The organism is Rhizobium sp. L1K21 (assembly GCF_024055895.1).
In the GTDB taxonomy this organism is placed as follows: domain Bacteria; phylum Pseudomonadota; class Alphaproteobacteria; order Rhizobiales; family Rhizobiaceae; genus Ensifer_A.
In genome coordinates this window covers 402,871-517,192 of sequence record NZ_JAMXLE010000001.1, presented here as the reverse complement: position 1 = coordinate 517,192, position 114,322 = coordinate 402,871, and the positions used below count along the sequence as shown (strand labels likewise).

General features: G+C 57.2%; 111 protein-coding genes, 1 tRNA gene and 1 pseudogene (2 of these 113 running past the window's edge). 58 read left to right on the top strand and 55 right to left on the bottom strand.

What is annotated here, in order from left to right; translation table 11 throughout:
• The 3 genes from NHF56_RS02400 to NHF56_RS02390 all read right to left on the bottom strand — a co-directional run.
• Positions 1-526, bottom strand: the 5' portion of a protein-coding gene (locus NHF56_RS02400) for an inositol monophosphatase family protein (RefSeq protein ID WP_252801236.1). The gene continues 278 nt to the left of window position 1, outside the view; only the first 526 of its 804 coding nucleotides appear in the window; it begins with the start codon at positions 524-526; the stop codon falls past the left edge of the window.
• 107 nt (positions 527-633) lie between these two features.
• Complete coding sequence (locus tag NHF56_RS02395; protein WP_252801234.1) at positions 634-1,839, bottom strand: tetratricopeptide repeat protein; 1,206 nt, start codon at positions 1,837-1,839, stop codon at positions 634-636.
• A gap of 5 nt (positions 1,840-1,844) precedes the next feature.
• On the bottom strand, positions 1,845-2,501 hold the full coding sequence (locus tag NHF56_RS02390; RefSeq protein WP_252801233.1) for a thiamine phosphate synthase: 657 nt from the start codon (positions 2,499-2,501) through the stop codon (positions 1,845-1,847).
• A 211-nt stretch (positions 2,502-2,712) separates the two neighbouring features.
• Between NHF56_RS02390 and NHF56_RS02385 the strand changes: the two genes are divergently transcribed.
• On the top strand, positions 2,713-2,973 hold the full coding sequence (locus tag NHF56_RS02385) for a helix-turn-helix transcriptional regulator (RefSeq protein WP_252801231.1): 261 nt from the start codon (positions 2,713-2,715) through the stop codon (positions 2,971-2,973).
• A gap of 111 nt (positions 2,974-3,084) precedes the next feature.
• Here NHF56_RS02385 and NHF56_RS02380 read toward each other — a convergent pair whose 3' ends face one another.
• Positions 3,085-3,258 carry a YdcH family protein gene (locus NHF56_RS02380; RefSeq protein ID WP_252801228.1) on the bottom strand — a complete coding sequence of 58 codons (174 nt, stop codon included), beginning with the start codon at positions 3,256-3,258 and terminating at the stop codon, positions 3,085-3,087.
• Between the two features lie 208 nt (positions 3,259-3,466).
• Here NHF56_RS02380 and NHF56_RS02375 point away from each other — a divergent pair, with 208 nt between their 5' ends.
• The 6 genes from NHF56_RS02375 to NHF56_RS02350 all read left to right on the top strand — a co-directional run bounded on the left by NHF56_RS02375 (position 3,467) and on the right by NHF56_RS02350 (position 7,254).
• Positions 3,467-3,670 (top strand): YdcH family protein, encoded by a 204-nt coding sequence (locus NHF56_RS02375; RefSeq protein ID WP_252801226.1) that lies wholly within the window; start codon positions 3,467-3,469, stop codon positions 3,668-3,670.
• A 13-nt stretch (positions 3,671-3,683) separates the two neighbouring features.
• Complete coding sequence (gene purE / locus NHF56_RS02370; RefSeq protein WP_252801225.1) at positions 3,684-4,184, top strand: 5-(carboxyamino)imidazole ribonucleotide mutase; 501 nt, start codon at positions 3,684-3,686, stop codon at positions 4,182-4,184.
• Positions 4,185-4,189: 5 nt separating this feature from the next.
• Entirely contained in the window at positions 4,190-5,239 is a 1,050-nt protein-coding gene (locus NHF56_RS02365; protein WP_252801222.1) for a 5-(carboxyamino)imidazole ribonucleotide synthase, read from the top strand.
• A 148-nt stretch (positions 5,240-5,387) separates the two neighbouring features.
• Positions 5,388-5,513, top strand: a complete 126-nt coding sequence (gene ykgO, locus NHF56_RS02360; protein WP_165217824.1) for a type B 50S ribosomal protein L36 — start codon at positions 5,388-5,390, stop codon at positions 5,511-5,513.
• A 78-nt stretch (positions 5,514-5,591) separates the two neighbouring features.
• Positions 5,592-6,188: a hypothetical protein gene (locus tag NHF56_RS02355; protein WP_373456282.1), complete on the top strand. Its 597-nt coding sequence runs from the start codon at positions 5,592-5,594 to the stop codon at positions 6,186-6,188.
• A gap of 64 nt (positions 6,189-6,252) precedes the next feature.
• Complete coding sequence (locus NHF56_RS02350) at positions 6,253-7,254, top strand: alpha/beta fold hydrolase (RefSeq protein ID WP_252801218.1); 1,002 nt, start codon at positions 6,253-6,255, stop codon at positions 7,252-7,254.
• 51 nt (positions 7,255-7,305) lie between these two features.
• Here NHF56_RS02350 and pyk read toward each other — a convergent pair whose 3' ends face one another.
• Together pyk and NHF56_RS02340 are read right to left on the bottom strand one after the other, a co-directional pair.
• Positions 7,306-8,745, bottom strand: a complete 1,440-nt coding sequence (gene pyk, locus NHF56_RS02345) for a pyruvate kinase (protein ID WP_252801216.1) — start codon at positions 8,743-8,745, stop codon at positions 7,306-7,308.
• A 1-nt stretch (position 8,746) separates the two neighbouring features.
• Positions 8,747-9,175, bottom strand: a complete 429-nt coding sequence (locus NHF56_RS02340; protein WP_373456281.1) for a DUF1036 domain-containing protein — start codon at positions 9,173-9,175, stop codon at positions 8,747-8,749.
• Between the two features lie 251 nt (positions 9,176-9,426).
• On the opposite strand from NHF56_RS02340, the gene NHF56_RS02335 reads away from it, so the two are divergent.
• The 3 genes from NHF56_RS02335 (at position 9,427) to NHF56_RS02325 (ending at position 10,895) form a co-directional block, all read left to right on the top strand.
• Complete coding sequence (locus NHF56_RS02335) at positions 9,427-10,218, top strand: N-formylglutamate amidohydrolase (protein ID WP_252801214.1); 792 nt, start codon at positions 9,427-9,429, stop codon at positions 10,216-10,218.
• A gap of 3 nt (positions 10,219-10,221) precedes the next feature.
• On the top strand, positions 10,222-10,527 hold the full coding sequence (locus NHF56_RS02330) for a DUF1244 domain-containing protein (protein ID WP_252801213.1): 306 nt from the start codon (positions 10,222-10,224) through the stop codon (positions 10,525-10,527).
• A 92-nt stretch (positions 10,528-10,619) separates the two neighbouring features.
• The gene (locus tag NHF56_RS02325) at positions 10,620-10,895 is read left to right on the top strand and encodes a DUF2312 domain-containing protein (protein WP_252801211.1); all 276 of its coding nucleotides are present in this window, start codon (positions 10,620-10,622) and stop codon (positions 10,893-10,895) included.
• A gap of 81 nt (positions 10,896-10,976) precedes the next feature.
• Here the strand turns inward: NHF56_RS02325 and omp10 are convergent, their stop codons facing one another.
• The 5 genes from omp10 to NHF56_RS02300 all read right to left on the bottom strand — a co-directional run bounded on the left by omp10 (position 10,977) and on the right by NHF56_RS02300 (position 15,534).
• The gene (gene omp10, locus NHF56_RS02320; protein ID WP_252801209.1) at positions 10,977-11,345 is read right to left on the bottom strand and encodes an outer membrane lipoprotein Omp10; all 369 of its coding nucleotides are present in this window, start codon (positions 11,343-11,345) and stop codon (positions 10,977-10,979) included.
• 183 nt (positions 11,346-11,528) lie between these two features.
• Positions 11,529-11,813, bottom strand: a complete 285-nt coding sequence (locus tag NHF56_RS02315) for a YciI family protein (RefSeq protein ID WP_252801207.1) — start codon at positions 11,811-11,813, stop codon at positions 11,529-11,531.
• Positions 11,814-11,876: 63 nt separating this feature from the next.
• Positions 11,877-12,521, bottom strand: a complete 645-nt coding sequence (locus NHF56_RS02310) for an aminotransferase class IV family protein (protein ID WP_373456239.1) — start codon at positions 12,519-12,521, stop codon at positions 11,877-11,879.
• Positions 12,518-13,675 carry an aminodeoxychorismate synthase component I gene (locus NHF56_RS02305; protein WP_252801205.1) on the bottom strand — a complete coding sequence of 386 codons (1,158 nt, stop codon included), beginning with the start codon at positions 13,673-13,675 and terminating at the stop codon, positions 12,518-12,520. Before NHF56_RS02305 ends, NHF56_RS02310 begins: the two co-directional genes overlap by 4 nt.
• Positions 13,675-15,534, bottom strand: a complete 1,860-nt coding sequence (locus NHF56_RS02300) for a M3 family oligoendopeptidase (RefSeq protein WP_252801204.1) — start codon at positions 15,532-15,534, stop codon at positions 13,675-13,677. Before NHF56_RS02300 ends, NHF56_RS02305 begins: the two co-directional genes overlap by 1 nt.
• 164 nt (positions 15,535-15,698) lie before the next feature.
• On the opposite strand from NHF56_RS02300, the gene NHF56_RS02295 reads away from it, so the two are divergent.
• Positions 15,699-17,234, top strand: coding sequence for a sigma-54 dependent transcriptional regulator (locus NHF56_RS02295; RefSeq protein WP_252804805.1), 1,536 nt, complete (start codon positions 15,699-15,701; stop codon positions 17,232-17,234).
• Between the two features lie 130 nt (positions 17,235-17,364).
• On the opposite strand, the gene NHF56_RS02290 is transcribed toward NHF56_RS02295, so the two are convergent.
• Positions 17,365-18,147: an SDR family oxidoreductase gene (locus NHF56_RS02290; protein ID WP_252801203.1), complete on the bottom strand. Its 783-nt coding sequence runs from the start codon at positions 18,145-18,147 to the stop codon at positions 17,365-17,367.
• Positions 18,144-18,470, bottom strand: coding sequence for a nuclear transport factor 2 family protein (locus NHF56_RS02285; protein ID WP_252801202.1), 327 nt, complete (start codon positions 18,468-18,470; stop codon positions 18,144-18,146). The genes NHF56_RS02290 and NHF56_RS02285 overlap by 4 nt, the downstream gene beginning before the upstream one ends.
• 98 nt (positions 18,471-18,568) lie before the next feature.
• On the opposite strand from NHF56_RS02285, the gene NHF56_RS02280 reads away from it, so the two are divergent.
• The 5 genes from NHF56_RS02280 (at position 18,569) to NHF56_RS02260 (ending at position 23,804) form a co-directional block, all read left to right on the top strand.
• Positions 18,569-18,940, top strand: a complete 372-nt coding sequence (locus NHF56_RS02280) for a helix-turn-helix domain-containing protein (RefSeq protein WP_252801201.1) — start codon at positions 18,569-18,571, stop codon at positions 18,938-18,940.
• A gap of 268 nt (positions 18,941-19,208) precedes the next feature.
• Entirely contained in the window at positions 19,209-21,026 is a 1,818-nt protein-coding gene (locus NHF56_RS02275; RefSeq protein WP_373456238.1) for a DUF882 domain-containing protein, read from the top strand.
• A 161-nt stretch (positions 21,027-21,187) separates the two neighbouring features.
• Positions 21,188-22,216, top strand: coding sequence for a ferrochelatase (gene hemH, locus NHF56_RS02270; protein ID WP_252801199.1), 1,029 nt, complete (start codon positions 21,188-21,190; stop codon positions 22,214-22,216).
• Positions 22,217-22,316: 100 nt separating this feature from the next.
• The gene (locus NHF56_RS02265) at positions 22,317-23,333 is read left to right on the top strand and encodes an SPFH domain-containing protein (RefSeq protein ID WP_252801198.1); all 1,017 of its coding nucleotides are present in this window, start codon (positions 22,317-22,319) and stop codon (positions 23,331-23,333) included.
• 3 nt (positions 23,334-23,336) lie between these two features.
• Complete coding sequence (locus NHF56_RS02260; protein WP_252801197.1) at positions 23,337-23,804, top strand: NfeD family protein; 468 nt, start codon at positions 23,337-23,339, stop codon at positions 23,802-23,804.
• A 17-nt stretch (positions 23,805-23,821) separates the two neighbouring features.
• Here NHF56_RS02260 and NHF56_RS02255 read toward each other — a convergent pair whose 3' ends face one another.
• Positions 23,822-24,817 carry an SIS domain-containing protein gene (locus NHF56_RS02255; RefSeq protein WP_252801196.1) on the bottom strand — a complete coding sequence of 332 codons (996 nt, stop codon included), beginning with the start codon at positions 24,815-24,817 and terminating at the stop codon, positions 23,822-23,824.
• A 311-nt stretch (positions 24,818-25,128) separates the two neighbouring features.
• Between NHF56_RS02255 and NHF56_RS02250 the strand changes: the two genes are divergently transcribed.
• Positions 25,129-26,574 carry an outer membrane beta-barrel protein gene (locus NHF56_RS02250; protein WP_252801195.1) on the top strand — a complete coding sequence of 482 codons (1,446 nt, stop codon included), beginning with the start codon at positions 25,129-25,131 and terminating at the stop codon, positions 26,572-26,574.
• A gap of 9 nt (positions 26,575-26,583) precedes the next feature.
• Here the strand turns inward: NHF56_RS02250 and galU are convergent, their stop codons facing one another.
• Positions 26,584-27,471, bottom strand: coding sequence for a UTP--glucose-1-phosphate uridylyltransferase GalU (gene galU / locus NHF56_RS02245; RefSeq protein ID WP_252801194.1), 888 nt, complete (start codon positions 27,469-27,471; stop codon positions 26,584-26,586).
• 228 nt (positions 27,472-27,699) lie between these two features.
• Here galU and NHF56_RS02240 point away from each other — a divergent pair, with 228 nt between their 5' ends.
• Together NHF56_RS02240 and NHF56_RS02235 are read left to right on the top strand one after the other, a co-directional pair.
• Positions 27,700-28,890, top strand: coding sequence for a lytic murein transglycosylase (locus tag NHF56_RS02240; protein ID WP_252801193.1), 1,191 nt, complete (start codon positions 27,700-27,702; stop codon positions 28,888-28,890).
• A 48-nt stretch (positions 28,891-28,938) separates the two neighbouring features.
• Positions 28,939-30,183, top strand: coding sequence for a DUF459 domain-containing protein (locus NHF56_RS02235; protein ID WP_252801192.1), 1,245 nt, complete (start codon positions 28,939-28,941; stop codon positions 30,181-30,183).
• 52 nt (positions 30,184-30,235) lie between these two features.
• On the opposite strand, the gene NHF56_RS02230 is transcribed toward NHF56_RS02235, so the two are convergent.
• Genes NHF56_RS02230 through gltB form a run of 3 tightly spaced genes read right to left on the bottom strand, consistent with a single transcriptional unit; the run spans position 30,236 to position 36,753 of the window.
• On the bottom strand, positions 30,236-31,690 hold the full coding sequence (locus tag NHF56_RS02230) for a glutamate synthase subunit beta (RefSeq protein WP_252801190.1): 1,455 nt from the start codon (positions 31,688-31,690) through the stop codon (positions 30,236-30,238).
• Between the two features lie 13 nt (positions 31,691-31,703).
• Positions 31,704-32,030, bottom strand: a complete 327-nt coding sequence (locus tag NHF56_RS02225) for a heavy metal-binding domain-containing protein (RefSeq protein WP_252801188.1) — start codon at positions 32,028-32,030, stop codon at positions 31,704-31,706.
• A gap of 7 nt (positions 32,031-32,037) precedes the next feature.
• A complete protein-coding gene (gene gltB, locus NHF56_RS02220; protein ID WP_373456280.1) occupies positions 32,038-36,753 on the bottom strand; it encodes a glutamate synthase large subunit in 4,716 nt (1,571 codons plus the stop codon).
• Positions 36,754-37,306: 553 nt separating this feature from the next.
• On the opposite strand from gltB, the gene NHF56_RS02215 reads away from it, so the two are divergent.
• The 5 genes from NHF56_RS02215 to NHF56_RS02195 all read left to right on the top strand — a co-directional run bounded on the left by NHF56_RS02215 (position 37,307) and on the right by NHF56_RS02195 (position 41,206).
• Positions 37,307-38,359 carry a low specificity L-threonine aldolase gene (locus NHF56_RS02215; protein WP_252801185.1) on the top strand — a complete coding sequence of 351 codons (1,053 nt, stop codon included), beginning with the start codon at positions 37,307-37,309 and terminating at the stop codon, positions 38,357-38,359.
• Positions 38,360-38,548: 189 nt separating this feature from the next.
• The gene (locus tag NHF56_RS02210) at positions 38,549-38,854 is read left to right on the top strand and encodes a DUF2282 domain-containing protein (RefSeq protein ID WP_252801183.1); all 306 of its coding nucleotides are present in this window, start codon (positions 38,549-38,551) and stop codon (positions 38,852-38,854) included.
• 78 nt (positions 38,855-38,932) lie between these two features.
• A complete protein-coding gene (locus tag NHF56_RS02205) occupies positions 38,933-39,832 on the top strand; it encodes a DUF692 family multinuclear iron-containing protein (protein WP_252801181.1) in 900 nt (299 codons plus the stop codon).
• On the top strand, positions 39,825-40,598 hold the full coding sequence (locus NHF56_RS02200) for a DNA-binding domain-containing protein (protein WP_252801179.1): 774 nt from the start codon (positions 39,825-39,827) through the stop codon (positions 40,596-40,598). The genes NHF56_RS02205 and NHF56_RS02200 overlap by 8 nt, the downstream gene beginning before the upstream one ends.
• Positions 40,595-41,206, top strand: coding sequence for a DoxX family protein (locus NHF56_RS02195; RefSeq protein WP_252801177.1), 612 nt, complete (start codon positions 40,595-40,597; stop codon positions 41,204-41,206). Before NHF56_RS02200 ends, NHF56_RS02195 begins: the two co-directional genes overlap by 4 nt.
• Here NHF56_RS02195 and NHF56_RS02190 read toward each other — a convergent pair.
• The 6 genes from NHF56_RS02190 to NHF56_RS02165 all read right to left on the bottom strand — a co-directional run bounded on the left by NHF56_RS02190 (position 41,170) and on the right by NHF56_RS02165 (position 46,362).
• Positions 41,170-41,838, bottom strand: a complete 669-nt coding sequence (locus tag NHF56_RS02190; protein ID WP_252801174.1) for an HAD family phosphatase — start codon at positions 41,836-41,838, stop codon at positions 41,170-41,172. The two genes, NHF56_RS02195 and NHF56_RS02190, sit on opposite strands and share 37 nt — an antisense overlap.
• Positions 41,839-41,907: 69 nt before the next feature.
• A complete protein-coding gene (locus NHF56_RS02185; RefSeq protein ID WP_252801172.1) occupies positions 41,908-43,011 on the bottom strand; it encodes a TRAP transporter substrate-binding protein in 1,104 nt (367 codons plus the stop codon).
• 259 nt (positions 43,012-43,270) lie between these two features.
• Positions 43,271-43,675 carry a hypothetical protein gene (locus NHF56_RS02180; RefSeq protein WP_252801169.1) on the bottom strand — a complete coding sequence of 135 codons (405 nt, stop codon included), beginning with the start codon at positions 43,673-43,675 and terminating at the stop codon, positions 43,271-43,273.
• Positions 43,676-43,767: 92 nt separating this feature from the next.
• The gene (locus tag NHF56_RS02175; RefSeq protein ID WP_252801167.1) at positions 43,768-44,733 is read right to left on the bottom strand and encodes a 2-hydroxyacid dehydrogenase; all 966 of its coding nucleotides are present in this window, start codon (positions 44,731-44,733) and stop codon (positions 43,768-43,770) included.
• 16 nt (positions 44,734-44,749) lie between these two features.
• Positions 44,750-45,766 (bottom strand): LacI family DNA-binding transcriptional regulator, encoded by a 1,017-nt coding sequence (locus NHF56_RS02170; protein ID WP_252801165.1) that lies wholly within the window; start codon positions 45,764-45,766, stop codon positions 44,750-44,752.
• A 92-nt stretch (positions 45,767-45,858) separates the two neighbouring features.
• On the bottom strand, positions 45,859-46,362 hold the full coding sequence (locus NHF56_RS02165) for a MarR family winged helix-turn-helix transcriptional regulator (RefSeq protein WP_252801163.1): 504 nt from the start codon (positions 46,360-46,362) through the stop codon (positions 45,859-45,861).
• A gap of 76 nt (positions 46,363-46,438) precedes the next feature.
• Here NHF56_RS02165 and NHF56_RS02160 point away from each other — a divergent pair, with 76 nt between their 5' ends.
• Complete coding sequence (locus NHF56_RS02160; protein ID WP_252801161.1) at positions 46,439-47,191, top strand: creatininase family protein; 753 nt, start codon at positions 46,439-46,441, stop codon at positions 47,189-47,191.
• Here NHF56_RS02160 and NHF56_RS02155 read toward each other — a convergent pair.
• The gene (locus NHF56_RS02155) at positions 47,188-48,099 is read right to left on the bottom strand and encodes a LysR family transcriptional regulator (RefSeq protein ID WP_252801159.1); all 912 of its coding nucleotides are present in this window, start codon (positions 48,097-48,099) and stop codon (positions 47,188-47,190) included. The two genes, NHF56_RS02160 and NHF56_RS02155, sit on opposite strands and share 4 nt — an antisense overlap.
• Before the next feature lie 94 nt (positions 48,100-48,193).
• On the opposite strand from NHF56_RS02155, the gene NHF56_RS02150 reads away from it, so the two are divergent.
• From NHF56_RS02150 to NHF56_RS02120, 7 genes are all read left to right on the top strand, one after another.
• Positions 48,194-48,592, top strand: a complete 399-nt coding sequence (locus NHF56_RS02150; protein WP_252801157.1) for a hypothetical protein — start codon at positions 48,194-48,196, stop codon at positions 48,590-48,592.
• Complete coding sequence (locus NHF56_RS02145) at positions 48,585-49,694, top strand: GTP-binding protein (RefSeq protein ID WP_252801155.1); 1,110 nt, start codon at positions 48,585-48,587, stop codon at positions 49,692-49,694. Before NHF56_RS02150 ends, NHF56_RS02145 begins: the two co-directional genes overlap by 8 nt.
• A gap of 49 nt (positions 49,695-49,743) precedes the next feature.
• Positions 49,744-49,932 carry a hypothetical protein gene (locus NHF56_RS02140; RefSeq protein WP_252801154.1) on the top strand — a complete coding sequence of 63 codons (189 nt, stop codon included), beginning with the start codon at positions 49,744-49,746 and terminating at the stop codon, positions 49,930-49,932.
• Positions 49,922-50,209 (top strand): type II toxin-antitoxin system RelE/ParE family toxin, encoded by a 288-nt coding sequence (locus NHF56_RS02135; protein ID WP_252801152.1) that lies wholly within the window; start codon positions 49,922-49,924, stop codon positions 50,207-50,209. The genes NHF56_RS02140 and NHF56_RS02135 overlap by 11 nt, the downstream gene beginning before the upstream one ends.
• Before the next feature lie 46 nt (positions 50,210-50,255).
• Complete coding sequence (locus NHF56_RS02130) at positions 50,256-50,627, top strand: hypothetical protein (protein ID WP_252801151.1); 372 nt, start codon at positions 50,256-50,258, stop codon at positions 50,625-50,627.
• Between the two features lie 256 nt (positions 50,628-50,883).
• Positions 50,884-51,873 carry a WD40 repeat domain-containing protein gene (locus NHF56_RS02125; protein ID WP_252801149.1) on the top strand — a complete coding sequence of 330 codons (990 nt, stop codon included), beginning with the start codon at positions 50,884-50,886 and terminating at the stop codon, positions 51,871-51,873.
• A gap of 233 nt (positions 51,874-52,106) precedes the next feature.
• A complete protein-coding gene (locus NHF56_RS02120; RefSeq protein ID WP_252801147.1) occupies positions 52,107-52,628 on the top strand; it encodes a peptidase inhibitor family I36 protein in 522 nt (173 codons plus the stop codon).
• 72 nt (positions 52,629-52,700) lie between these two features.
• Here the strand turns inward: NHF56_RS02120 and NHF56_RS02115 are convergent, their stop codons facing one another.
• Positions 52,701-53,144: a glyoxalase superfamily protein gene (locus tag NHF56_RS02115; protein WP_252801146.1), complete on the bottom strand. Its 444-nt coding sequence runs from the start codon at positions 53,142-53,144 to the stop codon at positions 52,701-52,703.
• A 361-nt stretch (positions 53,145-53,505) separates the two neighbouring features.
• Here NHF56_RS02115 and NHF56_RS02110 point away from each other — a divergent pair, with 361 nt between their 5' ends.
• Positions 53,506-54,681 carry a VWA domain-containing protein gene (locus NHF56_RS02110; RefSeq protein WP_252801144.1) on the top strand — a complete coding sequence of 392 codons (1,176 nt, stop codon included), beginning with the start codon at positions 53,506-53,508 and terminating at the stop codon, positions 54,679-54,681.
• A gap of 206 nt (positions 54,682-54,887) precedes the next feature.
• Here the strand turns inward: NHF56_RS02110 and NHF56_RS02105 are convergent.
• Together NHF56_RS02105 and cpdR are read right to left on the bottom strand one after the other, a co-directional pair.
• Positions 54,888-54,962 (bottom strand) — tRNA-Val (locus tag NHF56_RS02105).
• A gap of 86 nt (positions 54,963-55,048) precedes the next feature.
• Positions 55,049-55,411 carry a cell cycle two-component system response regulator CpdR gene (gene cpdR / locus NHF56_RS02100; protein ID WP_252801142.1) on the bottom strand — a complete coding sequence of 121 codons (363 nt, stop codon included), beginning with the start codon at positions 55,409-55,411 and terminating at the stop codon, positions 55,049-55,051.
• Positions 55,412-55,583: 172 nt separating this feature from the next.
• Between cpdR and NHF56_RS02095 the strand changes: the two genes are divergently transcribed.
• Positions 55,584-56,483: an N-formylglutamate amidohydrolase gene (locus tag NHF56_RS02095; RefSeq protein ID WP_373456237.1), complete on the top strand. Its 900-nt coding sequence runs from the start codon at positions 55,584-55,586 to the stop codon at positions 56,481-56,483.
• Between the two features lie 456 nt (positions 56,484-56,939).
• Positions 56,940-57,716 carry a histidinol-phosphatase gene (gene hisN, locus NHF56_RS02090; RefSeq protein ID WP_252801137.1) on the top strand — a complete coding sequence of 259 codons (777 nt, stop codon included), beginning with the start codon at positions 56,940-56,942 and terminating at the stop codon, positions 57,714-57,716.
• Positions 57,717-57,725: 9 nt separating this feature from the next.
• Here the strand turns inward: hisN and NHF56_RS02085 are convergent, their stop codons facing one another.
• On the bottom strand, positions 57,726-58,664 hold the full coding sequence (locus NHF56_RS02085) for an alpha/beta fold hydrolase (protein WP_252801136.1): 939 nt from the start codon (positions 58,662-58,664) through the stop codon (positions 57,726-57,728).
• Between the two features lie 260 nt (positions 58,665-58,924).
• Here NHF56_RS02085 and NHF56_RS02080 point away from each other — a divergent pair, with 260 nt between their 5' ends.
• A complete protein-coding gene (locus NHF56_RS02080) occupies positions 58,925-59,389 on the top strand; it encodes an Hsp20 family protein (RefSeq protein WP_252801134.1) in 465 nt (154 codons plus the stop codon).
• A gap of 305 nt (positions 59,390-59,694) precedes the next feature.
• Here NHF56_RS02080 and NHF56_RS02075 read toward each other — a convergent pair whose 3' ends face one another.
• Both NHF56_RS02075 and NHF56_RS02070 read right to left on the bottom strand, forming a co-directional pair.
• Positions 59,695-61,497, bottom strand: coding sequence for a TRAP transporter large permease subunit (locus NHF56_RS02075; RefSeq protein WP_252801132.1), 1,803 nt, complete (start codon positions 61,495-61,497; stop codon positions 59,695-59,697).
• Positions 61,498-62,076, bottom strand: coding sequence for a TRAP transporter small permease subunit (locus NHF56_RS02070; RefSeq protein WP_252801128.1), 579 nt, complete (start codon positions 62,074-62,076; stop codon positions 61,498-61,500).
• Between the two features lie 395 nt (positions 62,077-62,471).
• Between NHF56_RS02070 and NHF56_RS02065 the strand changes: the two genes are divergently transcribed.
• Positions 62,472-62,702 (top strand): aa3-type cytochrome c oxidase subunit IV, encoded by a 231-nt coding sequence (locus NHF56_RS02065; RefSeq protein WP_252801126.1) that lies wholly within the window; start codon positions 62,472-62,474, stop codon positions 62,700-62,702.
• Between the two features lie 83 nt (positions 62,703-62,785).
• On the opposite strand, the gene NHF56_RS02060 is transcribed toward NHF56_RS02065, so the two are convergent.
• Positions 62,786-64,015 (bottom strand): MFS transporter, encoded by a 1,230-nt coding sequence (locus tag NHF56_RS02060; RefSeq protein ID WP_252801124.1) that lies wholly within the window; start codon positions 64,013-64,015, stop codon positions 62,786-62,788.
• A gap of 113 nt (positions 64,016-64,128) precedes the next feature.
• Here NHF56_RS02060 and NHF56_RS02055 point away from each other — a divergent pair, with 113 nt between their 5' ends.
• Entirely contained in the window at positions 64,129-64,929 is an 801-nt protein-coding gene (locus NHF56_RS02055) for a helix-turn-helix domain-containing protein (RefSeq protein ID WP_252801123.1), read from the top strand.
• Between the two features lie 9 nt (positions 64,930-64,938).
• On the opposite strand, the gene NHF56_RS02050 is transcribed toward NHF56_RS02055, so the two are convergent.
• Both NHF56_RS02050 and rpsU read right to left on the bottom strand, forming a co-directional pair.
• Positions 64,939-65,724, bottom strand: a complete 786-nt coding sequence (locus tag NHF56_RS02050) for a tetratricopeptide repeat protein (RefSeq protein ID WP_252804803.1) — start codon at positions 65,722-65,724, stop codon at positions 64,939-64,941.
• A 214-nt stretch (positions 65,725-65,938) separates the two neighbouring features.
• Complete coding sequence (gene rpsU, locus NHF56_RS02045; RefSeq protein WP_252801120.1) at positions 65,939-66,166, bottom strand: 30S ribosomal protein S21; 228 nt, start codon at positions 66,164-66,166, stop codon at positions 65,939-65,941.
• Positions 66,167-66,487: 321 nt separating this feature from the next.
• On the opposite strand from rpsU, the gene NHF56_RS02040 reads away from it, so the two are divergent.
• From NHF56_RS02040 to NHF56_RS02025, 4 genes are read left to right on the top strand one after another with little or no spacing between them, the layout of a single operon-like run.
• On the top strand, positions 66,488-67,741 hold the full coding sequence (locus NHF56_RS02040; protein ID WP_252801118.1) for a sarcosine oxidase subunit beta family protein: 1,254 nt from the start codon (positions 66,488-66,490) through the stop codon (positions 67,739-67,741).
• 22 nt (positions 67,742-67,763) lie between these two features.
• Positions 67,764-68,075, top strand: coding sequence for a sarcosine oxidase subunit delta (locus NHF56_RS02035; protein WP_252801116.1), 312 nt, complete (start codon positions 67,764-67,766; stop codon positions 68,073-68,075).
• Positions 68,072-71,071: a sarcosine oxidase subunit alpha gene (locus NHF56_RS02030; RefSeq protein WP_252801114.1), complete on the top strand. Its 3,000-nt coding sequence runs from the start codon at positions 68,072-68,074 to the stop codon at positions 71,069-71,071. Before NHF56_RS02035 ends, NHF56_RS02030 begins: the two co-directional genes overlap by 4 nt.
• A complete protein-coding gene (locus NHF56_RS02025; protein WP_252801112.1) occupies positions 71,064-71,609 on the top strand; it encodes a sarcosine oxidase subunit gamma in 546 nt (181 codons plus the stop codon). Before NHF56_RS02030 ends, NHF56_RS02025 begins: the two co-directional genes overlap by 8 nt.
• A 62-nt stretch (positions 71,610-71,671) precedes the next feature.
• Here NHF56_RS02025 and NHF56_RS02020 read toward each other — a convergent pair whose 3' ends face one another.
• Positions 71,672-72,013, bottom strand: a complete 342-nt coding sequence (locus NHF56_RS02020; RefSeq protein ID WP_252801110.1) for a DMT family protein — start codon at positions 72,011-72,013, stop codon at positions 71,672-71,674.
• A gap of 229 nt (positions 72,014-72,242) precedes the next feature.
• Here NHF56_RS02020 and NHF56_RS02015 point away from each other — a divergent pair, with 229 nt between their 5' ends.
• On the top strand, positions 72,243-73,265 hold the full coding sequence (locus NHF56_RS02015; protein ID WP_252801108.1) for an LLM class flavin-dependent oxidoreductase: 1,023 nt from the start codon (positions 72,243-72,245) through the stop codon (positions 73,263-73,265).
• Here NHF56_RS02015 and NHF56_RS02010 read toward each other — a convergent pair whose 3' ends face one another.
• On the bottom strand, positions 73,266-73,748 hold the full coding sequence (locus NHF56_RS02010; protein WP_252801106.1) for a MaoC family dehydratase: 483 nt from the start codon (positions 73,746-73,748) through the stop codon (positions 73,266-73,268).
• 69 nt (positions 73,749-73,817) lie between these two features.
• Between NHF56_RS02010 and NHF56_RS02005 the strand changes: the two genes are divergently transcribed.
• Positions 73,818-74,357 carry a gamma-glutamylcyclotransferase family protein gene (locus NHF56_RS02005; protein ID WP_252801104.1) on the top strand — a complete coding sequence of 180 codons (540 nt, stop codon included), beginning with the start codon at positions 73,818-73,820 and terminating at the stop codon, positions 74,355-74,357.
• Here the strand turns inward: NHF56_RS02005 and glgX are convergent.
• Positions 74,347-76,308 carry a glycogen debranching protein GlgX gene (glgX, locus tag NHF56_RS02000; protein WP_252801102.1) on the bottom strand — a complete coding sequence of 654 codons (1,962 nt, stop codon included), beginning with the start codon at positions 76,306-76,308 and terminating at the stop codon, positions 74,347-74,349. The two genes, NHF56_RS02005 and glgX, sit on opposite strands and share 11 nt — an antisense overlap.
• A gap of 138 nt (positions 76,309-76,446) precedes the next feature.
• On the opposite strand from glgX, the gene NHF56_RS01995 reads away from it, so the two are divergent.
• Positions 76,447-77,646, top strand: coding sequence for a hypothetical protein (locus NHF56_RS01995; protein ID WP_252801100.1), 1,200 nt, complete (start codon positions 76,447-76,449; stop codon positions 77,644-77,646).
• Here the strand turns inward: NHF56_RS01995 and NHF56_RS01990 are convergent, their stop codons facing one another.
• On the bottom strand, positions 77,647-78,033 hold the full coding sequence (locus NHF56_RS01990) for a DUF302 domain-containing protein (RefSeq protein WP_252801097.1): 387 nt from the start codon (positions 78,031-78,033) through the stop codon (positions 77,647-77,649). It abuts the gene before it with no gap.
• Between the two features lie 161 nt (positions 78,034-78,194).
• Here NHF56_RS01990 and NHF56_RS20990 point away from each other — a divergent pair.
• Positions 78,195-78,846: pseudogene (locus NHF56_RS20990) on the top strand (glutathione S-transferase family protein).
• 4 nt (positions 78,847-78,850) lie between these two features.
• On the opposite strand, the gene NHF56_RS01975 reads toward NHF56_RS20990, so the two are convergent.
• The 10 genes from NHF56_RS01975 to NHF56_RS01930 form a co-directional block, all read right to left on the bottom strand.
• A complete protein-coding gene (locus NHF56_RS01975; protein WP_252801094.1) occupies positions 78,851-80,479 on the bottom strand; it encodes an alpha-D-glucose phosphate-specific phosphoglucomutase in 1,629 nt (542 codons plus the stop codon).
• Between the two features lie 2 nt (positions 80,480-80,481).
• Positions 80,482-81,933, bottom strand: coding sequence for a glycogen synthase GlgA (glgA, locus tag NHF56_RS01970; RefSeq protein ID WP_252801092.1), 1,452 nt, complete (start codon positions 81,931-81,933; stop codon positions 80,482-80,484).
• Between the two features lie 3 nt (positions 81,934-81,936).
• The gene (gene glgC, locus NHF56_RS01965) at positions 81,937-83,205 is read right to left on the bottom strand and encodes a glucose-1-phosphate adenylyltransferase (protein WP_252801090.1); all 1,269 of its coding nucleotides are present in this window, start codon (positions 83,203-83,205) and stop codon (positions 81,937-81,939) included.
• Positions 83,206-83,228: 23 nt separating this feature from the next.
• Positions 83,229-85,436 carry a 1,4-alpha-glucan branching protein GlgB gene (gene glgB / locus NHF56_RS01960; protein WP_252801089.1) on the bottom strand — a complete coding sequence of 736 codons (2,208 nt, stop codon included), beginning with the start codon at positions 85,434-85,436 and terminating at the stop codon, positions 83,229-83,231.
• Positions 85,433-87,895 carry a glycogen/starch/alpha-glucan phosphorylase gene (locus NHF56_RS01955; RefSeq protein ID WP_252801087.1) on the bottom strand — a complete coding sequence of 821 codons (2,463 nt, stop codon included), beginning with the start codon at positions 87,893-87,895 and terminating at the stop codon, positions 85,433-85,435. Before NHF56_RS01955 ends, glgB begins: the two co-directional genes overlap by 4 nt.
• A 152-nt stretch (positions 87,896-88,047) precedes the next feature.
• A complete protein-coding gene (locus tag NHF56_RS01950) occupies positions 88,048-89,256 on the bottom strand; it encodes a VWA domain-containing protein (protein WP_252801085.1) in 1,209 nt (402 codons plus the stop codon).
• A gap of 151 nt (positions 89,257-89,407) precedes the next feature.
• Positions 89,408-89,821, bottom strand: a complete 414-nt coding sequence (locus NHF56_RS01945) for an ASCH domain-containing protein (RefSeq protein WP_252804801.1) — start codon at positions 89,819-89,821, stop codon at positions 89,408-89,410.
• Between the two features lie 25 nt (positions 89,822-89,846).
• Positions 89,847-90,740 (bottom strand): transglutaminase family protein, encoded by an 894-nt coding sequence (locus NHF56_RS01940; protein ID WP_252801083.1) that lies wholly within the window; start codon positions 90,738-90,740, stop codon positions 89,847-89,849.
• 8 nt (positions 90,741-90,748) lie between these two features.
• Positions 90,749-93,151 (bottom strand): circularly permuted type 2 ATP-grasp protein, encoded by a 2,403-nt coding sequence (locus tag NHF56_RS01935; protein ID WP_373456279.1) that lies wholly within the window; start codon positions 93,149-93,151, stop codon positions 90,749-90,751.
• Positions 93,152-93,173: 22 nt separating this feature from the next.
• Complete coding sequence (locus tag NHF56_RS01930; RefSeq protein WP_252801079.1) at positions 93,174-96,497, bottom strand: DUF2126 domain-containing protein; 3,324 nt, start codon at positions 96,495-96,497, stop codon at positions 93,174-93,176.
• Between the two features lie 1,963 nt (positions 96,498-98,460).
• On the opposite strand from NHF56_RS01930, the gene NHF56_RS01925 reads away from it, so the two are divergent.
• On the top strand, positions 98,461-100,416 hold the full coding sequence (locus tag NHF56_RS01925; protein WP_252801077.1) for a bifunctional diguanylate cyclase/phosphodiesterase: 1,956 nt from the start codon (positions 98,461-98,463) through the stop codon (positions 100,414-100,416).
• 63 nt (positions 100,417-100,479) lie between these two features.
• Here the strand turns inward: NHF56_RS01925 and efp are convergent, their stop codons facing one another.
• Positions 100,480-101,049, bottom strand: coding sequence for an elongation factor P (gene efp / locus NHF56_RS01920; protein ID WP_252801075.1), 570 nt, complete (start codon positions 101,047-101,049; stop codon positions 100,480-100,482).
• Between the two features lie 165 nt (positions 101,050-101,214).
• On the opposite strand from efp, the gene epmA reads away from it, so the two are divergent.
• Entirely contained in the window at positions 101,215-102,267 is a 1,053-nt protein-coding gene (epmA, locus tag NHF56_RS01915; protein WP_252801073.1) for an EF-P lysine aminoacylase EpmA, read from the top strand.
• A complete protein-coding gene (locus NHF56_RS01910) occupies positions 102,264-103,337 on the top strand; it encodes a lysine-2,3-aminomutase-like protein (protein ID WP_252801071.1) in 1,074 nt (357 codons plus the stop codon). The genes epmA and NHF56_RS01910 overlap by 4 nt, the downstream gene beginning before the upstream one ends.
• Here NHF56_RS01910 and NHF56_RS01905 read toward each other — a convergent pair.
• Positions 103,297-103,503, bottom strand: a complete 207-nt coding sequence (locus tag NHF56_RS01905) for a hypothetical protein (RefSeq protein ID WP_252801068.1) — start codon at positions 103,501-103,503, stop codon at positions 103,297-103,299. The genes NHF56_RS01910 and NHF56_RS01905 overlap by 41 nt on opposite strands.
• Before the next feature lie 19 nt (positions 103,504-103,522).
• Complete coding sequence (locus tag NHF56_RS01900; RefSeq protein ID WP_252801067.1) at positions 103,523-104,206, bottom strand: GNAT family N-acetyltransferase; 684 nt, start codon at positions 104,204-104,206, stop codon at positions 103,523-103,525.
• Positions 104,207-104,429: 223 nt separating this feature from the next.
• On the opposite strand from NHF56_RS01900, the gene NHF56_RS01895 reads away from it, so the two are divergent.
• A complete protein-coding gene (locus NHF56_RS01895) occupies positions 104,430-106,280 on the top strand; it encodes a methyl-accepting chemotaxis protein (RefSeq protein WP_252801065.1) in 1,851 nt (616 codons plus the stop codon).
• Between the two features lie 81 nt (positions 106,281-106,361).
• Here NHF56_RS01895 and NHF56_RS01890 read toward each other — a convergent pair whose 3' ends face one another.
• Positions 106,362-107,477 carry an OmpP1/FadL family transporter gene (locus NHF56_RS01890; RefSeq protein ID WP_252801063.1) on the bottom strand — a complete coding sequence of 372 codons (1,116 nt, stop codon included), beginning with the start codon at positions 107,475-107,477 and terminating at the stop codon, positions 106,362-106,364.
• A gap of 20 nt (positions 107,478-107,497) precedes the next feature.
• On the opposite strand from NHF56_RS01890, the gene NHF56_RS01885 reads away from it, so the two are divergent.
• Positions 107,498-107,677 carry a hypothetical protein gene (locus NHF56_RS01885; protein ID WP_252801061.1) on the top strand — a complete coding sequence of 60 codons (180 nt, stop codon included), beginning with the start codon at positions 107,498-107,500 and terminating at the stop codon, positions 107,675-107,677.
• Positions 107,678-107,824: 147 nt separating this feature from the next.
• Here the strand turns inward: NHF56_RS01885 and NHF56_RS01880 are convergent, their stop codons facing one another.
• Both NHF56_RS01880 and NHF56_RS01875 read right to left on the bottom strand, forming a co-directional pair.
• Complete coding sequence (locus NHF56_RS01880) at positions 107,825-108,520, bottom strand: tellurite resistance TerB family protein (protein WP_252801058.1); 696 nt, start codon at positions 108,518-108,520, stop codon at positions 107,825-107,827.
• Positions 108,521-108,599: 79 nt separating this feature from the next.
• Complete coding sequence (locus NHF56_RS01875; protein WP_252801056.1) at positions 108,600-109,238, bottom strand: 2-dehydro-3-deoxy-phosphogluconate aldolase; 639 nt, start codon at positions 109,236-109,238, stop codon at positions 108,600-108,602.
• Positions 109,239-109,382: 144 nt separating this feature from the next.
• On the opposite strand from NHF56_RS01875, the gene NHF56_RS01870 reads away from it, so the two are divergent.
• The 7 genes from NHF56_RS01870 to NHF56_RS01840 all read left to right on the top strand — a co-directional run bounded on the left by NHF56_RS01870 (position 109,383) and on the right by NHF56_RS01840 (position 114,048).
• A complete protein-coding gene (locus NHF56_RS01870; RefSeq protein WP_252801055.1) occupies positions 109,383-110,087 on the top strand; it encodes a YafY family protein in 705 nt (234 codons plus the stop codon).
• 65 nt (positions 110,088-110,152) lie between these two features.
• Positions 110,153-110,527 carry a VOC family protein gene (locus tag NHF56_RS01865; protein WP_252801054.1) on the top strand — a complete coding sequence of 125 codons (375 nt, stop codon included), beginning with the start codon at positions 110,153-110,155 and terminating at the stop codon, positions 110,525-110,527.
• Entirely contained in the window at positions 110,524-110,940 is a 417-nt protein-coding gene (locus tag NHF56_RS01860) for an EVE domain-containing protein (RefSeq protein ID WP_252801052.1), read from the top strand. Before NHF56_RS01865 ends, NHF56_RS01860 begins: the two co-directional genes overlap by 4 nt.
• A gap of 88 nt (positions 110,941-111,028) precedes the next feature.
• Positions 111,029-111,514: a CYTH domain-containing protein gene (locus NHF56_RS01855; RefSeq protein WP_252801048.1), complete on the top strand. Its 486-nt coding sequence runs from the start codon at positions 111,029-111,031 to the stop codon at positions 111,512-111,514.
• Positions 111,501-112,400 carry a CHAD domain-containing protein gene (locus NHF56_RS01850; protein WP_252801046.1) on the top strand — a complete coding sequence of 300 codons (900 nt, stop codon included), beginning with the start codon at positions 111,501-111,503 and terminating at the stop codon, positions 112,398-112,400. Before NHF56_RS01855 ends, NHF56_RS01850 begins: the two co-directional genes overlap by 14 nt.
• Positions 112,401-112,486: 86 nt before the next feature.
• Positions 112,487-113,416, top strand: a complete 930-nt coding sequence (locus NHF56_RS01845; protein ID WP_252801044.1) for a rhodanese-related sulfurtransferase — start codon at positions 112,487-112,489, stop codon at positions 113,414-113,416.
• A 122-nt stretch (positions 113,417-113,538) separates the two neighbouring features.
• A complete protein-coding gene (locus NHF56_RS01840; protein ID WP_252801042.1) occupies positions 113,539-114,048 on the top strand; it encodes a DUF1269 domain-containing protein in 510 nt (169 codons plus the stop codon).
• An 87-nt stretch (positions 114,049-114,135) separates the two neighbouring features.
• On the opposite strand, the gene NHF56_RS01835 is transcribed toward NHF56_RS01840, so the two are convergent.
• A protein-coding gene (locus NHF56_RS01835; protein WP_252801040.1) for an NAD(P)H-dependent oxidoreductase crosses the window boundary here: on the bottom strand, positions 114,136-114,322 show its 3' portion. The gene runs 446 nt beyond the window's last position; only the last 187 of its 633 coding nucleotides appear in the window; the start codon falls outside the window, past its right edge; it ends in the stop codon at positions 114,136-114,138.

Here is a 114,322-nt window from a genome sequence, read left to right as displayed (position 1 = left end):
GAAGCTCGACGAGAAATTTGCCGTGGTTACCGCGACCGAGGTGGGGAATGCCACACGTGATCACGCAATCGGTCAGCTCCTTGCGGGCCGCCACGCGCAGGCGACGATCGTTCAGGAAGGCGCCGCCGCCACGCTCGGCCGTGTAAAGCTCATCGGTTGCCGGATTGTAGATCACGCCCGCCACGATTTCATCATTGCGTTCCAGCGCAATCGAAACGGCGAAATGCGGGATGCCGTGCAGAAAATTGGTCGTGCCATCAAGTGGATCGACGATCCAGCGATGGGCACCGTCGGTCCCCTTGATTTCCTTGGCGGATTCTTCGCCCAGAAACCCGTAGGTCGGGCGCGCCTTCAACAACTCGTCGGAGATGATCTTTTCAGCCTTGCGGTCGGCCTGCGAAACATAATCGCCGGGGCCTTTGAGCGACACCTGCAGGTTCTGCACCTCGCCAAAATCGCGCGCCAGCGATTTGCCCGCCTTGAATGCGGCCTGTACCATAACATTGAGCAGGGCTGAACGGGCCATGATCTCTTATTCCTTGTGGTGAAAAATGGGGCTTTTGCCCAACCGGCGGCGCTTCAAGAACATAAATTCCGCGATTTATCAAGTGCCGGGCGCAAGCGCTGCCGGTTTCAGCCGCGCCGGAAACGATTTGCCGCATCAATGGCGGCTTTCTGTTTTCCGTTGTCTATGCCGTAATAATAGTCTTCGAGGCTGGCGTCCTGCAGGCCTGCACGGCGCGAAATGATGTACCATTTCGCCGCTTCCACCGGGTCGGCCTCCGTGCCGATCGCTTCAATATAAAGATGGGCCAAACGGTTCGCAGCCAGCACATGGCCATTCATGGCCGCAATACGCATCCACTGGAAACCGGCTTTCAGGTCCTGGTCAAACTCAACACCATTGATCAGCCAAACGGCCATATCGTATTGCGCGGTGTCGTAGCCCGCCTTGGCGGCACGCGCCAGCCACACCTTGGCCTCTTGGCGCTTCTCGTCGTCCAGGCCGGGCAAATTGAGATAGATCTGGGAAAGCGCATATTGCGCATCGGCAATCCCCTTTTCGGCAGCCTTCTCGTAATAGGGCATCGCGTCGCGCAAACCATCTGTGCCCACCGTCTGCGAAACCAGAATCTGCGCCCAGTTGAACTGCGCAAGCGCATTGCCGGCGTCGGCCGCCTTGTGCATCAGCTCATCCGCACGCTTCTTGTCCTGCTTGGCAAACTGCCCTTCCATCAGAATGAGGGCATATTTGAACATGCCGTTTGGATCACCACCTTCAGCCGCCTTCGAATACCAGAAGGCAGCCCCCTTGAGATCGCGCTTTACACCAAGGCCTTGCGACAGGATTTCACCCAGCAGCGTCTGCGCCGCTGGGTCGCCGAGCTGCGCGCGCGGCAGCGCGAGGTCTACAGCTGTGATGTAGAGACCCCGCTGATAGGCCCCGAATGCCTCATCAATCTCACCCTTGAACGGCTTCTCAGGCGGCAATGGTGGCAGGTCTATGCCCATACGCTCGAAAACGCCTGTGCCTGCCGAGGGTGAGGGCTCACCGTTCTTGGTAAACCCCTTCTCCTGTTCGCCCTTGCCGCTGTCGAAATTCAAGACTGGCGCAAGTCGTGATTTTTTCGAAAAGACGCCGTCTTCCTTGAAGTCTTCATTGCCACTTGCACCCGCATCAGAATCAGCGGAACTGGATGTCGTGGACGCCCCTGTCGCGACGCCCGGCAAATCCTGAGCGTGGCTGATGCCGGCTGTGCTCACGGCAACAAGAATGAGCCCGGCTGGCGCAAGCCCCCTGCTCAAAAGCACCTTCAAAATGTCAGATCGCGTCGTCATGCGCCTCATAAATCTTCAAACCGTGGCGCTTTTTGGTCCAGTTCGGCGTTCACGGCCGCAACAATGGAGGCTGCCTGCGCCGGCTCGGCAAAAACCGCCTTTCCGAGCGCCACAAATTCTGCACCGGTTTCAGCAACGACGACCGCGGAAGAAGGGTCAGTCCCGCCCAAGACGATGCAGGGTATCTCAACCATCGACGCCCACCATTCGGCAAGGGCGATATTCTTCGGATGCGCCTCCGGCTTGATATCGCCATCAAGCTTGCCGAAGAAAATATAGTCCGGATTGGCCTCGCCGACCTCCAGAGCCACGTGACGCCCGGCAACACCACCAGCACCAACGATCATCTTCGGCGTATGCTTTTCCACCGCCTCGGCGATTTCCATCGCACTGCCGACTACATGCAATCCATCAGCCTTCGCGCGTCCGGCCACACGGCTGTCACCGGCAATGATGGCGGCAGCCCCTGCTGCCTGAACGGCAGGAACGAGCTTCTCGGCATGTTTCTGAAAGTCACCATCTGAAAGACCATATTGCGGTATGATGACCGAGGCGACATCGCCGCCTTTCAAGGCGTCGGCGACCAGTTTTGCCCGCTCATCCGCGTCGGCGACGTCGGGAGCGACCAACACAAGGCGGCACCGGCTTTCCAAATCATCCATCGAGAAGCTCCCATTTCGTTTGACTGCTCGTCATATACATGGCCTTAAGCCCCATGCAATGCACCTTGGCGCAATTGTCGTGTGCCGCACGTCCCACCTCCAACCCAAGGCGCGCGCTGCAGTGCAACCAAAACACCCACGATCGCGCGTTTTACAGTGCGATGCACAAATTCCGCTTGCCGAGACTAACGCTTTATCATAGCGTTTGCCCATGCTGAAAAACGACCCCTTCGCAGCCATCGCAGATCCCAATCGCCGCTACCTTCTGGAAGAGTTGCGACGCACACCGAAAACTGTAAATGAGCTGGCAAGCGGGCTGCCCATCAGCCGCCCCGCAGTTTCACAGCATCTGAAAGCTTTGCTGGATAGTGATCTGGTCACGGTGAGATCAGAGGGAACCAAACGCATCTATGCGGTCAACACACAGGGCTTTTCCAAGCTCAATCTGTGGCTTGATCAGTTCTGGTCCTGATTTTTTTCTGAAAATGTCGAGTTCAGGTGTTGCGGCCACCGAAACGTGCCTGTCGTTATAACAGGACCTATGCACCGGTGACCGCTCAATCCGCCGTTTGGCACTCACTCGTTAGTGCAGTGAACTCCGAATGCGCTCAATCTCATCTTTGAGCCGCAATTTCTTGCGCTTCAGGTCCAATATTACGCTACTCTCTGTTGAAGGATGGTTCATCGCGTTCTGGAGCTCCGCATCCAGTTCTCCGTGCTTCTGGCGAAGCGTTGCAAGATGAGCCTCAATATTCATGTGGCACTTCCTTTCCTTCCCTAATGCCCACACCCCGAAAATCCCTCGCGGTGTCTCAGGCTGTAACAGCTGAAGAGTGTGCCACGACTATGGCTTTTTGTCGAAGCGGAAATCATGGCGATAGATAATTTTCCGTTGCACTGCTTTTTATGTTAGGAGCGGCGGTTATATTTTTGTATATGATCGCGCGACAACGGGGACACATGAAATGGCGGATCAGGAGCAGGCCGAACTCAGGATGAAGGCGGCAAAACTTCGTATGGAACATGAAGACTTTGATGCCGCTATCGAAGCCATGATCGCGCAAGGATGCGATGCACTGAGAATTCAGCGGATGAAAAAGAAGAAACTGGCAATCAAGGACCAGCTCTCGAAAATCGAGGACCAGATCATCCCCGACATTATTGCCTGAACAGGAGGTATTGATGACCTATTCCGAGCCCCCTCCGGTGGCCATCATCATGGGTAGCCAGTCCGACTGGGAAACCATGAAAAACGCCGCCGATACGCTCGAAGCACTTGATATCGCATATGAAGCGCGCATCGTTTCCGCCCATCGCACGCCCGATCGGCTGGTGAGCTTTGCCAAGGGCGCACGTCATGAGGGGTTCAAGGTCATCATTGCGGGCGCCGGTGGTGCTGCCCACCTGCCGGGCATGACCGCCGCCATGACGCCCCTGCCCGTCTTTGGCGTTCCGGTTCAGTCAAAGGCGCTTTCCGGCCAGGACAGCCTTCTCTCGATTGTGCAGATGCCGGCCGGTATTCCCGTCGGCACATTGGCGATCGGCCGCGCCGGCGCCATCAATGCCGCCCTTCTGGCTGCCGCCGTTCTGGCGCTCAGCGACGAAGAACTTGCCGTGCGTCTCGACCAGTGGCGCGTGCGCCAGTCCGAGACAGTTGCGGACTACCCTGTGGATAATGGTTGAATAACATGCAGACCATCGGAATTATCGGCGGCGGCCAGCTCGGTCGCATGCTCGCAATGGCCGCAGCACGCCTCAGCTTTCACACCATCATTCTGGAACCCCAGAAGGATTGCCCGGCTGCCCAGGTTGCCAACCGGCAGATCGTTGCGGCCTATGATGACAAGAAAGCCCTCGCCGAGCTCGCCAAGGCCTGCGATATCGTGACTTACGAGTTCGAGAACGTGCCTGTGGACGCTGCCAAGAAACTCGCAAAAGACGTCAGCGTTTATCCCCCGCCGCGCGCGCTTGAGGTCTCGCAGGACAGGTTGATCGAGAAACAGTTCCTTCGCGAGTGCGGCATTGGCACAGCCGATTTTCTGAAAGTGGACAGCCAGGAGGAGCTGGAATCCGCTCTCTCCAAATTCGGCCGCAAGGGCGTCTTGAAAACGCGCCGCATGGGCTATGACGGCAAGGGGCAGAAACTGTTCAAGGATGGCGAATCGAGTGAAGGCGTTTTCGACCTTCTCGGCGGCGTGCCGTTGATCCTCGAAAGTCTCGTCCCCTTCGTGCGCGAAGTTTCAATCATCGCAGCCCGCAGCGCCGATGGTGGAACCGCTTTCTATGATACCGCCGAAAACGTCCACAAGAACGGCATTCTGCATACATCCACGGTTCCCGCCAACATTGCCGACGACAGCCAGGATGCTGCAGCCGTGGCCGCGAAGGCGATTCTCGAAGCACTGGATTATGTCGGCGTTGTGGGTGTTGAACTCTTCGTGCTGGAAGACGGATCGATCGTGGCCAATGAAATTGCCCCGCGCGTTCACAACTCGGGCCACTGGACAGAGGCTGCCTGCACGATTTCGCAGTTCGAGCAACATATCAGGGCCGTTGCCGGCCTGCCGCTTGGCAGCACGGCCCGCCACTCCAATTGCGTGATGACGAATCTCATCGGCGATGACATCAAGAGCCTCAGCCACTGGCTCAACCGCCAGGATGCCTATATTCACCTCTACGGCAAGGAAGAGGCGCGACCGGGCCGCAAAATGGGTCACGTCACGGCGCTGAAGCGCTGAATTGCCTGAAAAGACCTGTGTGAGCAGTTGACAGAAACAAGGCGGCACGGTATCAGACCGCCAACTGAGCGAGCGCGCCAATTCCGGCGCGCTTTTGATTGTTATACGTGATGAGGGGGCAACTCCTCCAACCACGCGGACCAGAAAAATGAAGATCAAGAACTCTCTGAAAGCACTCAAGGCCCGTCACCGCGAGAACCGTCTGGTTCGCCGCAAAGGCCGTGTCTACATCATCAACAAGCAGAACCCGCGCTTCAAGGCTCGCCAGGGCTGATTGCGCGCGCCACGCGATCATAATCGCGTGCGCTGTTCAAGCATAAATGATTTTGATCTTTTGCGCTGGCGGGATACCATTGCCGCCATGCGCTATTTGTCGTTTGCACTCCTGATTCTTCTTGGCAGTCTTTCCCTGCCCGCGGCCGCCCTTGCCCAATCGCAAGAACCGGAAATCGTCCGCCCCTTGAGCAAGGAAGGCAGGCTTGATGAGCTCTTCGCAAAGCTTAAAAAAGCACGCAATCCAACGGAAGCCGGCGACATTGCCGACAGCATCTGGGCCGAATGGAACGATTCGGGCAGCGCCACCATCAATCTCATCATGAAGTGGGCGCAGGACGCCATGGGCAGGCAGGACTACGTCGCGGCACTCGATTTTCTCGATCAGGCAACCAGCCTCATGCCAACTTACGCCGAAGCGTGGAACAAGCGCGCCACCCTGCAATACCACATGGGCAACTATAAAAAATCCATGTCCGACGTCATCCGCGTACTCACCTTGGAGCCGCGCCACTTCGGCGCGCTTTCAGGAATGGCGATCATTCTGGAAGACACCGGCAGAGATGAGCAGGCCCTTGCCGTCTGGCAGCGCCTGCTGGAAGTCTATCCGGGCGACCGCAAAGCGCAGAATCGCGTGAAATCACTGTCCGAAAAGCTGGCAGGCAGCCGCACCTGAACACGGCACTCGATTATCGGCAATCCCATTCAATCCATTCAGGCAGTCTGACCGTATTTCAAACATGTTTCACGGAAATCTATTATCGACCCTGCTCGTCATTCTCCTCGTTCTATTTGCCGCTGCATTTGGCTTCACCCAATGGAAAGTCGCGCAGATCGAGAAGAAATTCCCCAATCAAGGCACGCTGACGGATATTGGCGGTTACGAGCTGAACAGCCTTGAAATCGCCGCAGGCGAAAACGCAAACCTGCCGACCCTTGTTTTCATTCATGGCGCCAGCGGCAATCTGCTTGATCAGGCCAATGCTTTCCGGAAGCCATTGGAAGGCCGCGCACGCCTGCTTTTCGTCGACCGCCCTGGTTTCGGATATTCTGACCGCGGCCCTGCCGAAAACGACACCCCCGCCGGTCAGGCAGACGCCATATCCAAACTTCTGCAACTCAAGGGCATCGAAAAGGCGATCATCATCGGCCATTCGTTCGGCGGCGCAATCGTCGCAAGCCTTGCTCTGCGTCACCCCGATCAGGTTCAAGGTCTGGTCTTCATCGCAGCCGCCACACATCCATGGGAAGGCGGCGTTGACTGGTACTACGACCTTGCCGCCACGCCGGTGATCGGCTGGCTCTTTTGCAATACTGTCGCCTTGCCTGCCGGTCTGGCGTTGATCGATAACGCCACAAAAGCCGTATTTTCACCCAACAAAGCCCCTGACAACTATGTTGAAGAGACTGCTGCAGAACGCGTGCTGCGCCCTGAAACCTTCTGCAACAACGCGCGCGATGTCGCCGGGCTGAATGCCTATGTGAAGACCGTTGCACCGCTCTATAAGACAATCAAAGCCCCGGCCATCATCATCTCCGGCGACGAGGACGATATCGTTGCTGAGGAAATCCACTCCGTTGGGCTTAATCGGGATATTCCCAATTCAGAACTCGTCTGGCTGCACGGCGTGGGTCACAAGCCGGATTATGTGGCGACCGACATTGTCGTGGCCGCCATCGAAAAACTGGCAGGCAGGCCGCGTGATCTTCAAGCCATGGCGAGAGACCTGAAACCGCAATAAAAAGCCCCTGCAACGAGGCCGGGGCTGATTCAGTGACGGATCGTAAGCGGGTCAGATGCCGCTCTGACCATCCGAACCGATATAGGCGATGCGCAGCGTGTTCGTCGCCCCCGGCGTACCAAGCGGCACGCCCGCAGAGATGATAATCCGGTCTCCCGGACCGCCAAGACCTTCTTCCACGACCACACGACAGGCGCGATTGACCATGTCGTCCAGATCACGCGCATCATCGGTCACCACACAACGCACGCCCCAGGCTACGGACAGCCTGCGCGCCGTCTGGCGGATCGGCGAAATCGCAAGGATCGGCACGTTCGGGCGCTCGCGCGCAGCGCGATAGCCGGTGGTTCCCGTCGAGGTGTAACAGACGATCGCCTTCAGATCGAGCGTGTCGGCAATCTGGTGCATGGCCAGCGAAATCGCGTCCGCAGCCGTCGGCTGCGCACCCGGATGCTGCGCCTGCATGATGCCCGGATAATGCGGGTCATGCTCGACCTTGACCGCCACGGACGCCATGGTCGTCACCGCTTCCACCGGGTATTCACCGGCAGCAGATTCGGCTGACAGCATCACCGCATCAGCGCCTTCGAAGACCGCCGTCGCAACGTCGGACACTTCCGCACGTGTCGGCACCGGCGAATTGATCATGGATTCCAGCATCTGCGTGGCAACCACCACCGGCTTGCCAGCCTTGCGGCAGGCGCGGTTCAACTGCTTCTGAATGCCCGGAACCGATTCGAGCGGCATTTCCACGCCCAGATCGCCACGTGCAACCATGATGGCGTCGGACAGTTCGATGATCTCGTCGATCCGCTCAAGTGCCTGTGGCTTCTCGATCTTCGACATCAGGCCCACCCGGCCGCGCGAGATCTTGCGCACCTCCACCAGGTCTTCAGGCCGCTGAATGAAGGAAAGCGCCACCCAATCGATATCGTCCACCGCCAGCACCGCATCGAGATCGGCGCGGTCCTTTTCCGTAAGCGCCCCAACCCCCAGCAATGTGTCGGGAAGGCTGACGCCCTTGCGGTCGGAAATGCGCGAGCCCGAAATCACCTTCGTCACAATGCTCTTGCCGTCGCATTTTTCAGCCTTCAACTGCAGTTTGCCATCGTCGATCAGCAAACGGTGTCCGGGCTGCACGGCTTCCAGAATTTCCGGATGCGGCAGGTAGACACGGTTCTTGTCGCCCGGCGTCTCATCTGAATCGAGTGTGAAGGTCTGGCCAATTTCCAGCTCCACCTTGGTGTCGGCAAATTTGCCGACCCTGAGCTTCGGCCCCTGAATATCGGCCAGAATGCCGATGGGCCGGCCACAACGTTGCTCCACCGCGCGAATGCGCGACACCAGCATGCGCATCACATCATGGCTCGCATGGCTCATATTGATCCGGAAAAGATCAGCCCCAGCCTTGTGCAATTTTTCAATAACATCTTCTTCGGACGAAGCTGGACCCAGCGTCGCCAATATCTTAGTCTTGCGAATATATTCCATCTTAATTCTGGTTCTCTTGCGTGCCGGGCGTGTCGGATAGCTGGACCATCCAGCTTCCTTGCTGCCCCGTATCGTATTCCTTGAAACCCATTTGCTGGAAGCCGCGCGCAAAGCAATTTTCAACGCCGGTAATCTTGAACTCGTTTTCCGCCACGCACATTTTCACCTCGCCCGCCCAGCGTCCACCGCGCGCAGCATCTTCGGCATAGAGGTAATAATAACGCGATTGCAGCTGCCCTTCGATCAGGGTGGCGCAGGTCGTGGCTGGTATCTGCCACCAGCCCTCGGAAACCCAGCCCTCCTTGGCGCGATAACCAATGGCCACGCCGACAAGGTTCTGCGTTCCGTTGCAGACACGAAAATCCGCACGCGCATCGCCTGTCTGAAAGAAAAAGCTAGAAAATAGAGCAACTGCCGCAGCAGGCCAGATACCGCTTATACGGAACCGGCGATTCCCAGTGACATTTTTTCGATGGCTGGTCACGCTTCCAACAAGACTCCAAATCGGATCGAGATTACGTTTTGCGACGGTACGGCTAGAATGTCAACGAAACTCTAATCGATTATATTGTGTTTAAGGGTCGTCTCTGCCCACGTTGGCGCAATCAAGCCCTTACCATCTTGAACTCACATATGGGCCATGCCATCAGTTGATGGCACCAATTTGACGATGGATGTCTCATGCAATACCCCCAGCCGTTCCGCGTTCTGGATGGCGATTATTCCGCCGGTCTGCTGCTTCTGGCCGATCACGCAACAAACCACGTGCCCGAAAAATTCGGCTCTCTGGGGCTCGGACCGGAAAGCTTCCAGCGGCACATCGCTTACGATATCGGCGTTGAGCCTCTGACCGAAAAACTGAGCACGATGCTCGGCGCTCCCGCAGTCCTGTCCTGTTTCTCGCGCCTCCTGATCGATCCGAATCGCGGTGAGGATGACCCGACACTGATCATGAAGCTTTCCGACGGTGCAGTGGTTCCGGGCAATCATCCGATGACGGAAGATGAGCGAAACGAGCGCATCGCCCTGTTCCACCGCCCCTACCACGAGGCCGTTGCTCATGCGATTCGGCGCGTTTCGAACGAAAGCGGCAAAGCGCCGCTGGTCATCTCGCTGCACTCATTCACGCCGTTCTGGAAAACGGTTCCCCGTCCCTGGCAGGCCGGCGTGCTCTGGGACAACGATCCGCGTGCTGTCACGCCAATGATCGAGGGCCTGCGCGCTTTGGGCTACGAAACAGGTGATAACGAACCCTATGACGGCGCGCTCAAAGGCGATACGATGTATACGCACTGCATGCGCAACGGCATTCCACATGCGCTTCTCGAGGTGCGCCAGGACCTGATCGGCACCGAGGAATGTGTCGATGAATGGGCAAACGCACTGGCACCGCTTTTGGCAACGATGAACGCTGACCCTGCGCTGCATGAAATCAAGATCCACACATCACGCACCGGACCATATGAGGACTAAGACATGGACAAGCTGACCAAAGAACAGCAGACCGAACTCGAAGCCGCCGTTTTCCGTCGCCTGGTGTCCCACCTTCGCAATCGAACGGACGTTCAGAATATCGACCTGATGAACCTCGCCGGCTTCTGCCGCAACTGTCTTTCAAACTGGTATCTCGACGCAGCGAACGAGGCAGACCTTGGTTTGACCAAGGACGAAACCCGGGAAATCGTCTACGGCATGCCTTACGAGGACTGGAAAGCCAAATATCAAAGCGAAGCCACGCCAGACAAGCTGGCAAGCTTCGAGGTCAACCGCCCGAAGGAATAACGCGGATAACCTGACCTTTCCCCTTGACCTTCGCGACCGTTCGCGGCAGTTCAACGGCCAATATTTCAAATCGCCACGACAGGAGTTTCATGATGACGGATGCACATGGCATCGCCCGCGACCAGCTTCGTGCTTTCATTGAGCGCATTGAACGTCTGGAAGAAGAAAAGAAAACAATCGCCGACGACATCAAGGACGTTTACGGCGAAGCCAAGGGCATGGGCTACGACACCAAGATCATGCGCAAGGTCATTTCTCTGCGCAAGAAAGACGCCCAAGAGCGCATGGAAGAAGAAGCCGTGCTCGACACCTATCTCATGGCACTCGGTATGCTCGAAGGCGGCGTGGAAGCAGACGCCGCCGAATAATCATCCGAAAGCAAGATCAAAAAAGCCCGCAAACGAAGCTCGTCTGCGGGCTTTTTCGTTTTTGGCTAAGCCATTAAACGCTTAAAAACCGCTCGACTGGCGAACCAGGGAGAACTGCGATCCGGCTTCGGAGGTGCAATTCAGCTGGTTGTCGGTGGCAAGAGCGCAGTTGACGCGCGACTGCGTATTGCGCAACAGCGAGGTCATGTTGATCTCGACAAGACGCGGCCCGACATTGGTATAGGTTCCCGATGCCAGAAGCTGGTTGGTGTCGGTGGTGCGTGTGGTGAAGGTGCCGGCCTGGAACGTGGAGACAATCCCGTTCGGATCTACCCACTGCCCTTCAACTGTCGGCGTCGGTTCGACGCGTGGCAGAGGGCGGGAGTTGGACACACAAGATGCAAGCCCGGCAAGGGCTACAAGCGAAAGAGCGGTGACAATTTTTCTCATTCTTTACTCCTGCAGGGGCCATTCGCTGAGAATCCCCTCAAAATCCGCCAAACTTTGCCCCGCACAAAGGTTGAATGCAAGACTGCATAGTCTGCTATGGCTTTGAACCCACCATTTTTGGAGGGGTTGCGACCGGGCAGCAACGCTTATGGCAAAAACCGGGCATCACAATGGCAGGTGTCATTATCCTTTCAACGCCTCGAAACCATCCGCCGCCATTGAAAAATCCACTTCCGTTAATTCGCAGTCTGCAACGCCTTCGATAACAAACGGATCGCTCTTGCTGAAGGCTTCCACCATCTCGCGGTCGCCGCGCACAAGAATGACACCACCGGTGCGCGGCACCTTGCGTCCCGAAGCAACACAAATACCCTTCTCATAACCATCCTTCAGCCACGCAACATGCGCGTCCAGATGCGCCTCGACAACCTCGATACCCACTTTATAGGTCAGTGAAACAATGAACATGCTGGTTTTTCTCCATCAGCGTTTTGCCCCGCGAACAACGTTTCGCCGAGAAACCTTCCTGTTTTAAGAGTATAGTTGGGCGCGTATCAGCCCGCGCAGCGAATTGCCAACGTAAAATGGACCTGCCGCGACATCCTGCACATTCACGCGCCGTTCGACCGCCCGCCCCGTCTCGATCAAGGATTGTCGCAGCACACCGGCAAGGCAACCGCATTCCAGCGGCGGCGTGAGCAGCAGCCCCGCGCCATCCTCAACAAAGATGTTCGTAATCGTTCCCTCCGCCACTTCGCCCTGCTCGTTGAGCAGGATCACTTCATCGGCGGCCTCAACTGGAAACTCCGCCCGCGCCGCCTCATAGACCGCGCGTCGCGTCGTCTTGTGGCGCAGCAAAAGATTGCCGGAATCTATGCGCGTTTTTGCAAGCGCCACACGCCATATTGCATCCGGCTTCTGAAGCGCGAAAGGTGATGAGGTGCATGTCAGATTGCCGTCCCGGTTCAGTTCCAGGCGCACACGCCAGACTTTGCCATCGTCCAGAACGGTCAGCTCCGAGAGATAGGCCTCCAACACGGTCGCTGCCGCATCAGCGCCTTCAAATCCAAGCGCAAACGCCGAGCTTTCCAGACGCTGCAAATGCTCGTCAAGCCTGCACACCCCTTCCCGCGGGACAAACCGCATCGTCTCGAAGATCGAAAAATCCGCGCTCACGCAATCACCTGATCGCCCACGGCAAAGCGCGCCTTCAACAGCGCTTCGTCATATTCACTTTCGGCAGTCGAATCGAACACGACACCGCCGCCAACATTGAACCTCGCCCGCCCGTCTTCGCTCAGCACGATGGTGCGGATCGCCACATTGAAGCGCATCGAGCCATCCGGCGCAATATAGCCGATCGAACCGCAATAGACCCCGCGCGGCCCCGCTTCCAGCCCGGCCAGTATTTCCATCGCCCACATCTTCGGCGCACCGGTCACCGACCCGCAGGGAAAAAGAGAGGCAAAAATATCCGTCAGCCTTACCTCGGACAGAAGCTTTGCGCGCACGACCGAAATCATCTGATGCAGCGTTGGATAGGTTTCAACCTCGAAAAGCTTCGGAACGTCCAACGTGCCGACCTCACTCACGCGTGAAATGTCGTTGCGCAACAGATCGACGATCATGCGGTTTTCGGCCTGCGTTTTTTCATCCGCCTTCATCGCCGCAACAATCGCTGCATCCTCTTCGGGTGAAGCGCCGCGCGGTGCCGTGCCTTTCATGGGATGGGTTTCGATCCAGCCTTCACGATCAACCTTGAAGAAAAGCTCCGGCGAGCGCGAAAGCACGATCGGCCCGCCCAGATTGACATAGGCACCGTAGCGCACCGGCTGGCGCGCTGTAAGAGACCAGAAGCCGGCCAGGGGATCGCCGGACCAGCTCGCCTCAATGGGAAATGTCAGATTGCCCTGATAGCAGTCTCCCCTTCGCAGGTGTTGATGAAGCGTCTCGAACCGCTCGGCATAGGCAGCAGCATCCCATTCAGCCCTTGGTTGGGAAATAAACGGCTCGTTTTCTGATCGCTGGCGCGGTGCCGCAAGAGGATGATCCGTCTGCGGCACATCGAAAACGCCAAACAGCAGATAGGGCACCGGCCCGCCATCGTCTGCGAAACGCGCCAGCTTTTTCTCGAAAAGATGGCCAGCCTCGTAAGACATGTATCCCGCGAGCCAATAGCCCGCCGCCTGCGCCTCTTCCATCCGCTTCAAGGCGGGAAAGAAATCCGCCTTGCGATCGACACGGATAATCTCACGCGGCGCGGCAAAGAGCATGGAACAATCGGCAAGATCGTCGCGCAGCAGAACAAATGGCGGATATGGCGCTTCCATCACCCCTTATCGAGCGCTTCAAGCTCGTCGATAAGCCCCTCTATCATCGACAGACCCTTGTCCCAGAACGAAGGATCGGATGCATCGAGGCCGAATGGCTTCAAGAGTTCGGAGTGATGTTTCGTTCCACCCGCTTTCAGCATTTCGAAATACTTCGCCTGAAAGCCCTCAGCGGCATTCTGATAGACCGCATAAAGTGAATTCACCAGGCAGTCGCCAAACGCATAGGCGTAAACATAAAAGGGCGAATGGATGAAATGCGGTATATAGGTCCAGAAGGTCTCATAGCCGTCATTGAGTTCAATAGCCGGCCCAAGGCTTTCAGCCTGCACGGACATCCACAGTTCACCGATCTGATCGGACGTCAACTCACCCTCGCGCCGCGCCGTATGCACCTTGCGCTCGAATTCGTAAAAGGCAATCTGGCGCACGACCGTATTGATCATGTCCTCCACCTTCTGCGCCAGCATGGCCTTGCGTTCCCGCTTGTCCGTGGTCTTGTTCAGAAGCGCGCGGAAGGTCAGCATTTCACCGAACACGGATGCCGTTTCGGCGAGTGTCAGCGGCGTGGAGCACATGAGCGCGCCCTGCTCTCCGGCCAGCACCTGATGGACGCCGTGGCCCAGTTCATGGGCAAGCGTCATCACATCGCGCGGCTTGCCCATATAGTTGACGAGCACATAAGGGTGAGCCGAAGGCACGGTTGGATGCGCGAAAGCGCCAGGCGCCTTGCCCGGACGGACAGGGGCATCAATCCAGCCCTTTTCAAAGAAAGTATTGGCAATATCGGCCATATCGCTTGAGAAATCGCCATAGGCGGAAAGTACCGTATTCTTGGCCTGATCCCAGGGAATGATCGCATCCGGCGTTTCCGGCAGCGGCGCATTGCGATCCCAGAAGTTCAGCTTTTCCATGCCCAACCATTTCGCCTTCATCGCATAGTAACGATGAGAAAGGCGCGGATAGGCATTTTTGACCGCTTGCGCCAGCGCATCCACAACCTCGCGTTCAACGCGGTTGGCCAGATGCCGGCTGTCGGCGATGTCCTCAAATCCCCGCCAGCGATCGGAAATTTCCTTGTCCTTGGCAAGCGTATTGGTGATCAGCGTGAAAATGCGCAGGTTTTCCTGAAAGGTTTTCACCAGCGCCTTGGCGGCAGCCTCGCGTTTCTCCGGCTTGGAATCCTGCAACAGGCTCAATGTTGCCTCGACACCAAGCGTCTCGCCATCCACTTCAAAGGTCAGTGCCGCATTGGTTTCATCAAACAAACGATTGAAGGCCGCAGCACCCGTCATTCCCTTTTCCATGAAAAGCTGTTCCAGCTTGTCATCCAGCTGATAGGGCTTGTCCTTGCGCAGATCCCTGATCCAGGAGGCAAAATGCGCCGTCCGCGCATCTTGGGCGATGGCTGCTTCAATCACGGCATCATCAATCCGGTTGATCTCCAGCGTGAAGAAAAGAAGATGAGACCCCATGTCGGTCAGCTTGGCCTGCACATCACCATAAAGCTTGCCGTTTTCAGGTTTCGATGTGTCGGAGAAATAGGTGAGACCGGCAAAGGAGGCTATTCGCCCCAAAATATCGTCCAGCGCGTCATATTCCTCAACGGCGGCACCAAGGCCTTCTGCGCCGCTCTTCGTGGCCGCATCGGCAAGCTTGCCTTTCCACTTGGCCTCAAAGGCCAGCGAGTCGGAAGAGGCCTTCTCCAAGGCGCATTTGAATTCCGGACTATTTGCCGAAGGAAAGAGGTCGGCAAGGTTCCATGACGGCAGGTCTCCCAGCTCTGGTTTGCCGGCAGCGGCCTTTTCTGCTGCGCGTGTCACCGTGTCAAATGGGGTCAAAAACTTGTCGATCTTCATGAATCCGTTCCGTTTATACACTGTTGTCCCTGATTGCGGCACCAATCGCTAAAATGCAAGCTTTTCTCAAAAGAGGATGTTCAACCCTTCATGTCATGTTGCGGCGAAATAAAGGCCGCTTGAACGGCCAAGAATAAGCAGTGAAAAGCAGAGAGGGCCAGACGTTGACGCCGCAAATTCTCATTGTTGAAGATGAACCCGTACAACGACGACTATTGAAAAATGCCGTGGAACGGCACGGCTACGAAGCCCATGTGGCCGAAAACGGTCGCGAGGGGCTGGCGCTTGCCAAGAAGCTTTCCGATGAACTCGACGTTGTCGTTCTCGATCTCATGATGCCGGAAATGGGCGGTTTCGAATTCATTGATGCATTGAATGAAACCGGCATCGATATTCCCGTCATCGTACAGACGGGACAAGGCGGTATCGACACTGTGGTCCAGGCCATGCGTGCTGGCGCTTTCGACTTTGTGGTCAAGCCGGTTTCGCCCGAGCGCCTGGGTTCCTCCATTGCCAATGCTCTCAAGCTTGACGGCAAGAATATTCGCGCCCGCAGTTCTCGCCGCAAGAATACCGATAGTGTGCGCTTCGACGATATCATTTCGGCAAGCCCTGCCATGGCCCGCGTCATGGACCTTTCTCGCCGCGCCGCCCTCTCCAACATTCCAGTCGTCGTTGAAGGCGAATCCGGCGTCGGCAAGGAAATGGTCGCCAAGGCAATCCATTCCGGCTCCGAACGCGCCAGCAAACCCTTTGTCACGGTCAATTGCGGTGCTATTCCGCCCAATATGGTGGAAAGCGTCCTTTTCGGGCATGAAAAGGGAGCCTTCCCCGGCGCCGACGAAAAGCATCTCGGCAAATTTGCCGAGGCCGATGGGGGTACTCTGTTCCTTGACGAAATCGGCGACCTGCCGCTCGAAGTCCAGGTCAAGCTTTTGCGCGCCATCCAGCAGGGCGAGATCGAAACCGTCGGTGCACGCCAGCCGCGGCGCGTGAACGTGCGCCTCATCTCGGCCACCAACAAGGACCTGATCGAAGAGGTCAAATCCGGTCGCTTCCGTGAGGATCTTTATTACAGGCTGAATGTCTATCCGATCCACATTCCAGCGCTTCGCAAGCGCAAGGAAGATGTGCCGGTTCTCGTGCGCGCCTTTGTCGAACGTTTCTCGCGCGAGCAGAAGCTTGCCACCCCATTGAACGTGCCGCCGCGCACCATGGCGCTGCTGACGGCCTTCGACTGGCCGGGCAATATCCGCCAGCTCGAAAATGCAATTTTCCGCGCCGCCGTGCTCGGGGCCGGACCCGAACTCAACATCGACGACTTCCCGCAGATCGCACCTCAGGTGCCCGGCTACACCATCCGGCAGGATGGCCATATCAACTGGAGCGGCGTCGAAAAAAGCGACACCACGCGGGATATGCCGAAAGTCTATCCGGACTTCTCAAGCCAGAGCAGACTTCAGCTGACAACCGAGCCTCCTGCACGCCTGCACCTGGAAGCCATTCCAAGCCTTGATGATGCTGGTGATGTTCGCCGCCTTGCCGACGTGGAAGAAGAACTGATCCGCTTCGCCCTGAAATTCTATCACGGCCAGATGAGCCAGGTGGCCCGCAAGCTCGGCATTGGCCGCTCCACGCTCTACCGCAAGCTGAAAGAATACAATATCGATCCCGAACATCCGCTTGCAGAAGCAAGCTGATCAGGGAGAAAAACCAACCGTCTCGATGGTTTGAGAAGCGGCTGCAGAACATGCAGCCGCTTTTCGCATTAAACCCGTGCAGGCTGCGCGAAAATCCATAACACAAATCGCGCACCCCCTTGCTGAAAGCTCAAACGGTAGGAACGGTTCCCCCGTCGATGACATATTCGGTACCGGTGATGGCCGTTGCGCGATGAGACGCCAGGAAGGTTATCAGATCAGCGACCTCCTCAGGCTTTGTCGGTCGCCCAAGCGGGATTCCACCAAGAGAATCCATAATGATAGCCTTGCCGCCTTCATAGTCGGTACCAGCCTCCTTGGCGAGCCGCTCGGCAAGCGCCACTGCCCCATCGGTTTCAATCCAACCCGGCGAAACGCGCACCACTCTTATTCCCAATGGCGTCACTTCTTTAGACAGGCCCTTGCTGTAGGTTGAAAGTGCCGCCTTTGCCGCTGCATAGGCCAAGGTCGAGCCGGGCAATGGCAGTTCATGCTGGATCGAAGTCACATGGATGATGACGCCTGAACCTTGTGTAATCATTGATGGCAACAGTGCACGGTCAAGCCGAACGGCAGGCATGAGATTGTGATCGACCTCCTTCAGCCACTCATCGTCAGTTAATGCCGCAAAACCACCCGCCGGCGCGCTCGATCCGCCGAGCATATTGACGATGATGTCGATACCCCCGAAGGTTTGCAGCATCTCATCGGCGACTTTCGCACAACCTTCAGCGCTCATAAGGTTGGCGGCAATATAGTGGACACTCTTTGAGCCGTTTTCGGGTACATTCCTGGCTGTTGCCGCAACCTGGGCACCGGCGGCCGTCAAAGCCTGTACCACCGCTGCGCCGGTGCCTTTCGTGCCGCCTGTCACAAGGGCTCGCTGTCCTTCCAGGCCTAGCGCAAAGCTCATGGCGCAATCTCCAATCGAGCGATTGCATCTCCCGAAAGTGCGAAGACGTAGCGAAGGTCTATTGGGCTCCCCGGAAAGTCTCCCGTCAGATGTGCGGTGACAATAATGCTGTCACCTTGATCGTCGACGGACAATAGCTCGCTTTCATAGCTGTATTTTTCTGATGCCGCAGTCTTCCAGCCCGCGATTGCATCGCGTCCCTGATAAGTCTGCTTTTCATCAATCACCACAGCATCGGCAGTGAAGCATTTGGCGACCGCCGCACCATCGACCGCATCGGCGGCGAAATAGTCGGCTATGGGCTTGGGCAATGAAATAGACATAATCAATCTCCGGGTAAAACTTGTTTGCCGACCGAAAATGGGTTAAGCGTCATAAAAAGACAAGAACACACAATAAAGTAAGGTACTTACGAAAAAGTATGGCCTCCCAATACACAACGGAATCCGCCGCCGAAGGCGTTGAAAACGCACTCAAACTCCTTGAGGGGCGCTGGAAGCTCATCATCCTGTTTCACCTCTTTGGCGGGCATGTTCTGCGCTTCTCCGATCTCGAACGTGCAATTCCGGCAGTCTCACAGAAAATGCTGATCCAACAGCTTCGCCAGATGGAGAAGGACGGGATCGTCCGCCGCATTGTTCACCACCAGGTCCCCCCAAAGGTCGAATACTGCCTGACTGTTTGGGGCCAGGCCTTATGCCCTGCTCTGGATGCCTTGCTGACTTGGGCCGCCCAGCGAGAGGTTGTGTCAGACGAAGTTCCGGACGCCATAAGACAGAGCGGCGCGAAATAAGCACCAATGCTGACCAAGAAATTGGAAGGAGGTATTTTTGCTGCTGCCGCAAGCCTCGTTTTAAATTGACCTCGCAAAAATGCTCTTGAAGGCTTTCTCTGCTAACAAAACAGTGCTTTGGCAGGCAAAAACAGCAATCAAATGTTTTTTGTTGGCGAATTATTTACTATATGAGAAATAGTGAGGGACATTGGCATGCCTGCCATTGTGTTACCGTATTTGCCAAGCAGATGGGGTAGCGGGGCGCCATAATTTGACGGGGAAACTTTTGCCAGTCTTGCATGGTCTTTCGGAACATAACGACGCACGCGGGGTCGCGAATTCATTGAAGCCCTCGGGTGCTAAAAGGCTTTGGGCCGCGCTTGCCGCAGCAATGTGCCTTATGTTCCTCTCTGGCCTCGCACCAAACGCAGATGCAAACGCAGCAAATCGTTCCCTCAAACTGTATTATGTTCACACCGGTGAACGTGCGACGATTACCTTCAAGAGGAACGGCAAGTTCGACAAGGCCGGCCTTGAGAAGCTCAACCGTTTTCTGCGCGACTGGCGGCGCAACGAACCGACCCGGATGGACCCCCGTCTTTTTGACCTGATTTGGGAAGTTTATCAGCGCACCGGCTCCAACGAATATATCAACGTTCTGTCCGCCTATCGCGCGCCCCAGACCAACTCCATGTTAAGATCGCGCTCCAAAGGCGTTGCCAAGAACAGCCAGCACATTCTCGGCAAGGCGATGGATTTTTATATTCCCGGCGTGCCGTTGAAGACGCTCCGCGAAATTGGCCTCAAGCTGCAGATTGGCGGCGTTGGTTATTATCCAACCTCCGGCTCGCCCTTCGTGCATATGGATGTCGGCGGCGTGCGTGCATGGCCGCGGGCCTCGCGCCAGGATCTCGTTCGCCTCTTCCCCGATGGCAAGACGATGCATATTCCGCCGGACGGAAAACCTTTGCCGGGTTATCAGGCCGCATTGGCAGACTATAAACGCCGCGTCGGCGCCACATCGGTTGAAGTGGCCGATTCCGCCGGCAAGACATCCGGCAAGCGCAAGAACCTTCTGCAGATTCTGTTTGGCGGTGGCGACGAGGACGAAGAACCCGAATCCATCGTGTCCAGCGAAACGGTTGTCGCCTCGGCAGAGCCCGCTCCGGCCCCGGCGGCTGCAAGACCAGCTGCACCACCGCAACAGGTGGCGACCGCCTTGCCCGGCGTAGAGAATTTTGATGCGCCCGTTCCCGGCGCCCGGCCAGCCTTCAGCGCAGAACCCGACAACGGTGCTATCGCTACAGCCCTTGTGCCGCCGCAGCAGAATCCCGCATTGGAAGCCCTTGAGGCAGCAGCCGTGCCGCAGCCAAACCCTGGGCAACCGGAATTTGCTGATCTTTCGACATTGAAGGTTCCGCTCCCAGAGCTGCTTGGCGAGCGTAAATTGCCCGGCGAAGCGGAATTCGAGCTAGCCAATATCGACGCCAGCAGGCTTCCTCAGCCGCAGTTTCGACCAAATGAAGAAATTGCTGCCGCCGAAACCGCAGGTGCAGACGAAAGAAGCAGCGACGAGTTGGCCGCTCTCCTGAATCGTATCGGTGCAGAAGAGCCAAAGCAGAAAGAAGAGCAGGCAACAGAGGTTGCCCTTCTCTCACCGGAGGTAGATGAAGCGCAGCCGCTGACACGCTCGCTTGCAGGTCAGGTCGGCAACGATGCGCAAACACTTGCCGCACCCGAACAGCCTTCAGCACTGAGGCTTGCGGCATTGCCGTCGTCACCCGATGATCTTGCAGCGTCAGCCGCCAGCAGTCTCGCCCCGAAGAAGGGCGGCAGGCCAAGCGAGAACGACGCCAGCGCGGCCAATAGAACGGGAATGCGCGTCGAGCCCAAGCTCACGCCGGAACTGGTTGCCCAATGGGCACTTTCCACCAAGAGCGTTGCCATGGAGACCAAGCCGGTCAAGGCGCCGCGCTTTGTCAGCCGCGTCATGCGCGCCCAGCCCAAAGTGGTCTACGCTGCAGGTTTTTCCACCGACACGCAGGTCGATCCCATGCGGTTTGCCGGCAATGCCGTCAATTTCATGAAGGTTCGCAAGTTCTGATATTCGAGCCCGGCTGGCCGCACTTTTTTGCGCAACCGGGCTGATCCGTCCCATCACAATTTTCGTAAATTGATCTTGATTATGGCTGGATTTGGTGCGGCCTGTTTCTATATGCAGGACAGGTCGGATGCACCCCCACTAGAAAGCAACAGGACGGAAGAATGAAGAACGCAGCAATGCCAGACAACCACCCACGCGTGAAACACGGCAAGGTCGGCGTGCTGCTCGTCAATCTGGGGACGCCCGATGGCACGGACTACAAATCCATGCGGCGCTATCTCAAGGAATTTCTCACCGACAAGCGGGTCATCGAATGGTCGCGCTTCTTCTGGTACCCCATCCTCTTCGGCATTGTGCTGAACACGCGCCCGGGCAGGGTCGGCAAGGCCTACCAGTCGATCTGGAACAATGAGAAGAACGAGAGCTTTCTGCGCACCTACACCCGTTCGCAGTCGGATATTCTGGCCGAACGTCTCAAGGACCATGAAAACGTGGTCGTCGATTGGGGCATGCGTTACGGACAGCCATCCATTGCCTCGAAGCTGGATGCATTGAAGGAACAGGGTTGCGAAAAGATCGTCATCTTCCCGCTTTACCCGCAATACGCCGCCTCAACGACTGCGACCGTGAACGACAAGGCTTTCGATGCACTGCAGAAGATGCGCTGGCAGCCAGCCATCAGAACCGTGCCGCCCTATCATGATGACCCCACCTATATCGACGCGCTGGCCCATTCCATCACCGAGAAGTTGGCAACGCTGGATTGGGAGCCCGAGGTCGTTCTGACCTCCTTCCACGGTATCCCGAAATCCTATTTCGAAGCAGGTGACCCTTATTACTGTCATTGCCAGAAGACCGGACGGCTTCTGCGCGAAAAGCTCGGCTGGGATGAAAAGAAGCTGCAGATCACCTTCCAGTCCCGTTTCGGGCCGGAAGAGTGGCTGCAGCCCTACACAGACAAAACGGTAGAAAAGCTGGCAAAGGAAGGCGTTAAGAAAATCGCCGTCATCAATCCGGGCTTTGTCTCCGATTGCCTTGAGACGCTGGAAGAGATCGCCGTCGAGGCCGCAGAGACCTTCCACCATAATGGCGGCGAGAATTTCGCGCACATTCCCTGCCTCAACGACACCCCGGCAGGCATCAACGTTCTGGAGACGGTGGTGCGGCGCGAATTGCAGGGCTGGGTATAATAGCCGGTTCGTGCGCCAAAATATTGTAATGGCGGTGAATTTACCCCAAATATAAAACGTCGATCGTGGGATCGGTTCAACATATTTGAGGGAGGCTGAAATGCCATTCACCGGTTTCGATATCACAGTGGTGGCACTCGTGCTGCTGGCAATACTGATCCTGTTTGCCAGCATCAAGATTGTCCCGCAAGGCCACCGCTACACGATCGAGCGCTTCGGTCGCTACACCCGCACACTCGAGCCCGGTCTCAACCTGATTGTCCCTTTCATCGATAGGGTTGGCAAGCAGTTGAACGTGATGGAACAGGTGCTTGATGTTCCCACTCAGGAAGTCATCACCAAGGACAATGCCAGCGTTTCATCCGACGCGGTCTCCTTCTACCAGATTTTGAACGCAGCGCAGGCCGCCTATGAGGTGCGCGATCTTGAGCTCGCGCTTTTAAACCTCACCATGACCAACATCCGCTCGGTCATGGGTTCCATGGACCTTGATGAGCTCCTGTCCAACCGTGACGCCATCAACGAGCGACTGCTGCGTGTTATCGACGAGGCAGCCAAGCCCTGGGGCATCAAGATCACCCGCGTCGAAATAAAGGACATTCAGCCGCCGAAGGACCTTGTCGAGGCCATGGGCCGTCAGATGAAGGCTGAGCGTGAAAAGCGCGCAGAGGTACTGGAAGCCGAAGGCGCGCGCAATGCGCAGATCCTGCGCGCTGAGGGTGCCAAACAGGCTGCTATCCTTGAGGCGGAAGGCAAGCGAGAAGCCGCCTACCGCGAAGCCGAGGCCCGCGAACGCCTGGCCGAAGCCGAAGCAAAGGCAACGCAGGCCGTTTCCGAGGCCATTGCTGCAGGCGATGTTCAGGCCATCAACTACTTCGTGGCGCAGAAATACACCGAAGCCATGAAGGCCATCGGCACGGGCACCAATTCCAAGGTGGTTCTCATGCCCATCGAAGCCTCTTCGCTTGTCGGCACGCTGGGCGGCATTGGAGCCATTGCCAAGGAGGTTTTCGGCCCAAACGGCGGTGACGTGCCGCCACAACGTCCGGCAGCAGCACCCGAAAGAGCGCCGCGCCGCCCCGCCCCACCGGTCAATCCATTTCAAACGGAGAGCTAAGCGATGATCGCCTCTCTGGTTCGTGATCTGGGGCCGTGGGTGTGGTGGGTATTGGGAGCGGTCCTGCTCATTCTGGAGCTCGCCGTTCCCGGCGTTTTTCTCATGTGGATCGGTGCCGCTGCCATCATCACCGGAGCCGTATCGCTGCTCGTCTGGTCGCAAAATCTATGGTCTTGGGAAATTCAGCTGCTGGTGTTTGCAGCCCTGTCTTTCGGCTGCGTGATCATCGGCCGGCGCTACTTCTACAATTCTAACACCGAAACCGACGAACCCATGCTCAATCGCCGCACCGATGGCCTTGTGGGAAGAACGGCTGTTCTTGTCGAAGCCATTTCCGAAGGCCAGGGGCGCATCAAACTCGATGACACGGTGTGGCTGGTGAACGGCCCGGACCTGCCGGCGGGCAGCCGCGTCCGCATTGTATCTAGCAAAGGCACCAATCTGGTCGTGGAGGTTGTCGAGACCGTCTGAGCAAAGTCCTGCTGTTTTCAGGCAACGCCGATGCGCAACAGATCGTGGAAATGGACGATTCCAACCACCTTTTCGTCACCGCCCATCACCAGAAGCGCCGAGATATTGTGATCGTTCAGCATGGCCATGGCTGCCACGGCCAACGTGTCGGGACGGATCGTCTTCGGCGTCCGCGTCATGATCGTTTCGACCGCGACGCCCTGAAGCGGCTTTTCCATATGCCGCGCAATGTCGCCGTTCGTCATGATCCCGAGCAGGCGCTCGTTCTCGTCAACGACGCCCACGCAGCCGAAGCGCTTGTGGGAGAGAACCATGGCAGCCTCGGGCACGGACGTGCCGATCTTGACCAGCGGGATTGCATCTCCCGTGTGCATGACCTCGGATACATGGGTGAGCACGGCTCCCAGCTTGCCGCCGGGATGAAAGGTCTTGAAATCCTCTGGCGTGAAACCGCGCGCTTCAAGAAGCGAAAGAGCAAGCGCATCGCCAATGGCAAGCTGCATGAGCGCCGATGTCGTGGGCGCAAGCCCATGCGGACAGGCTTCGCTCTTCTTCGGCAGCAGAAGAACGATATCGGCAGCCATCGCAAGCGCTGAAGTTTCACCCGCCGTAATCGCGACCAGCGGAATATCGAAACGCCGGGAAAAGGCGATAATTCCCTGCAATTCCGTTGTCTGCCCGCTCCACGAAAGCGCCAGGATCACATCATTGGCTGTAATCATGCCCAGATCGCCATGATTGGCTTCCGCAGCGTGCACGAAAAATGCCGGCGTTCCCGTTGAGGCAAGCGTGGCGGCAATTTTCGCGCCGATATGGCTGTTCTTGCCCACGCCGGTTACGATGACCTTGCCTTCCAGCCGCCCGATCAACTCGACTGCATCACCGAAGGTCTCGGCAAGCACGCCGGAAAAGGCATCGCTGAGCGCCGCCAGCCCGTCTTTCTCGATTTCGAGCGTGCGCAGCGCCGACGCCGTCACCCTGGGTCCATCGAACTTCGTAATCTTGCCGATCATTGTCTTTCACCACTTGCCGGCCAAACGCCGTAGCGTGGGGGCCGCAATCCAATATGTCTGGCGATTTTCGCGTTTATGCTCTTATTGAATGTGATGCCGGATAACAACCTCCGTTCAGTCATCGCCAAAGGTTTGAACACAAAATCAATAAAGCGTTAACCACAAAGCTTTACGTTCGGGTAACAACCGGAAAACGGAATCCAGGCCTATGATGCCTTGATTGTGTGCACCGGCAAGCGTCCGGAGAAACCGGGCTCCACCCAGTCTGGCATGCGTCGTCAATGAAGAATTCCACTGACAAAAACCGATTGATGACGAAGACAGGCTTGGTTGCCTGTTCGCTTGCCTCATTGGTCTTTGTCTCCGGCGCAAACCCGCACGTTGCCCAGGCACAAACGATCTTTGCCGATCCTGCAGCCGGCGGTCTTCCGCCAGACCAGCTTCAAAGCGACTTTGGCGGCGGTGCACCGGCCACGGACGACGCCTTTTCCAGCGCATCGCCCGATCAATCACAAATCACTGGAAACGGTGATCCCGCCATTTCAGATGATACGCTGACTGCCTCTGAAGGTCGCCTCAATCCGGCAGCCTCAAAGGTCGATGCGGGCCGCACCGGCAGTATTGGCGATGACGAAGCACCGGGCATTCGCCTGGGGACAGCCGTCTTCCGCCCTTCCCTGCGCCAGAGCCTCGGGCACGAACGCACCCAGACAGGACAAACCAAGACCAGCCGCACCTATTCCGAGACCGAGCTCAAGGGAACCTTGACGTCGGATTGGTTGCGTCATCAGTTGAGACTTGAAGGCTCCGGCCTCATCCAGAAGAACATTGCCGGAACGGGCAGTGAAGACCCGAGATTGAACCTCAATGCCGAACTGAGGCTTGATGTCTCCCGCAACACGACTGCAACGCTGGACGGCGGCTACAACTTTCAGCGTGAAAGCTCCACCGACCCCAATTCATTGTCCGGCGCCAGCACCCAGTCGCCTGTTCACACCTTCAACGCGGGCATCAGCGTGGAGCACGACATCGGTCGGTTGAAGGGCACGCTTTCGGCAGATGGCCTGCGCTCAGTTTACGGAGATGCAAAATTTTCCAATGGAACGACTGTGTCGCGCAGCGACCGCGACGCCAACACGGGCACATTGGCCCTGCGGCTGGGCTATCAGATTTCACCGGTCCTGACACCATTTGTCGAGGGCTCCATTTCCCGCACCTATTACGATCAGAAGACGGATTCGAGCGGCTATGCCCGCGATTCGGCTGGCTGGAAAATCCGCGCGGGCCTGGAAGCCGACTTTGGCGAAAAGCTGAAGGGTGAGATATCTGGCGGCTACGAAAAAATGCGCTATGCTGACGCGCGTCTGGATGCCATCTCTGCCCTTTCGGTAGATGGCAGCCTTACCTGGTCGCCGCAACGCGGCACAGATATTACGCTTGGCACGTCAACCAGCATCAAACCGTCCACCACCGCCGGCACATCCGGTTATGTACTCAGAACCTTTTCCGCTTCTGTGTCACAGGAAGTCACAAGGCGTCTCGTCGCCCGTCTCACTGGCGGTGTCGGCTTCAACGATTATGACAGCGCCAGCAATTCGACAGATTCACGCTCTATAACCGCCGGCGCCGGGTTGACCTGGAAGGTCAGCCGCTACCTCGATGTCACCGGAGACACGACCTGGCAATATGACCGCTACACGTCGGGCGCGGGTTACCACGCCATGACCTTCATGGCGGGTGTCACCCTCAAACGCTGATCGGGAATCTCAGCTCAACTGCGACAGGACGGCCTTCAAATCCGCGCCGACCTTGTCGCGGATGTCGGGACGGTCGAGCGCATAGGAAACGTTTGCCAGAACGAAACCTTCCTTCGAGCCGCAGTCGTAGCTCGTACCTTCAAAGCGATAGCCATAAAAAGGCTGGTTCTTGGCCAGTTTGAGCATGCTGTCCGTCAACTGGATTTCATCGCCAGCACCACGCTCCTGGGTTTCCAGAAGCTTGAAGATTTCCGGTTGAAGAATGTAGCGGCCGTTGATGAAGAGGTTTGAAGGTGCCGTTCCCGGCGCAGGCTTTTCCACCATTTCCGTGATGCGGAAGCCGCCATCCAGTTCCTCGCCAATACCGACAATACCATATTTGAATGCCATCTCGGGATCGCAGGCCTCAACAGCCACGACATTCCCACCGGTCTTCTCATAAAGTTCAACCATGCCCTTCAGGCAGCCCTTTTCGGACTTCAACAGCATGTCCGGCAAAAGCAGGGCAAAAGGCTCATTGCCCACGATATCGCGCGCGCACCACACAGCATGACCAAGCCCGAGCGCCTCCTGCTGGCGGGTAAAGCTTGAGCCCCCGGCCATGGGGCGCAGCGACTGGAGAATTTCAAGCTCAGCCTTCTTGTTGCGGGCTTTGAGCGTATTTTCCAGTTCGAACTGGATATCGAAATAGTCCTCGATGACGCCCTTGTTGCGCCCGGTCACGAACACGAAATGTTCGATGCCGGCTTCCATGGCTTCATCCACCACATATTGCAGAACCGGCCGGTCCACGATGGTGATCATTTCCTTGGGAACCGCCTTGGTGGCGGGAAGAAAGCGGGTTCCAAACCCGGCAACAGGAAAAACGGCTTTTCGAAGTTTCGGGCGGTCACTCATCAAGGGCCTCGTAATCTAAACATATTCAAGGATAACGCTATCAAGCATGTCGTGATAAAACAAACACTAAGACATGCCCCAAAATGTGACAAAAGAAAAAGAATGGTAAAGAATTTGTTGACCCTAAGCGTTTACAGTTTGTGTATGTGACGGGCTAACCCGTCCAGAAGTTGAATCAAACTAATGGACAAAGCAATGACCGACAAGCCAAACTCAGCAAAACACAGCATGACAGCACGGTGCGCAGCCCTTTGCGCTGCCCTGTTGCTGGGCGCGGGTACGGCAAACGCAGACAGCGGATTTGTTAACTGGATTCAGAATTTCTATCCCGTGGCTGCAAAGGCCGGGATCAGCAGAACCACCTATGTCAATGCGTTTGAAGGGATTACGGAACCCGATCCGGATGTCATCCGCAAGGCACAGTACCAGCCGGAATTCACGACCACCATCTGGGACTATCTGGATTCGCGCGTCAACCCCTACACCATCCAGACCGGCCTCGACATTGCTGCACGCAATCTCAACACGCTGAAAGCCATCGAAACCCACTTCGGCGTCAGCCGCTATGTGCTTCTGGCGATCTGGTCGATGGAATCCAACTATGGGGCAGTCCTCGCCAGCAGCGAGCGCCTGCATTACGTGCCCCGCGCACTGGCAACGCTGGCCTATGCCGATCCAAAGCGTGCCAATTTTGCCCGCAGCCAGCTGATTGCGACGCTGAAAATCCTGCAGGCGGGCGATGTTTCGCGCGCCAATCTCACCGGTTCCTGGGCGGGTGCCATGGGCCATACGCAGTTCATCCCCACAAGCTATCTGCTGTACGGCACGGATGCCGATGGCAACGGCAAGCGCGACATCTGGAATTCCATTCCCGATGCCCTGGCAACCGCGGCCAACCTGCTGCACAAGAATGGTTGGCGTGAAGGCCGCACCTGGGGCTATGAAGTCGCAGTACCGCGCGGCGGCGCCAAATATTCAGGGCAGACCAAAACGCTTTCCCAGTGGGAGGCCTTGGGCTTCAAACGTCCCAACGGTCGCGATCTGCGCCTCGACAACGAACGTGCCGTTCTGAAATTGCCCGCCGGTGAAAACGGCCCGGGCTTCCTGATGACACGCAACTACTTCGTTATCAAGAAATACAACCAGTCTGACAGCTATGCGCTCGCTGTGGGTCTTCTCGCCGACCGCCTGTCCGGCTATCCCGGTATGGTGCAGAAATGGCCCCGCCCTGCAGGCGCATTGGATGTCGAAGAGAAGTTCGAAATCCAGGAACGCCTCAAGGCACTCGGCTACTATCAGGGCGAAGTCGACGGCAATCTGGGTAGCGGCTCGAAAGCGGCCATCGCGGCGTTTCAGAAGCGTAAGGGCCTGAAGGTCGACAGCGAACCGTCCAAGGCGCTTTTGGAGCATTTGCGCTGAATCTTGTGATTGTGTCCTGACGGAGCCCCGCGCCATGTCTTTACCTCAATGACGTTTTACGTCATTGAGGATCTCGATATCGCAACAGGCAATCGTGCAGAACGGACAAGGCGCATGAAATTCTGGCGTTTTCTTTCAGTCCAAAAGCATGCGGCCACCATCGCAGTGGCCGCATTGGCCTGCCTTTATCTGGCGGCCACGGTATCCAGTGCCGCAGCACAGGAGCAGAAGCGCAAACCGCAGACGCTGATTGAACTTCTCTTCGGCAATAAGGGAAAAAAGGAACCTCCGCCGAAGAAGACGCGGGTCAAGCCACAGAGAAGTGTAAGCCGCAGCGCCCCTCAAGCGGTTGAAGTTCCAGAAAAGGTCGAGCACGCAAAAACCGTTCTGGTTGTCGGAGACTTCATGGCTGGAACGCTGGCGAAAGGGCTTGAAGAGGCTTTCGAAACATCGCCGGGCATCGTCATCGACAATCGTACCAAAGGATCATCCGGCCTTGTGCGCCAGGATTATTACGACTGGCCCGTGGAGTTTCCCAAGCTGCTTGACGAAGTTGAGCCCGCCGTTGCCGTTATCAGCGTCGGCGCCAACGACCGGCAGGAAATGTCCGTCGATGGCAACACCTACAGCTTTCGCACGCCGGAATGGACCACGAACTACGAAGCCCGTATCAAGACGATCATGACGGCTGCCAAGCAACGCAACATCCCGCTTTTGTGGACCGGCCTGCCGTCATTCCGTTCAAACGCCTTCACCGCAGACATGGTCACGCTCAACTCCATTTACCGCAAATGGTCTGAAAAGAACGACGCCACCTATGTCGATATCTGGGATGGGTTTGTGGATGAAGAGGGTAAGTTCGCCTATTCCGGCTCCGATATTGACGGCCAGCAGGTGCGCCTTCGCACCTCCGACGGGCTCGGGTTCACCTCATCGGGCCGGCGCAAACAGGCCTTCTATGTGGAGCGATTCATCCGCCGCATTCTGGGCGATGCCACGTCCGAAAACTTCACCGGTATTCCCTTGTCCAATCTGCCTGATCTGCAGTTCTTCACGCCGGCCAACAATCCCGAACTGGTGCGCACCGACCCGATTTCAATCACCGATCCCGCCTTTGACGGCAGTGACACTTTGCTGGGCGGCCCCGCGCCGGAACTGGCGGCCACAAGCCCTCTCAGGCGGCTATTGGAAAATGGCTATACCGGACCTGTCACCGAAGGTCGCGCAGATTATTACAAGCCGCAGGCACTTCAGACGGTTGAGCCTGAAGATGTCGCCACGCCCAAACAGTAAAAGGCCGCTCCGGTTTCCCGAAACGGCCTTTACAGTTGAAGAATAAACTGGTTTAGCGCGGCAATACGGTCTTGCCCATCAGCGCCTCATCAATGGCACGAGCCGCCTGACGGCCCTCGCGGATTGCCCAGACGACCAGTGACTGACCGCGGCGAACGTCGCCCGCCGACCACAGCTTGTCGACCGAGGTCTTGTAGTCATCGGTATTGGCAACAACATTCTTGGAGCCACGACGGTCTGTATTGATCGTCAGTTTCTCTCCAAGTTCGCTCAGCACCCCCTCTTCCATCGGGCCACGGAAACCGATGGCGATGAAAGCGAGATCGGCCTTGATGATGAATTCCGTGCCGGCAATCGGATGACGCTTTTCGTCCACCTGCACGCACTTGACGCCGGTGAGGTGACCATCTTCACCAACGAATTCCAGCGTACCGACCTGGAACTCACGCACAGCACCTTCAGCCTGCGAGCTGGAGGTGCGCATCTTCGAAGGCCAGAATGGCCACACGGCCATCTTGTCTTCCTTTTCGGGCGGGCGCGGACGAATATCAAGCTGCGTCACCCTGACCGCGCCTTGACGGAAAGCCGTTCCCACGCAGTCGGACGCGGTATCGCCGCCACCGACGACCACGACATGCTTGCCACCAGCCAGGATCGGATCAGAAGGCCAGGCCACGCTTTCGATATTTTCGCGGCCCACGCGACGGTTCTGCTGCACGAGATAGGGCATCGCGTCGTGAACGCCACCCAGTTCCACGCCTGGAATTCCGGCTTCACGCGGTGTTTCCGAGCCGCCGCAATAAAGCACGGCATCATGTTCGGCGAGCAGTTTTTCAACGGTGATGTCCAAGCCGACATTGAAGCAGCAATGGAAGGTCACACCCTCGCCCTGCATCTGCTCCACACGGCGGTCGATGAAGTTTTTCTCCATCTTGAAATCCGGGATACCGTAACGGAGCAGACCGCCCGGTTTGGATTCGCGCTCATAAACGTGAACATCATGGCCTGCGCGCGCAAGCTGCTGTGCGGCTGCCATGCCTGCCGGACCCGAACCGATGACGGCAACACGCTTGCCGGTTTTCACCGTGGCAGGCTGCGGCACGATAAAGCCCATCTCATAGGCCTTGTCGGCAATTGCCTGCTCGATGGTTTTGATGGTGACGGGAATATCTTCAAGGTTCAGCGTGCACCCGTCCTCGCACGGTGCGGGACAAACGCGGCCGGTAAACTCCGGGAAATTGTTGGTCGAATGGAGATTGCGGATCGCCTCTTTCCAGTTGCCGTTATAGACCAGATCGTTCCAATCGGGGATCTGGTTGTGAACCGGGCAGCCCGTATCGCCATGGCAGAAGGGAATACCGCAATCCATGCAGCGTGCGGCCTGTTTCTGCACCTCGGCATCCGACATGGGAATTGTAAATTCGCGGAAATGCCGGATGCGATCCGACGCCGTCTGGTATTTGGCCACCTGACGATCTATTTCCAGAAAACCTGTTACCTTACCCATCTTAACTCCCTCATCACCGGACAATGACAGCAGTGCCGGATGCTGAAACCATCAGCATCGAACCGCTGGAGCCGGTCGAAATATTCTCATAATCGATATCCACGCCGATCACGGCATTGGCACCAAGTTTGGCGGCCTCTTCCTGAAGCTCTCTCAGCGCCGTTTCGCGGGCTTCCCTGAGAACCTGTTCGTAAGCCCCCGAACGCCCGCCGACGAGATCGCGGATACCGGCAAAAAGGTCGCGGAAGATATTCGTACCCAGAATGGCCTCGCCCGTGACGATGCCTCTGTATTCGGCAATCTCCCGCCCTTCTATGGTGTTGGTCGTCGTAACAATCATCAAACCGTTACTCCGCCGCAACGCCCATTTTCATGCGTTCCATTTCTTCAAGCGCACGACGGTATTCAACCGGCATAACCTTGCGGAACTTCGGACGGTATTCCGTCCAGTGGTCCAGAATGTGCTTTGCGCGCTCCGAATTGGTGTAATGCAGATGGTTGGAGATCAGCTGCACCAGACGCTCTTCGTCATGGCGGGTCATGTCGCCGGACACGTCAACACGTCCCTTGTGCATCAGGTCGCCACCGTGATGGTGCAGCTTTTCAAGGATATCATCCTCTTCCGGCACCGGCTCCAGCTCCACCATGGCCATGTTGCAGCGCTTGGCAAACGTGCCGTCCTCATCGAGAACATAGGCCACGCCACCGGACATGCCGGCTGCGAAGTTGCGCCCCGTACCGCCGAGGACGACGACAATGCCGCCCGTCATATATTCGCAACCATGGTCACCCACGCCCTCAACGACAGCCACCGCGCCGGAGTTTCGAACGGCAAAGCGCTCGCCCGCAACCCCGTTGAAATAGCACTCACCGGCAATCGCGCCATAGAGAACCGTGTTGCCGACGATGATCGACTGATCGGCAACGATCTTCGTATCTTCCGGCGGACGCACGATGATCTTGCCGCCCGAAAGCCCCTTGCCGACATAGTCATTGCCGTCGCCCACGAGGCGGAAGGTCACGCCGCTTGCCAGGAAGGCTGCAAAAGACTGTCCCGCCGTGCCGTTCAGTGTCACGTCGATTGTGTCTTCCTTCAGGCCCTTGAAGCCGTAACGCTTGGCCACTTCGCCTGACAGCATTGCACCAGCCGAACGGTCAACGTTCTTGATATCGACGCTGAAGGCCACCGGCTGCTTGCTTTCAAGTGCGGGCATCGCCTGCGCAATCAGCTTGCGGTCCAGAATGTCGTCGATCGGATGATGCTGGCGCTCGGTCCAGTAAGTCGCTTCCTTCGGCGCTGGCACCTTGTGGAAGATATTCGTAAAGTCGAGCCCCTTGGCCTTCCAGTGCTCAATCGCATCTTCCTTGTTCAGCAGGTCAGACTGGCCGATGATCTCATCCAGCCTCGTGAAGCCCATGGACGCGAGAATTTCGCGAATTTCCTCGGCAATGAAGAAGAAATAGTTGATCACATGCTCAGGCGCACCCTTGAAGCGCTTGCGCAGAACCGGGTCCTGTGTGGCAACGCCCACCGGGCAGGTGTTCAGATGGCACTTGCGCATCATGATGCAGCCAGCCGCAATCAGCGGCGCTGTCGAGAAGCCGAATTCATCGGCACCCAGAAGCGCACCAACAATCACGTCGCGGCCAGTCTTCAGACCACCGTCAACCTGCAGCGCGATGCGCGAACGCAGACCGTTCAGCACCAGCGTCTGATGGGTTTCGGCAAGGCCGATTTCCCACGGACCACCCGCATGCTTCAGCGACGTCAGCGGCGAAGCACCCGTGCCACCATCATAACCGGAAATGGTGATGTGGTCGGCGCGTGCCTTGGCAACACCAGCCGCAACCGTGCCGACGCCCACTTCAGACACCAGCTTCACCGAGATATCAGCAGCCGGGTTCACGTTTTTCAAATCGTAGATCAGCTGCGCCAGATCTTCAATCGAATAGATGTCGTGATGCGGCGGCGGCGAAATCAGGCCCACACCCGGGGTCGAGTGGCGGGTCTTGGCAATGGTCGCGTCCACCTTGTGGCCGGGCAGCTGACCACCCTCGCCGGGCTTGGCACCCTGCGCCACCTTGATCTGGATCATGTCGGCATTGACGAGATATTCCGTCGTCACGCCAAAGCGACCGGATGCCACCTGCTTGATCGCAGAACGTTCCTTCGGCAGGCTGCCATCGGGAAGCGGCAGATAGCGCTCGGCCTCTTCGCCACCCTCGCCGGTGTTTGACTTGCCGCCAATCTGGTTCATGGCAATGGCAAGCGTCGTATGCGCCTCGCGGCTGATCGAACCGAAGGACATCGCGCCCGTGGAGAACCGCTTGACGATTTCGGCTGCCGATTCCACTTCGTCGATAGACACCGGCTTGCGACCGATATCTTCCGCCGTCTTGAGCGTGAACAGACCGCGTATCGCGTTCATCTTCAGCGCCGACTTGTTGGTCAGCGCCGCAAACTCTTTGTAACGGTCCAGCGAATTGCCACGAACGGCATGCTGCAGCGATGCCACAACATCCGGCGTCCAGGCGTGCTCTTCGCCACGCTTGCGGAAGGCATATTCGCCACCAATGTCCAGCGTTCCGGCCAGCAGCGGGTCGTTGCCGAAGGCTGCCCGGTGGCGATCCACCGTTTCCTTAGCGATTTCCGAAAGGCCGATACCTTCGATCTTTGTCGCGGTGCCGAAGAAATAGCGGTCAATCAATTCGGACGAAATACCGACAGCATCGAAAATCTGCGCGCCGCAATAGGACTGATAGGTGGAAATGCCCATCTTGGACATAACCTTCAGGATGCCCTTGCCAATCGCCTTGATGAAGCGGGTCACCACTTCATCCGCAGAAACTTCAGCCGGGAACTGGCCCTTGGAATGCATGTCGATCAGCGTATCGAATGCGAGATAGGGATTGATCGCCTCTGCGCCATAGCCTGCAAGACAGCAGAAGTGATGCACTTCGCGCGGCTCGCCGGTTTCAACCACCAGGCCCACGGAGGTGCGAAGCCCCTTGCGGATCAGGTGATGGTGAACGGCAGCCGTTGCCAGAAGCGCCGGGATGGCGATCCGGTCAGGCCCGATCTGGCGGTCAGACAGGATGATGATGTTGTAGCCGCCGGTCACAGCCGCTTCGGCCCGCTCACACAAGCGGTCGATGGCCGCCGGCATGCCTTCTTCGCCAAGCTCGGAATCATAGGTGAAATCGAGTGTCTTGGTGTCGAAACGGTCCTCGGTATGACCAATCGAGCGGATTTTTTCAAGATCGCCGTTGGTCAGGATTGGCTGGCGCACTTCCAGACGCTTGTCGCGGGCGGCACCCTCATGGTCGAGAATGTTCGGGCGCGGGCCGATGAACGAAACAAGGCTCATCACCAACTCTTCGCGGATCGGGTCGATCGGCGGGTTGGTCACCTGCGCGAAGTTCTGCTTGAAATAGGTGTAAAGCAGCTTCGACTTCGACGACATGGCCGAAATCGGCGTATCCGTCCCCATTGAGCCGATGGCTTCCTGGCCGGTCGTGGCCATGGGCGACATCAGGATCTTGGTGTCTTCGCTGGTGTAACCGAAGGCCTGCTGACGGTCGAGCAGAGACACGTCGCGACGCAGAGCGCGCGGTTCAACTGGCTTCAGATCTTCCAGAATAAGCTGCGTCTTGTTCAGCCATTCCTTGTAAGGGTGCGAGGCAGCAAGCTGCGACTTCACCTCTTCGTCAGAGATGATGCGGCCTTCTTCCATGTCGATCAGCAGCATCTTGCCGGGCTGCAGACGCCACTTCTTCACGATATTGTCTTCCGCCACCGGCAGAACACCGGCTTCAGACGCCATAATCACACGGTCGTCCGAGGTCACGATGTAGCGTGCCGGGCGCAGACCGTTACGGTCCAGCGTCGCGCCGATCTGGCGGCCATCGGTGAAGGCGACCGCCGCCGGCCCATCCCACGGCTCCATCAGGGCCGCGTGATATTCGTAAAACGCCTTGCGCTCTTCGTTCATCAGCTGGTTGCCGGACCAGGCTTCCGGGATCAGCATCATGACGGCATGCGCCATCGTGTAGCCGCCGCGCACGAGAAATTCGAGCGCATTGTCAAAGCAGGCCGTGTCTGACTGGCCTTCGTAGGAGATCGGCCAGAGCTTGGAAATATCGTCACCGAAGAGCGGCGAGGAAACAGACGCCTGGCGCGCAGCCATCCAGTTCACGTTGCCGCGCAGCGTGTTGATCTCGCCGTTATGCGCCACCATGCGATAGGGGTGCGCCAGTTTCCAGGATGGGAATGTGTTGGTCGAAAAACGCTGGTGCACCAGTGCAACGGCCGATTCAAAGCGCTCGTCCTGCAGGTCCTTGTAATAGGCACCCACCTGATAGGCCAGGAACATGCCCTTGTAGACCACCGTCGTGGATGACAGCGACACGAAATAGAAACCGTTGTCGCGTCCCTCTGCCTCGGCGTAAACGCGGTTTGAAATCACCTTGCGCAGTGTGAAGAGGCGACGCTCAAACTCCTCCTGCGTGGCAACACCATTGCCCATGCCGATGAAAACCTGAACATGGTAGGGTTCGGTCGCAGCAATATCGGGCGCCTTGGAAAGCGAGGAATTATCAACCGGCACATCGCGGAAGCCGATCAGAACCTGACCTTCACTCACAACGACCTCGCTGATGATATCCTTCAGGTGCTGACGCAGATCTGCATCCTGCGGCATGAAGAGATAACCAACAGCATATTCTCCGGCCTTCGGCAGCGTGATACCCTGCGCTGCCATTTCCTCGCGGAAAAAGCGGTCAGGAATCTGGATCAGCATGCCCGCACCATCGCCCATCAGGGGGTCCGCCCCGACAGCACCGCGGTGCGTCAGGTTCTCGAGCATGAAAAGCCCGTCTTTGACAATCTGGTGAGACTTCTGGCCTTTCATATGCGCCACAAAGCCGACGCCGCAGGCATCGTGCTCGTTGCGCGGATCGTAAAGCCCCTGTTTAGGAGGAAGACCATTCGGGAAAGTCGTCGTTTTCGCCACAACGTCAGCGTTGTTGGCGGTCACACGATCCGAATACTGCGATGGCGTCATTTGCGTCATCCTTTCCTCTCCTGAACATGTCCGCAAACCTGGCGGACGTTGGTGCATATTGGACAGCGCACTTTAAGGGCGCGCCCCTCATCTTTATTACATATCTGCCTCGTGGCCGCATAGTCCCGCCGCGCCTCAACATGCGGCAGAACGACACGTGATTGCCTTGATACTGTTACCGCTTCCGGTGACTTGACCGCTTTGCGCGGACGGCTAAAGTCCTGTTTGTCAGGTTAGCCGGGTTTTTCAAGCCCGTATACGCTTCAAGGCCGATATAGGACAGCAAGACTGTCCTATTTCCTGCGCTCTATGCCAGAAACGGGGCTTCACTGCAATAGCTGCAGCATAAATTATTAACGCGAAAATGCTGGAAATTTCAATTTCTTATGCGTTTGGGAAATATCGTTACAAAACGGAGATCGAATATTTTGAAAACTTGCTGATTCCCGTTTCAGAATGCCCTTTGCCACAAGAAAAACTTGAACATCCCGCCGCCATCCACAATGCTCTCACAAGAGTTCACATTTCCTCCAGCCAACCATTGGAAACGCATATGTTCTTCGCATCCGACAATTGGGCGGGCGCCCATCCCAAGATCGCATCCCGGCTCTCCACCGAGGCAGGCGGCTTTGCACCCGCTTATGGCGCAAGCCCGCTCGACAAGAAAGTCGAGGCGAAATTCAACGAAATCTTCGAACGCGAAGTGGCCGTCTTCTTCGTTTCCACCGGCACGGCCGCCAACTCCCTGGCGCTGGCAAGCGTGGGGCGGCCCGGCGGCGTTATTTTCTGCCACGAAAGCGCGCATGTCTTCATGGACGAATGTGGAGCCCCTGGATTTTTCTCCTCCGCTGCCCGCCTCGCGCCGGTTGATGGTCCTGATGGCAAGATCAGCCCAAGACAGCTGGAGCGCACCATCAAGTCTGTGCCGCCCGAATTCATTCACGCCGGCCAGCCCATGGCTGTGACCATCACCCAGGCCACCGAAAGCGGTACTGTCTATTCGCTCGATGAAATATCGGCGATGGCCGCTATCGCGCAAAAATACAAGGTTCCACTCCACATGGACGGGGCGCGCTTGACCAACGCCATGCAGGCACTTGGGACCACGCCTGCGGAAATGACCTGGAAGCGCGGGGTGGATATCCTGTCTTTCGGCGCCACGAAAAACGGTTGCTGGTGCGCCGAGGCGATCGTCTTCATGAACCCGGATGATGCACGACAGCTTCCCTTCATCCGCAAGCAGTCCGCACAGCTCTTTTCCAAGACCCGCTTCATCGCCGCCCAATTCGACGCCTATTTCGAAGACGGGCTCTGGCTGGAAATGGCAAACCACGCCAATACCATGGCCGACATGCTTCGGGCCGGCTTCGAAGCCAGCAATCACAGTTCACTTGCCTGGCCCACCCAGTCCAACGAGGTCTTCGCCATCATCAAAAAGGCCAAGGCAGCCGAACTGCGCGAAAAAGGCGCTGTCTTCTATGACTGGCACGGCGTGCCGGAAAACGTCTACGACGCGATGGAAGATGATGATGTCTTGATCCGCCTGGTCACCTCCTTTGCCACGGAGAGCGCCGATGTCGCCCGCTTTGTGGACGCGTTGAATTAGGGTCAGGACCTGGTTACAGACAGCGTGAGGCGCGTTCTCTTCACGCGCGCCTCACGCTTGTTTGAACATCAATAACGCTCCGTTGATTTTCAATTGATCAGAAAGTCATGGATGTTTCTCTCACCGGACGCACAGACCCGCCCCGGCCCGCAAACACAGCGGAATTTGAAACATCTGAGGAGATTGAAAATGTCCACCAAAACGATTCTAAACGCTTCCACGCTGGCCAGCGCCGTTGCCCTTGCTGTTACCGCGACCACTTTCATCGCCGGCCCGGCGGCGGCAGATGAAGCCAAGGAAAAATGCTACGGTGTCGCACTGGCTGGCCAGAACGACTGCGCTGCCGGCCCCGGCACCACCTGCGCCGGCACCTCGAAAGTCGATTACCAGGGCAATTCCTGGAAATATGTCGCAAAAGGCACTTGCATGACCATGAAGCTTCCCGGCGATCGCATGGGTTCCATGGAAGCGCTAACGCGCGACCTCCCCGCCTGAGACTGTCCGGACATATTTCCAGCGTTGAAGCCCGCGCCGCCCCGCGGGCTTCAATTCCAGATGCCCACGGAGGCCATCATGAACGCAGAACCGTTGCACCCTGCCCGCTTTCCGACTGCTCCGATGCCGGCTCGCGCCGGTGCGGGCCTCAAGGCTCAGCATGCCGAGGCCATTCTGGCCGACGCCTACAGGATCGGATTTCTGGAGGTTCACGCTGAAAACTACATGGGAGCCGGCGGCCATCCTCACCGCATTCTCACCCTGATGCGGCAGGAATTCCCCCTCTCCATTCATGGAGTTGGCCTCTCCATTGGTTCGGCAAACGGTCTCGACCCCGAACACTTGCAGCGTCTCGCCACTGTCGTAAAGCGATACGAGCCGGCGCTCGTCTCCGAGCATCTGGCATGGTCCACCCACGACGACAGCTACTACAACGACCTCCTACCGGTTCCCTACGACCGGGAAACGCTGGCCACTGTCTGCGCGCATATCGACCGCGTGCAGACCGCACTTGGCCGCAGGATGCTGCTCGAAAACCCTTCCACTTATGCCGCCTTCGAACGTTCGACCATGAGCGAAACCGATTTCATCCGCGAGATCGCCGCGCGCACTGGCTGTGGCCTGTTGCTGGATGTGAACAACGTGCTCGTTTCAGCCGTTAATCACGGTTTCAGCGCCCAGCACTATCTCGCCGAGTTTCCCATTGAACTGGTTGAGGAGATTCACCTCGCCGGCCATGCAGAAGACCGCGACGAAGACGGTTCTCCCCTTCTCATCGACGCCCATGACCGTCCCGTCGACAAACAGGTCTGGGCGCTCTTTGAAAGTTTGATCCAACGCACCGGTCCCCTGCCAACGCTGATCGAGTGGGACAATGATGTTCCCGATTGGCCTGTCCTGCGCCGCGAAGCCCAGTTGGCCGATGCGATTTTGGATCGCCACCGCCAGGCAGCATTTCTTGGAGCGCGTCATGGCTGAACTTCAAAGAGACTTTGCGCACGCGCTTCTCGACGCAAGCTCTGCAATCCCGCGAGGCCTGATCGCGCCCAACGGCAAAGCCGCCGCACGCCGCTTCTCAGTCTACCGCAACAATGTCACCCACAGCCTCGTCAACGCGCTGGCGGACATCTTTCCGTCCGTTCAGTCGCTCGTGGGCGAGGATTACTTCCGCGCAATGGCGCGGGTTTTTGCCTGCGAAAACCCGCCGAAATCGCCGTTGCTTTTTGAATATGGTCGCGGTTTTGCCGATTTCATTGCAAGCTTCGAGCCCGCAAACGACCTGCTTTTTCTTCCAGATGTCGCCCGGCTCGACCGCTTGTGGCTTGACGCCTATCACGCTGCCGACGCAGCACCGCTCGCGCCCGAAGCGCTTGGTATGATCGACCCTGAAGAACTGGCAGACATACGCTTCGTGACCCATCCCGCAGCCAGCCTCTTGGGCTCCAACTTTGGCGTGGTCACATTGGTCTGCCGCAGCCGCCAGAATATCGCGCTCACCGGCTTTGATCCCATGTCGCCGGAATTCGCGCTGGTCACGCGGCCGCGATGCGACCCGCAGATTCACAATCTGTCGCACGCCGCTTTCGTTTTTACGCAGTCGCTTTTCGCCCGTGCCTCGCTTGGTCACGCGGCAGTCTCCGCTTTTGAAAGCGACGCGGATTTCGACCTGTCGCAGGCTCTCGCAATTCTTATGTCCGCTGGAGCCTTTTGCGCGATTGCACCTGAGGGAGGGACAAAATCATGAAAATCATCCAGCACATGACGGCAATGCACCGCGCCGTTTTCATTCGCCTCGAAAACCTGACGGATGGCTGGTTTCTGGGCCTTCTTGCACGCTTCGTGTTTTTCGCCGTTCTCTATTTCTATTTCCTGAATTCATTCGGCACCAAGGTTGGGGATGGCTTTGCCGGCTTCTTCTCCATACAGGATAGCGCCTATTATCAGATTGCCCTTCCAGCCGTTGACACAGCCGGTGGCAATATTGCCGCGGTGCCGTTTCTCCCCTGGGGTCTGATCGTGTTCTTGGGCACATATTGCGAATTCCTGCTGCCGCTGATGGTCGTGCTCGGGCTTTTCACCCGCATCGCCGCACTCGGAATGATCGGCTTCATCGCCGTACAGACACTGGTCGATATCACCGTTCACCAGGTTGGCCCGGAAACGGTTGGCGCGCTGTTCGACCGCTTTTCGGACAGTCTCATTGCCGATCAGCGCACCCTCTGGATCTTCCCGTTGATTTATCTCGTCATCAAAGGCGCCGGTGCCATTTCCCTTGACCGGATATTGGCCGGCATTTTCGCGGCCAAGAACATGCCTCAGGCTTCCATGCCCATGATGAGATCAGCGACCTGATGAAGATCGGTCAGAACATGCTCGCATAAAGCCCTGATCTCTTCGGTCGGCTCCAGGAGATCAGGAACCATGATCGCCATCATGCCCGCGCTATGGGCCGCCTTGATACCATTGTGGGAATCCTCGAGCGCCAGGCAGAGCGCCGGCGCAACACCAAGCCTTTCGGATGCTTTGAGAAACGGGTCCGGAGCCGGCTTGCTCGCCGCATAATCGCCCTGCGCAATGACGTGGTGAAACCGGTCCATCAGCGAAAAGCGTTCCAGGTTGTAGAGAGCCTTTTCTTTCATCGAAGACGTGGCAATGGCGCGCGGAATGGCATAGCTGTCGAGAATGTCCAGAAGCTCAAGCACACCCGCCTTCAGCGCCAGCCGCCCTGCCAGCAACGCACTGTAATGGTCGAGCCAGGTCACGCGGAAATCGTCTGCAGCAAACCCGTCGCCAAGATGCGCGGTCATGTGCAAGCTGATATCGGGCCAGGCGCGGCCGATCAGCGTGCTGAAAAACGGCCAGTCGATTGCGTGGCCATGCTGCGCAGCAGCCGTCACTGCAGCTTCAAAAGAAAGGGTCTCGGTATCAAAAAGAAGCCCGTCCATATCGAAAACGACAGCGGCGGGCTTACGTGGCAACGTCATCAACATACCTTCAAAAACAAGAATGCCCCGGACAGGCCGGGGCATCCTTAAAGCAATTTTCTCAAACGATCAAAGCTTGCCGGCGCGCTGCTGAACCATCATGAACGTATCATAGGTATGTTCGGCAACCTGCATCCAGGTGTAGGCGTCTTTCTTGTAGGCGAGCTGCGAGTCGTAGAGCTTCTTGAATGCCGGGCTCTGCTCGGACAATTCAGCATAGGTTTCGATGGCTGCAGCATAAGCGGCTTCCAGGATTTCCTGGCTGAACGGGCGAAGCTGTGTTCCAGAAGCCACGAGCTCTTTCAGAGCCGGCAGGTTCTTGACATCATACTTCGCCATCATGTTGCTGTTGGCAAAGGCGCATGCATTGGAAAGAATGGACTGGTAGTGCTTCGGCAGATCATTCCACTTTTCAAGGTTGAAGGCAGCATGGAGCGTCGGACCGGCTTCCCACCAGCCCGGATAGTAGTAGTATTGCGCCACCTTGTTGAAGCCAAGCTTCTGGTCATCGTAAGGACCAACATATTCGGCTGCGTCAATCGTGCCCTTTTCAAGCGACGGATAGATATCGCCGCCCGGAATAGATGTCGGCACAACGCCAAGCTTTTCGAAGATCTTGCCGCCCATACCGCCGATGCGGAACTTCAGGCCTTTCAGATCGTCGATTGTGTTGATTTCCTTGCGGAACCAACCACCCATCTGACAACCGGAATTACCGGCCGGAAGGGCATAAAGGTTCTGCGTTGCAAGGAACTCGTTTGCCAGCTCATTGCCGCCACCCTGGTAGAGCCAGGCGTCTTGCAGGCGGTCGTTCAGGCCGAACGGAACCGCGCAAGGCACGGCATAAGCCGGATCTTTGCCCCAGAAATAGTAAAGTGCCGTATGGCAGGCTTCCACCGTGCCGGCAGCAACGGCGTCAGCCACCTGCAGTGCTGGCACCAGTTCGCCCGGACCATAAGTCTCGATCTTGAACTTGCCGTCCGTCATTGCAGCAACTTGCTCAGCAACGTCCGGTGCACCGCCCCAAAGCGTGTCGAGCGACTTCGGGAATGATGATGCCATGCGCCAGGTAATTTCAGGATTTTCCTGCGCAATTGCCGGAGCGGCAAGTGCTGTAGCGGCTGCCCCTGCGCCTGCGACGCCAGCCTTTTTCATAAATGAACGACGATTCATGTTATACCTCCCAGTACGAAAAATCTGCGCTGGTTCCCTACCAGTCGCAGCATCGAAGCGACCTAACCATTTTGATAAGAAGGTTTCAAGCGCCTAATACCGGCGAGACTTCGACTTTCGTCTAATATGATGAAGTTTTTTCAGAAGAAAGCCGGTCAATCTGCCTGAGGCCTTGTGAAACAGGCCTTTGCAGACGCCCAAGAGTTTCAGAAAAGGCAGCTTTAGACCCAGCAGTTGCGCGAAATCCGACCATACATTGTCACTGAACAACGGTCAGGCTGAGATCGGCATTTGCCGGTTCCATCGCCTCAAAAGCTACACCGTCACCCGGTGCAAGTGAAACCAGTGCATGCCCGCTTCGATCTGCAAGAACGACGAGCCCGTCATCCTGCTCCGACCATGTAGCAGCACTCGAAAGGCCCGACCAAACCGCTTCACAATCGATATCCGCGTCGAATTCGCTGGCAGACGCTGTGACGGCCCGGCCCTTTCGCACAAGACAGACTTCGCCGCTTCTCAAATTGGCCACGGCATATTCCCGCGCTTCTCCGGTCACAATCGAACCGGATGTGAAGGGATCAAGCCTGGCCGATTGCGGCCCCGGAACCAGATAAAGGCCGATGCCACCTGCGATGAGAATTCCGGTCAGCGCTGCAAGACGCATTGGCAAACTCCGTGTTGTGTGACCGTGAGTCTGCGCGCATAACCTTAATCAAACCTTACCCCGTGGACACCGCGTTAAGGTTTATTACTATTTTATGAATTGGCCCGCTCAAAAGGGGTTTCCGGAACCGGCGTCAAAGGTTCGCCTTTTTCAAACCAATTGAGCAGATTGTCCGCAACAAGATCGGCCATTGCGTTGCGGGTTGGCACCGAGGCCGAAGCGACATGCGGCAAGAGGCAGGCATTGTCGAGCTTCAGCAGCCGTTCCGGCACGCGCGGCTCGTCCTGAAAAACATCCAGCCCGGCAGCCGCGATCACACCCTTTTCCAAAGCGTCGGCCAAATCGTCCTCGTCCACCGTCCAGCCGCGCCCGACATTGATCAACACGCCGGTCGGGCCAAGCTGCGCAAGGATTTTGGCGTTGATCGTCTTGTGGGTCTCCGGCGTCTTCGGCACGATGCAGATCAGCGTATCGGTTCCTTCAGCAAGCGACCGCAGATCGGGATAATAGGTGTACGACACATCCCTGCGCGGTGTGCGCGTGTGGTAGCTGATCGGCACACCGAAAGCTTCGAGCCTGCGCGCGATTTCCAGGCCAATGCGCCCGAGACCATAAATGCCGATCGTGCGGCCACGCAGAGACAACGGTGAAAGCGGAAAATTCCCCTCGCGCGCCCAGCGTCCGTCGCGGAGCCAGCTTTCCGCCTGAGGCAGTCGACGCAGCGTGTTGAGCAGCAGACCGACGGTCGTATCGGCCACCTCATCGTTTAGAACATCCGGCGTATTGGTCACGATAATCCCGCGCTCGGCAGCACGCTTCACGTCCACACCATCATAGCCGACACCGAAGTTGGCGATGATTTCAAGGTTCGGCAGCGCGTCAATCAGGGAGGCAGGAACGCCAACAAAACTGCTGACAGCCTTGATTTTGGGCAGCAATTGCGGATCGACCAGAGCCGCATCCGGCTTCTCGATCTGCACGATTTCAAAGGCTGTCCCAATTCTTTGCAGCACACGCGGGTGAAGCTTGCCCGCGATGAGAATGGTGGTCTTGGTCATTGCGAATTCCGATTGTTTAACGCAGCAGGCGCGCTGTCGATTGGCGGATGCGCATCTCCGGCTTGATCAGATGCAAACCATCCGGTTCATGGCTACCCGACAGTTTATCCAGAAGCGCCCGCGCCGCAAGCCTGCCGACCTCCGCCTGCCCGTTCCACACCGTGGTCAGCGACGGCGTAGCGATGGAGGCCTCCTCCAGATCGTCATAGCCGGTGACCGAAATATCCTTGCCCGGCACCAGACCGGCGCGCGCCAGCCCGCTCATGAAGCCGATGGCCACGAGATCGTTCCAGCAGACCGCCGCAGTCGGCTTCTGCGGCAGTGACAGGAAATGCACCGCAGCCTCAAAACCAGCCTGCTTGGTGCGGGGTCCCGCAAGACGCAATTTCGGATCAACGGGAATATTCGCCTTCTTCAGCGCATCGACATAGCCCTGATAGCGATCACGGCCCGTCGATGTCTGGTCGGTTCCACCCACCATCGCAATGCTCTTGTGGCCGAGGCCGATCAGGTGGTTGGTCGCCAGCGCAATGCCGTAACCGTCGTCTCCGCGATAGGTCGGTAGATCCAGACTGTCCATGGTACGCGCAACCAGGATCACCGGCATGCCGTTGTCTTCGGCAAGCTGCAGATCTTCCGGCGGCGACCCAATTGCCGGTGACATGATAATGCCATCGCCGCCCAGCTGCAGCAGCGTTTCGATAAAGGTCCGCTGCTTTTCCACCGAGTCATAATGGTTGGACAGAATGAATGTGTGGCTCGAGCGGTCCAACTCGCTTTCAATCGCTTTTAAAATTTCAGCATAAAACGGGTTTTGAATATCATGCACGATCAAGCCGATGATGCCCGACCGGGATGTGCGCAGACTGGCCGCACGGCGGTTGTAGATATAGCCCAGCGCGCGCGATTGCGCCTTGATCTTCTCCCGCGTCGCCTCGGCCACAAGCGGGCTGTCACGAAGCGCCAAAGAAACGGTTGCCGTGGAAACGCCAAGCGATTCCGCAATCGTTGAAAGCTTGATCTTTTGAGCCATTCACCCTCCCTGGGATCGGCAAAAACAACCTTCAGCGACCGGAACCGAATACGAACTGAATTAAAATGTTTAAATAAACGGCTTTAATCGCTTTAGCAACCACCGAGTGCAGCCAGCAGATTGGCGTCCACAGCCTTCAGGTATTTTGCGAGGTTGCGCTGCTGTTTTTCTGAAAGGCCCGCCATGGCACTGTTTTGAACCTGATCTCGCACCTCGTTGATGCGCGCGACCGTCTGCCGTCCCGCCTCCGTCAGCCAGACGGTTGTCAGACGGCCATCGTCGCCATCGCGCCGCTCGACAAAGCCTTGCGCCTCCATGCGGACGATCGTCCGCGTCATGGTCGGTGGTTTCACCCCCACACGGTCTGCAATGGTGCCCGCGGTCAGACCATCGGTTTCCGCAAGGCTCAGGATCACACCCTCCTGGCCTGCATAAAGGCCAATACCGCTCAACTCGCGCGAAATCAGCGTGCGCAGACTGCGCGACACCTGGATAATCGCCTCCGACGCATCCACCGTTGCAGACGAGGCCGCCACCTCGCCTTCGACCTTGTCCTTTTTCTTGTCCTTGTTTTTCTTGCCGTCCTTCTTGGCCATCGCCCGACCCTTTCAATTTCAGCCCGTGAATTGTAAGCCTAAGCCGGACTTGGTCAAATTCGAGTAAAGAAATCAAATGCCGGCACCGCCTTTCAGGAAAACAATCGCCATTTTGCCGCTGGGCGCACACGAATATCACGGACCCCACCTGCCGTTCGAGACGGATGCCATCATCGCTGACGGCATTGCGCAACAATTGCAGTCCGTGCTTCCACCCGAGTTGGACGTGACATTTCTTCCCACGGAGCGGATCACCTATTCCATCGAGCATGCCCATATCGAGGGTACGAAAACGCTGACCTATGATGAAGCCGTCAATCGCTGGCTTGGCATCGCAGAAGAGCTGGCAAGCCAAGGCATTCGAAAACTCATTCTGCTGAACGCCCATGGCGGCAATTCGCCCCTGATGACTGTCGTCGCCACAGAAGCCCGCGTGCGCTTCAACATGCTGTGCGTGGCAACAAGCTGGACCCGCTTTGGCGCATCAGAGGGCGTTGTCTCAGCCGAAGACAAAGCCACCGATATTCACGGCGGCGACATCGAAACATCTGTCATGCTGGCGCTTGCACCTGAAACAGTGTCGATGGAGAAAGCCCAGAACTTCGCCTCCCGCCAGTCTGACTTCATCCGGGAGTTCAAACATTTGCGCGCCTATGGCCCACACGCATTCGGCTGGAAAATGTCTGATCTGAACGAGCAGGGTGCAGCCGGCAATGCAAGCCGCGCTACGGCTGAAAAGGGTGAGACCATGCTCAAGAAGGCCGTTGCCGGGCTCGCGGAACTGATCAGCGACGTCGACCGCTTTGATATCAGGGCCTTCGATATTTAAAAATGCCGTTTCACATCCGGATGCTCGAATAGAAAATCCAGGAATGCCCGTACCTTGAGCGCGCGGTTCCCGCCCGGCGGCATGATCGCGTGCACCGGAAGCGGCTCTTTTCTGTGCTGGTCAGGGAAAAGCTCAACCAGCGCACCGCTCTCAATATGATCCGCCACAATCAGCCGCGACAGCCTGCCGATCCCCTGCCCCGCCAGCATCATATCCACGATCACATCCGGGCTGTCGCTGTCGAAATGACCGCTGACCTCCACCATATTGATCCCCTCCGGCGTCAGGAACGGCCACCGGCGCAGATAGGAAAAGCCGGCAACCGTCATGCAATTGTGCTTCACCAGTTCGCCCGGATACTCCAGCGGACCATGGCGCTCAAGATAGGCTGGACTTGCGCAAATGGCGCGGGTCGTATCCCCCAGCTTGCGGGCAATCAGCGATGAATCCGTCAGCCGTCCGGTGCGAATGGCAATATCAACCTGCTCTGCAATCAGGTCCACCTGGCGGTCTGCGATATTCAGCTCCACAGAAACCCGCGGATAGCGTGCCATGAACTCCGGCAAAATCGGCGTCAGCATGTGCCGCCCCACCACCACGCCGGTATTGATCTTTAAATGACCGGAGGGCTCGGCGGCACTGGCCATCAGCTCCGTCTCCGCCTCCTCAATGGCGCTCACGATGGCGCGCGCCGATTGCAGATAGATTTCCCCCTCCGCCGTCAACGAAAGCCGACGCGTCGTCCGGGCCAGAAGCCGCACGCCCAGCCGGTCTTCCAAACGGGTCACAAGCTTTGAAACTGCAGACGGCGTCATCCCCATGTCATCAGCTGCCGCAGCAAAGCTGCCGCCGTCGACAATGCGGCAGAACACATTCATCTCATGCGCAGCAAGCTGATCCATATTCATGATCCATTTTCACGAATTCCATTCCAAATAAGCCAATTATCATATTCTTGGGAAGCAATAAACTGCGGTCAGTCTCAAACACAGGAGCAGACCGATGCGCAACTTCAACCACTATACCGAACTGGAATTCACCGCACTTGGCGAACTCGACAGCGGCCTTGTCATCTACACCCGCGGCGAGCGGATGGACCTGGTCGATGTCTGGCCCGGCAAGCTATCCGACATTCAAAGCCTGGAGCGCAATGCAGCCGCCTTTCGCCGGCAGGAACGCCGCCGCTTCTTCCGCTATATTGGCAGGGTAATCGCAAAACCGTTCCGCGCCTGGCAGGCCCGCCGCGCCGAAAACAGAGCTTACCGCGAATTCCTGCGCGTGGAATATCGCGACCGAACGGCACAATCGGCCCGGAACAATTTCACCGACATCCTTGCGGCGACCTGCAACACCGCCCTATATAAGGACCAAATTCCCACAAAGGATTATCGAGATGACTGAAGCACAAGCTGCAAAGCCCATTCCCGTCACTGTTCTCACAGGCTATCTCGGTTCTGGCAAAACAACGCTTCTGAACCGCATTCTGACTGAAGACCATGGCAAACGCTATGCGGTGATCGTCAACGAATTCGGCGAAATCGGCATCGACAACGACCTGATCGTCGAGTCGGATGAAGAAATCTACGAAATGAACAATGGCTGCGTCTGCTGCACCGTGCGCGGCGACCTGATCCGCGTCGTGGAAGGCCTCATGCGCCGCCCGGGCCGCTTCGACGCCATCATTGTCGAGACCACCGGCCTTGCAGACCCCGCCCCCGTCGCCCAGACCTTCTTCATGGACGACGATGTGCGCGCCAAGACCGAACTGGATGCCGTGATTGCGCTGGTGGATGCCAAGCACCTGCCGCTGCGCCTGAAGGACAGCCGCGAAGCCGAAGACCAGATTGCCTTCGCCGACGTTGTCATCATCAACAAGACAGACCTTGTATCGCACGAAGAGCTGCACCAGATCGAAGATATCGTGCGCGCCATCAACCCGGCAGCCCGCATCTATAATGCGCAGCGTTCCAACATCGACCTGAAAAAGGTTCTCGATCAGGGCGCATTCAATCTGGAACGTGCGATGGAAAACGATCCGCACTTCCTCGACCATGACGACCCCGATCACGTCTGCGGTCCTGACTGCGATCACGATCACCACGACCATCACCATCATGGCCACCACCACCATGATCACGATCACGATCATGGCCATCACCATCACCACGACCATGCCCCGTCTGCGATCCACGATGTGACGGTGAAGTCGATCTCGCTGCGTGGCGGCGCGATGGACCCCAACAAGTTCTTCCCCTGGATCCAGAAGATCACCCAGATCGACGGCCCCAACATCCTGCGCCTCAAAGGCATCATCAACTTCGAAGGCGATGAAGAACGTTACGTCGTCCAAGGCGTGCACATGATCATCGAAGGTGATCACCAGCGCCCCTGGAAAGACGGCGAAAAACGCGAAACCCGCCTCGTCTTCATCGGCCGCGACCTCGACCAGGAAAAGCTGGAGCGCACCTTCAAGGCCTGCGAAGTGGAGACGGTTGCGGCGTAAAGCTGCAAAAGTCTCGCCTCGGCGTGTCGAATGTGATAGTGTCCAACCTATGAGCGACGTTAAAGACCAACTGAGCATAGAAGATCTCACGACCGTCACCGGTGAAGTACCGGTTGAAGGACACGATGCGTGGGTGCGCGAGATCATCGAAAAACGGCTGGACCAGAAGCGGTCCGGCCATATCGTTTATCACGACCTCGACAAGATCGCAGAAGAATTCGGCTTCGATGCACGTTAGGTTTTCGCACAACGCGCGCGTCGATCTTAACAAAATCCATCACTATATTCAGGAACGAAACCCAGCGGCTGCGGAGCGCGTGGCGGCAGCTATCATCCTGCTCGCCTATCAGCTTGAAAACTTCCCCTTCCTCGGACGTCCCGGACGGGTTGCCGGAACACGGGAAATATCGATCCCGAAATACCCCTATTTCATGGTCTACACCATTTCCGAGCCCTATTATGTAGACATCGAAGCCGTACTTCACGGAAGCCAGCTATATCCGCCGGATGGGTGAGTTTGGTTTATAAGTATACATTGTGGAGCGATCAGAGGAGAACCAAATGCAGATCATATTTGTAGACTGGCTGATAAATCTCGGTCAGGAAGACGAATTCAAAAATTATTGGAAGACAGCAGTGCCTGTTGAAGATCGCTCAAAAATGGTTGGAGAGTTCTTAAGTGAGCCGACAGCCCACGAAAAATATCCTTGGATTACATGGAAATTAGAGAATACCGAGGCTAAGAGATTCATAAATGTTGGTCTCTGGGCTGATGCTGAAGCATTTCATGAACAGATTGGCAGATATTTTAAGCCAGACAGCGAGAAGCTTGATTTTGAATTTAAAATTCGGACACGAGCGTTACTGACACCTGCATGTTGGCGCATGGGCGATTGGCCGCTTCCGATCTATGATAGCGTTGGGGTACTTTGATGCCTCCAGCGATATATTCTATAATATTGAGCCCAAATCGCCCAATTTAACGATTTTCTCTAACTACGGCTGTATACATCAATCTACCCCATATGATCTAGAAACAAATCCACCCCAATCCGTTTCAACCAAACCATATCACTCTCCCCAAAATCTGGACTGCCACCCAGGTCGCCCCCACTCCACCCTTCCCTCCGCTGGCCACATTGTCTATTGAACAACCAAACTAAGACGATCAAAGCCTGAAAGAATTCCCATGCCCACAGTTGCCCCGCTTGATATCGAAGGTCACGTTGCCGGAGCCCATTTCATTGGTGACGTTCCTTTCTTTGCTGCCTCCAGCGGCGAAATCCATCGGCTCGACATGGGTCAGAAAGTGTCCGAGGCGCACGATGGTCTGTTGACGGCCATCAAGGATACGGCGACCGATACGATCCTCACCGGTGGCGAAGACGGCAAGGTCAATCGCATTCATGCCGATGGCACGGTGGAAACGCTGGCCGAGGCACCGCGCAAGTGGATTTCCGTTATTGCCGCAGGCCCGCAGAAGTCCGTCGGATATGCGGTGGGCAAACAGGCCCATGTGCGCCTGGCCGATGGCACGGTAAAAACATTTGATGAAGAGCGCACCATTGAAGGCATGGCCTTTGCCCCAAAGGGCATGCGCATTGCCACCGCCCGCTATAATGGCGTGACCCTGCACTGGGTGATGACGGCAGGTGCGCCGATCAATCTGGAATGGAAGGGCGCGCATAACGAGGTCACCTTCTCGCCCGATGGCCGTTTCGTGGTCACCGCCATGCAGGAAAACGCGCTCCACGGCTGGAAGATCGATGGCAAACCGGGCGAAGAGCCGCGCCACATGCGTATGACCGGCTACCCGGCCAAGATCAAGTCGCTCTCCTGGTCGGCCAAGGGCAAGTGGCTGGCATCATCCGGTGCGCCCGCTGCCATCGTCTGGCCCTTTGCTGGAAAGGATGGTCCGCTCGGCAAGCCGCCGCTGGAGCTTGGCACCCGCGCCAACATTCTGGCAACCGCCGTCTGCTTCCACCCTTCAGAGGATGTCGTAGCCATCGGCTTTATCGACGGCATGATCCTGCTCGTGCGCATCGACGACGAGAAGGAAATCCTGCTGCGCCGCCCCGGCAAGGGCGCAATCTCAGGCATGAGCTGGTCCAAATCCGGCAAGCTTCTGGCCTTCGCCTCCGAAGCTGGCGATTGCGGCGTGGTCGATATCACCGGCTGATCCTCATACGATCTGCGGGAGCCAATTGACCTCGCGCCCGCGGATTTTCCTCCAAAGCCATCAGGCCTCCCCCTGTAACCTCTGAAACAGAGGCAACGGGCATCAACGTCTATTGTGTCCTCAATAACAACGGCAGGCGACATCAATCGCTGCGGAAGAAAGACCTTCCAGAGCCGCTGTTACCAACTTGGACAAAACCAGACCAACCATTTTGATCGCTTTGGAGGCACACAATGAACCGCATGACCAAAACCATCACCGCAGTCCTGATGACGCTCGCCGCAGGAACATTCACAATTCAAACCGCAAACGCAGCCGGCGGCTTCGGCATGGCATCCGTTGGCCCCGGAGGCCCCGGCGGCAACACACCCGGCGCAGGCAACAATCCCGGAGGCGGCAGCAGCACGCATGGCGGCAACACGCCTGGCCGCGGCAGCAATGATCGCGGCGACCGCGAAATCATCAGAAAGGTCAACCGCTGCAAGACGGCTTCCGACTGCAACGCCATGGAAGGCAAAGTCTGCTTCTTTTCGCTGCCGAACTTCCAGGGCAAACGCTTCTGCACCGAGCCGAAGGGCCGCATGAGCAACCTGGGAAGCAGCTGGAACGACCGCATATCCTCGGTTGCCGTCAGCAATGCCAGAACCAAGATCTGCACCGACAAGGGTCTCGGCGGCGACTGCATCCTCATCAACACGTCGCGCTCACACCTGAATTCGCTCGACAACGCGATTTCATCGGTCCTGGTGCGCTGATCCCGGAATCGTTCACGCCCAACTGTGCCGCAGCCCACCCGGGCGGCGGCACCTTGTGTTTCATCTGGCGGCCTACCAGGCCAGTTCCATATGCGGCCGCCCGTCAGACGTCTTTTCGACCGTGCGCCCGTCTTCTCCAATCGTCGCAACAAGCCGATGACGAAAGGCTGAAAAGCTGTCGAATGTAACAACGTCGATCGGCTCATCCAGTTGCAGTTCCAGGCGGTAATAGCCGGGTCTGGCCGAAATTGCCTTCACCGAAATCACCTGGCCGCAAAACGCCTGTCCCAGATAGTGGCCGCGAACCGCAGAACCCAGCATCCAAGGGTTAAGCGGTGGCCGGTTTCCCACCTTGGCGACAAGCGTGTTCCAGTCTCTGAACCCGTATTGTGCGGCAATCAGTTCCAGAGCCTTGGAATGGGGTATGGGATTGCCCTCCTGGGTCAGGCGGGCGCGCAGGCGTTTTGCCTGGTCCTTGATCGCCTCCAGCGATGGCAAAGGTACATGATCAGTCATTTGCGAAGCATCCTCTCCGCACTCGCTTTCTGACCTGTGGAGCCCGTATTACCAACAGCGCGAATGCATGAAGAGCTAAAAAGCTTCGTCCATCGTGCCTTTTCAAGGGAACTTCACCAAACGCATGATCTGCGCACGGGCGGCGGGCGTCCCAAAACCAAACATCCCATAACGTGCAGAAACTCCCATGTCAAACGGCATTTCAATGCTGTTTTCCCAAAAGATGTACCACTCCAACACAGCATTATTCACAGTGTTAAACTGCGGTTAAACATGGATTGAAAGAACAGCTGCCAAATTAACCTTTGTTAACTGTGCCGGACTATTTTGCAGGAAATTCTTCTGACCGGAGAGCGGCACGATGAACGCAACAAATTTGAAAAAACAGATCAACCGTTTGCACACCGACAAGGGCGGCAACTTCGCCATCATTGCGGCTCTGCTTCTGCCCGTCATCATATTTGGCGTCGGAAGCGCACTCGATACCTCATACATGCTTTCCACAAGATTACGCCTGCAGACGGCGACGGATGCCGCAGCGACCGCTGCAGCAACTGCCTTGGTGAACAACCCTGACATGACATTGGACGAAGCCGAAACGCTTGCCATGAACTATGTGAAGTCGGAGATGCTCAATTCCAACTCTCCGGTCCCAGAGGATTGCGTAACAGCCAAGGCGACAGAAACAAAAGGCTATGGAACGGAGCGCTCCTACGACGTGTCGGTGAATGCTTGCGCCGACTACTCGTTTTCCGGCCTATCCAGAATTTATGGCGGCACAGGCTCGAAGGTGAAGTCGCTTTCTGCGGCTCACGGCACCACCGGCACGCAAAACGCACTTTCCATGTTTCTCGTTCTCGATCGCTCCGGATCGATGAATGAAACAACCGACACGGAAAAGGACGACGTTTCAGACGATTACATTTGCGATCGCAACAGTTCTGCCACGGACAAGTGCATTTCTCCAGGCAGAGGCAAGTTCCTCAGCAAGATGGATTCGCTCAAACTGGCCAGCATGAAGCTGCTACACCAGATCGAAACAGCCGACCCGAGCAAGAAATACGCGCGTATGGGTGCGGTGTCCTACACAAACTGGATGTGGACCCCTGAAAACTTGAATTGGGGCACTGACCACATCACCAAATACGTCAAGGATCTGTCTGCTAATGGCGGCACCGATTCCTCCGATGCCATGGAAGAAGCCTACACACAATTGACGCGGTCGAGTGAAAACAATGCCCATCTGGGCGTAAACGGCAAAAAGCCCTCTAAATTCATCGTTTTCATGACAGATGGCGCGAACAACTATTGGTACGCTGACTGGTGGACCCTCAACACCTGCGACAAGGCCAAGAAGGCCGGCATTGAAATTTACACCGTCGCCTTTCAGGCTCCCTATAACGGCCAGCAGCTTCTGTCGTCCTGCGCCAGCGACTCGTCTCACTACTTCAACGCCCAGTCTGCAGAAGAAATGGTCGCCGCCTTCGAAGCCATTGGCGCCAAAGCCGCAGACCGCATGACGGTGCTGACCCAATAAAAACAGCATTCAGCGGGCGATATTAGTCGACATTAAAATCAATCCCCCGCTCGCGCGGGGGATTTTTTGTTGCTCGCAAGATGTGAACGTCAAGGATCGGACCGAAAAAGCGGTACAATCCGCAGTCCAGTGGTTGTTTCGCATGCACGCGAGCAAGACCACCGCACCGAAACACGGACGCACAAACGAAAATATAGGAAGAAGGATGGTGGGCGTGACAAGGATCGAACTTGTGACCCCTACGATGTCAACGTAGTGCTCTCCCGCTGAGCTACACGCCCATCCGTGACGGGGCATAGACCATAAAAGGCTTCTCCCCGTCAATAGGTTTTTTCAGCTTTTTTCGAAGCGTCTTTTCTGGCCTCAATCAGGCGGCCAGCATCCGGTTGACTTCGTCAACGAGGTCGCGCAGGTGGAAGGGCTTGGAAAGCACTTTGGCGTCCTTGGGGGCGTTTGAGTCCGGGTTCAGCGCCACGGCAGCAAAACCTGTGATGAACATCACCTTCAAGTCTGGATCAAGCTCGGTGGCGCGGCGCGCCAGCTCGATACCATCCATCTCCGGCATCACGATATCGGTCAAAAGAAGCGAAAAGGGCTCTTCACGCAGCCGGTCGTATGCGCTTGCGCCATTGTCGAATGAGCGCACTTCATAACCCGCCCGCTCCAGCGCCTTCACCAGAAAGCGGCGCATATCGTTATCATCTTCAGCGAGAAGAATTTTCTGATTCATGTCTTTGACCATATTCGTGCCTGTACCCAGCCTAATCCGCGCATATTTAGCAGTCTTCCGGTAAATTTCCAGTGAACGAAAGCTTCGCGCCATATTGTTGTTTCTAAGTATGGACTTGCCGGTGGCAGGCTGGCAACATGAACAATCAGTTTACCCGCAGCAAATGCGGAACATGGTAAAGGACCGGATGTCAGTTTTCGAAGCGCAAAACAGCTATTTTGAGATTGTGGAGCCGCTGACGCAGCGCATACCTTTCGTGTTCAATTCGCCCCATAGCGGACGCAACTATCCGGCAAGCTTTCTGGAACAGTCACGGCTCGATGCCCACACACTGCGGCGCTCGGAAGATTATTATGCCGATGAACTGTTTGCTGCCGGTGCGCTTTTGGGCGCGCCGCTTCTGAAGGCTCATTTCCCCCGCGCCTATGTGGATGTGAACCGCGAGCCCTACGAGCTCGATGCACGCATGTTCGAAGGCTCCATCCCGCCTTATGCCAACCGCAATTCCGCTCGCGTGGCAGGCGGCCTTGGCACCATACCGCGCCTGGTTGCCGAAAACATGGATATCTATAATGGCAAGCTGCCCATCGATGAAGCAATCTGGCGCATCGAGACGATCTATAAGCCTTATCATGCGACACTGAGGAAGCTGATTGCCGCGACCCATGTACATTTTGGCCAGGCGGTGCTGATTGATTGTCACTCCATGCCCGGCAATATTCGCGTTGGCGGGACGGGACAAAGACCCGATATCATTGTGGGTGACCGGCATGGCACCAGTGCAGCGCCCCATATTGCACTTGCCGCTGTCGAGATCCTGGAAGGTCTCGGTTTTTCCGTCGCCCGCAACAAGCCCTATGCCGGCGGCTTCATCACCGAGCACTACGGCCGCCCCGCCCGCTCCCTGCACGCGTTGCAGATTGAAGTCAGCCGGGCGCTCTACATCGATGAAACCACGCTGGAAAAGAAGCCGGACTTCCATATCCTGGCCGAAATGCTGGGCGAATTCCTCGCCCGCCTGGTCGCCCATGTAGGAGCTGAAAGCCGCACCGATTCCCTCGCGGCAGAATAATAGAGCTCAACCATCCAACCGCCCTGAATCTTGCAAAGCACTTCAAGTAAGCCTGAGCGCTTTCGCATAGCCTTTGGCGAAAAAATCAATAAAGCGAAATATAGACAAAAAAGACCGCGCCCATGGCGCGGTCAAATCTAGGGAGGAAACACCCAAGGAGGGTATTACAACCGCGAGCGGCTGTATATTGACGATATTATTGCACTGCACAAATGTCAATAAAAGATCACAAATATTTCATGATTTTAGATATGCAAAACTTATACTCAAATGATGTATTTTTAATCGCAAGAATGCGCGAAGAATAGTCATTTCAAAAGGCCATCCCTCGAGCTGCCTATCACCTACGCGCCGACTTCAAGCACCTTTCCTGCCCTTTTCCGTTGCCCCCTGCCGCAAGCCGGACTATCGTCCGCCGCACATCCCAAGATCAATTCTCCATGGATATCCTTCGACATGCTTCCACCACGCTCGTTTTTTGAACGCCTGGCAGATGCCGCCGCTGCCGAGACCCTGCCGCGCTTTCGCGTCGGCGCAGATGTCGTCAACAAGGAAGCATCGGGCTTTGATCCGGTCACTGAAGGCGACCGAGCCGCCGAAACGGCAATCCGCAGGCTTATTTCGCAAACCTACCCCGACCATGGCATTCTGGGTGAGGAGCATGGCAGTGTGGGGCTCGATCGCGATCTGGTTTGGGTCATCGACCCGATCGATGGCACACGCGCCTTCATCTCCGGCCTGCCCGTATGGGGCACATTGATCGGGCTATATCGCAACGGGCGTGCTGTCGCCGGTCTCATCGACCAGCCCTTCACCCGTGAGCGTTACTACGCTGATGAAAGCGGGGCTTACTATTCCGGTCCGGACGGCAGCCGCACAATCAAATCCCGCAGTTGCGGCGATATCGCCAATGCCACGCTTTTCACCACCTCTCCGCACATATTTGAAGGCCGGGACAGCGAGCAGTATCGCGCCGTGGAAAGCCGCGTGCGCCTCTTCCGCTACGGCTGCGATTGTTACGCCTATGCACTTCTGGCTGGCGGCCATATCGATCTCGTTATCGAAAACAACCTCAAGCCCTACGACGTCGGCGCCATCATACCGATTATCGAGCAGTCAGGCGGCGTCATGACGACCTGGCAAGGCGAACGGCCGGAAATGGGCGGGCAGATCATTGCCGCTGCCACGCCCGAACTCCACCAACAGGCATTGGCGCTTCTCAACGCAGCCTGAGGGCGATGCTCAAGAACCCGGCAGGAAGGCCAGAACGGCGGACATGGCCTGAGCACGATAGCGGTCGCGCTCCTGAAAGAGCTCATGCTTGGCGCCATCGATCGGAATGAAATGGCCGGCGCGGAAATAACGGCTCAACCGCTCGATTGCCGGATAGGAGACGACCGCATCCTGGGTCGGTGCCAAGACAATGGTCGGCACCATGATCTTGTCCAGATGGGAAAATGTGCTCACGCGCTGCCCCGCACGCAGGCACTCGTCGATCCATGACGCGGTCGGTGGACCAAGCGCAAACTCCGGATGCGCTTTCACAATAGCCCGGTTGCGCGCATACCGGTCTGGATCGGAAGTCAGCACATTGCCCGCAAATTCCGTGTGAGGTCGGCTCTTGCTCAAAGCCTTCCGCCCCAAGCCGAACAGCCTCAGGAACCGCGCAACACGCATGATCGTGTGGCTGGAAGGCCGCCGGTCGCTCAATTCCAGAAGCGGCGCAGATAACGCGATCCGGTCAATCCGGTTGGCCAGCCGCGGCGCGGTAGAAAGCGCAATCAGCGCACCCATGGAATGGGCCACCATGAAAAACGGCAGGCGCGTATCGGGCAACACGATCTTTTCGAGAAAGGCCTCGAGGTCCTTCTCATAATCGGCAAAACGGTGCACATGACCGAGCGAATGATCGGCAATGAGCCGGGGTGAGCCGCCCTGCCCGCGCCAGTCGAACGTCGCCACCCAGAAGCCCTGCTCGGTCAGCTCGCGGATCGTCTCGAAATATTTCTCGATGGATTCATTGCGCCCCTGCAAAAGCACGATTGTCCCCTTGGCAATCGAAACGGGACTACGGAAAATCGCATAGCGCAACGCCAGCCCGTCATGGGTTTCAAAGAAACCGGCGATATGATTATCGGGAACGTCGTTTCCCGGCGTTGAATGCAATATGTCTTCCATCATCCGACACTTTTACGGGCAGGCTCTGCCATGGATAGAAAGCCACCGGCCAAAGCGCAACTGCAAATCGCCGCAAGCCCTGAAACTACCCAGAAACTTTGCCCCTTTCGAATTTTCGCGAAAAACTCTTGAACTGCGCTTTTGCGATTACCAGATATTCGTCAGGACAGCGCCCTGATGGGGCTTTCCCGCTCGCAGCACCGCCGCATTGGGGTGCAGAGCTTTGAAAAAAACAGCAAACAGTCGCTTCTCAGGAGGACACTATGCGTCACGTCGACTATACCCCCCTTTATCGTTCCACCGTTGGTTTCGACCGCCTTTTTTCGCTTCTCGATGGCGTCGGCCAGAGCGAACAGGCCAACAGCTATCCGCCCTACAACATTGAGCGTACCGGCGAAAACGCCTATCGCATCACCATGGCCGTTGCAGGCTTTAGCGATGAAGAGCTTTCCATCGAAGCCCGCGAACATGTCTTGACCATCAAGGGCGAACGCGCCCCCGAAGACGAAGACACCACCCAGTATCTCCATCGCGGCATTGCCAAGCGCGCCTTCGAGCGCCGCTTCCAGCTTGCCGATCATGTGGAAGTGCGCGCAGCAAACCTGAAAAACGGCCTGTTGCACATTGATCTGGTGCGTGAAATTCCCGAAGCCATGAAGCCGCGCCGCATTGCCATTGCGACAGATGTCGCAGCCGAACAGAAGGCAATCGAAGGCCAGCTGAACTAGAGCGGTTCATCTTTTAACTGAAGCGCTCAAGGCCACAAGCGTGGCCCGGCGCTAATGCGCCGCCCCAGTGGAGCATTGCGCAAAGCGCAATTGGCGTGAGCGAAAAAATGTAGACTGTTTCAGTCAAAAACTGAAACAGTCTAAGCGTTCGGGACAATCTTCGAAATGCGAAAGGGCCGGAAATTCCGGCCCTTTTTTGCGTTAAGGCGTGGTGCCCCTGATCGGATTCAAACCGGCCACGTCTTTGCTCTTATGTATCGCATGTACGTTATCGTTTAATCGCGGGCGATTAAACGCGACATGCTTTAGTTGAACACTGGCGGTTTGCTGAGATCGATACCGCCATCCTCTTTCTTTTCATCAGGTTTTGGTTGCGATTGCCCCGGCAGTGTCGTCAGCGGCGGCAGCCCCAGCGCATTGCCACTGTCGTTTCCGCCACCCAGCGTGCCAACCGGGGGAAGGTTGAGACCTGGAATGCCACCGCCCTCGTCGGTCATGGGCACATTGATCTGAACGTCGTTCAGGTTCACCGGAGCTTTATCGCCCTTGTAGACCATCACCAATTGCGGGAATGCAATCACCACCATCACCATGAGGAACTGAATGATGATATACGGCACCACGCCGCGATAGATCTGCATCGTGGAAACGCCGTCCAGAGTTCGCCCCGTCGCCTCATCCTTCCATGGACCCGAAGGTGCAATGGACCGGAGATAGAAAAGAGAGAAACCGAATGGCGGCGTCAGGAACGATGTCTGCAGGTTAATCCCCAGGATGATACCGAACCAGATCAGGTCGATCCCGTGTGCCTCTGCCACTGGTGCGAGAAGCGGGATAATGATGAAGGCGATTTCGAAAAAGTCCAGGAAGCAGCCCAGGATGAAGACGATGATTGTCACCACGATCAGGAAGCCGTATTCACCGCCCGGCAGGGACAGCAAGAGCTCCTCGATCCACTTGTTGCCTTCGATGCCATAGAAGGTCAGACCGAAAACACGCGCACCGATGAGGATCATCATGACGAATGCGGAAAGCTTGGTGGTCGCCTCCACAGCCTGCTTCAACACATCAAAGGTCAACCGCCGCTTGGCAAATGACATGATCAATGCGCCGGCAGCCCCCATCGCGCCACCTTCCGTCGGCGTGGCAATGCCGAGGAAAATGGTTCCGAGAACCAGGAAGATCAACGCCAACGGCGGGATCATCACGATGATCACCTGCTGTGCAAGGCGCGAGATCAGGTTGAGCTTCATCCAGTCATTGGCAAGGGCAATGACATAAATGACAGAAACACCCGCCGTCAGCGCACCCACCTCACGCCATTCCGATGTGATCGAGGAAAACAGGAAGTGGTCGGAAAGGTAATAGATAGCGCCAGCCAGTGCGATCATCGCAATCAGCGACGTCACGCCCCCGCCGAGTGTCCGTGCTTCACGCGGCAGCGCCGGCGCCCATTTGGGACGGACCATCGTGATCACGAAAACATAAAGGCAGTATGCAGCCACAATCAAAAGCGCCGGATAAAGCGCACCGACATACATGTCACCGACCGAACGGCCGAGCTGGTCGGCCATGACAATCAGCACCAGCGATGGCGGCACGATCTGCGCCAGCGTTCCCGAAGCTGCGATCGTGCCGGAAACAAACGGCCTGTTATAGCCGTAACGCAGCATGATCGGCATGGAGATAAGACCCATCGCCATCACGGATGCGGCCACAACGCCGGTCGTCGCACCCAGAAGCGCACCAACGAGAACAGCCGCATAGGCAAGCCCGCCACGCACCGGCCCAAAGAGCTGGCCGATCGTATCGAGCAGATCCTCGGCCATGCGCGAGCGCTCCAATATGATCCCCATGAAGGTGAAGAACGGAATAGCCAGCAATGTCTCATTGGACATGATGTTTCCGTATATACGGTCGGGGTGACTTTGAAGAAGGGCAAACGACAGCTGAATGGACGGTGAGAAATCGGACAGCGCAACACCGATGACAAAGAATCCCAAACCGCCGGCAGCTAGCGTGAATGCCACCGGATAGCCAAGAAGCAGTGACGCCATCACCGAAATGAACATGATGGGCGCAAGATTATGGGCAATAAGTTCGATCATTTACTTATCCCCCTCTTGCATCAGGCTGTGATGCGGACTCGATGGATGATCGCCTTCAAATTCGGCATCATCAACCAACCGGCCAGTCACGATGGCGTAACGCTTGATGATTTCGGAAATCGCCTGAAACCACAAAAGCACGAAACCAACGACGATGAAGGCCTTGGCCGGCCAGACAATCAAGCCACCGGCATTGAAAGACACTTCCCCGGATGTGTAGGAGCGAATGAAGGGAGCCCAGGAAAGATACGCCATCAATGTGACGAAGGGCATCAGGAAGATGATATGGAGAACCAGATCAATGATGTCGCGCGTCTTCTTGCTCCAGCTGGAAGACAGAACGTCAATGCGAATATGCTCGTTTTTCTGCAGCGCATAGGCAGCTGCCAGCATGAAGACGGCACCAAAGAGATACCATTGCGCTTCCAGCCATGCATTCGACGAGATATCGAATGCTTTGCGCACCACCGCATTGCCGGCGCTGATCAGTACCGCGACCAATATCAGCCACGAAACCGACTTGCCGACCGCCGCAGTTATCTTGTCGATGACGGTACTCAAGCCCAATAAGATGGACATTCATTCCCCCCTGTTTTTTAGGACCCCCTCAGCCTCACGGCGCTCGGAAACCCAGCCAACCACATGTTCAGGACGCCGTATTCTTTTGCGTTCGGCTTTATCCCAACATGACACCTCGCTCAGGTTTATGTTCATGCGCGCCGAATTTGTAAAGACTGAGACCCGAATATTCAGACATATTAGACCAATTGCTCACCTTCCGTCGCTCTCCCGCAGAGCCTTTGATGGAAAAAGGCGCAAATTCCTCAATTGGGATGCCGCGTGCGTTGCGCTTTTTCAGCGCTTTGTGTAATGCGGGAAATGAACAGATTTTATCTTGTCCCGAAAGCACCGGGTTCAAGGCACAGTTATGGACTTTCCGTCAGCTGGAAAGAGCGATCGCAGGGAGAAACGCAATGTCTGATCATAATCATCAGTCCGGCCCCGTAGAACTTGGCGCCCCGATGGACTACGCCGAACACGAGAAATCCTACAACGGCTTCATCAATGCGACCAAATACGGCACGCTTGTCGTCGTCGCACTGCTGATTTCCATGGCTGCAGGTTTCTTCACAGCCGCCGGCATGATTTCCAGCGTCATTCTCTTTTTCCTGCTGTGTGTTGTCGGTGTTTACCTGCTGCGCTGATCGAAAAGCGAAGATGAAACTGAAAAAGCCGGGCCGTAAAGCGACCCGGCTTTTGTTTTGGTGACGACGAAAGCAACGCTCGCTCAACCGGCTTCGGCGCTCGAAAGCGGCTGGCGAACGCGCTTCGGATCCGGCAGGAACATCGCCAATATGCCGATTGCCGGCAGAAACGAGCAGATCTGATAGACGAATTCGATCCCCTTCCAATCTGCTACCTCGCCCAGCGCCGCCGCAGCCAAGCCGCCCACACCAAAGGCAAAACCAAAGAAAAAGCCCGAAACAAGGCCCACGTTATTCGGTGCCAGTTCCTGCGCGAAAACGATGATTGCCGGGAAAGCCGAGGCCAGCATTGCGCCGATGACAACCGAAAGCAAACCGGTCCAGAAAAGGCTGGCATAGGGCAGCATGAGCGTGAAGGGAAGCACGCCCAGCACGGAAATCCAGATCACCACCTTGCGCCCCACCCGATCTCCAATCGGCCCGCCGAGCACCGTTCCAGCCGCGACAGCGCCAAGGAACAGGAAGAGCATGAGCTGCGCATCTTTGATGTCCAGCCCAAAACTGTGCATGAGATAGAACGTGTAATAGTTCGTCAGGCTCGCGAGATAGACGTATTTGGAGAATATCAACGCACCAAGAAGGCTCAAACCGATCAATGCCTTCTTGCGCGGCAGAGGCACGAACGCATGCGACGAAGAGCGCTTTGCCTTCGAATTCCGATTGCGCAGATACCAGTTCCCCACCTGCCAAAGCACCACCATGGCCAGAAAGGCCGCCAGCGAAAACCAGGCAACGCTTTTCTGTCCATTGGGCAGCACAATGAACGCCGCCAGCAGTGGCCCAAGCGATGTGCCGAAATTGCCGCCGACCTGAAACAGCGATTGTGCAAGACCGGGCCGCTCGCCTGCCGCCATGCGCACCACGCGCGCTGATTCGGGATGAAACACCGATGATCCCACACCGATCAATGCGCTTGCGATCAGCATCAGTTCAAAGCGATGAACGAAAGCCAGCATGATGAGCCCGCAGAAGGTAAAGCCCATGGAAATCGCCAGAGACCGCGGCTGCGGTCGTTTGTCGGTGTAGATGCCGACCAAGGGCTGCAACAGCGACGCCGTCACCTGAAAGGTCAGCGTCATCAGACCCACCTGCCCGAAATCAAGCGCGTATTCCTGCTTCAAGATGGGATAGATCCCCGCCAGAAGCGACTGCATCATATCGTTCAGCAGATGGCAAAAGCTGACCGCGCCGATGACCGCAAAGGCGGTCGTCCTCACTGCCGGCGCCGCACCATCACTCGTAATCTCCGCCATTTTTTGAACTCCAGGATAGCGAATTGAATATTGTCACGCGCAAGATAGAGGCGAAAGAATTTGCCTGCTTCTGTGAATTGGCCTAATATTTTCCTAAATGGGCCAGAATTCGAATGACGGATCAAAGCACGAAACAGGTCGAGCACCAGATTAGCCTGCACTGGCTGGACACGGCTGAGAGATCTGTTGTGGCAAAGGCGCACGATTACGAGACAGCAGATTTCATCCCTACCCATCGGCACAACCGCGCTCAGCTGATCTATATCCTGAACGGCATGGCGGCGGTCTCCACCGCGCAGGGACGGTGGATCGTGCCGCCGGATCACGCGCTATGGATTCCTGTCGGTGTCGAACATTCCGTAGAACTGAGCGGGCCAACCGCGATGCGCTCGATCTATGTCAAGCCCGGCATTGGTGTTCCCCTGCCCGAAGCGAGCCGGGTTGTTGGCCTTACAGACCTCATGCGCAGCCTCATTCTCGAGGCCGTTCGCGCGCCCAGGACCGGCGAACTGACCAGCCGCGACGCTGCCATACTGGCCCTGATTCTCGAGGAAATTCCGCGCCTGCCGGAAAAGCCCTTCAGCCTGCCCCTGCCGCAGTACGAAAAGCTTGCCGCACTTTGCCGGTCCTTCTTGAGCGCGCCGCAGCAGGATGCCAAAATCGACAGCTGGGCCGAAAAGATCGGCGTCAGCCGACGCACATTCACACGTCTTTTCAGGGAGGAAACCGGTTTGAGCTTTTCCACATGGCGACAGCAGGCCTGCATTCTGGCCGCCATATCCAAGCTCACCGACGGAGAACAGGTGACGATGATCGCCCTGGACCTTGGCTATGAAACGACAGCTGCCTTCACCACCATGTTCAAGCGCATGACCGGCCAGAACCCCAGCCGGTATCTTCGCCAGGCGGCCTGAGAAGCGCTCTTATTGCCCGCGCGTGCGCGCCACGCCATCAATGGCGGGCTGATATTTGCGGTCCAGATTGAGCGCATGCTGATACGACTTGTAGGCGCGCCGCATGTCGCCACGACGTTCATAGACAAGCGCCTGGTTGGCCCAGGATTCAGCCATTGAATCGTCAAGCTCGATTGCGTGGTTGAAATCGGCAAACGCGTTGTCGTCATCGCCGAGCGCCAGATAGGATATTCCGCGCCCATTATAGGGCTCAGGCGAACGCGACGACAGAGAGATCGCACTGGAGAAATCGTCGATCGCCTTATTGTGCTGGTTCAGCTTCTGGTAAATCAGACCGCGACGGTGATAGGCGCGTCCGTCTGTTGTGTCGAGGGCGATGGCGCGATTGAAGTCGCCCATGGCCTCGTCAAGCCGCCCGGCCTGACGGTAGATGTCGCCACGACCGATATAGGCCGTGTCGTAACTGGGATTGATACGGATCGCCTGCGTATAGTCATTCGCCGCTTCCACGGGCTTGCCCTGGTTGCGGTAGATCAGCGCGCGATTTGCATAGGCCTGGTAGAAACGCGGATTCAGCTGGATGGCACGGTTGAAATCATCAAGCGCTTCGGAAAAACGTCCAGCCTTGCCCAGGGCCGAGCCACGTGAGTTATAGGCTTCCGGGTCGTTCGGGTTGGCCGCAATCACCGCCGTCAGTGATGCAATATTCTCTTCCGAGCCTTGGGCCCGATCGATTCGGATCATGTCGTTTGAGGTCGTGGTCGAGCAGCCGGCCATTGCAAGGGCAGAAACCATCAACAACGCATAAGCGCCAAAGCGTTTGCGCGCAGGAGCTTTACCGTGAAAGGTCCGGTTGTCATTCGTCAAAGTCACTTGCAATGTCCCCTTCGCGCCAATCTCATAAAAGGCGCTCCTCAATTGATGTCCGTCCCACAACAAACGAAAAGGCGGCGGCGATCAAGCTCGCCACCGCCTCGTTAAACAGCAATAACGCCAAAATAACGGCGAATTAACGCGCGCCCGGGCGTCCGCCGACAAGACCTTCGCGCTGAAGACGCTTGCGAGCCAGCTTGCGCACGCGCCGAATGGCTTCAGCCTTTTCGCGAGCGCGCTTCTGCGACGGCTTCTCATAGTAGTCGCGCATCTTCATTTCGCGGAAAATACCTTCGCGCTGCATCTTCTTCTTCAGAGCGCGGAGAGCCTGATCAACATTGTTGTCGCGGACAAGTACCTGCACGTTAAATCCCGTTCCTTTAAACTTTGGTTGCGCTTTTCCAGTCCCTCGACTGGAAGCAATACGTTGCGTTCGCGCAGCCACAGGACTCGCGATTGGCGGCTCAATTAGCAGAAGCGTCCTTCAAAGTCCAGCAGGGATGGGGCAAAAATGCGAAAAACTGGCCTGCGAAACCCGGTTGCAACTGAGACATTCTGTCCCTTGTCGAAACCGATAGGGTAATGCGTCGCAAAAGAGCAATTGCGTGCCGCCGATATTTGCTTTTTTCTACTGGAAAAGGCGCAACAAAGCGACCTGTCGCTCCATTCTTACCTGGAAGAGAAAATGCGGAAATTTTCAGCGTTTGCCATCGCACGTGAAGCCATGCGTCAGCATAAGGGCTGGGAGGCTCAATGGACCTCCCCCGAACCGCGCAAGGACTATGATGTGATCATCATTGGTGCAGGTGGCCACGGCCTCGGCACGGCCTATTATCTGGCCAAGGAACACGGCATCACCAATGTTGCCGTGATCGAGAAAGGCTGGCTGGGTGGCGGCAACACGGGCCGTAACACCACCATCATCCGCTCCAACTATCTCTACGACGAAAGTGCGGGCATTTACGGCCACGCGCACCGTCTGTGGGATGGCCTGTCGCAGGACCTCAATTACAACGTCATGTATTCTGAACGCGGCGTTCTCATGCTTGCGCACAACGTTCACGACGTTCAAAGCTTCAAGCGCCACATCCACGCCAACCGGTTGAACGGCATTCCCAATGAATGGCTGACACCGGAACAGGCGAAGGAATTCTGTCCACCGCTGAACATTTCCAAGACGTCGCGTTATCCCATCATGGGCGGCGCATTGCAGCGCACCGGCGGCACCGCCCGCCACGATGCGGTTGCCTGGGGTTATGCACGTGCAGCCAACGACCGCGGCGTTCACATCATCCAGAATTGCGAAGTCACCGGCATCACCCGCGGCCCGAACGGCGAAGTCACCGGCGTTGAAACCACGAAAGGTCACATCGGCACCAAGAAGATCGGCGTCGTTGCAGCCGGCAATACCTCCGTTGTCATGGAAATGGCCGGCATTCGCATGCCGCTGACCTCCTATCCGCTGCAGGCGCTGGTTTCCGAACCGCTGAAGCCGGTCTTCCCCTGCGTGGTGATGTCCAACACGGTTCACGCCTATATCTCGCAGTCGGACAAGGGCGAACTGGTGATCGGTGCCGGTACCGACCAGTACCCCTCCTATTCCCAGACCGGCGGCCTGCACATCATCAACCACACGCTCGATGCCATCTGCGAACTCTTCCCCATGTTCACCCGCGTCAAGATGATGCGCTCCTGGGGCGGCATCGTGGACGTGACGCCGGACCGCTCACCGATCCTGTCGAAGACGCCGGTTCCGGGTCTTTTCGTGAACTGTGGCTGGGGTACGGGCGGCTTCAAGGCAACGCCGGGCTCCGCGCACGCATTCGCACATACGATTGCGCGCGACGAGCCGCACAAGGCCAATGCCCCCTTCACCCTCGACCGGTTCCGTACGGGCCGCCTGATCGACGAGGCTGCAGCTGCAGCCGTGGCGCACTGATTAGAACGAAGGAAGCAACAAAATGCTTTTGATCCACTGCCCCTATTGCCAGGAAGAGCGCCCGGAAACCGAATTCCGTCACGGCGGCGAAGCCCATATCGCCCGTCCGACAAATATTGCGGACATCTCCGACGAAGAGTTTGAAGCCTATTTCTTCATCCGCTCCAACGAGAAGGGTGTCACCTTCGAACGCTGGCGTCACGCCCATGGTTGCGGTCGCTTCTTCAATGCGGCCCGCCACACCGTCACCGACAAGTTCATCAAGGTCTACAAGGCAGGCGAGCCCAAACCGACGCTTGCCGAACTCGGCCTCGAGTCTGGAGAATCCCAATGAGCGGCGCATACCGCATTGCCGGCAAGGGCCGGCTCACCCCGGCCCGCCAGGCGCGCTTTTCCTTCGACGGAAAGTTCTACACCGGGCTTGAAGGCGACACGGTCGCCTCCGCACTTTTGGCCCACGGCGTCCACCTCATGGGCCGGTCGTTCAAATATCACCGCCCGCGCGGTCCGATCTCCGCCGGTTCCGAAGAGCCGAATGCGCTGATCAATGTCGCCCGCGACGCAACCCGCGAACAGCCGAACGTGCGCGCCACGGTGCAGGAAATCTTCGAAGGTCTGAAGACCAATTCGCAGAACCGCTGGCCCTCGCTGGAATACGATATCGGCGCAGTGAACAATCTCGGCGCACCCTTCTTCTCCGCCGGCTTCTACTACAAGACCTTCATGTGGCCAAAGGCTGCCTGGAAGCATGTCTACGAGCCCTTCATCCGCGCAGCCGCCGGCCTCGGTGTCGCGCCGAAGGAAGCCGACACCGATCATTATGCCAACCGCTATGCCCATTGCGACGTTCTGATCGTGGGCGCTGGCATTGCCGGTCTCTCGGCAGCATTGGCCGCCGCACAGACCGGCGCCAGCGTCATCATCTGTGACGAGCAGCCGGAAGTCGGTGGCGCACTTCATTATGAAGCAGGCACAACCGTTGACGGCATGCCGGGTTTTGAATGGGCCCAGAAGACGGCGCAAAAGCTTGCCGCCATGGACAATGTCCGCCTGCTGACCCGCACGACGGCGTTCGGTTATTATGCGCAGAATTTCATAAGCCTCACCGAGCGCATCACCGACCACCAGGCGATGGTGGAAAAGTCTGCACCGCGCGAGCGTCTGTGGCAGGTCCGCGCCAAGCGCGTCATTCTGGCAACCGGCGCCATCGAACGGCACATGGTGTTTGACGGCAACGACCGTCCGGGCATCCTGCTCGCCTCTGCCGCCCGCACCTATCTCAACCACTACGGCGTTGCAGTGGGCAAGAAGGTCGGCGTCTACACCGCCCACGATTCAGCTTACGAGGCCGCCTTCGACCTCAAGCGCGCCGGCGTCGAAATCCCGGCCATTGTCGACACCCGTGAAAAGCCTGGCGACGCAGTCATGGCAGAAGCGGCCGCACTTGGCATCAAAGTGCTGACCGGTCATGCGGTGATCAAAACCTCCGGCCGCCTGCGCGTGACCTCCATGACGGTTGGCCGCAGCACCAAGGGGACGACGACAAAATACGAAATCGACGCCCTCATCATGTCGGCCGGCTGGACGCCCTCCGTCCACCTCTTCTCCCAATCGCGCGGCAAGCTGACCTGGGATGCAGACAATGCACGTTTCGTCCCGGGCACCCATGCACAGGACTGCCTCGCAGTCGGCGCATGCAACGGAACCGACGGCCTTGCCAACACGGTTGAGGAAGCCCTTGGTGCAGGCGAACTGATGGCGCGCGCAGCAGGCGCCGCCGCAGACGCCGAAAAGCTGAGCCTCAACACCGAAACCGCATTCGAATGGACCGGCGGCATGGTTGGCGCATCCGAAGGTGCAGGCCCCGATACGGTGGCCAAGGCCTTCATCGACTTCCAGAACGACGTTTGCGCCAAGGATATCCGCCTGGCCGTGCGTGAAGGCATGCGCTCGATTGAACACATCAAGCGCTTCACCACGAATGGCATGGCCTCCGACCAGGGCAAGCTGTCCAACATGCATGGTCTGGCAATTGCTGCTGAAGCACTGGGCAAGGATATCCCGGAAGTGGGCCTCACCACCTTCCGCGCACCTTATACTCCGGTCACCTTCGGCACGATCATCAACCACGCGCGTGGATCGCTGTTTGATCCAACCCGCAAGACCCCGATGCACGATCAGGAAGCCGCACTCGGCGCTGTCTTCGAAGATGTTGGTCAGTGGAAGCGCGCATGGTTCTTCCCGCGTGCGGGCGAAGACATGCATGCGGCCGTCAACCGCGAGTGCAAGACCGTTCGCGAAACGGTCGGCATGTTCGATGCCTCCACCCTCGGCAAGATTGAAGTGGTGGGCCCGGATGCCGCCAAGTTCCTCGATCTCATGTACACCAATGCATGGGACTCGCTGAAACCCGGCCGTGCGAAATACGGCATCATGCTGCGTGAAGACGGCTTCATCTATGACGACGGCGTTGTCGGACGTCTGGCCGAAGACCGTTTCCACGTCACCACCACCACCGGCGGTGCACCGCGCGTCCTCCAGCACATGGAAGACTATCTGCAGACGGAATTCCCGCATCTGAAGGTCTGGCTCACCTCCACGTCCGAACAATGGGCAACTGTTGCCATTCAGGGTCCAAAAGCCCGCGAAGTCATCGCGCCAATCGTTGACGATCAGGATATTTCCAATGAAGGCCTGCCCTTCATGAGCGTGGTGGAATGCAAGGTACTGGGCGGCGTTCCCGCCCGTCTCTTCCGCATGACCTTTGCCGGTGAACTGGGCTACGAAATCAACGTCCCAGCTGACTTCGGTCCCGCCCTTTGGGATGCGCTCTACGAGCGCGTGGAAGCAGCCGGCGGCTGCGCCTACGGCACGGAGACGATGCACGTCTTGCGCGCCGAAAAGGGTTATATCATCGTCGGCCAGGATACGGACGGCACCGTCACGCCCTACGATGCAGGCCTTGGCTGGACGGTTTCGAAAAAGAAAACCGATTTCGTCGGTATCCGCGGCCTGAAACGTCCTGACCTTGTTGCCGAAGGGCGCAAGCAGTTGGTCGGCTTGAAGACACGCAATCCGAAGGTGGTTCTGGAAGAAGGTGCGCAGATCGTTGCAGACCCCAATCAGGCCAAGCCCATGACCATGATCGGCCACGTCACCTCGTCTTACTGGTCAGAACATCTCGGTTCTTCCATTGCACTTGCCGTGGTCGTCGATGGCCACAAGCGCAAGGGCGAAACGCTCTATATCCCGATGGAAAAAGAAACAATCGCCGTGGAAGTCACCGACACGGTCTTCGTTGACAAGGAAGGAAGCCGCATCAATGTCTGAGGCGATCCGCACAAAACCGCTCCCGGCAACCCGCACAGGCAGTGCTGCGGCCAGCGTCACACCTGCACCCGAAGCAAGCCGCATTTCGCTGCGCGCCGGCGAGGAGGCTCTTGCAGCACTCTCGTCCGCGCTTGATCTCGGCCTTCCCACGCAGCCGAAAACATCGGAGAGCAAGAACGGTCGGATGGCCCTTTGGCTCGGCCCGGACGAGTGGCTGATCATCGATCAGAACGGAGCTGATCTGATGGCGCTTTGCGCCACCGTTTCCGCACCCCATTCCGCAACCGATGTGTCGCATCGCAACACCGCAATCATCATCAGCGGCCCAGGCGCGGCAGATGCCATCAACGGCGGCTGCCCGCTCGATCTTTCGCTGAAGAGCTTTCCGGTCGGGGCCTGCACCCGCACCCTGCTCGCCAAGATCGAGATCGTGCTCTACCGCTCCTCTGAAGATACATTCCGCGTGGAATGCTGGCGCTCCTTTGCACCTTACGCGCTCGGCATGCTGGCAGAAGGTGCCATGGATGCGTCTGCCTGACTGGCAGCCCATGTTGACTTAATCGATCCCGCCGCTCTCAGCAGACGGCGGGATTTTTGCTTTCAGGCCTTGAAAACGAAGGCTGCACCCAGCGCAATCAGCGCAAAGCCGATCACATGGTTCACCGTGATGCTTTCCTTCAGCCAGAACACCGAAAACCCGGAAAACACCAGAAGTGTAATCACCTCCTGTATGGTCTTCAACTGTGCGGTGGAATAATAGTCGCTGCCGATCCTATTGGCCGGAACAGCGAGACAATATTCGAAGAACGCAATGCCCCAGCTTGTCAGGATGGCCATGAACAAAAGCGAGTGCTTGTGTTTGAGATGCCCATACCAGGCAAATGTCATGAAAATATTCGAGACAACGAGCATCAACGGCGTCAAAAAAGCGGCAATCGGCATAAGCGAAGTTTCCGGGATAAAATCGATAACAACCCGATAGCACCAGCCCGCCACGCCGGGAAGCGCAATTGCATGGCAAAAACATGCTCTTTGTGTGTCCGATCTCCAACCCCGACCATTATCTCGGCCAAAAACTGAACACACCGTTCAACGGCCCACCCGCTTGATAGAGCCTTTACACGCACCACTTGCTGTGTGAAGCAATCGCAGTCAACCGGGTATCGCATAGATGAAAAAGATCGGCTTTCTCTCTTTCGGGCATTGGAGCCCCTCACCGCAATCGGGTACGCGCTCGGCCAGCGACACGCTGTTGCAGTCGATCGATCTGGCTGTTGCAGCAGAAGAGCTTGGCGCGGATGGCGCCTATTTCCGCGTGCACCATTTTGCCCGCCAGCTTGCCTCGCCCTTCCCCTTGCTTGCAGCCATCGGTGCAAAAACCAGCAAAATAGAGATCGGCACCGGCGTCATCGATATGCGCTATGAAAACCCCTTCTACATGGTGGAAGATGCAAGTGCTGCCGACCTCATTTCCGGTGGACGCCTGCAGCTTGGTATCAGCCGCGGCTCGCCTGAACAGGTTATCGAAGGCTATCGCTATTTCGGTTATAATCCGCCGGAAGGCGAAGATGACGCCACCATGGGCCGCCGTCACGGCGAGGTCTTCTTCGAACTGTTGAAAGGCGAAGGTTTCGCCCGTCCCAACCCACGCCCGATGTTTCCCAATCCGCCCGGCCTGTTGCGGCTGGAGCCGGTTTCGGAAACCCTGCGCGACCGCATTTGGTGGGGTGCCGGTTCCGATGCGACCGCGATCTGGGCTGCGCAGCTCGGCATGAACCTGCAGAGTTCAACGCTCAAAAACGACGAAACCGGTGAAGCCTTCCACATTCAGCAAGCAAAACAGATTCGCGCTTACCGTGAAGCCTGGAAAGAAGCAGGCCACACCCGCACACCGCGCGTCTCCGTCAGCCGGTCTATCTTTGCCATCACCAATGACCAGGACCGGCTCTATTTTGGTCGCGGCAATAAGGAGCAGGACAGCGTCGGCTATCTGGATGAGAGCACGCGCGCTATTTTCGGCCGCTCCTATGCCGCAGAACCGGAAGAGCTCGTCAAGCAGCTTGCCGACGATGAAGGCATTCAGGAAGCAGACACGCTGTTACTGACCGTGCCGAACCAGCTTGGCGTTGCCTACAACGCCCATGTGATCGAGCAAATCCTCAAACACGTGGCACCCGCTCTCGGCTGGCGCTAATCAAACCTCAGGCTTGTCCTTCGGGTCGAACTGCGAAATGGTCAGCCATTCCGCAGTGAGGGCGGGTTTCGTCTCGCCTTCGATTTCCACGGACACCTGATAGGTCAGCATGACCATATTGGCACCGCGAAAACGCACATCGGCAACGGTAAAATGCCCGCGCACCCGCTTGCCCGCCTTGACCGGCGCCATAAACCGCACCTTGTCGAAACCGTAATTGATCCCCATCAGCTGTTCGCGAATGCGTGGCGTGCCGCTATAGTTCATCGCAGACAGCATCGAGAGCGACAGAAACCCATGCGCAATCGTGCCGCCAAATGGCGTTTCGGCTGCTTTTTCGGGATCAACATGGATGAACTGGTGATCATCGGTCGCATCGGCAAAAAGGTCGATCCGCTTCTGATCGACAACGAACCAATCCGAAGTCCCGATCTGGGTTCCGACGATCGATGGCAGTTCAGCAAGGGAAATTTCGCGTGACATGGGCAATCCGGTATATCTACTTTCAAATCACCAAAGCTTTTAGCCTGAAAATGTCAAAGCGACAAAGCCATGTCTGAATTTCTCTATTTTGCCTATGGTTCCAATATGTTGACAGCGCGTCTGGCGGCACGCTGTCCGTCCGCGAGGGTTGTGGGCGCTGCACATGCGCCCGGCTTCGGCCTTGCCTTTGCCAAACGCGGCATGGACCTCTCAGGCAAGGCAACGCTGGTCCCGCAAACGGCACAAAGCCAGCCGGGCGTGGTCTTTGCAATCAAAAACGAAGAACGCCTCTTTCTCGATCAGGCTGAAGGTCCGGGCTATCACCGCCATGATGATTTCAAGGTGATGCTTGCCGGTAGTGACGATGAACTGACCTGCAGCACCTATATCGCGCGCGATATTCTGCCCGGCCTTGTCCCGTTCGACTGGTATGTCGCCCTCATCATGGCAGGCGCGCTCGAACATGGCCTGCCTGCCGCGCTCATCGAAAATCTGCGGCAGGTCAGACACTGCCCGGACATGGAAACGCAGAGGCCCGGTCAGCGCGCTGCGCTCAATGCCCTCCGCCAATCCGGATATATCTCGGTAGCGTCAGTTCTCAGCCACTGACAGCAAACACGACCGAACGCTCGGCAACCTCAATGACATCGCTCAGTTCTGCCCCATCCGCGCTCTGCCATTTGTCGCGCGGCTCGGGAAGCACAAACTCAACGGGTTCGTGACCGCGGTTGAAGAGAACGGCCAGTCGGCAATCGCCCCCACTCTCCAGATCACGCGTTTTCAAGACCATCGACAAAACAGGATTGTCCTCCGCCTCCCATTGCGGAATGGTCATCTCGTGACCCGTGGCTGAAAGCCAGACCACATCGCCGTCCTCGCCGGTAAAGAAGCCGTTTTCGGAAAAGACGGAAAAGCGCCGCCGCAGAGCCGCAAGTCCTGCGGTATGCAGCACCAGTTCCTCGTCCATCTCGTTCCAGTCGACCCAGGTGATTTCATTGTCCTGACAATAGGCATTGTTATTGCCGCGCTGGCTGCGTCCACCTTCATCGCCCGCCGTCAGCATCACCGCACCGCGTGTGACAAAAAGCGTGGAAAGCAGCGCCTTGATATCGCGCCTTCGTGCTGCCTGAACATCAAGATCGGCGCTCGCACCCTCAACCCCATTGTTCCAGGAGTGGTTTTCATTATGCCCGTCGCGGTTTTCCTCACCATTGGCCTCATTATGCTTGTGGGCATGTGAAACGAGGTCCATCAGCGTGAACCCGTCATGGGCCGCCAGAAAGTTCACCGAACGCGTATGTTTGCCACCATAGCGGCCAAAAATCTGCGACGAACCGGCAAGCGCGGACGCAAATGCGCCGGTCATATACGTATCCCCGCGCCAGAAGCGACGCATGTCGTCACGCGCCCGGTCGTTCCATTCGAGATAGGTATCGGGAAAATTGCCAAGCTGATAGCCTCCAGGACCAATGTCCCACGGTTCGGCGATCATCACCCGGTCAGCAAGGCGCGGATGGCGTTCAATCGCTTTGAAAAGGGCCGCATCCGGGCTGTAACCGCCATCTTCCTCGCGTCCCAGAACGGTGGCGAGGTCAAAGCGAAAACCATCCACACCGGCATGGCTGACAAAGTGATCCAGCGTATCGATCACCAGCCCACCGGCAATCGGATGATCGCAGGCCACCGTGTTGCCGCAGCCCGTATCGTTGACAATCACATCGCGCGCGTCGGGCATGTGCCGGTAGTAGGCGCGATTATCAAGCCCTCGCAGGCTGAGCGTCGACCCGTGAACATCGCTCTCACCGGTATGGTTGAAAACCAGATCCAGAATGACGCCAATGCCTTCCGAGTGCAGAACCTCCACCGTCTGGCGCAGCTCCTCGACGCCACCGGGGCAAATGCGCGGATCAAGCGCCATGAAGCTGACGGGATTATAGCCCCAGCCATTGGCAAGATTGAGCGGCGGCAGGTGGCGTTCGTCGATCCAGGCAACAATCGGCATCAGCTCGACCGCCGAAACCCCCAACCGCTTCAGATGCGCCAGAACAGGCGGCGTGCCAAGCGCCGCCACCGTGCCGCGCAGCGCAACTGGCACCTCCGGATGCAGGATAGTGAACGGCTTGACGGCGACCTCGTAGATCAATCCACCGGGCTCATAAAGAGGCGGCCGTGCCTCTACCGGCACATCGGCCACCACACGCGCCTTCGGCACAATGTCGGCGGTATCCTCACCAAATTGACCCAATCGGGGATCCTGCACAAAGGCGCGGTCCAGCTCTTTGGCATAGGGGTCAACCAGCAGCTTGGACGGGTCGAACCACAGGCCCTGTTCCTTGTTGAATTCACCATGCGCACGAAAGCCATAAAGCGCACCGGCTTCCAGCCCCTTCACGAAGGCACGATGCACGTCGTCTGGACCACGCAGCATGGAGACCCGCATTTTCTCCGTCACGCCATCGGCCTCAAAAAGGCAAAGTTCAATCTGTTCGGCATGGTGGGACCACACGCCGAATTGTGTGCCACCGGCAACAAGGTTTGCACCCAGTTTGGGAGACTGCATTCAAAACTCCGGGAACGGATTCATGTATGGCGCATTTCTAAAGGTCATGATGGCGAATTTAAAGTGTCACAGCACACAAACGACGTGGTTGACCCCACGTCTTCCCGTGCTATCCAGAAGTAAAATGACGAGGTGGCTGTGCTGCAGAACATTTCAATCATCGCGGCCGTGCTGCTCACCGCCGTCGCCTTCTTGAGCAACAGGCTGGCTGCCTCCAAACGCTGGAGAGCCATGATCACGCCGCTCGCCTCCATCATCGGCAGCGGCTTTCTCGTTCTCGGTCCTATTCTCGATGCGTCCTACGGCTATCTCGCTCCCCTCATCATGGCCGCACTCTGCATCGGCGCCTATCTCTTCGGCTGGACCATCCGCTTCAACATACAGGCTCTCGAAACAGACAAACCGCGCGGTTCGCTGGCAGATGGGCTCGAAAATCTGGCCTCCTGGTCACTGGCCTTCGCCTATGTGATTTCCGTCACCTACTATCTCAACCTCTTCGGTGCATTCGGCGTCAATCTCACACCCTTGAACGGCGAATTCTACGCCCGCATGCTCACCACCGCCGCCTTCGCGGTCATTCTGATCACCGGCTGGTGGAAGGGTTTCAAAGCGCTGGAGCGCATGGAATATCTCTCCGTTGCCGTCAAGCTCGCCATCATCTCAGGCGTTCTGGTTGGCCTCGCCTTTTTCTTCTTCGGCAAGTGGCAGGCAGACGCGCTTATCTTCAACCCGCCCCAAGTCAGCGGATTGAGCGCCATCACGCTGGCCTTCGGCCTTATCATCACCGTGCAGGGTTTTGAAACATCCCGCTATCTGGGCGCAGCCTACAAAGCCGAAACCCGCATCAAATCCATGCAGCTCGCGCAATGGCTTTCGGCGCTCATTTACATGGTTTACACGCTGCTCTTGAGCTATGTCTTCACCCGCGGCGAGCTTGTTCTCACAGAAACCGCCATCATTGACATGATGCGTGTGGTGGCACCGATCCTGCCTTTCCTGCTGGTGGCGGCAGCGTTGGCCGCCCAATTGAGCGCCGCCATTGCTGATACATCCGGCTCGGGTGGCCTCTTTGTCGAAATCACCTCTGGCAAGATCAGCGCCCGCCAGGCCTATGCCCTTCTCACTGCCATCGGTCTCGTCATCACATGGACGGCGGACGTCTTCGAAATCATCGCCTACGCATCCCGCGCCTTCGCCGTCTATTATTCGCTGCAGGCCGCTATCGCAGCCGCCACCTCCGCGCAGCAAAAAGGCCCGGTGTGGCGCACCGTGGCCTTTTCAACGCTTTCACTTCTGGGCGCACTGATTGCCATTTTCGGACAATCCGTCGAAGGCTGATCAGAGCCCTTCAACAATCTCTTTCATCATGCCCTGGACTTCGGTCGCCACTGCACCGAGGGCGGGATTTTCCACCGCCTGCATGGAGGCCATCGGGTCAATACCGGCGACTTCCACCTTGCCATCGTCAAGCGCACGCACAATCACATTGCACGGCAGCATCGTTCCGATCAGCGGCTCAGCCTGCAGCGCCTTGTAAGCAAAACCCGGATTGCACGCACCAAGGATCGTGTAAGGCGCGACGTCCTTGTCGATCTTCGCCTTCATCGTGGCTTTCACGTCAATCGTCGTCAGCACCCCGAAGCCCTTTGCTTTCAGCGCGTCCGTCACATGCGCAATCGCTGCGTCAAAATCCATGTCCAATGTCTTGGTAAAGGCGTAGCTCATAGGTCTCTCCTCTTGAATACATAATAAATAAAATATGTATGTATATCTGGAAAACAAGGGTCAGACAGACGGTTTCCAGTATCACGTCGCATACATTGATTATCGCATCGCCGCTGTGGCAAGATATCACGAAATACCATCAGGCTTCATCAAGGCGTCCCATGAGCGAAAGACCAACGGGTCTACGGTGCAGATGACAGCGTTTATGTCAGGATCGTCAGGCTGTGCCTTGCTGAAAAAAGCATTCCTTATGATCTCGAACCCGTCGATATTTTCAACACCGACCGTGCGGATCCGCGCTATCTTCAAAAGCACCCCTTCGCAAAAATTCCCGCCTTTCGCCACGGCACACTTCACCTTTATGAAACCGGCGCCATCACCCGTTACATTGACGAGGCTTTCGAGGGTGCCATCCTCCAACCGACCGACATGGTGGAGCGCGCGCGCTGCAACCAGTTGATCAGCATCGCCGACAACTATGCCTATCCGAGCCTTGTTTGGGGCATCTATGTCGAGCGGATTGCCAAACCGCTTGAGGGCGAAAAAACAGACGAAGAGAAGGTCGCCGCAGCCCGTCCTGTGGCCGAAATCTGCCTGAAAGCCATCTCCGATATTATGGGGAAAAACCCATGGATGGCAGGAGATACGCTGACATTAAGCGACCTGTATCTCGCGCCAATCTTCCACTATTTCCTGATGACGGAGGAAGGCAGGGCAATGACCTCAGCCTATCCAAACCTCCTGGATTGGTGGTCTCGCATCAGCGCGAGACCCTCCATGCAGGCAACAAGACCAAAGCCACCGGGCGCTTGACGTCTCACGTAATCACGCTCGGCGCATCGCGGCCCGTGCGGGCCTTGATTTCCCCGAAATGGTCAGCCGCGGCAATGAGGTCGGCCAGCGCTTCCTGCGTGTCGATGCCATGCTTGTCAGCATCCGGCTCATAGCGCTCCACATAAACGCGAAGCGTCGCACCCGCCGTTCCCGTCCCCGAAAGCCGGAACACCACGCGCGAGCCGCCCTCGAAGAGAATGCGGATGCCCTGGTTTTCCGAAATGGATTCGTCAATCGGATCACGATAGGCAAAATCGTCTGCCGCCTCGATCGTCAGGTCGTAGAAACTCTGCCCCGGCAGGCTGATCAGGCTGTCGCGCAAATGCTGCATCAGACCGTTGGCCGCATCGGAATCAACCTCTTCGTAATCGTGGCGGGAATAATAATTGCGGCCATATTCGGCCCAATGTTCCTTCACGATCTCGGCCACACCCTGCTTGCGTGCAGCCAGAATGTTGAGCCAGAAAAGCACGGCCCAAAGCCCGTCCTTTTCCCGCACGTGGTCGGAGCCCGTGCCGAAGCTTTCCTCACCACAGACCGTTGCCATGCCGGCATCAAGAAGATTGCCGAAGAATTTCCATCCGGTCGGCGTTTCATACATGCCGATGCCCATTTTCTCGGCCACCCGGTCGGCAGCACCCGAGGTCGGCATGGAGCGCGCAATACCCGTGATCCCTTTCGCGTAACCCGGTGCCACGGTCGCATTGGCGGCAATGATCGCCAGACTGTCGGAGGGGGTCACGAACATGCCCTTGCCGACGATCATGTTGCGGTCGCCGTCGCCATCGGAGGCCGCACCGAAATCGGGACCGTCCGGGCTCATCACATCATCATAGAGTTCCTTGGCGTGCACCAGATTGGGGTCCGGGTGATGCCCCCCGAAATCCGGCAACGGTGTCGCGTTGCGTACAGAACCCTCCGGCGCACCGAGCCGCTTTTCGAGAATTTCGCGAGCGTAAGGACCAGTCACCGCACCCATGGAATCCACCACCACGCGCGTTCCACCCGCAATCATCGCGCGGATAGCGTCAAAATCGAACAGGCTCTCCATCAGGTCCGCATAGTCCGCCACCGGATCGATCACCTCGACTGCCATACCGGCAATATCCAACGTGCCGATGGAATCCAGGTCCACATCCTCGACATCAGAAATCTTGTAAATATCGATCACCTGGCTGCGCGCATAAACCGCATTGGTGATCTTTTCGGGCGCAGGCCCGCCATTGCCGATATTGTACTTGATGCCGAAATCCTCGTTCGGCCCGCCCGGATTGTGGCTGGCCGAGAGAATGATACCGCCAAAGGCCTTGTATTTGCGGATGACATTCGATGCCGCCGGCGTTGAAAGAATACCGCCCTGCCCCACCATCACCTTGCCGAAGCCGTTGGCTGCGGCCATCTTGATCACCTTCTGGATCACCTCGCGATTGTAGTAGCGGCCGTCGCCACCCACCACCAATGTCTGCCCGGCAAAACCTTCCAGACTATCGAAGATCGACTGGATAAAGTTCTCCGCGTAATGGGTCTGCGCAAAAACCGGAACCTTCTTGCGAAGCCCGGAGGTGCCAGGCTTCTGCCCCTCAAACGGTGTTGTGGGAACGATATTGATCATATTCAGTGGCCTCTTGCGGAAATCAGTTTTTGATAAAGGTCGACATATTGGGATGCGCTGCGCTCCCAGGATACATCGGCACGCATCCCGTTTTTCTGCATCGCAGCCCACATCTTGGGCTCTTCCCAGGTGTCGAAGACCCGGTGCAATGCCAGCCTCAGCCCGTCATGGGTGACGCTGGAGAATTGAAAGCCGGTGGCAACGCCCGCCGAAAGTGCCGCCGTATTCGCGTCGATCACCGTGTCGTTCAAGCCGCCGGTACGCGCCACCACCGGCACACAGCCATAGCGCAGCGCATAAAGCTGGGTTAGTCCACAGGGCTCGAAGCGCGATGGTATCAAGATGGCATCAGACCCGGCCTGCATGAGATGCGACAGCGGCTCATCATAATTGATGCTCACACCAACGCGCCCGGCATGGCGGTCCGCAGCCGCAAGCAGCGCGCCTTCCAGCGCCTTGTCACCAGAGCCAAGCACCACCAGCTTGCCGCCGCGATGCACGATTTCGCCGGTCAGATCGGCCAGCAGGTCCATGCCCTTTTGCCATGTCAGCCGGCTGATCACGCAGAAAATCGGCCCGTCATCGATATCGAGCCCAAAATGCGCTTCCAGCGCTGCGCGGTTTTCAGCCCGTCCCTTGAGCTTGCTTGCGGAAAAATTCGCCGCAATAAGAGGATCTGTTTCCGGGTTCCAGATATCGGTATCGATCCCGTTGACGATCCCGTGCACCACATCGGCACGGGCGCGGATCAGCCCTTCAAGGCCCATGCCGAACTCCGGCGAAAAAATCTCGCGCGCATAGGTCGGGCTCACCGTCGTCACCGCATCGGCAATTTCCATCCCGCCCTTCAGATAACCCACATCGCCATAATACTCGATCCCGTGCATGGAAAAGGCTTCCGCCGGCAGGTCGAGTTCGGCAAAGATATCGGCCCCGAACTGTCCCTGAAAGGCGATGTTGTGCACGGTCATCATGCTCGGCGTATCGGGCGCGAACCGATAGCGCATATAGGCTGGCGTCAGTCCCGCCTGCCAATCATGCATATGCACAAGGTCCGGCACCCATTTTTCAACCAGCCCGCCGGCAATCTGCGCACCGACATGGGAAAGTGCTGCAAAACGTTTCCAATTATCCGGAAAGTCCTTGCCGTCCTTGGCTGTATAGGGGCCGCCATCGCGCTGGAAAAACGCCGGTGCATCCAGAACGAAAAGGCTCAACCCCTCATAGGTGCAGGCATAAAGCTTGGCCTTGACGCCAAAGAGATCGGAAAACTCCGCCACTTTGGCCTTCCGCACCGAGGACATCTTCTGCATCACCGGCGTGTAGCCCGGAAGCAGGCTGCGCATCTCCACATTCTGCTTTGCAAGAACCAGCGGAAGCGCACCCGCAACATCGGCAAGTCCCCCCGTTTTCACCAGCGGGAAAATCTCGGAGGCGACGGATAATACCTTCATGCTTCACATATCCAGCTTGTCAATCATCGCCTGGGTGATCAGGCAGACCCCGCTTTCCGTGCGTCGGAAACGGCGGGCATCCAGTTCCGGGTCCTCGCCCACGACCAGCCCTTCGGGAATCACAACCCCACGGTCGACCACGACCTTGGATAGCCGCGAATGACGGTTGACTACAACATCCGGCAGCACCACGGCACTGTCGAGCGCCGAGAAGGAATTGATGCGGCAGCCTGCCGAAAGCAGTGTCTTATAGATGGACGATCCCGAAACGATGCAATTGCCCGCAACCAGGGACGAAACGGCCGAACCGCGTCGTCCTTCCACATCATGCACGAATTTGGCCGGTGGATTGATCTCCGCATAAGTCCAGATCGGCCACTCGCTGTCGTAAAGATCAAGCTCCGGCACGATGTCGGTCAGGTCGATATTGGCCTGCCAATAGGCATCCACCGTTCCCACATCGCGCCAATAGGCCTGCTTTTCAAAGTCGGACCGCACGCATGATTGTGCAAAGCGATGCGCCTGCGCCTTGCCGTTTTTCACGATATAAGGGATCAGGTCCTTGCCGAAATCGCGGCTCGAATTGGGGTCGGCGGCATCCTTGTGCAAGAGGTCGATCAGGAACTTCGTGTGGAACACGTAGATCCCCATCGAGGCAAGCGACATGCTTTCGTTGCCGGGAATGCCTGGCGGGTCGGCTGGCTTTTCCACGAAATCGATCACCAGATCGTTTTCATCGACATGCATCACGCCGAAACCCTTGGCCTCTTCGCGCGGCACCTCAAGGCAGCCGATCGTCACCTCCGCACCGGAATCGACGTGCTGCTGCAGCATCATCTCGTAATCCATCTTGTAGATGTGATCGCCTGCCAGAATGACCATGAATTCCGGGCCATAGGGCTCGATAATGTCGATGTTCTGATAAACGGCGTCTGCCGTTCCCTCATACCACTGCGTTTCCGAAACACGCTGCGAGGCCGGCAGAATATCGAAGCTCTCGTTACGCTCAGGCCTGAAGAAGTTCCATCCGCGCTGCAGATGGCGGATCAGCGAATGGGCCTTGTACTGTGTGGCCACACCAATGCGGCGGATACCGGAATTGAGGGCATTGGACAGCGCAAAATCGATAATGCGCGACTTGCCGCCGAAATAGACCGCCGGCTTGGCGCGGCGATCCGTCAGCTCTTTCAGACGGCTCCCCCTGCCGCCTGCGAGAACATAGGCCATAGCATCGCGGGCCAATGGTCTTGGTCGTTTCACTGTGTTTGCCATCTCAAGGCCCTCCCATTATCGGCTCAACTATCAGGCTCAAACATGACTGTGGCCAGCGGCGGCAATGCCATGATCGCGCCAAATCCCCGGCCTCCTTCATTCAACGCTTCAACGCTGCCAGCGTTCCCTTTGCCGCTTCCGCCATAGACTTCTGCATCGCTGTTGAAGATTTCGCGCCACTTGCCGCCGCCCGGCATCGGCACACGATAGCCCTCGCGCATGACAGGCGTCATGTTGGAAACCACCACCACCGGCTTTGCGCCCGGCGCACGCCGCTGCCAGGCAAAAACCGAATTCTCCCGGTCGTCCGCAATCAGCCAATCAAAGCCCTCCGGCTCGCAGTCACGCGCATGCAACGCCGGCTTTTCGCGATAGAGATGATTCAGATCCTTGATCAGACGCTGCATGCCACTGTGGGTATGGTGCTCCAGAAGCCACCAGTCCAGCTCGCTTCCATGGTTCCACTCCGCACGCTGGGCAAACTCCTGCCCCATGAACAAGAGCTTCTTGCCCGGATGGCCCCACATATAGCCGTAATAGGCACGCAGATTGGCAAACTTCTGCCAGTCGTCGCCCGCCATCTTGTTCAGCAGCGAACCTTTGCCATGCACGACTTCATCATGAGAAAGCGGCAGGACGAAATTTTCGGAGAAGGCATAATGCAGCCCGAACGTCAGATCGGTGTGGTGATATTTCCGGTAGATCGGCTCACGGGCAAAATATTGCAGCGTGTCGTGCATAAAGCCCATGTTCCACTTGAACCCGAAACCAAGCCCTCCCTCATGAACGGGTTGGGAAACCTTCGGCCAGGAGGTCGATTCCTCCGCAATGGTCATCACGCCGGGATGGGTGCCGTAAACCTGCTTGTTCATGGTCTGCAGGAAACGCACCGCCTCCAGGTTTTCCCGCCCGCCATATTCGTTCGGTATCCACTCGCCTTCCTTGCGCGAATAGTCGAGATAGAGCATCGAGGCCACTGCATCGACACGTAAGCCGTCGAGATGGAACTTCTCGGCCCAGTAAAGCGCATTGTTGACGAGGTAGGAGACAACCTCCGTGCGACCGAAGTTGTAAATCGCCGTGTTCCAGTCGGGATGAAACCCTTTGCGCGGGTCGGCATGCTCGTAAAGCGCCGTACCGTCGAATTTCCCGAGCCCATGCGCATCTGTCGGAAAATGCGCCGGCACCCAGTCGAGAAGAACGCCGATGCCAGCCTTGTGTGCACCATTGACGAAACGGGCAAACCCTTCCGGCTCGCCAAACCGTGCCGTCGGCGCATAAAGTCCGGTCGTCTGATAGCCCCAGCTCGGATCGTAGGGATATTCGGAGATCGGCAGGAATTCGATATGCGTGAACCCCATCTCCACGCAATAGGGTATCAGATGATCTCCCAACTGGTCCCAGCTATAGAAGCTGCCGTCGGGATGGCGTTTCCAGGAACCGGCATGCACCTCATAAATCGAAATCGGCTGACGCCGCGCGTCTACCGTCGACCAATGCGCGCGATGGTCGGCATCTTCCCATGCCTGCTCCAGCTCCGGCGTGGTGACCGACGCCGTCTGCGGCCGCAATTCCGAACGGCGGGCAAAGGGGTCTGCCTTCAGCGGCAGCAATTTCCCGTCCGCGCCAACAATTTCGTATTTATAGGCAAAACCCGCAGTCACATCGGGTGCAAAAATTTCCCATATGCCCGTGTCGCGTCTGAGCCGCATCACATGCTTGCGCCCATCCCAATCGTTGAACCCGCCAACGACTGAAACCCGCTTCGCATTCGGCGCCCAGACCGCGAAGTGATAGCCGTCAACGCCCTCATGCGTCATCGGATGCGCGCCCATCTTGTCAAACAGACGCAAATGCGAGCCTTCGCGGATAAAATAATCATCCATCGGCCCAAGCACCGGGCCAAAACTGTAAGGATCAGTAACCGTCCATTCAGCCTCGGCATTCTTGGCGCGATAGCGCACCGGCTGGCGGGACTTGAGCTTGACGGGACCTGCGAAAAAACCGGCCGGATCGAGACATTTCAACTTGCCGATTGGCTTTCCGTCCAGCGTTTCGGCGTCTACACTTTCTGCGCCAGCAATAAATCCGCGGACGTAAAACTGGCCTCCCCCCTCATGCAGCCCCATCACGGCAAAGGGGTCGGAATGCGAGCCGTTGATGATTGCCGTTACCTCCTCAGGAGCGAGGACGGACGGATTTTTGCCCGCCACATCCCGTTCATTCGTCATCCGGCTCTCCAGATCTCGCCTGCATATTGGCGGATTGTCCGGTCAGATGAGAACCAGCCCATCCGAGCGGTGTTGAAAATGGCCTTCTGCTGCCACAATGGCTGATCCAACCACAGCTTGTCCACCGCACGCTGTGCATTTGCAAAGGCTTCGAAGTCAGCAGCCACCATGAACCAGTCATGCGCATAAAGCCCATCGACCAGCGATGTGAAGCGTCCTGGATCGTCCGGCGAGAACACGCCCGAGGCAATGGAAGACAGTGCCTGTGAAAGCTCGGGCGAGTTTTCGATGATTGCGCGCGGATCGTGACCCTCTGCCCGTGCGGCGGCAACTTCATCCGCCGTCATCCCGAAAATGATAATGTTTTCAGCACCGACATGATCACGCATTTCCACATTCGCGCCATCAAGCGTACCGATCGTGAGCGCCCCGTTCAGCGCAAATTTCATGTTGCCGGTGCCGGATGCTTCCATGCCTGCTGTAGAAATCTGCTCTGACAGATCGGCTGCCGGCACAATCACCTCGGCCAGTGACACATTGTAATTCGGCATGAAAACGACCTTCAGCAGACCGCGCACCGCCGGATCGTTGTTGATCACTCTCGCCACATCATTGGCAAGCTTGATGATCAACTTGGCATTGTGATAGCTCGGTGCCGCCTTGCCCGCAAAAAGCTTCACGCGCGGCACCCAGTCAAGTTCGGGATGCGAGCGTATCTGATCATAAAGCGCCACGGTCTCGATGATGTTCATCAGCTGGCGCTTGTATTCGTGAATACGCTTGATCTGAATATCAAAAAGCGCGGAAGGATCGATCCTGAGGCCCAGCCGCTCGCGCACCAGCGCCGCCAGCCGTTCCTTGTTCGACAGCTTCACTGCCGCAAACTTCTCCTGGAATGCGCCATCGGTCGCAAAGTCATCCAGGGCCTGCAGAGCCTCCGTATCATCCAGAAATTTATCACCGATGGCCTCTTTCACGAGGTTGGTCAGCCCCGGATTGCATTGCATCAGCCAGCGGCGCGGCGTAATCCCGTTGGTCTTGTTGTTGATGCGCTCCGGATAGAGCTGATGGAGATCGTGAAACACGGTCTCCTTCATCAGCTCCGTGTGCAGAGCAGACACGCCATTGATACTGTGCGAGCCGACAAAAGCAAGATTGCCCATGCGCACCCGCCGCTCGGCGTTTTCATCAATCAGCGAGATGGCGCGGATCTGCGCGTCACTGAAATCCTTCTCTTTTCTCGCCTCGCGCAACACCACGGCATTGATCGCATAGATAATCTGCATGTGGCGCGGCAAAAGCCGCTCAAGGAGCGGCAGCGGCCAGCTTTCCAGCGCTTCGGGAAGAAGCGTATGGTTCGTATAGCCAAAGGTTTCGCGCGTCATATCCCACGCGTCTTCAAAGTCGAACCCGTGCTGATCCATCAAAAGACGCATCAACTCCGGAACGGCCACGGCCGGATGCGTGTCATTCAGCTGAATGGCGATCTTGTCAGACAGGTTCTTCAAAGTACCGAACTGCTGCAGATGGCGGCGCAGGATGTCCTGCAGCGAGGCGGACGAGAAGAAAAACTCCTGCCTCAGACGCAGTTCCTGCCCCGCCGGTGTTGCGTCAGCCGGATAGAGAACGCGCGCCAGGCTCTCGGCCTTGTTGCTCTCTCTCAAGGCACCGATATGGTCACCGGCATTGAACGCATCGAGCAGAATGGGGTCGATCGGCTGCGCGGTCCACAGGCGCAGCGTGTTCACCCGCTTTGCCCGCCAGCCAACAACGGGCGTATCGAATGCCAGGGCAATGACGCGTTCGCCCGGCTTCCACACATAGCGCGGCTCGCCCTCGTCGTCCGTAACGGTTTCAACAGCGCCGCCAAACCCGATTTCGTATGAACTCTCGCGACGCTCGAACTCCCACGGGTTTCCATGCGCCAGCCAGGTCTCCGGCAGTTCCACCTGCCAGCCATCGGATATCTGCTGCCGGAAAAGGCCATGTACATAACGGATACCGTAACCGTAAGCCGGCACGTCAACGGTCGCCATCGATTCCATGAAACAGGCAGCAAGTCGACCAAGACCGCCGTTGCCAAGTGCCGCATCCGGCTCCAGGCCCGCCACGAGATCGATATCCACGCCCAGCGAGTCCAGCGCTTCACGCATTTCATTCATGAGACCGAGATTGCTCACCGCATCGCGCATCAGACGCCCGATCAGGAACTCAAGCGAAAGATAATAGACCCGCTTGCCGCCTTCGGCATAGGTCTTGCGGGTCGAGGCCATCCAGTGGTCGATCACGCGGTCGCGGATCACCAGAATTGTCGCCGTCAGCCAGTCGTGCGGCTTGGCAACCTTTGCGTCCTTGCCAATACGGTAAGTCAGACGCTCAACAATTTCTTCAGCAAGTATTTTGGGGTCGGTTGCCCTTGGCGCCGGGGCTGGAAGATCGCCTGTCTTAATCTCGTTCATGCCCATAAATCGCTTTGTTTTTATAGCAGTTAAAGCGACTTAAACACCGTTCCAGAGCACTTGCAACATCTCATTTGAGCGGCAATCAAAAAGTGCGGCGCTTCCTTTCAGTGGAAGCGCCCGAGGTGTTTTGCATGTGGTGAGCAGCCCGCTCAATGCGTCAGGCGGGTCGTGGCATCGGTTGCCTTCTCGCCGATATACTTGAATGCGGCAGCCATTTCATCGGCGTCTTCCGCTTCGAAATAGTGATCGCTTCCAGAGGCACAATAACCCAGCAGCGATTTGCCGCCGTCAGGCGCCATGAAGGCGACCGTGTAGATTTCAATGCCGGACGCCTTGGCGCTGTCGCACCAGTTTTTGGTCGCCGTATCCGCGCTCGCCTCGTTATTGTCACCATCGGTCATGAAGACTATGTATTTGTCCGGTTTCTGGCCATTTTTCGCCTTGTGCGCCACATCCTCAGACGTGCCAGAGAGCGCCTGATAGGCGGTTTTGACCGCATAGGATGAATCCGTACCACCATCGGCAGGCAGCGCATTCACATAGGCCAGAACATCACTTGTCCCCCAGGAGAAATCCTGTGGCGTCTGGGTCGAAGAATTATAAGAGACTGCCGCAAAACGGGAATAAAGGCCATCGGGATCGGCCTCGTCAATCACAGCCAGAAGCTGGGCTGCAGCCTGTTTCAGGGCATCGATCTTTTTCAGATAGACTGTGCGCGTGCCGGTGCACTTATACCTGTTTCGATAGCCACAGGAATAAGTGTAAGTCTCCTCGCCGATCGCCTTGGTCGTATCCCAGGCCATGGAGCCGGAGCGGTCCAGAACCAGATACATGGAAAAGGCATTGTGGGTAGCCGTCGTGCTCTGCGCCGAACTCTTCACGAAGATGGTTTCCATGTCGTGGCCCAGCAGAACATTCAGCGCCGTTAGCTGTTTTTCGATGCAGGTATTGACCTTCACATCATAGGTAACGGAGTTCGCGTAACCGGGTGTCGGCGTAATTGTGACAGAGGTGCACGAATCAAGATCGAAGCCGTCCTCGCCCTCCTTTTTGGCTTTATCGGCAAGCAGGCTCAATTCTGACCCGACTTGACCGCGGATGAAGCTCTTGGCCAGCTCCTTTGCCTTTTCTTCAGTCGCGTTGTCGTCGTTGACAAGGTAGGCAGCCGCTGCAACTGCACCGGCATCTGCCGCCGTCTGCAGCTTGCTCTTGACCGAAACCACCGTTGCAAGATCGAGTGCCGCCCCCACCGCCGCGAGTCCAACAGGCATCGAAAGAGCGCCGATAATGGCAAGATTGCCAGCCTTGTCTCCGCAAAAAACTTTCAGCCTGCCCAGAAATAAACGAAAAATACGCATACACACCTCCGCCGGATGTCGAATGGAAGGAATGTATATCTAAGTAATTTCAGATGAATTGACGGATTTTATACAAATTAATTCAAATAAAAATAAAATTAGAACGTTTTTTACGAATAAAGGGCGACCATCTACATAAGGAAAATAGATTTCATCCCAAGTCTTCTATAAGCCTGAATCGCTCCCAGACAATCTGCATTTCGGGCGAATATCCGCCATTACGCTCAAAATAGCGCGCATGTCCTTCGCGCCAGTCTTCCAGGCTTTCATCCTCCCCTTCAGCAAGCGCCATCGCTTCCGTCACCTGATCAAACCGACACTGAATGAGTTCAACCGTCTCAATGACGAGGGCCGGTGTGTCGTCCCAGTTCAACGCAATATCCTGCCGCCCGATTTCCGGCATGGCTTCGTCGCTCTCATAGTCCCTGAGCGCCCCACAGGTCGCCACCTTCTTGCCCGCACGCACGAGGGAAAGAAGTGTTTGGCAAAGCGCAGCACTGTCACCAAACTTGAATGTCGCCGCCGTCGGATAACGCAGTTTCAGCGCCTTCAATTCCCGGGGCATATCGGCCACCTGAACCTTCCAAATCTCATGCATCCTGCCCAAGGTTCACCGGGACAACATCGACGCTTTGTTGCGTCGCATGCTCGCCATAACTTCTCAGCACTCCCACAACCGGCGCCACGTCGGAATAGTCCCGTCCATAACCCACGACAATATGATCGAGACCGGCGCGCATATCGTTGGTCGGGTCATATTCCAGCCAGCCGGCGTCTCTACCGCCCCAAACCCGCACCCAGGCATGCATGGCGTCAGCCCCTTCCAGACGCGGTTTTCCCGGCGGCGGGATGGTGCGCAAAAAGCCGCTCACATAGCCGGCTGGAATACCGAGGCTACGCAATCCGGCAATCATGATATGGGAAAAATCCTGGCATACACCCGCTTTCAGCTTGAAAGCCTCTTTAAGCGGCGTATCAACTTTGGTCACTTTGCCATCATATTTGAAGTCGCGATGGATGCCCGCGCACATGGCGCGCGCAATCTCTTCTACCGGCATATCACGCCCTGCAAATTCGCGCGCGAACTCAACAACATCGGGCACAATCGGCAGGCGCGGGCTTGCACCGAGAAAATGATGCGGCGCATCGCCCGCCATGCTTTTGAATGTCGCCACCTCTTCGGCAATGCGGCTTAAGGGACGCGACAGGCCGGGAAGCGAAAGCGGCGCTTCCACCTGCACGCGCGTCTGCATCTGAATGAGCGACTTGTCATGCGCCGCTCGCATTTGGACGAGTGAAACATGATTGCCGAAGAAGTCCACGATGTCGACACGCTCTTCCGGCACAGGATCGAAGGACAGCGCCCCTGCAATCAGCCTCTGTCGTCCGTCGATCGTTACCGGCAGAATTCTAACCGCATGGCGCGCACCCGTTGCCGGCACGTCATATTCATAGGTAATCTTGAGCTTGATATCGTAGATCATGCTGGCCCCTAGGCGAGATAGGTCTGCGAGAGCACATTGGAGAGCGTCTCCATTTCCTGCTCAAGCTCATTGTAGATCGCTGCATTCATCTCCTCCGGCGTTTTCACCGCCATCATGGAATGAAGCCGCACTGCCTCCCTGTAGAGCGGCGACATCTGGCCATCGCGATAGGCATTGGGCAACGCCTCCACCTCGCTCTTGATCGCGTCCAGCTGGAACATGATCGAGCGCGGGTTCAAGGCATCGAGTGCCAGCAGGTCGGTCACGGTCACACCCGCAGTTGCCACATTATAACGCCGCCGATGCGTCATCACGCTGTCGCCAATATCGAGAAGCAGGTCCCAGGAACCATCCGGCGGATCATCGCCCGACATATGGCCAAGTAGGCGTGTCATATGCAAACCGCGCTCCAGCAAGCGCCCGATGGTGAGAAAGCGCCAGCCGGTGAAACGATACATGTTTTCATGCACCAGACCGGCAAAGCCCGCAAGCTTGCGCAATAGAACAGTCATGGCGCGTGCCGCATCTTCACCGGCCTTGATCCGCTCGTTGAAATCGCGTGCCGTCTTGGCCAGATCGACCAGCGCGAGCCATCCATCCGGCGAAAACCGGTCGCGAATATTCGATGCGCTGAAAAGTGCACTTTCGATATTGGCAAGCAGGCTGTCCGGAACCGCCGGTTCGATCGCAATATCAAGCGCCTTGAGATAGGCGGTGAGATCCGCCAGAAGTGGCGTTTCCGCATCGGCAAGTTCAGCATAACGCGCATGCCAGGCTCTCAGGATTCGGATCGTGCCTTCCGCCCGCTCGATATAGCGGCCCAGCCAATAAAGATTATCCGCAGCCCGGCTCGGCAAACTACCCGGCATATTGCGGGTAAAGTCGTTTTCGCGCGGCAGCAGCGTTGGCCGTTCCACCGGTCCTTCGGAGACCACCCAAACATCGGCAGACTTGCCACCTGCCTGCATGGCAATTGCCAGCGCATCAGCCCCGCTGGAAATGCGCGCGAAACCGCCGGGCATGATCGTCCAGCCGTCCAGCGTGCGGGCTGCAAAAACCCGCAACGACATCGGTCGCGGCACCAGCTTGCCTTCGTGCCACACCGGTGTTGTCGAAAGTGTAACCGCCTCCTGTCCCGCAAGACGTGCACCCTCAGCCTTGAGCCAGCCGATCACCGTTTCCTTGGCCTGTTCTCTCAGCGTCGCGCCAAGCACCGACTGACCCTTGTCATCGAAAAACGGCAGCCGTGAATAGGCAGGTCCGATCACCATGCCGTCAATGTTGGAGGCCACATAGGCGCGCTCCGCCTCCTGCCCGCACCACCATGTAGCAATGGATGGCATATTCAGCGGCTCGTTTTTCAGATGCGCTGAAATGCGCGGCAGGAACGCCAGGAGCGCCCGCGTTTCCAGAATTCCGGTGCCCAGCGCATTGACCATCGTCACCGAACCCTGCCGCAGTGCCTGCACCATGCCCGGCGTGCCGATATAGGAATTCTGATTGAGCTCCAGCGGATCGGCATAACTCGCATCAAGCCTGCGCCACAAGACACCAATCGGCTTCAGTCCTGAGACGGTGCGCACCATCACCCGGCCATCGACAACCGCAAGATCCTCGCCTTCCAGCAGCATGAAACCGAGATAACGGGCGATATAGGCGTGCTCGTAATAGGTTTCGTTGGCCGGCCCCGGCGTCAAAACGGCCACCCGCTCCACCGGCGACTGCCGCCTTGCCAGCAACGTTTCGCGAAATGCACCGAAAAACGAGGCCAGCCGATGCACATGCATATCCGCATAGAGATCGGAAAAGGCACGCGCCGTGGCAACCCGGTTTTCCAGCGCAAAACCGGCACCCGAAGGTGCCTGCGTGCGGTCGGACAGAACCCACCAGTTGCCATCCGGCCCACGCCCGATTTCGAAGGAACAGAAATGCAGATAATGCCCGCCCGCCGGTTTCACCCCCACCAGCGGCCGCAGGAATTCCGCATTGGCCCCAATCAGCGCTGGCGGCAGAACACCATCGCGCACCAATGTGTTTTCGCCGTAAATATCGGCCGCAATCGCCTCTAAAAGCTCCACGCGCTGAATGAGACCGTCCGAAATGCGGTTCCACTCTTCATCCGAAATCAGCACCGGCACATGCGAAAGCGGCCAGTCGCGCTCGACCGAACCCGGACCGCCATAGGAGCGGTAAAAAACGCCTGCATCCTTCAGATAGCGATCCGCGCGGTTGAAGCGATCTTCCAGGCCGTTCTCATCTTGCTTGCCGAGATAGCTGAGAAGTTTCTGCCAGACCGGGCGCACCTTGCCGCTGGGATCCACCATCTCATCAGCCACGCCGGGAAGCGGCTGATAGCCAAGCAAAGGATCGGTCAGCGCGCCGCCCGCATCCTTCCCCAGCAAATCAGCCATTTTCTTCGGCATTCACAAACTTTCAAAAGAGGCCCGCCGGTCGCCGCAGATCCAGTGTCATTGGAAATTCGGGATGCGGTTGCTCCAGACTCAGTGGATAAACGCCCGCACTATGCCCCCAAGGCTCAAAACGCGCCAGCCGCCGCGCCTCAGCTTCGTTTCCATTCACAGGAAATGTGTCATAGTTGCGCCCGCCGGGATGCGCCACGTGGTAGATACAACCGCCAATCGAGCGGCTTGACCATGTATCATAGATATCGAAGGTCAGCGGGGTATTGACCGGCAGCACCGGATGCATGCCCGACGCCGGCTGCCAGGCCTTGTAGCGCACACCACCCACAGCCACACCGCGCTCGTTCGTCGCCCGCAAAGGCACAGGCCGCTGATTGCAGGCAACTTTGAACCGCTCGGGGTTTGCTGTCTCCAGCCGAACCTGAAGCCGCTCGGTGGATGAATCAACATAACGTACGGTTCCACCAACGGCACCCTGCTCACCTGTCACATGCCACGGCTCCAGCGCCTGGCGGATTTCGAGCTTCGAGCCCTCATATTCCACTTCCCCGCAGAATGGGAAACGGAACTCAAGCTGTGCGGCAAACCATTCGGGCCGGAATTCAAACCCGTTTTCCTTCAGATCGCCCAGCACCTCCATGAAATCCTGCCAGACATAATATGGCAGCATGAAACGATCATGCAGGGTCGTCCCCCAGCGCACGAAACTGCCATCGATCGGGTTCTTCCACAGCCGCGCAATGATGGCCCGCACAAGAAGCTGCTGGGCGAGACTCATCCGGGCATTCGGCGGCATTTCAAAGCCGCGAAACTCCACAAGCCCCAGCCGCCCGGTCGGTCCATCGGGTGAGAAGAGCTTGTCGATACAGATTTCCGAGCGGTGCGTATTGCCCGTCACATCCACCAGCAGGTTGCGGAAAAGCCGGTCAAGCAGCCACGGCAGGGGCGGCGCGCCGGCTCCCAGCAACGGCACTTGCGCCAGTGCAATTTCCAGCTCGTAAAGCCCGTCATGGCGCGCCTCGTCGATGCGCGGTGCCTGACTGGTCGGGCCGATAAAGAGTCCGGAGAAAAGATAGGACAGCGCCGGGTGCCTCTGCCAGTAAAGCACCAGGCTCTTCAACAGGTCGGGTCGACGCAGAAACGGGCTGTCATAGGTATTGGCCCCGCCGACAACCACATGGTTGCCACCACCGGTGCCTGTGTGCCGCCCGTCGATCATGAACTTGTCAGCGCCGAGCCGCGATTGCCGCGCCTCCTCGTAAAGCGCAGTCGTGATGTTCACGCAGTCCTGCCAATTGTCGGCTGGATGCACATTCACCTCGATCACACCGGGATCGGGCGCAACACGGATCACATTCAACCGCTCATCCTGTGGCGGCGCATAGCCTTCAATGTGAACCGGAATTCCCAGCCCACTGGCTGCCCGCTCCGCCGAGGCAACAAGATCGAGATAATCCTCCAGCGTTTCCGTCGGCGGCATGAAAATGCAGACACGCCCATCGCGCGGCTCCAGCGAAATGGCCGTACGCACCTCACCCTGGATTTCCGAGAGTGTCTGCCCCAGCACCCGCTGTGCATTGCTGTCTGTCTGGCGCGAAATCTCCGGCATGTCCCGTCCCGGCCCATCGTGGAAATCCGGCAATGGCGGTTTCTCGACAGAAGGGTCCTGCGGGTTGATATAGGGATAGCGCGCCGGCGGCACATAGGGCAGCGAATTCAACGGCAGGCGGAACCCGATGGGTGAATCGCCGGGGATCAGATAAAGCCGCCCGCGCCGCGTCTGCCACTTCTCAGAAAACCATTTCCGGCCCGCCGCCTTGGAATTCCAGGCCTGCACGGGCAGAACATAGCCGGTTGGATTGGTCAGCCCATTGGAAAACACCTTCGCCATGCGGGCGCGTTCTTCGGCATCCTTCAGCTTGGAATTCGAAGGATCGACATTTTCAGGCAGCTTGGCTTCCTTGATGATCCACTCCGCCGGGTCTTCATAGGCCGCCACTGCGCAATCCGGATCAATGCCGAGCTCCATCGCAATCGCAACCGACAGCTTTCCGGCATCGGTATAGGTCGCGTGATTATCCGCCGCCTCCTTGGCAATCAGGCTGGCATCGCGCCAGATCGGCTTGCCGTCCTTGCGCCAGTAGAGCGAAAAGGTCCAGCGCGGCAGGCTTTCGCCCGGATACCATTTGCCCTGCCCGTAATGCAGGAAACCGCCAGGCGCAAAGCGGTCGCGCAAACGCCGGATGAGCACATCGGCCCTGTCGCGCTTCTGCGGACCAACGGCTGCGGTATTCCACTCATCGGATTCGAAATCGTCGATGGAAACAAAGGTCGGTTCACCGCCCATGGTGAGCCGCACATCATGCGTTTTCAGCTCCGCATCCACCTTGTTGCCCAGCGCATCAAGCGCCTCCCAGCTTTCTTCCGAAAACGGCTTGGTAATCCGCGGGTGTTCTGCCACACGGGTCACCTTCATATCGAAGGCGAATTCTGTTTCCGGGTTGCCATAGAGCCCACCGGAAATCGGCGCGGCATTCTTGTAATGCGGCGTCGCGGCTAGTGGAATATGGCTTTCACCCGCCAGCAGCCCCGACGTGGGATCAAGCCCGATCCACCCGGCACCGGGAAGATAGACTTCCACCCAGGCATGCAGATCGGTAAAATCGTGATCCGTGCCAGAGGGCCCGTCGAGCGCTTTCAAATCCGGCTCAAGCTGTATGAGATAACCTGAAACAAAGCGCGCCGCAAAACCGAGATTGCGCAGGATCTGCACGAGCAACCAGCTGGAATCGCGGCACGAGCCCTTTGCCAGTTCAAACGTTTCCTCCGGCGTCTGCACGCCAGGCTCCATGCGGATCGTATAGGCGATCTGGTTTTGCAGCTTCGCATTCAGCCCCACAACCATGTCCACGGTGCGCTGGCGGGATCGGTCAACCGTATCCAGAAAAGCCTGCAGATGCGGCCCCACCGGCTCCGACTTGCGATAGATCGACAGATCCTCCAGCAGCTCTTCCGGATAGTCGAAAGGCCAGTGTTCTGCCTGCTCTTCCACAAAGAAGTCGAACGGATTGTAGACCGTCATGTCGGCCACCAGATCGACCTCGATCTTGAACTCCGTCACCGGATCGGGAAACACATAGCGCGCCAGATAATTGCCGTAAGGGTCCTGCTGCAAATTCACGAAGTGATTGGCTGGCGTCACCTTCAGCGAATGGGAAATCACCTTCGTCTTCGAATGCGCTGCCGGCTTGAGCCTGATAATCTGCGGCGTCAGCCGCACCGGCTGATCATATTTGTAATGAGTCAGATGATAGATGCTTGCTTTAATCGACATGAAGTCCCAACGCACAGTTTTTGCAATTAAGCAAAAATCTTAGCCATGCGCAGGATTTGTGCAATGGGGAAAGTGGATTAAGCCAATCCCCACATCCCCGCAAGCGCGGTTCCCCTCCGGCGGAAATGTCATGCACAGCATGACAATGAGGGGTTCCCTCAATGGCATTGCGAACGCCTCATCCGACCCATATTTTCTTGCGCTTCCCGAAGCCAAGTCTTTCCACTTATGCGACCTGAGACATCCGGCACGACCGCGCCACGCTCCCGCCTCTCCCCCTGTGGGAGAGGATAGTAAGTCCGCGTGAAGCAATCGCTGAACGCTGGACGCACTTGGTGAGGGGTGGAGTTTCGAAGGGCGCGATCAAATACCCCTCACCAAGCGCGCCGACCAATCGCCTATGGCTCTTGGGGCTTGCTATCCTCTCCCACAAGGGGAGAGGACAGGACCGCGGCACCACGCTCTCCTTCGTCACCCTAGATCTGGCATGACGGCGGGCGAAGCGAAAGCTCCCTCCAGCCTCACCCTGAGGTGGGAGCGGAGCGACCCTCGAAGGGTCAGGCTGGCCCCCTATCGTACAAATATCCCGCCCTCGCCCTTCGAGACGCCGCCAAGGCGGCTCCTTGAGGCATGAGGGCTGACCATTGAGGCTGCCGCAAGCACGGCCTGGTTTTCTCCCCTTGGGGAGAAATGTCATGCGCAGCATGACAATGAGGGGTTCCCACTGCGACTTCATGAGAACCCCTCATCCGACCCTTCGGGCCACCTTCTCCCCAAGGGGAGAAGACCAGGGGCAGCCCAAAACGGGGATAAACGCGACCCCCACACAAATAAAAACAACCACATAACGCCATTTCATCCCCGCCCTCTCAAACCATGTTCATAATACCCCCGTCCCGCACGGATACACCACAGGGCGCTGTGGCGAGTGGGGCCGGTTCTGGTGGTGGAGAAACGACGTAAGTCTGCACCATCGGGTCCGTGAGACATGCATTCCCCTTGGGTCGGGCCTGATGGGTTCACACCAAACGGCCCTCGGTGTGCGCGCATGTCCTCCTGCTTTGCAGGGCGAAAGGTACATGCGCACCAAAAAGGCAAAGCCGAACTTATCCGCGTTTGACCACGTCAAACGTGGGCGGCATTGCGAAGTCCACGCAACCATCGTGATCGCAAATGATGCGGCGGGCAGAGATGCGGACGTCACGGGATCAACTGCCGAAAGCGGGGCGCTTTGTGCGCATCATAAACTAACAACAATGTGGCGCACAAAACGCCCCATCCGCCTTCCCGGTCAGGCGGGCACCCATCCGGGACGCCTTTTACGGCAACGCCGAGAAAGATCAGCGAGTCCCGGCAGAAAATGCTGCAAAACCCGGAAGCGATGCGCTTGCCGGGCATAAGGTGCAGCAGACATAGGCGAAATGAGAGGCGAGCAAAGAAAACAGACGCCCAACATCAACCGTTGGAAATCCAGGAGGTCTGGGATGAATTCAAGAGCCCAAAATGCGAGAAGCCTGCCGCGGGAGGAGGTGCGACAGGCTTCTGCAAATAGCAAAACAGCAACTGGGAGGAGGAGTGCTGCTGTTTTATGTCAGGCACCCTTGGGAGGAGGAGTAGGGTGTCCGACGCACAGAACAACGCGGGAGGAGGTGCGTTGCTCCGATGGCCAACATATAAAGTTTCAAAAGTAGTATTAGTAGAGCAGATATGTCGGGACTGCCATGCGCCCTGCGCATAGCTTCCCCTGCCAGCCGCGCTTCCATCAGCCGCCTCGCCGAAAACAGACAAGTTCTTCTTCACCACATACGTGAATTTTCCAGAGTAAAAAAAGCGGGAAACACTATCGATACTTGAGGAACGCCCTGTAACACTTTCTTAAATTCGCACGTATACGGTTTTACGACCGAAAACGGAAATAGGTATTGCGCAAAGGCGAAATACAAAAAAACCGGGAAGTCAGGCCTTGAAATCAATCTTCTCCCGCATCGCCTACTATATGACCGTTCCAGTTGATGATCCGGAGCTTCTGCGGGCGCAGTACCAGGCGCTTTCGCATCAGCTGCCGATGATGTATTTCATCCTGATGTCGAGCACATGGGCGCTCGCCTACACGCATTTTGAAATCGCACCGGTCGCGTTGACAGTTTCGCTGCCGCTGCTGCTCACCGCCGCTGCGATTGCCCGGGTGGCACGTTGGTGCAGGTCGCGCGGGATTGTACCGACCGCGCAAGAAGCGCTCAGGGCGCTGCGTCAAACCAATCGGCTGACCTATCTGATCGCCCCCATTTTCACATTCTGGTCATTTGCCCTTTATTCTTACGGCGACGCTTACACCCGTTCACATGTGGCGTTTTACATGTCGATCACTGTCATCAGCTGCATCTTCTCGCTGATGCATCTGCGTTCGGCGGCCTTGAGCGTCACCGCTTTTGTGAACACGTCTTTCATCATCTTCTTTCTCGGGACGGAACAACCGACCTTCGTTGCCATCGCGATCAACATTCTACTTGTCAGCATCTCTATGCTGGCAATCCTGTCGGTCAATTACCGAAATTTTGCCAAGATGGTGCGCTCGCAGGTGGAAACAAAAGCGCTGAGTGACGAGAACCACCGCCTGGCAAATCTGGACAGCCTCACAAACCTGCCGAACCGCCGCGCCTTTTTGTCCCATCTGCAGACAGCTTTCGACGAGGCCAGCAACAATGGCACCAAGTTGAGTGTCGGCATCATTGATCTTGATGGCTTCAAGCCGGTCAATGACATTTACGGTCACTCGACCGGCGACAAACTGCTCGTGAAGGTCGGCAAGAGACTGGCAGCTTTGCCCCAGGACAACAAAACCAGGTTCTTCCGGCTGGGCGGCGATGAATTCGCTTTTGTCTCCAGCACCGAAGTCGACAACGAAAGCGCCCATGCACTGGGTTCCGAAATCGGCGCCGCGCTCACCCGTCCCTTTGCCGTCGCCGGCATAACGGTTCAGATTTCAGCCTCTGTCGGGGTGGCCATTTATCCCGATACCGCAAGCTCCCATGAGGCGCTCTATGACCACGCGGACTATGCGCAATACCATGGCAAACGTCTGCGCCGCGGCAACACGACCATTTTCACCTCCGCAATGGACGCCAAGATTCATCGTGAAGCGATGCTCGAACAGGTCTTGAAGCAGGCGGATCTGGACCAGGAGCTATCGGTTGTCTTCCAGCCGATTGTTGATCTGGAGACTGGCAAGACCTCCGCCCTGGAAGCGCTTGCCCGCTGGGATAGCCCACTCCTCGGACGCGTCTCGCCGGCTGAATTCATCCCCATTGCCGAGCGAAGCGGCGTGATCAGTGACATGACCCGTACCCTGCTCGCCAAGGCATTGCAGCTAGCCGAAAAATGGCCGCAGCGTGTCCGCTTCAGCTTCAACCTCTCGGCACAGGACCTCAACACGCACGAAAGCGCGCTTGCCATTGCAGCCATCATCGGCCGCAGCAGGTTCAATCCGCGCTTTATCGACTTCGAAATCACGGAAACCGCTTTCGCCCACGATTTCGAACAGATCTGTCGATCCGCCGAAATGCTGCGCGGTCTGGGTTGCGGTCTTTCGCTGGACGATTTCGGAACGGGCTATTCAAGCCTCACCCGCCTGCACGCCCTGCCGCTGACGAAGATCAAGATCGACCGCAGCTTCATTACCGGCATCGACACGAACGCTGCCGGCTACAAGATCGTCAAATCGCTTCTGGCTCTGAGCCGCGACATGAATCTGACCTGCGCCATCGAAGGTGTCGAAACACCGGAAGAACTGGAAACGCTGAAGAGCCTCGGTGCACGTTTCATACAGGGCTACATCTTTTCCAAGCCGGTCGCCGCCGGAGAGGTCGACAGGATATTCGACGAAGGCTTTGATACGCACCCTCAGAACCTTGCGGTCTAAAACCGAAAAGCCCTCCATTCCGAAGAGGAAAAGAGGGCTTTTGAGATACAGTCGCAAAGACAATCAGTCTTTGGCGCGCTCGACGTAAGAACCATCTTCCGTCAACACCACGATGCGGGTGCCCGCTGAAATATGCGGCGGTACGGATGTGCGCACACCGTTGGAAAGGATCGCCGGCTTATAGGACGAAGAGGCCGTCTGGCCCTTCACGACCGGCTCGGTCTCAACAACCTCAAGCGTTGCATGGCGCGGCAGATCGATTGCAATCGCATTGCCTTCGTGAACCGAAAGCATCACGCTCATGCCTTCTTCCAGATAGGCCTGCGCATCACCCACCGTTTCCGGGTCCATGGTGATCTGCTCGAAGCTTTCCGGGTTCATGAAATGGAAGCCTTCGGCGTCGTTGTAGAGATAGGAGAAGGATGTGTCTTCCACATGCGCACGCTCCACCTGTTCGGTTGTTTTCCAGCGCTCAGACACTTTCGTGCCGTCTGAAATGCGGCGCATATCGACCTGGGTCACCGGGGTGCCTTTGCCGGGGTGGAAATTCTGAGCCGTCAGAACAACGTAGAGCCTGCCGTCCACATCAACGACATTACCCTTGCGAAGCGAAGAGGCGATGACCTTGGCCATGAGTATTCCTTCTTTATGTCTTTGCTTGTCTCGCGGCAGAAGGCGTCTTAAAGAGCGCAGCAAAGCCGAAAGAGTTATTTGCTTGCCCGCGCCTCTAACGCACTTTTGTTGAAATTGCCAGTCCAAGAGACGCAAAAGACGCTGCAAGAGCAGAACCGGAGAGACATGACCGAGCCATCCCCCTGGTGGAAGCCTGAAAGACATGCCGACCGGCGACCTTTGCTCATCGGACGCAACCGTGTGCTCGCAGCCATGCGAATGTGGTTTGCCGAACGCGACTTCGTCGAAGTCGATGTTGCCAGCCTGCAGATATCGCCGGGCAACGAAGCCCATCTGCACGCATTTTCCACCGAAGCCATATCCCTCGACGGCAGTCGCAAACCGCTTCATCTCCACACTTCGCCGGAATTCGCCTGCAAGAAACTTCTGGCGGCAGGAGAACCGAAAATCGCCTGTTTTTCCCATGTTTACCGCAATCGTGAACGCGGCCCACTCCATCATCCCGAGTTCACCATGCTGGAATGGTATCGTACCGGCGAAAACTACGACCGGCTGATGGCCGATTGCGCCGATGTCGTCAAACTCGCCGCGACAACCACCGGAACGCGGCAATTTGAATGGCGCGGCCAGACCTGCGATCCTTTCGCCGAACCTGAGCGCTTGACGGTGGCCGAAGCCTTTCAAACCTATGCCCGCGTCGATCTCCTCGCCTCGATCGACCCCGACGGCACCACCAAACGTGACACGCTGGCCACTGCGGCAACGCAAGCCGGCTTCACGGTCAGCACCGACGACACCTGGGCGGATATCTTCTCCAAGATCATCGTCGGCGCGGTCGAACCTCATCTCGGCATGGGCCGAGCCACGATCCTGATGGAATATCCCGTCGCCGAAGCCGCCCTTGCCCGCCCCGCCCCGCATGACAGCCGCGTTGCCGAGCGCTTCGAGCTTTATGCCTGTGGCGTGGAACTTGCCAACGCTTTCGGGGAACTCACCAACGCCGCAGAACAGCGCCGCCGTTTCGAGGCTGAAATGCGCGAGAAAAAACGCATTTACGGCGAAACCTATCCGATAGACGACGACCTCCTGGCAGCCCTCGAAATCATGCCTCAAGCCAGTGGAATAGCACTCGGCTTCGATCGACTCGCCATGCTGGCAACGGGCGCAACGCACATCGAACAGGTGCTTTGGGCACCGGTTGCGGAGACGGAAAATTGACCGCAACGCTGACAACAATTGAGGCATTGATCAGGGCCGGTCATGCTCAAGAAGATGAACGTGACGCTTTGAGCGCAGTGGCCGAACGCTACGCCGTTGCCGTGACACCGCACATGCAAGCGCTGATCAGGCAGCGCAATGACCCAATCGCCAGGCAGTTCATCCCTGATCCACAAGAACTCCAGACCTCCCCACCAGAAGACGCAGACCCGATTGGCGACCGCGCCCATACGCCCGTTGAGGGCATAGTCCATCGCTATCCCGACCGGGTGCTGTTGAAAGCCGTGCATGTCTGTCCGGTCTATTGCCGCTTCTGCTTCCGCCGCGAAATGGTGGGGCCGACCGGCGACGGTCTTCTCGCAAACGAGAAACTGAATGCCGCACTCGATTATATCCGCAAGCACGATGAAATCTGGGAGGTCATTTTCACTGGCGGCGATCCGCTGGTTCTCTCGCCCGGAAGGCTGCGCGCCATTCTGGAGCCCATCCGCGCCATACCGCATGTAAAGATCTTGCGGTTTCACACTCGCGTCCCGCTGGTCGATCCGGAACGGGTAACGGCAGCGCTGGTAGATGTGCTGAAGGAAAGCGGCAAGACGATCTACATCGCGCTCCACGCCAACCACGCCGACGAATTCTCAAATGCCGGACGAGATGCTTGCGCAAGACTGATTGACAGCGGAATATCCATGATCAGCCAATCAGTGCTGCTGAGGGGCATCAATGACAATGTTCAGACCCTCGCAGACCTGATGCGCACCTTCGTCGAAAACCGTATCAAGCCTTATTATCTGCACCATCCCGACCTCGCACCTGGCACGGGACATTTCCGCGTCAGCGTTGAAGAGGGGCAAGAACTGATGCGCCAACTGCGCGGCCGGCTCTCAGGTCTTTGTCAGCCGACCTACATGCTCGACATTCCAGGCGGCCACGGCAAAGCCGTCCTGAACCCGGCGGAATACGCATTTGCGGATGGACAGTTGACCCTGAGAGATTTCAACGGCAAACCGCACCGCTATCCGCCACCTATCAGCGCTTCTGAAAGCGGGACCGGATCCAGAAAAGAATAAAGAAGCCGCAAACGATGACGGCGCCGACGGCCACGGCAAGCGCGGGTGAATAGGTTGAAATCCACATCACAAGCTTGGGCATGAAATAAAGCAGCAATCCGGCACAAACCAGAATGATCGCCGCGGCAATGGCCGGCGAGGTTTTCTTGTTTTCGGTGTCAGTCATGAGAAGGTCTTTCCGCTGCTTATCCGGTCGCCAGTTCGGCGCGGATATCCTCCAGCTTTTTCTGCTGCCTGCCCTCACTATCGAAGTTCTGCGGCGAAAGCCATGTCTCAAATGCCGCAGCCAGAAGTGGCCATTCCGTGTCGATCATCGAAAACCATGCCGTGTCGCGGTTTTTGCCGCGTGAAATCGCATGCTGGCGGAACACGCCCTCAAAGGTGAAGCCATAACGCTCCGCCGTGCGTTTGCTGGGTGCATTTTCGTTGTGACACTTCCATTCATAGCGACGGTAGCCCAGATCCTCAAACACATGCTTGGCCATCAGGTAATGTGCTTCCGTTGACATGGGCGTTCGCGCCATAGCCGGCCCATGCGCCACACCGCCTACTTCAACAACACCATTGGCAGGGTCTGCCCGCATATAATGCGCCATGCCGACAACCGCGCCGGTTTCTTTATTGACGAATACTTCCCTGAGCCAACCCGCCTTCGAAACGGCATCCGACCATGCCGAAAATTCTTCGACAGAGTAAAAATCGGGACAGGCAAAATAGGCCAGCAGCTGATTGATCGCGAGACCGCCAAAGGCATCCCACAATGCTTGATCGTGCGCATCCGGCTGGTAGGGAATCACCATCACATAACGCCCCTCCAGCCTGACCGAAGCGGGCATGGGACGCGGCGTCCAATTGGTCAGATCATTCATATTTCTTCCCCGAGCAAAAAAGGCCCCATTGGCGAACCGCCTGGACCATAGTTTGAAAGAGGGAAAAAAGGCAACAAACAAAACGACATAGGATAACCGTCTGCAGGACGCAGTCGGCCAGCTGCGCATAGAATAAGGCAATGTAAATCCGATAAAAAATTATCTTAAATCAAATATTAAAATTTTACCTTCAGCCTCTACTGGCCAATTCTAGGGGGCTTAGATGAAAATCCTATCACGTTACGGCCTGGTGCCGACTGTAACAGTATCGGTCATCGCAATCGTAATACTTGCGATCGCCGCCACGTCATTTGTCACCAATATGACTGTTCAGGAAAGAATACGGGAAGACGCGATTGCCGGCCAAAACCGGTCTTTGCGTGTTGCAGCGCATGTCGTCAGCAACACCTTGCCAGACGTTTCCGTCAGCTACGCGGCAGACGGCAATGTCGACAAGATCGTCATGAAAGACATTCCCAGCGAATTCACCAGCCACGACATGATCGATGCGGTAGGACGCATTTCTGGTGAAACGGCCACCATCTTTGCATGGGACGACGAGACGCAGGATTTCTGGCGCAAGACCACCAATATCGTAAAGCCCGACGGTCAGCGCGCGGTGGGCACACCGCTCGGCCAGAAGGGAGCAGTCTATCCCGTCGTGACCAAGGGGCAGACTTTCCGCGGGCAGGCAAACATTCTCGGCCTTGATTATTACACGATCTATCAGCCGATTTTCTCTCCCGACGGCAAGACAATCGGCATTCTCTATGCCGGCGTGAAGGCCAGCGACATCAACGCAATCTCCTCCGAGATCATGACCAAGGTCAGCATCGCCGCCATCGGCGCATTGATTGTTGCCGCCATCCTGGCCGCCGCCCTTTCCTCCCAGATCCTCGGCGGCATCACGAAGCTGACCGCGGTCGCGCGCGCCATGACAGAGGGTAAGTTCGACGTCGAAATTCCCAACAAGGGCATGAAAAACGAAGTCGGCGCATTGTCGAATGCACTTGCACTCTTCCGCGACAATGCGCTTCGCCACCGGGAAACAGAGGCAGAGGCGGAAAACCTGCGCAGCCTGAGCGAAGAAGAACGTCGCACCAATGAGGCGGCCCGCAATGCCGATGCGGCAGAACTGCAGGCTTCCGTGCAAGCACTGGCAAGCGGCATTTCCCGACTCGCCAACGGCGATCTGACAGTCCGGATCGAGGAAGCCATGCATCCGGACATGGAAGTGCTTCGTGCCGACTTCAACGCCGCCATCGTGAAGCTGAACCAGACGCTCGGAAGTATCGCCGAAGGCGCCGGCTCCATCGATGGAGGTGCCGCCGAAATGCGCTCATCCTCCGACAATCTGGCCAAACGCACCGAGCAGCAGGCGGCATCGCTGGAGGAAACCTCTGCCGCACTGGATGAAATTACCGTCACCGTGCGCACCGCCACCGGAAAGGCAAATGAAGCCGCCAAACTGGTAAATGCCACCAAACAAAGTTCGGAAGAATCAAGCCGGGTGGTGGCCGAGGCCATCGCCGCCATGGGGCGTATTGAAACAGCGTCCTCGGAGATTTCCAATATCATCAACGTGATTGACGAGATCGCCTTCCAGACCAACCTGCTCGCGCTGAATGCCGGCGTCGAGGCCGCCCGCGCTGGCGAGGCTGGAAAGGGCTTTGCAGTTGTTGCCCAGGAGGTGCGCGAACTGGCGCAACGCTCCGCCGCCGCCGCCAAGGACATCAAGGCGCTGATCGAAAAATCGGGCTCAGAGGTGACCGAAGGCGTGACGCTGGTTCAAAAGACCGGTAAGGCGCTTGAGGGCATTGCTTCTCAGGTCGCCAGCATCAATGAATACATTTCCGATATTGCTTCAAGCGCCAGCGAGCAGTCGAGTGGCCTGTCGGAAATCAATTCTGCAATCAACAGCATGGATCAGTCCACGCAGCAGAACGCCGCCATGGTCGAAGAAACCGCTGCCCTGACCCACAAACTGTCTGAAGACGTCCGCTGTCTGGCAAGCGCAATCAGCGCCTTCCAACTCGGAACGATCAGCCAGCCGGCGATAACCAAGGCAGCCTGAGCCGCCTTCAATCAAGAGCAAGCAAAAAGCCGCCGGAGCAATGCACCCGGCGGCTTTTGATTGATCGCAATCGCGGCAAGATTAGAACTGAATCTTGTAACCTGCCCGCAATGCATAGGCCCAGTCGCCGTTGGCTGTGGCAGCAAATGTGCCACTTTTCGCCAGCGTCTGGCTTCCAGCCGTCAGATAGCTGATCCCTGCCCCCAACTGCAGCTTGCCAGGACCGGCTTTAATTTCGGTGCCGAGCCCAACGGTCCAGGTATCTGTCTGGATATCTGCGCCCGTACCAACACCACGGTCCCAGGTCAGGTTGACAGTGCCGGCGATATCGTCAGTGAACTGATGCGCAACACCACCCTGAACCGTCCAGCCGTCGCGCCAGAAGTAGTTATCGGATGACGCACCCAAGAGCTGGACATTCGTCGTCAACTTTTGCAGCACGCTCCAGTCAGTCCACTTGACCGAACCGTAAACCAGCCAACCGGGCGCAACACCTGACTGCAGGCTCAACTCGACGGACTGCGGAAGCGTGCCAGATGCATTCGCACTCAATGGCGTGGTACCGAACAGGAATGTGCCGGTCGCCTTGTGCTGGACTTCAGAGCGATACATCAAGGATGCACGCAGCGCATATTCGGGTATGTCGTAACCCACACCCAGGCGGTAGCCCCACTTACCGTCGTCTTTAATATTTAGGAAACCGAGCCGCGTCGATTGCTTGTAATCGAAGGTCTGAAGAAATGCGCCACCCAGGAAATGGATCCGTCCCGGGCCCGCATCAAAGCTGACATCGCAGGTGCTGCCGAATTCGTTGGTGTCGAACGAACTCCACCTTTTGGCATTTGCCGAAGCCCATGACGCATAAGCCTGCGGTCCATATTTGATGGAGCCGCCGAACGGCTGGGTATAGGTGAATGCGCATGACAGGTTGTCAAATATACGCACCTTGGCCGCTACGCTTGGAATCCAATAATCCTCGGAGAAGTTTGGATCGGTTCCAGCGGCACCATTGATCGTCGTGTACGAGCGATGCGGGCTGACATAGGTTCCGCCAACTTCAACATTCGCCGCACCGTTTTCGAAGAGAATATCCGTATTGGCATCCCCTCGCGAAAATCCTCCTGCAGCGGCATGGCTGGTTGCTGCAATCGTCCCCACGAACGCAGCAAATGTGATCTTGAATAATCTTGAGTTCATTCCATTCCTCCTCTTAACGAATGGAATTCAAACCCGAAATTGAAGTAAATCAAATGCCGCTCGGCGAGGCCAATACCGCGCCACCTTTGAAAATCTTACGTAAGAATTTTAGCGGAACGCCAGTTTTTCAGAAATGGAAAACATTATTCCATCAGATGGCATTTGACGAAGAAAATGCGGAAAATTTTTCTAAAAAATGAACGCACTGTAGCGCAAAAGTGACAATACATCCTTTTTGGTGTATCTCAACGGAAATACGCCGTGACACTCCCACACAAGCAAAAAATGCTGAAAAATCAGCGACTCAACACCGATTTTCTCAGCATTCTTTCATCGCGGACAACCGGTCAGACCTTCGCTGCCGAAACGGTCGCGTCAATATGGTCAATCAACGGATCGGCCAGGCCGAGCCGTCCCGCCAGGAGGTCGAGATAGCCTCGTTCTGCGCGCGTATCCGGGTCGATTGCCAGACGGGATGCGGTGTAAAGCTCCACCTTTTGCGCTTCCGTTTTTGCTGCAGCGATAATGCTATCCAGATCAACCGGGTTCGAAAGCTCTGCATCGAGAAAAGCGGCGGCATCCGCATCAAGGCCACTGGTCTGAACCTTGCCCAAAATCTGCTGGCGCTCTCTTTCATCAATGTGACCGTCGGCGCGCGCCGCTGCAATCATCGCCCGCACGAGCACGAGCGCAAAATCATCGGCCTGGGCCGAAGATGCGGACCCAAATTCGGAATCGGGAGGCGGCAGAAGCTCCGGTTCGCTTGGCAATTGCCCCTCTTGAGGCTGCCGGCCTTTCTGGTAGTTCTGATAAGCGTGATAGCCAAGTCCTGCAATTGCCGCCAGCCCACCGAGCTTCAAGGCCGATCCGGTCAGCTTTCGGCCCATACCCGTTCCCAGAAGCGCCGCAGCAATAGCGCCGGTTGCAAGCGGGTTTGCTTTTGCGAGATTGACCGCATCATTGGCCTTCTCGCGCACCGTCCCGGTCGTTCCAGGCACCTGCGAGCCCAGCAATTGGTCCAGCAACTGTTTCGGATCGAACATCAAAACCTCCCATCGCGTGGTTGTTGATCACGAGATAGGAACGCAAATTCGCATTTGCAATTACGCTCAGTGGATTGGTTCAGCCAAGAAGCGCGCAAGCCTCCGCAGCAAGCTTGGTTATGCCCTCCCAATCGCCTGCAGCCACGAGTTCTTTTGGCGCCACCCATGAACCGCCGACACACACGACATTCGGGAGCGAAAGATAGTCTTTCGCGTTCTTCAGCGATATGCCGCCAGTCGGGCAGAACAGAACACCGCCGAACGGAGACGCGAGCGACTTCAGATAGGCCGCGCCGCCCGACTGCTCGGCCGGAAAGAATTTCATGACATTGATGCCGGCTTCCAGAAGCGTCATGATTTCGCTCGGGCTGGCGGCACCTGGAAGCAGAGGCACGTCTGAATCATTGGCCGCATCAATGAGGTTTGTCGTGGCACCGGGGCTGACGATGAACTGCGAACCGGCTGCAACCGCCTGCTCGAAATGTTTTGCATTCAAAATCGTGCCAGCACCGGGAACCGCGCCCTCGACCTCGTTGGCAACAGCGCGCACGGCATCGAGCGCCGCCGGCGTGCGCATCGTCACCTCAATCGCCTTCAAACCGCCCTTGACCAGCGCACGCGCCAAAGGCACCGCATCCTTGGCATCGTCAACGATCAGCACCGGCACCACCGGCTGCAGTTTGAGAACGGAAAGCAGCGTGTCTGTCTTCGCAGTCATGGGACTTGTCCCTCTTTTAAACCGATTGAAATTAGCACCGTGATAAAGGACCGCGGCCTGCATGTCGAGTGAAAAGCCGAATTTTATATACTGCCAAATTCTGACAGTTGGGTATGATATTCGCACTCAACCGAAGGCCTCATCATGTCCCGTTCGCAAAGACTGATCAACCTCATCCAGGAATTGCGCCAGCACCGCTATCCCGTCAGCGGCCAGAAACTGGCCGAAACCATGGGCGTCAGCCTGAGGACGCTTTATCGCGACATTGCCACCCTGCAGGCACAGGGTGCGCATATTGAGGGCGAGGCCGGTCTCGGCTATGTGCTGAGGCCCGGCTTCCTGTTGCCGCCGCTGATGTTTTCAGAAGACGAAATCGAAGCGCTCACGCTCGGCGCACGCTGGGTTGCCGGACGTACGGATCACGAACTGGCCCGCTCCGCACAGAGCCTTCTCGCCAAAGTCTCGGCGGTCCTGCCGCCGGACCTTGCACCCAGGCTGGAGGATGCCGGCTTCATGTTGCCGACGCCCGACGTTTTGACCGGCGTTGTCGATCTGTCTGTCATTCGCAAGGCCATGCGCGCCGAACACATTCTCGACATCCGCTACACCGACAAGGACGACAAGGTGAGCGCGCGCCACATCTGGCCCATCGCCATCGGCTTTTTTGAGAAGGTGCGCGTCGTGGCCGCATGGTGCGAACTGCGCAAGGATTACCGCTCCTTCCGCATCGACCGGATGCTGGAAGCCACCGACACCGGCAAAACCTATCCGCGCCGGCGCATGGTGATGCAAAAGGAATGGCGCGAGAGGGAAACGGAGAGGCGCGAAAATACTGCTGACAAAAAATGACAGCATGACGTTTTAAGACATTCCCGTTCGGCGACAACACGCCGCCAATCAACGGGAGTTCAAAGATGAATATGGATTACAGCATTCTTTATGTGGCCGACGTCGGCGACAGCGTCGCTTTCTACGAAAAGATCCTTGGCGTAAAGCCTGTCAGCGCCTCACCCGGATTTGCGGTCTTCGCCATGCCGTCAGGCAACAAGCTCGGCCTCTGGCTGGCCTCCGACGTCAAGCCGCCAGCACCGGCAACTGTCGGTGGTTCGGAAATCGGCATTTCGGTGGATACCGACGAGAAAGTCGATATGACGGCCTCAATCTGGGAAAAGGATGGAACGACGATTACGCAAAAGCCGGTCACGGTTCCATTCGGGCGCACCTTCACCGCACTTGATCCAGATGGCCACCGAGTCCGCGTCTATTGCCTGGCGGCAGACCGCCAATGAAAGCCTGGATCGCCATTGCCTCGGCAAACCACGTTGCAAAGGGCCGCGAAGGCGGCTTCATGCAGGTTTGCCACGGCAAATCATCCCCCCTCGCCCGGACCTCTCCGGGCGACATGGTGATCTATTATTCACCATCCAGCGAAATGCGCGGCGGCGAGCGCGTGCAGGCTTTTACCGCTGCAGGTGTCATCACTGAGCGGAGCATCTATCAATATGATATGGGCGAAAATTTCACGCCATGGCGACGCGATGTGCACTGGTTCACCACACAACCAGCACCGATTCATCCTTTGCTGGATTGCCTGGAATTCACCCGCGGCAAGCGCAATTGGGGCTATCAGTTCCGCTTCGGCATTTTCGCGATTTCAGACCATGATTGCCGGAAAATTCTTATTTCCATGGGCATTGGTTAAGCCTGCTTAACCAATGTGGCAACTTCTCCGCTTTGAATCTTTCGGCCAATGCGCTAGGTTGGAAGGAGTAAAGTGTGTGGAGCCTGCAATGGCGAAAGAAATCGAGCGGAAGTTCCTCGTTCGCGACGCAAGGTGGAAAGACAAGGCAGGCCCCGGCTCCAAATTGACCCAGGCCTATGTCGCGGTCATGGATGACCGCAATGTGCGCATTCGCCTGAGCCAGGACGGCAGCGCCAAGCTGACGATGAAGGCGGGGCGCGCCGGCCTCACCCGCGATGAAGTTGAGTTTTCCGTTCCCGCCAACGAAGCTCGTGAGCTCTTGGAATTGTCCATCGGCAACGTGATCGAGAAAGTGCGTTATGTCGTTCCCTATGAAGGTTTTCTATGGGAAATCGATGTGTACGAAGGCGATCTGGACGGGCTTGTTGTTGCCGAAGTCGAGCTTGAATCGGAAAATGACGATCCGGCCATCCCAGCCTGGGTGGGCATGGAACTGACCGGCGACGCTGCCTATTCCAATCAGTCGCTCGCACTTTACGGTCTCCCGGAAATCCGCGCCCATGCCAGGGTTTGACCCGAAAAAGCCTCTATCTGCCGACGTCAAGCTGCATCTCGAGAAGGCCCTGGATGCGGCAATCAAAGAGCTGCGCAAGCGTCCCGACGGTCGAGACGAGGCAATCCACAAGGCCCGCAAGAGGCTCAAGAGGGCACGCGCACTTCTGCGCCTTTGCCGCGACCTCGCACCCAAACGTTTCCATTCGGCAAACCGTCGCCTGGGCATTGCAGCCGGCAGCATCTCCAAGGTGCGCGATGCAGCCGCGCTGGTCGAATGCGCTGATTGGCTGGCCCCCTACCTGGCAGACAATGGCGCAAAAGAAATAGCATCGCGGATGCGCTCAAGCCTTCAAGCCCGGCTCGCCCTGCATAACCGAGCGCCGGAAAACCTGGAAAAACAGATCAATTCGGCCATCACACTTTGTCGCACCACGCTGTCCTCAATCAAAAAGATCGATGACAAAAAGGAAGTCGACGCCGCAAAAATTCTCGCAGACGGCTGGGCAAGACGTCACAAAAAGGCCGTCCATGCGCTTGCCGCGTGCAAAACCGGCGCGGACGACGAAAGCTTCCACGACCTGCGCAAAAGCACCCAACAGACCGTTTACCAAGCCGGTTTTCTCTCCCGCGCATGGCCGAACGGCCTTGGCGCCATGGACACCGAGGCCAAGGAACTGGCCGGCATTTTGGGCCACGAGCACGATCTCACGCTGCTCATCGGGCTTGAGAGGTCAGAGCCCGGCACGCTGTGCGACGCCCAATCCCGCAATCAACTCCTCGATCTGTTGCAAAAGCGCCGTGCAGAGCTACGTACGACCGCGATCACGATTGCCGAGCCCCTCTATTCCGGCGACTGGAAAAAGGAAGCCAAGCGCGTCAAAAAGCTCTGGAAAGCGATGCTTTAGCACCGCAGCAACGCTTGCGCCCTGGCAATTGAAAAACGGGCCATTTGGGAGTATTGGCTGGCGCCATGGCGAACGAGACACCTGTTATGAATACCGACACGCAAAGCCGCTATCTGGTGGCCGCCCTTTATCATTTTGTATCCTTTCCCCGCTTCGAGGCTTTCCAAAAGCCCTTGCAGGAGGTTTGCGACGCCAATGACATCAAGGGAACGCTGCTTTTGGCGCACGAAGGCATCAACGGCACGGTTGCCGGTCCGCGCGAAGGGATCACAAACCTTCTCGCCTTTCTGCATGCACAGCCGGAGTTCAAGAACCTCGTTCACAAGGAAAGCCAGGCGTCCAAACCACCTTTCCTGCGCATGAAGGTGCGCCTGAAAAAGGAAATCGTGACCATGGGTGTCGAAAATGTCGACCCCAACAAGGTTGTCGGCACCTATGTGGACCCCAAGGACTGGAACGACCTGATTTCCGATCCCGACACGATCCTCATTGATACCCGCAACGATTATGAAACCGCCATCGGCATCTTCAAGGGCGCGATTGATCCGAACATCAAGACCTTCCGTGAATTTCCCGATTGGGTGCGCAACAATCCCGGCCTGCACAACAAGCCGAAGATCGCCATGTATTGCACCGGCGGCATCCGCTGCGAAAAATCGACCGCCTTTGCCAAGGAGCTGGGCTTTGACGAGGTCTACCACCTCAAGGGCGGCATTTTGAAATATCTGGAAGAAGTGCCTCAGGAAGAAAGCCTTTGGGAAGGCGAATGCTTCGTCTTCGACGAGCGCGTCTCCGTCGGCCATGGCCTCAAAGAGGGCGATTACAAGCTCTGCCGCGCCTGCCGCCATCCGCTGACGGCAGAAGAAATCGCTTCACCCGACTATGAGGACGGCGTTTCCTGCCCGCATTGCATCAAAGAGCGTTCCGAGGAAGACCGCAGCCGTTTCCGTCAGCGCCAGAAACAGATCGCACTGGCCAAGAAACGCGGCGAGAAACACATCGCCCCAAACGGCTAACAAGCTGCGACATTTTCGCAGAAACGCTCAAAATGAACGAGGTTTAATCTTCAGGCGCTTCTCTTCAGAGGCGCCACTCCTACATCTGATGTGTACGCAACATATCAGGAAAGGAGCGTGTCATGTCTGAATTGATTGTGATCGGCTATGCGAATCCCGAACAGGCCGAAAAGTCGCGTGAAACACTTTATGAGCTGGCACGTGAATATCTCGTTGAAATCCAGGATGCCGTTGTCGCAACCGCCGACGATGAGGGCAAGGTCAAGCTCAATCAGATGGTGCACCTGTGGGCCGTCGGTGCCAGCGGCGGCGCATTCTGGGGCGTTTTGGCGGGGCTGATTTTCTTTAACCCGCTTCTGGGTCTCGCAGCCGGTGCAGCAACCGGCGCAGTGGCTGGCGCACTCAGCGACTACGGCATTTCCGACAAGTTCATGAAGGACGTGGCAGAGGTGCTGCAACCCGGTCAAGCCGCCCTCTTCATTCTCGCCAACCGTGCCTCGTCCGACAAGGTGTTGGAAAAGATGGCCAAGACCGGTGGCCGGGTGATCCGCACCAATCTCGATACGACGCAGGAAGCCAAGGTCCGCGCCGCATTCGAAGAAGCAAACAAGCTCCCTGCACCCACGGCCTGACATTCTAAGCCAGACACCATGGATAACAAGAAGCCCCGGACAGGCCGGGGCTTCGAGGGGAGGATCGTCGTGTCGTATTGATTGCCGTCAGTGGACTTCGGTCACGAAGTCTTCTTTTGCACGGCGGACTTTTTTCAGATTGACGAGCCAGTCACCGCTGCTTTCACGGTAGCCGAGCGGAAGCAGTGTCACCGAACGCAGGCCACGCTCTCTCAAGCCCAGAATCTCGTCGACAGCCTCGGGGTTGAACCCTTCCATCGGCGTTGCATCAACC

Coding starts and splice junctions, on each gene's coding strand:
- NHF56_RS02375 (WP_252801226.1), top strand. CDS start 3,467: ATGGCGGATCAGGAGCAGGCCGAACTCAGGATGAAGGCGGCAAAACTT.
- NHF56_RS02300 (WP_252801204.1), bottom strand. CDS start 15,534: ATGAAGATCGACAAGTTTTTGACCCCATTTGACACGGTGACACGCGCA.
- NHF56_RS02390 (WP_252801233.1), bottom strand. CDS start 2,501: ATGGATGATTTGGAAAGCCGGTGCCGCCTTGTGTTGGTCGCTCCCGAC.
- NHF56_RS02175 (WP_252801167.1), bottom strand. CDS start 44,733: ATGACCAAGACCACCATTCTCATCGCGGGCAAGCTTCACCCGCGTGTG.
- epmA (WP_252801073.1), top strand. CDS start 101,215: ATGACCGAGCCATCCCCCTGGTGGAAGCCTGAAAGACATGCCGACCGG.
- NHF56_RS02125 (WP_252801149.1), top strand. CDS start 50,884: ATGCCCACAGTTGCCCCGCTTGATATCGAAGGTCACGTTGCCGGAGCC.
- NHF56_RS01875 (WP_252801056.1), bottom strand. CDS start 109,238: ATGACTGCGAAGACAGACACGCTGCTTTCCGTTCTCAAACTGCAGCCG.
- NHF56_RS02005 (WP_252801104.1), top strand. CDS start 73,818: ATGTCTGAATTTCTCTATTTTGCCTATGGTTCCAATATGTTGACAGCG.
- NHF56_RS02130 (WP_252801151.1), top strand. CDS start 50,256: ATGCAGATCATATTTGTAGACTGGCTGATAAATCTCGGTCAGGAAGAC.
- NHF56_RS01840 (WP_252801042.1), top strand. CDS start 113,539: ATGTCTGAATTGATTGTGATCGGCTATGCGAATCCCGAACAGGCCGAA.
- NHF56_RS02120 (WP_252801147.1), top strand. CDS start 52,107: ATGAACCGCATGACCAAAACCATCACCGCAGTCCTGATGACGCTCGCC.
- omp10 (WP_252801209.1), bottom strand. CDS start 11,345: ATGAGAAAAATTGTCACCGCTCTTTCGCTTGTAGCCCTTGCCGGGCTT.
- NHF56_RS02235 (WP_252801192.1), top strand. CDS start 28,939: ATGACGTTTTACGTCATTGAGGATCTCGATATCGCAACAGGCAATCGT.
- NHF56_RS01930 (WP_252801079.1), bottom strand. CDS start 96,497: ATGTCGATTAAAGCAAGCATCTATCATCTGACTCATTACAAATATGAT.
- NHF56_RS01850 (WP_252801046.1), top strand. CDS start 111,501: ATGCCAGGGTTTGACCCGAAAAAGCCTCTATCTGCCGACGTCAAGCTG.
- NHF56_RS02180 (WP_252801169.1), bottom strand. CDS start 43,675: ATGCGTCTTGCAGCGCTGACCGGAATTCTCATCGCAGGTGGCATCGGC.
- NHF56_RS02070 (WP_252801128.1), bottom strand. CDS start 62,076: ATGTCCATCTTATTGGGCTTGAGTACCGTCATCGACAAGATAACTGCG.
- NHF56_RS02155 (WP_252801159.1), bottom strand. CDS start 48,099: ATGAATATGGATCAGCTTGCTGCGCATGAGATGAATGTGTTCTGCCGC.
- NHF56_RS01975 (WP_252801094.1), bottom strand. CDS start 80,479: ATGATCAATATCGTTCCCACAACACCGTTTGAGGGGCAGAAGCCTGGC.
- NHF56_RS02015 (WP_252801108.1), top strand. CDS start 72,243: ATGAAAAAGATCGGCTTTCTCTCTTTCGGGCATTGGAGCCCCTCACCG.
- NHF56_RS01895 (WP_252801065.1), top strand. CDS start 104,430: ATGAAAATCCTATCACGTTACGGCCTGGTGCCGACTGTAACAGTATCG.
- galU (WP_252801194.1), bottom strand. CDS start 27,471: ATGAGTGACCGCCCGAAACTTCGAAAAGCCGTTTTTCCTGTTGCCGGG.
- NHF56_RS02025 (WP_252801112.1), top strand. CDS start 71,064: ATGTCTGAGGCGATCCGCACAAAACCGCTCCCGGCAACCCGCACAGGC.
- NHF56_RS02095 (WP_373456237.1), top strand. CDS start 55,584: ATGGTAAAGGACCGGATGTCAGTTTTCGAAGCGCAAAACAGCTATTTT.
- NHF56_RS02215 (WP_252801185.1), top strand. CDS start 37,307: ATGTTCTTCGCATCCGACAATTGGGCGGGCGCCCATCCCAAGATCGCA.
- NHF56_RS02385 (WP_252801231.1), top strand. CDS start 2,713: ATGCTGAAAAACGACCCCTTCGCAGCCATCGCAGATCCCAATCGCCGC.
- NHF56_RS02170 (WP_252801165.1), bottom strand. CDS start 45,766: ATGGCTCAAAAGATCAAGCTTTCAACGATTGCGGAATCGCTTGGCGTT.
- NHF56_RS01855 (WP_252801048.1), top strand. CDS start 111,029: ATGGCGAAAGAAATCGAGCGGAAGTTCCTCGTTCGCGACGCAAGGTGG.
- NHF56_RS02115 (WP_252801146.1), bottom strand. CDS start 53,144: ATGACTGATCATGTACCTTTGCCATCGCTGGAGGCGATCAAGGACCAG.
- NHF56_RS02230 (WP_252801190.1), bottom strand. CDS start 31,690: ATGGGTAAGGTAACAGGTTTTCTGGAAATAGATCGTCAGGTGGCCAAA.
- glgX (WP_252801102.1), bottom strand. CDS start 76,308: ATGCAGTCTCCCAAACTGGGTGCAAACCTTGTTGCCGGTGGCACACAA.
- NHF56_RS02190 (WP_252801174.1), bottom strand. CDS start 41,838: ATGACGTTGCCACGTAAGCCCGCCGCTGTCGTTTTCGATATGGACGGG.
- NHF56_RS02305 (WP_252801205.1), bottom strand. CDS start 13,675: ATGGAAGCGCCATATCCGCCATTTGTTCTGCTGCGCGACGATCTTGCC.
- NHF56_RS02010 (WP_252801106.1), bottom strand. CDS start 73,748: ATGTCACGCGAAATTTCCCTTGCTGAACTGCCATCGATCGTCGGAACC.
- NHF56_RS02160 (WP_252801161.1), top strand. CDS start 46,439: ATGCCGGCACCGCCTTTCAGGAAAACAATCGCCATTTTGCCGCTGGGC.
- NHF56_RS02150 (WP_252801157.1), top strand. CDS start 48,194: ATGCGCAACTTCAACCACTATACCGAACTGGAATTCACCGCACTTGGC.
- NHF56_RS02060 (WP_252801124.1), bottom strand. CDS start 64,015: ATGGCGGAGATTACGAGTGATGGTGCGGCGCCGGCAGTGAGGACGACC.
- NHF56_RS02240 (WP_252801193.1), top strand. CDS start 27,700: ATGACAGCACGGTGCGCAGCCCTTTGCGCTGCCCTGTTGCTGGGCGCG.
- NHF56_RS02085 (WP_252801136.1), bottom strand. CDS start 58,664: ATGATGGAAGACATATTGCATTCAACGCCGGGAAACGACGTTCCCGAT.
- NHF56_RS01950 (WP_252801085.1), bottom strand. CDS start 89,256: ATGCGTATTTTTCGTTTATTTCTGGGCAGGCTGAAAGTTTTTTGCGGA.
- NHF56_RS02290 (WP_252801203.1), bottom strand. CDS start 18,147: ATGAGCTTTGCGCTAGGCCTGGAAGGACAGCGAGCCCTTGTGACAGGC.
- gltB (WP_373456280.1), bottom strand. CDS start 36,753: ATGACGCCATCGCAGTATTCGGATCGTGTGACCGCCAACAACGCTGAC.
- NHF56_RS02080 (WP_252801134.1), top strand. CDS start 58,925: ATGCGTCACGTCGACTATACCCCCCTTTATCGTTCCACCGTTGGTTTC.
- NHF56_RS02325 (WP_252801211.1), top strand. CDS start 10,620: ATGACGGATGCACATGGCATCGCCCGCGACCAGCTTCGTGCTTTCATT.
- NHF56_RS02225 (WP_252801188.1), bottom strand. CDS start 32,030: ATGATTGTTACGACGACCAACACCATAGAAGGGCGGGAGATTGCCGAA.
- NHF56_RS02255 (WP_252801196.1), bottom strand. CDS start 24,817: ATGATCGGCAAGATTACGAAGTTCGATGGACCCAGGGTGACGGCGTCG.
- cpdR (WP_252801142.1), bottom strand. CDS start 55,411: ATGAATCAGAAAATTCTTCTCGCTGAAGATGATAACGATATGCGCCGC.
- NHF56_RS02020 (WP_252801110.1), bottom strand. CDS start 72,013: ATGCCGATTGCCGCTTTTTTGACGCCGTTGATGCTCGTTGTCTCGAAT.
- efp (WP_252801075.1), bottom strand. CDS start 101,049: ATGGCCAAGGTCATCGCCTCTTCGCTTCGCAAGGGTAATGTCGTTGAT.
- hisN (WP_252801137.1), top strand. CDS start 56,940: ATGCTTCCACCACGCTCGTTTTTTGAACGCCTGGCAGATGCCGCCGCT.
- NHF56_RS02195 (WP_252801177.1), top strand. CDS start 40,595: ATGAAAATCATCCAGCACATGACGGCAATGCACCGCGCCGTTTTCATT.
- NHF56_RS02165 (WP_252801163.1), bottom strand. CDS start 46,362: ATGGCCAAGAAGGACGGCAAGAAAAACAAGGACAAGAAAAAGGACAAG.
- NHF56_RS01990 (WP_252801097.1), bottom strand. CDS start 78,033: ATGAGCTACGCCTTTACCAAGACATTGGACATGGATTTTGACGCAGCG.
- NHF56_RS02050 (WP_252804803.1), bottom strand. CDS start 65,724: ATGGTTTCTGCCCTTGCAATGGCCGGCTGCTCGACCACGACCTCAAAC.
- NHF56_RS01860 (WP_252801052.1), top strand. CDS start 110,524: ATGAAAGCCTGGATCGCCATTGCCTCGGCAAACCACGTTGCAAAGGGC.
- NHF56_RS02335 (WP_252801214.1), top strand. CDS start 9,427: ATGCAATACCCCCAGCCGTTCCGCGTTCTGGATGGCGATTATTCCGCC.
- NHF56_RS01905 (WP_252801068.1), bottom strand. CDS start 103,503: ATGACTGACACCGAAAACAAGAAAACCTCGCCGGCCATTGCCGCGGCG.
- ykgO (WP_165217824.1), top strand. CDS start 5,388: ATGAAGATCAAGAACTCTCTGAAAGCACTCAAGGCCCGTCACCGCGAG.
- NHF56_RS02315 (WP_252801207.1), bottom strand. CDS start 11,813: ATGTTCATTGTTTCACTGACCTATAAAGTGGGTATCGAGGTTGTCGAG.
- NHF56_RS02365 (WP_252801222.1), top strand. CDS start 4,190: ATGCAGACCATCGGAATTATCGGCGGCGGCCAGCTCGGTCGCATGCTC.
- NHF56_RS01935 (WP_373456279.1), bottom strand. CDS start 93,151: ATGGCTGATTTGCTGGGGAAGGATGCGGGCGGCGCGCTGACCGATCCT.
- hemH (WP_252801199.1), top strand. CDS start 21,188: ATGAAGAACGCAGCAATGCCAGACAACCACCCACGCGTGAAACACGGC.
- NHF56_RS02055 (WP_252801123.1), top strand. CDS start 64,129: ATGACGGATCAAAGCACGAAACAGGTCGAGCACCAGATTAGCCTGCAC.
- NHF56_RS01955 (WP_252801087.1), bottom strand. CDS start 87,895: ATGAACGAGATTAAGACAGGCGATCTTCCAGCCCCGGCGCCAAGGGCA.
- NHF56_RS02185 (WP_252801172.1), bottom strand. CDS start 43,011: ATGAATCGTCGTTCATTTATGAAAAAGGCTGGCGTCGCAGGCGCAGGG.
- NHF56_RS02260 (WP_252801197.1), top strand. CDS start 23,337: ATGATCGCCTCTCTGGTTCGTGATCTGGGGCCGTGGGTGTGGTGGGTA.
- NHF56_RS02380 (WP_252801228.1), bottom strand. CDS start 3,258: ATGAATATTGAGGCTCATCTTGCAACGCTTCGCCAGAAGCACGGAGAA.
- NHF56_RS02075 (WP_252801132.1), bottom strand. CDS start 61,497: ATGATCGAACTTATTGCCCATAATCTTGCGCCCATCATGTTCATTTCG.
- NHF56_RS02110 (WP_252801144.1), top strand. CDS start 53,506: ATGAACGCAACAAATTTGAAAAAACAGATCAACCGTTTGCACACCGAC.
- NHF56_RS01845 (WP_252801044.1), top strand. CDS start 112,487: ATGAATACCGACACGCAAAGCCGCTATCTGGTGGCCGCCCTTTATCAT.
- NHF56_RS02145 (WP_252801155.1), top strand. CDS start 48,585: ATGACTGAAGCACAAGCTGCAAAGCCCATTCCCGTCACTGTTCTCACA.
- NHF56_RS02140 (WP_252801154.1), top strand. CDS start 49,744: ATGAGCGACGTTAAAGACCAACTGAGCATAGAAGATCTCACGACCGTC.
- NHF56_RS01945 (WP_252804801.1), bottom strand. CDS start 89,821: ATGCCCCGGGAATTGAAGGCGCTGAAACTGCGTTATCCGACGGCGGCG.
- NHF56_RS01940 (WP_252801083.1), bottom strand. CDS start 90,740: ATGATCTACGATATCAAGCTCAAGATTACCTATGAATATGACGTGCCG.
- NHF56_RS01880 (WP_252801058.1), bottom strand. CDS start 108,520: ATGTTCGATCCGAAACAGTTGCTGGACCAATTGCTGGGCTCGCAGGTG.
- NHF56_RS02280 (WP_252801201.1), top strand. CDS start 18,569: ATGGCCTCCCAATACACAACGGAATCCGCCGCCGAAGGCGTTGAAAAC.
- NHF56_RS02135 (WP_252801152.1), top strand. CDS start 49,922: ATGCACGTTAGGTTTTCGCACAACGCGCGCGTCGATCTTAACAAAATC.
- NHF56_RS02210 (WP_252801183.1), top strand. CDS start 38,549: ATGTCCACCAAAACGATTCTAAACGCTTCCACGCTGGCCAGCGCCGTT.
- NHF56_RS02350 (WP_252801218.1), top strand. CDS start 6,253: ATGTTTCACGGAAATCTATTATCGACCCTGCTCGTCATTCTCCTCGTT.
- NHF56_RS02040 (WP_252801118.1), top strand. CDS start 66,488: ATGCGGAAATTTTCAGCGTTTGCCATCGCACGTGAAGCCATGCGTCAG.
- purE (WP_252801225.1), top strand. CDS start 3,684: ATGACCTATTCCGAGCCCCCTCCGGTGGCCATCATCATGGGTAGCCAG.
- NHF56_RS02265 (WP_252801198.1), top strand. CDS start 22,317: ATGCCATTCACCGGTTTCGATATCACAGTGGTGGCACTCGTGCTGCTG.
- NHF56_RS01870 (WP_252801055.1), top strand. CDS start 109,383: ATGTCCCGTTCGCAAAGACTGATCAACCTCATCCAGGAATTGCGCCAG.
- NHF56_RS02330 (WP_252801213.1), top strand. CDS start 10,222: ATGGACAAGCTGACCAAAGAACAGCAGACCGAACTCGAAGCCGCCGTT.
- pyk (WP_252801216.1), bottom strand. CDS start 8,745: ATGGAATATATTCGCAAGACTAAGATATTGGCGACGCTGGGTCCAGCT.
- NHF56_RS02205 (WP_252801181.1), top strand. CDS start 38,933: ATGAACGCAGAACCGTTGCACCCTGCCCGCTTTCCGACTGCTCCGATG.
- NHF56_RS01900 (WP_252801067.1), bottom strand. CDS start 104,206: ATGAATGATCTGACCAATTGGACGCCGCGTCCCATGCCCGCTTCGGTC.
- NHF56_RS02065 (WP_252801126.1), top strand. CDS start 62,472: ATGTCTGATCATAATCATCAGTCCGGCCCCGTAGAACTTGGCGCCCCG.
- NHF56_RS02285 (WP_252801202.1), bottom strand. CDS start 18,470: ATGTCTATTTCATTGCCCAAGCCCATAGCCGACTATTTCGCCGCCGAT.
- NHF56_RS01890 (WP_252801063.1), bottom strand. CDS start 107,477: ATGAACTCAAGATTATTCAAGATCACATTTGCTGCGTTCGTGGGGACG.
- glgC (WP_252801090.1), bottom strand. CDS start 83,205: ATGGCAAACACAGTGAAACGACCAAGACCATTGGCCCGCGATGCTATG.
- NHF56_RS01885 (WP_252801061.1), top strand. CDS start 107,498: ATGGAATTCAAACCCGAAATTGAAGTAAATCAAATGCCGCTCGGCGAG.
- NHF56_RS02030 (WP_252801114.1), top strand. CDS start 68,072: ATGAGCGGCGCATACCGCATTGCCGGCAAGGGCCGGCTCACCCCGGCC.
- glgB (WP_252801089.1), bottom strand. CDS start 85,436: ATGACGAATGAACGGGATGTGGCGGGCAAAAATCCGTCCGTCCTCGCT.
- NHF56_RS02200 (WP_252801179.1), top strand. CDS start 39,825: ATGGCTGAACTTCAAAGAGACTTTGCGCACGCGCTTCTCGACGCAAGC.
- NHF56_RS02035 (WP_252801116.1), top strand. CDS start 67,764: ATGCTTTTGATCCACTGCCCCTATTGCCAGGAAGAGCGCCCGGAAACC.
- NHF56_RS01865 (WP_252801054.1), top strand. CDS start 110,153: ATGAATATGGATTACAGCATTCTTTATGTGGCCGACGTCGGCGACAGC.
- NHF56_RS02250 (WP_252801195.1), top strand. CDS start 25,129: ATGACGAAGACAGGCTTGGTTGCCTGTTCGCTTGCCTCATTGGTCTTT.
- glgA (WP_252801092.1), bottom strand. CDS start 81,933: ATGAAGGTATTATCCGTCGCCTCCGAGATTTTCCCGCTGGTGAAAACG.
- NHF56_RS02395 (WP_252801234.1), bottom strand. CDS start 1,839: ATGACGACGCGATCTGACATTTTGAAGGTGCTTTTGAGCAGGGGGCTT.